At 68.6% G+C, this 113311-nt stretch carries 103 protein-coding genes and 1 tRNA gene (2 of these 104 only partly in view); 51 read left to right on the forward strand and 53 right to left on the reverse strand.

Annotated elements, in window-relative coordinates; translation table 11 throughout:
- A protein-coding gene (locus tag ACZ5BU_RS25610; protein ID WP_465702836.1) for a sugar phosphate isomerase/epimerase family protein crosses the window boundary here: on the forward strand, window positions 1–776 show its 3' portion. Its footprint begins 7 nt before the window's first position; only the last 776 of its 783 coding nucleotides appear in the window; its start codon lies beyond the left edge, outside the window; its stop codon occupies window positions 774–776.
- On the opposite strand, the gene ACZ5BU_RS25615 is transcribed toward ACZ5BU_RS25610, so the two are convergent.
- On the reverse strand, window positions 743–1303 hold the full coding sequence (locus ACZ5BU_RS25615) for a TetR/AcrR family transcriptional regulator (RefSeq protein ID WP_465702838.1): 561 nt from the start codon (window positions 1301–1303) through the stop codon (window positions 743–745). The genes ACZ5BU_RS25610 and ACZ5BU_RS25615 overlap by 34 nt on opposite strands.
- Before the next feature lie 87 nt (window positions 1304–1390).
- Here ACZ5BU_RS25615 and ACZ5BU_RS25620 point away from each other — a divergent pair, with 87 nt between their 5' ends.
- On the forward strand, window positions 1391–2524 hold the full coding sequence (locus ACZ5BU_RS25620; RefSeq protein WP_465702840.1) for an FAD-dependent oxidoreductase: 1134 nt from the start codon (window positions 1391–1393) through the stop codon (window positions 2522–2524).
- Here the strand turns inward: ACZ5BU_RS25620 and ACZ5BU_RS25625 are convergent.
- A complete protein-coding gene (locus ACZ5BU_RS25625; RefSeq protein ID WP_465702842.1) occupies window positions 2521–3519 on the reverse strand; it encodes a LacI family DNA-binding transcriptional regulator in 999 nt (332 codons plus the stop codon). The genes ACZ5BU_RS25620 and ACZ5BU_RS25625 overlap by 4 nt on opposite strands.
- A gap of 120 nt (window positions 3520–3639) precedes the next feature.
- On the opposite strand from ACZ5BU_RS25625, the gene arfA reads away from it, so the two are divergent.
- From arfA to ACZ5BU_RS25650, 5 genes are all read left to right on the forward strand, one after another.
- On the forward strand, window positions 3640–5127 hold the full coding sequence (arfA, locus tag ACZ5BU_RS25630; protein WP_465702844.1) for an arabinosylfuranosidase ArfA: 1488 nt from the start codon (window positions 3640–3642) through the stop codon (window positions 5125–5127).
- A 19-nt stretch (window positions 5128–5146) separates the two neighbouring features.
- Window positions 5147–7360 (forward strand): family 43 glycosylhydrolase, encoded by a 2214-nt coding sequence (locus ACZ5BU_RS25635; protein WP_465702846.1) that lies wholly within the window; start codon window positions 5147–5149, stop codon window positions 7358–7360.
- Window positions 7357–8247, forward strand: coding sequence for a glycoside hydrolase family 43 protein (locus tag ACZ5BU_RS25640; RefSeq protein WP_465702848.1), 891 nt, complete (start codon window positions 7357–7359; stop codon window positions 8245–8247). The genes ACZ5BU_RS25635 and ACZ5BU_RS25640 overlap by 4 nt, the downstream gene beginning before the upstream one ends.
- Before the next feature lie 116 nt (window positions 8248–8363).
- Window positions 8364–8765 carry a hypothetical protein gene (locus tag ACZ5BU_RS25645; protein WP_465702850.1) on the forward strand — a complete coding sequence of 134 codons (402 nt, stop codon included), beginning with the start codon at window positions 8364–8366 and terminating at the stop codon, window positions 8763–8765.
- On the forward strand, window positions 8765–9139 hold the full coding sequence (locus ACZ5BU_RS25650) for a helix-turn-helix domain-containing protein (protein WP_465702852.1): 375 nt from the start codon (window positions 8765–8767) through the stop codon (window positions 9137–9139). Before ACZ5BU_RS25645 ends, ACZ5BU_RS25650 begins: the two co-directional genes overlap by 1 nt.
- A 13-nt stretch (window positions 9140–9152) precedes the next feature.
- On the opposite strand, the gene pdxR is transcribed toward ACZ5BU_RS25650, so the two are convergent.
- A complete protein-coding gene (gene pdxR / locus ACZ5BU_RS25655; RefSeq protein WP_465702854.1) occupies window positions 9153–10520 on the reverse strand; it encodes a MocR-like pyridoxine biosynthesis transcription factor PdxR in 1368 nt (455 codons plus the stop codon).
- A 182-nt stretch (window positions 10521–10702) separates the two neighbouring features.
- Here pdxR and sigJ point away from each other — a divergent pair, with 182 nt between their 5' ends.
- The 3 genes from sigJ (at window position 10703) to ACZ5BU_RS25670 (ending at window position 13630) form a co-directional block, all read left to right on the forward strand.
- Window positions 10703–11647: an RNA polymerase sigma factor SigJ gene (gene sigJ, locus ACZ5BU_RS25660; protein ID WP_465702856.1), complete on the forward strand. Its 945-nt coding sequence runs from the start codon at window positions 10703–10705 to the stop codon at window positions 11645–11647.
- An 82-nt stretch (window positions 11648–11729) separates the two neighbouring features.
- Window positions 11730–12902, forward strand: a complete 1173-nt coding sequence (locus tag ACZ5BU_RS25665) for an NAD(P)/FAD-dependent oxidoreductase (protein WP_465702858.1) — start codon at window positions 11730–11732, stop codon at window positions 12900–12902.
- Between the two features lie 53 nt (window positions 12903–12955).
- Window positions 12956–13630, forward strand: coding sequence for a pyridoxamine 5'-phosphate oxidase family protein (locus tag ACZ5BU_RS25670; protein WP_465702860.1), 675 nt, complete (start codon window positions 12956–12958; stop codon window positions 13628–13630).
- Here ACZ5BU_RS25670 and ACZ5BU_RS25675 read toward each other — a convergent pair.
- The 5 genes from ACZ5BU_RS25675 to ACZ5BU_RS25695 form a co-directional block, all read right to left on the reverse strand.
- Window positions 13627–14412, reverse strand: a complete 786-nt coding sequence (locus ACZ5BU_RS25675; RefSeq protein WP_465702861.1) for an ABC transporter permease — start codon at window positions 14410–14412, stop codon at window positions 13627–13629. The two genes, ACZ5BU_RS25670 and ACZ5BU_RS25675, sit on opposite strands and share 4 nt — an antisense overlap.
- Window positions 14409–15350, reverse strand: a complete 942-nt coding sequence (locus ACZ5BU_RS25680; RefSeq protein ID WP_465702863.1) for an ATP-binding cassette domain-containing protein — start codon at window positions 15348–15350, stop codon at window positions 14409–14411. Before ACZ5BU_RS25680 ends, ACZ5BU_RS25675 begins: the two co-directional genes overlap by 4 nt.
- Before the next feature lie 130 nt (window positions 15351–15480).
- Window positions 15481–16005 (reverse strand): EXLDI protein, encoded by a 525-nt coding sequence (locus tag ACZ5BU_RS25685; protein ID WP_465702865.1) that lies wholly within the window; start codon window positions 16003–16005, stop codon window positions 15481–15483.
- Between the two features lie 123 nt (window positions 16006–16128).
- A complete protein-coding gene (locus ACZ5BU_RS25690) occupies window positions 16129–16740 on the reverse strand; it encodes a hypothetical protein (protein ID WP_465702867.1) in 612 nt (203 codons plus the stop codon).
- Between the two features lie 45 nt (window positions 16741–16785).
- Entirely contained in the window at window positions 16786–17394 is a 609-nt protein-coding gene (locus tag ACZ5BU_RS25695) for a hypothetical protein (RefSeq protein ID WP_465702869.1), read from the reverse strand.
- Window positions 17395–17475: 81 nt separating this feature from the next.
- Between ACZ5BU_RS25695 and ACZ5BU_RS25700 the strand changes: the two genes are divergently transcribed.
- Window positions 17476–17922, forward strand: a complete 447-nt coding sequence (locus ACZ5BU_RS25700; RefSeq protein ID WP_465702870.1) for an Lrp/AsnC family transcriptional regulator — start codon at window positions 17476–17478, stop codon at window positions 17920–17922.
- Window positions 17923–18142: 220 nt separating this feature from the next.
- Here the strand turns inward: ACZ5BU_RS25700 and ACZ5BU_RS25705 are convergent, their stop codons facing one another.
- Complete coding sequence (locus ACZ5BU_RS25705; RefSeq protein WP_465702871.1) at window positions 18143–18403, reverse strand: cell division protein CrgA; 261 nt, start codon at window positions 18401–18403, stop codon at window positions 18143–18145.
- An 87-nt stretch (window positions 18404–18490) separates the two neighbouring features.
- Here ACZ5BU_RS25705 and ACZ5BU_RS25710 point away from each other — a divergent pair, with 87 nt between their 5' ends.
- Both ACZ5BU_RS25710 and ACZ5BU_RS25715 read left to right on the forward strand, forming a co-directional pair.
- Window positions 18491–19261: a DUF881 domain-containing protein gene (locus ACZ5BU_RS25710; protein WP_465702873.1), complete on the forward strand. Its 771-nt coding sequence runs from the start codon at window positions 18491–18493 to the stop codon at window positions 19259–19261.
- A gap of 17 nt (window positions 19262–19278) precedes the next feature.
- Entirely contained in the window at window positions 19279–19896 is a 618-nt protein-coding gene (locus ACZ5BU_RS25715; protein WP_465702875.1) for an aminodeoxychorismate/anthranilate synthase component II, read from the forward strand.
- 58 nt (window positions 19897–19954) lie between these two features.
- On the opposite strand, the gene pknB is transcribed toward ACZ5BU_RS25715, so the two are convergent.
- The 6 genes from pknB to ACZ5BU_RS25745 form a co-directional block, all read right to left on the reverse strand.
- Complete coding sequence (pknB, locus tag ACZ5BU_RS25720) at window positions 19955–21790, reverse strand: Stk1 family PASTA domain-containing Ser/Thr kinase (protein WP_465702877.1); 1836 nt, start codon at window positions 21788–21790, stop codon at window positions 19955–19957.
- Window positions 21791–21905: 115 nt separating this feature from the next.
- A complete protein-coding gene (locus ACZ5BU_RS25725) occupies window positions 21906–23360 on the reverse strand; it encodes a peptidoglycan D,D-transpeptidase FtsI family protein (protein WP_465702878.1) in 1455 nt (484 codons plus the stop codon).
- Window positions 23357–24754 carry an FtsW/RodA/SpoVE family cell cycle protein gene (locus tag ACZ5BU_RS25730; protein WP_465702880.1) on the reverse strand — a complete coding sequence of 466 codons (1398 nt, stop codon included), beginning with the start codon at window positions 24752–24754 and terminating at the stop codon, window positions 23357–23359. Before ACZ5BU_RS25730 ends, ACZ5BU_RS25725 begins: the two co-directional genes overlap by 4 nt.
- Window positions 24751–26172, reverse strand: a complete 1422-nt coding sequence (locus tag ACZ5BU_RS25735) for a PP2C family protein-serine/threonine phosphatase (RefSeq protein WP_465702882.1) — start codon at window positions 26170–26172, stop codon at window positions 24751–24753. The genes ACZ5BU_RS25730 and ACZ5BU_RS25735 overlap by 4 nt, the downstream gene beginning before the upstream one ends.
- A 10-nt stretch (window positions 26173–26182) precedes the next feature.
- Window positions 26183–26665: an FHA domain-containing protein FhaB/FipA gene (locus ACZ5BU_RS25740; protein ID WP_465702884.1), complete on the reverse strand. Its 483-nt coding sequence runs from the start codon at window positions 26663–26665 to the stop codon at window positions 26183–26185.
- A gap of 10 nt (window positions 26666–26675) precedes the next feature.
- Window positions 26676–27512: an FhaA domain-containing protein gene (locus ACZ5BU_RS25745; RefSeq protein WP_465702886.1), complete on the reverse strand. Its 837-nt coding sequence runs from the start codon at window positions 27510–27512 to the stop codon at window positions 26676–26678.
- Between the two features lie 170 nt (window positions 27513–27682).
- Between ACZ5BU_RS25745 and ACZ5BU_RS25750 the strand changes: the two genes are divergently transcribed.
- Window positions 27683–27766: transfer RNA gene (locus tag ACZ5BU_RS25750), tRNA-Leu, on the forward strand.
- A 283-nt stretch (window positions 27767–28049) separates the two neighbouring features.
- Here the strand turns inward: ACZ5BU_RS25750 and ACZ5BU_RS25755 are convergent.
- Window positions 28050–28223, reverse strand: coding sequence for a hypothetical protein (locus ACZ5BU_RS25755; RefSeq protein WP_465702887.1), 174 nt, complete (start codon window positions 28221–28223; stop codon window positions 28050–28052).
- 165 nt (window positions 28224–28388) lie between these two features.
- On the opposite strand from ACZ5BU_RS25755, the gene ACZ5BU_RS25760 reads away from it, so the two are divergent.
- The gene (locus ACZ5BU_RS25760) at window positions 28389–29360 is read left to right on the forward strand and encodes a TrmB family transcriptional regulator (RefSeq protein ID WP_465702889.1); all 972 of its coding nucleotides are present in this window, start codon (window positions 28389–28391) and stop codon (window positions 29358–29360) included.
- A 39-nt stretch (window positions 29361–29399) separates the two neighbouring features.
- On the opposite strand, the gene ACZ5BU_RS25765 is transcribed toward ACZ5BU_RS25760, so the two are convergent.
- Entirely contained in the window at window positions 29400–33029 is a 3630-nt protein-coding gene (locus ACZ5BU_RS25765) for a S8 family serine peptidase (protein WP_465702891.1), read from the reverse strand.
- A 132-nt stretch (window positions 33030–33161) separates the two neighbouring features.
- On the opposite strand from ACZ5BU_RS25765, the gene ACZ5BU_RS25770 reads away from it, so the two are divergent.
- Together ACZ5BU_RS25770 and ACZ5BU_RS25775 are read left to right on the forward strand one after the other, a co-directional pair.
- The gene (locus ACZ5BU_RS25770; protein WP_465702893.1) at window positions 33162–33956 is read left to right on the forward strand and encodes a PrsW family intramembrane metalloprotease; all 795 of its coding nucleotides are present in this window, start codon (window positions 33162–33164) and stop codon (window positions 33954–33956) included.
- 295 nt (window positions 33957–34251) lie between these two features.
- On the forward strand, window positions 34252–35370 hold the full coding sequence (locus ACZ5BU_RS25775) for an endonuclease (protein ID WP_465702895.1): 1119 nt from the start codon (window positions 34252–34254) through the stop codon (window positions 35368–35370).
- A 59-nt stretch (window positions 35371–35429) separates the two neighbouring features.
- Here the strand turns inward: ACZ5BU_RS25775 and ACZ5BU_RS25780 are convergent, their stop codons facing one another.
- Window positions 35430–38087, reverse strand: a complete 2658-nt coding sequence (locus tag ACZ5BU_RS25780) for a hypothetical protein (protein ID WP_465702897.1) — start codon at window positions 38085–38087, stop codon at window positions 35430–35432.
- Between the two features lie 180 nt (window positions 38088–38267).
- Between ACZ5BU_RS25780 and ACZ5BU_RS25785 the strand changes: the two genes are divergently transcribed.
- The 3 genes from ACZ5BU_RS25785 (at window position 38268) to ACZ5BU_RS25795 (ending at window position 41258) form a co-directional block, all read left to right on the forward strand.
- A complete protein-coding gene (locus ACZ5BU_RS25785) occupies window positions 38268–39320 on the forward strand; it encodes a hypothetical protein (RefSeq protein ID WP_465702899.1) in 1053 nt (350 codons plus the stop codon).
- A gap of 1 nt (window position 39321) precedes the next feature.
- Window positions 39322–40362: a hypothetical protein gene (locus tag ACZ5BU_RS25790; protein WP_465702901.1), complete on the forward strand. Its 1041-nt coding sequence runs from the start codon at window positions 39322–39324 to the stop codon at window positions 40360–40362.
- A 119-nt stretch (window positions 40363–40481) separates the two neighbouring features.
- Window positions 40482–41258 carry a siderophore-interacting protein gene (locus ACZ5BU_RS25795; RefSeq protein WP_465702903.1) on the forward strand — a complete coding sequence of 259 codons (777 nt, stop codon included), beginning with the start codon at window positions 40482–40484 and terminating at the stop codon, window positions 41256–41258.
- Here ACZ5BU_RS25795 and ACZ5BU_RS25800 read toward each other — a convergent pair.
- Window positions 41255–41941 (reverse strand): hypothetical protein, encoded by a 687-nt coding sequence (locus ACZ5BU_RS25800; RefSeq protein ID WP_465702905.1) that lies wholly within the window; start codon window positions 41939–41941, stop codon window positions 41255–41257. The two genes, ACZ5BU_RS25795 and ACZ5BU_RS25800, sit on opposite strands and share 4 nt — an antisense overlap.
- A 67-nt stretch (window positions 41942–42008) precedes the next feature.
- On the opposite strand from ACZ5BU_RS25800, the gene ACZ5BU_RS25805 reads away from it, so the two are divergent.
- The 5 genes from ACZ5BU_RS25805 (at window position 42009) to ACZ5BU_RS25825 (ending at window position 47400) form a co-directional block, all read left to right on the forward strand.
- Window positions 42009–42899, forward strand: a complete 891-nt coding sequence (locus tag ACZ5BU_RS25805) for an aminoglycoside phosphotransferase family protein (RefSeq protein WP_465702907.1) — start codon at window positions 42009–42011, stop codon at window positions 42897–42899.
- A 12-nt stretch (window positions 42900–42911) separates the two neighbouring features.
- Window positions 42912–43370, forward strand: a complete 459-nt coding sequence (locus tag ACZ5BU_RS25810) for a group II truncated hemoglobin (protein WP_465702909.1) — start codon at window positions 42912–42914, stop codon at window positions 43368–43370.
- Between the two features lie 78 nt (window positions 43371–43448).
- The gene (locus ACZ5BU_RS25815; RefSeq protein WP_465702910.1) at window positions 43449–44504 is read left to right on the forward strand and encodes a quaternary amine ABC transporter ATP-binding protein; all 1056 of its coding nucleotides are present in this window, start codon (window positions 43449–43451) and stop codon (window positions 44502–44504) included.
- Window positions 44504–46450 (forward strand): ABC transporter permease subunit, encoded by a 1947-nt coding sequence (locus ACZ5BU_RS25820; RefSeq protein ID WP_465702912.1) that lies wholly within the window; start codon window positions 44504–44506, stop codon window positions 46448–46450. Before ACZ5BU_RS25815 ends, ACZ5BU_RS25820 begins: the two co-directional genes overlap by 1 nt.
- A complete protein-coding gene (locus ACZ5BU_RS25825) occupies window positions 46447–47400 on the forward strand; it encodes an ABC transporter substrate-binding protein (RefSeq protein WP_465702914.1) in 954 nt (317 codons plus the stop codon). Before ACZ5BU_RS25820 ends, ACZ5BU_RS25825 begins: the two co-directional genes overlap by 4 nt.
- Here the strand turns inward: ACZ5BU_RS25825 and ACZ5BU_RS25830 are convergent.
- Complete coding sequence (locus tag ACZ5BU_RS25830) at window positions 47378–50203, reverse strand: AfsR/SARP family transcriptional regulator (protein ID WP_465702916.1); 2826 nt, start codon at window positions 50201–50203, stop codon at window positions 47378–47380. The two genes, ACZ5BU_RS25825 and ACZ5BU_RS25830, sit on opposite strands and share 23 nt — an antisense overlap.
- 42 nt (window positions 50204–50245) lie before the next feature.
- Between ACZ5BU_RS25830 and ACZ5BU_RS25835 the strand changes: the two genes are divergently transcribed.
- Window positions 50246–51103, forward strand: coding sequence for an imine reductase family protein (locus ACZ5BU_RS25835; RefSeq protein ID WP_465702918.1), 858 nt, complete (start codon window positions 50246–50248; stop codon window positions 51101–51103).
- Here the strand turns inward: ACZ5BU_RS25835 and ACZ5BU_RS25840 are convergent.
- Both ACZ5BU_RS25840 and ACZ5BU_RS25845 read right to left on the reverse strand, forming a co-directional pair.
- Window positions 51100–51348, reverse strand: a complete 249-nt coding sequence (locus tag ACZ5BU_RS25840) for a hypothetical protein (RefSeq protein WP_465702920.1) — start codon at window positions 51346–51348, stop codon at window positions 51100–51102. The two genes, ACZ5BU_RS25835 and ACZ5BU_RS25840, sit on opposite strands and share 4 nt — an antisense overlap.
- Entirely contained in the window at window positions 51345–51866 is a 522-nt protein-coding gene (locus ACZ5BU_RS25845) for an RNA polymerase sigma factor (protein ID WP_465702922.1), read from the reverse strand. The genes ACZ5BU_RS25840 and ACZ5BU_RS25845 overlap by 4 nt, the downstream gene beginning before the upstream one ends.
- Window positions 51867–52136: 270 nt before the next feature.
- Between ACZ5BU_RS25845 and ACZ5BU_RS25850 the strand changes: the two genes are divergently transcribed.
- Window positions 52137–52733, forward strand: coding sequence for a ParA family protein (locus tag ACZ5BU_RS25850; RefSeq protein ID WP_465702924.1), 597 nt, complete (start codon window positions 52137–52139; stop codon window positions 52731–52733).
- 6 nt (window positions 52734–52739) lie between these two features.
- Here ACZ5BU_RS25850 and ACZ5BU_RS25855 read toward each other — a convergent pair whose 3' ends face one another.
- From ACZ5BU_RS25855 to ACZ5BU_RS25870, 4 genes are read right to left on the reverse strand one after another with little or no spacing between them, the layout of a single operon-like run.
- Window positions 52740–53933 carry an ROK family transcriptional regulator gene (locus ACZ5BU_RS25855; protein WP_465702926.1) on the reverse strand — a complete coding sequence of 398 codons (1194 nt, stop codon included), beginning with the start codon at window positions 53931–53933 and terminating at the stop codon, window positions 52740–52742.
- A gap of 26 nt (window positions 53934–53959) precedes the next feature.
- Complete coding sequence (locus tag ACZ5BU_RS25860) at window positions 53960–54835, reverse strand: oxygenase MpaB family protein (RefSeq protein ID WP_465702928.1); 876 nt, start codon at window positions 54833–54835, stop codon at window positions 53960–53962.
- A 14-nt stretch (window positions 54836–54849) separates the two neighbouring features.
- A complete protein-coding gene (locus ACZ5BU_RS25865; protein ID WP_465702930.1) occupies window positions 54850–55380 on the reverse strand; it encodes a GNAT family N-acetyltransferase in 531 nt (176 codons plus the stop codon).
- Window positions 55381–55389: 9 nt separating this feature from the next.
- Window positions 55390–56685 (reverse strand): XRE family transcriptional regulator, encoded by a 1296-nt coding sequence (locus ACZ5BU_RS25870; RefSeq protein ID WP_465702932.1) that lies wholly within the window; start codon window positions 56683–56685, stop codon window positions 55390–55392.
- 228 nt (window positions 56686–56913) lie between these two features.
- Between ACZ5BU_RS25870 and ACZ5BU_RS25875 the strand changes: the two genes are divergently transcribed.
- Complete coding sequence (locus ACZ5BU_RS25875; RefSeq protein ID WP_465702934.1) at window positions 56914–57087, forward strand: hypothetical protein; 174 nt, start codon at window positions 56914–56916, stop codon at window positions 57085–57087.
- A gap of 500 nt (window positions 57088–57587) precedes the next feature.
- Here ACZ5BU_RS25875 and ACZ5BU_RS25880 read toward each other — a convergent pair whose 3' ends face one another.
- Window positions 57588–58625 (reverse strand): GNAT family N-acetyltransferase, encoded by a 1038-nt coding sequence (locus tag ACZ5BU_RS25880; protein ID WP_465702936.1) that lies wholly within the window; start codon window positions 58623–58625, stop codon window positions 57588–57590.
- 20 nt (window positions 58626–58645) lie between these two features.
- A complete protein-coding gene (locus ACZ5BU_RS25885) occupies window positions 58646–60094 on the reverse strand; it encodes an MDR family MFS transporter (protein WP_465702938.1) in 1449 nt (482 codons plus the stop codon).
- Window positions 60095–60234: 140 nt separating this feature from the next.
- Here ACZ5BU_RS25885 and ACZ5BU_RS25890 point away from each other — a divergent pair, with 140 nt between their 5' ends.
- Window positions 60235–62460 (forward strand): NACHT domain-containing protein, encoded by a 2226-nt coding sequence (locus tag ACZ5BU_RS25890; protein WP_465703566.1) that lies wholly within the window; start codon window positions 60235–60237, stop codon window positions 62458–62460.
- 33 nt (window positions 62461–62493) lie between these two features.
- Window positions 62494–62859: a 5-carboxymethyl-2-hydroxymuconate Delta-isomerase gene (locus ACZ5BU_RS25895; RefSeq protein WP_465702940.1), complete on the forward strand. Its 366-nt coding sequence runs from the start codon at window positions 62494–62496 to the stop codon at window positions 62857–62859.
- Between the two features lies 1 nt (window position 62860).
- Here the strand turns inward: ACZ5BU_RS25895 and ACZ5BU_RS25900 are convergent, their stop codons facing one another.
- Window positions 62861–63979, reverse strand: a complete 1119-nt coding sequence (locus ACZ5BU_RS25900) for an MFS transporter (protein ID WP_465702942.1) — start codon at window positions 63977–63979, stop codon at window positions 62861–62863.
- Between the two features lie 54 nt (window positions 63980–64033).
- On the opposite strand from ACZ5BU_RS25900, the gene ACZ5BU_RS25905 reads away from it, so the two are divergent.
- Window positions 64034–64894 (forward strand): AraC family transcriptional regulator, encoded by an 861-nt coding sequence (locus ACZ5BU_RS25905; RefSeq protein WP_465702944.1) that lies wholly within the window; start codon window positions 64034–64036, stop codon window positions 64892–64894.
- Here ACZ5BU_RS25905 and ACZ5BU_RS25910 read toward each other — a convergent pair.
- The 9 genes from ACZ5BU_RS25910 to ACZ5BU_RS25950 all read right to left on the reverse strand — a co-directional run bounded on the left by ACZ5BU_RS25910 (window position 64867) and on the right by ACZ5BU_RS25950 (window position 75775).
- Window positions 64867–65478 carry a TetR/AcrR family transcriptional regulator gene (locus tag ACZ5BU_RS25910; protein WP_465702946.1) on the reverse strand — a complete coding sequence of 204 codons (612 nt, stop codon included), beginning with the start codon at window positions 65476–65478 and terminating at the stop codon, window positions 64867–64869. The two genes, ACZ5BU_RS25905 and ACZ5BU_RS25910, sit on opposite strands and share 28 nt — an antisense overlap.
- Complete coding sequence (locus ACZ5BU_RS25915; protein WP_465702948.1) at window positions 65471–67027, reverse strand: AMP-binding protein; 1557 nt, start codon at window positions 67025–67027, stop codon at window positions 65471–65473. Before ACZ5BU_RS25915 ends, ACZ5BU_RS25910 begins: the two co-directional genes overlap by 8 nt.
- A gap of 15 nt (window positions 67028–67042) precedes the next feature.
- Complete coding sequence (locus ACZ5BU_RS25920) at window positions 67043–68200, reverse strand: acyl-CoA dehydrogenase family protein (RefSeq protein ID WP_465702950.1); 1158 nt, start codon at window positions 68198–68200, stop codon at window positions 67043–67045.
- Window positions 68197–70212: an acetyl/propionyl/methylcrotonyl-CoA carboxylase subunit alpha gene (locus tag ACZ5BU_RS25925; RefSeq protein ID WP_465702952.1), complete on the reverse strand. Its 2016-nt coding sequence runs from the start codon at window positions 70210–70212 to the stop codon at window positions 68197–68199. Before ACZ5BU_RS25925 ends, ACZ5BU_RS25920 begins: the two co-directional genes overlap by 4 nt.
- 5 nt (window positions 70213–70217) lie before the next feature.
- On the reverse strand, window positions 70218–71771 hold the full coding sequence (locus ACZ5BU_RS25930; RefSeq protein WP_465702954.1) for an acyl-CoA carboxylase subunit beta: 1554 nt from the start codon (window positions 71769–71771) through the stop codon (window positions 70218–70220).
- Between the two features lie 33 nt (window positions 71772–71804).
- Window positions 71805–72926 (reverse strand): acyl-CoA dehydrogenase family protein, encoded by a 1122-nt coding sequence (locus tag ACZ5BU_RS25935; protein WP_465702956.1) that lies wholly within the window; start codon window positions 72924–72926, stop codon window positions 71805–71807.
- Window positions 72923–74701 carry an acyclic terpene utilization AtuA family protein gene (locus ACZ5BU_RS25940; RefSeq protein ID WP_465702957.1) on the reverse strand — a complete coding sequence of 593 codons (1779 nt, stop codon included), beginning with the start codon at window positions 74699–74701 and terminating at the stop codon, window positions 72923–72925. The genes ACZ5BU_RS25935 and ACZ5BU_RS25940 overlap by 4 nt, the downstream gene beginning before the upstream one ends.
- Entirely contained in the window at window positions 74698–75486 is a 789-nt protein-coding gene (locus ACZ5BU_RS25945) for a TIGR03084 family metal-binding protein (RefSeq protein WP_465702959.1), read from the reverse strand. Before ACZ5BU_RS25945 ends, ACZ5BU_RS25940 begins: the two co-directional genes overlap by 4 nt.
- 124 nt (window positions 75487–75610) lie before the next feature.
- Window positions 75611–75775, reverse strand: coding sequence for a hypothetical protein (locus ACZ5BU_RS25950; protein WP_465702960.1), 165 nt, complete (start codon window positions 75773–75775; stop codon window positions 75611–75613).
- A 209-nt stretch (window positions 75776–75984) separates the two neighbouring features.
- Between ACZ5BU_RS25950 and ACZ5BU_RS25955 the strand changes: the two genes are divergently transcribed.
- Complete coding sequence (locus ACZ5BU_RS25955; protein ID WP_465702962.1) at window positions 75985–76728, forward strand: GntR family transcriptional regulator; 744 nt, start codon at window positions 75985–75987, stop codon at window positions 76726–76728.
- Here the strand turns inward: ACZ5BU_RS25955 and ACZ5BU_RS25960 are convergent.
- Window positions 76725–77924 (reverse strand): YncE family protein, encoded by a 1200-nt coding sequence (locus tag ACZ5BU_RS25960; RefSeq protein ID WP_465702963.1) that lies wholly within the window; start codon window positions 77922–77924, stop codon window positions 76725–76727. The two genes, ACZ5BU_RS25955 and ACZ5BU_RS25960, sit on opposite strands and share 4 nt — an antisense overlap.
- Window positions 77921–78688: a polysaccharide deacetylase family protein gene (locus tag ACZ5BU_RS25965; RefSeq protein ID WP_465702965.1), complete on the reverse strand. Its 768-nt coding sequence runs from the start codon at window positions 78686–78688 to the stop codon at window positions 77921–77923. Before ACZ5BU_RS25965 ends, ACZ5BU_RS25960 begins: the two co-directional genes overlap by 4 nt.
- Before the next feature lie 89 nt (window positions 78689–78777).
- Here ACZ5BU_RS25965 and ACZ5BU_RS25970 point away from each other — a divergent pair, with 89 nt between their 5' ends.
- Window positions 78778–79401, forward strand: a complete 624-nt coding sequence (locus tag ACZ5BU_RS25970) for a hypothetical protein (protein ID WP_465702967.1) — start codon at window positions 78778–78780, stop codon at window positions 79399–79401.
- Here ACZ5BU_RS25970 and ACZ5BU_RS25975 read toward each other — a convergent pair.
- Window positions 79369–80454 (reverse strand): glycoside hydrolase family 172 protein, encoded by a 1086-nt coding sequence (locus tag ACZ5BU_RS25975; RefSeq protein WP_465702969.1) that lies wholly within the window; start codon window positions 80452–80454, stop codon window positions 79369–79371. The two genes, ACZ5BU_RS25970 and ACZ5BU_RS25975, sit on opposite strands and share 33 nt — an antisense overlap.
- A 127-nt stretch (window positions 80455–80581) precedes the next feature.
- Here ACZ5BU_RS25975 and ACZ5BU_RS25980 point away from each other — a divergent pair, with 127 nt between their 5' ends.
- The 7 genes from ACZ5BU_RS25980 to ACZ5BU_RS26010 all read left to right on the forward strand — a co-directional run bounded on the left by ACZ5BU_RS25980 (window position 80582) and on the right by ACZ5BU_RS26010 (window position 89285).
- Window positions 80582–83230 carry a hypothetical protein gene (locus tag ACZ5BU_RS25980; protein ID WP_465702971.1) on the forward strand — a complete coding sequence of 883 codons (2649 nt, stop codon included), beginning with the start codon at window positions 80582–80584 and terminating at the stop codon, window positions 83228–83230.
- Window positions 83227–84114: an N-acetylglucosamine kinase gene (locus ACZ5BU_RS25985; protein ID WP_465702973.1), complete on the forward strand. Its 888-nt coding sequence runs from the start codon at window positions 83227–83229 to the stop codon at window positions 84112–84114. The genes ACZ5BU_RS25980 and ACZ5BU_RS25985 overlap by 4 nt, the downstream gene beginning before the upstream one ends.
- Window positions 84111–84779, forward strand: coding sequence for an N-acetylmannosamine-6-phosphate 2-epimerase (locus ACZ5BU_RS25990; RefSeq protein ID WP_465702975.1), 669 nt, complete (start codon window positions 84111–84113; stop codon window positions 84777–84779). The genes ACZ5BU_RS25985 and ACZ5BU_RS25990 overlap by 4 nt, the downstream gene beginning before the upstream one ends.
- 98 nt (window positions 84780–84877) lie before the next feature.
- Window positions 84878–86245 carry an N-acetylglucosamine/diacetylchitobiose ABC transporter substrate-binding protein gene (gene ngcE, locus ACZ5BU_RS25995; protein ID WP_465702977.1) on the forward strand — a complete coding sequence of 456 codons (1368 nt, stop codon included), beginning with the start codon at window positions 84878–84880 and terminating at the stop codon, window positions 86243–86245.
- Window positions 86245–87135 (forward strand): carbohydrate ABC transporter permease, encoded by an 891-nt coding sequence (locus ACZ5BU_RS26000; RefSeq protein WP_465702979.1) that lies wholly within the window; start codon window positions 86245–86247, stop codon window positions 87133–87135. The genes ngcE and ACZ5BU_RS26000 overlap by 1 nt, the downstream gene beginning before the upstream one ends.
- Window positions 87136–87144: 9 nt before the next feature.
- Entirely contained in the window at window positions 87145–88047 is a 903-nt protein-coding gene (locus tag ACZ5BU_RS26005; protein ID WP_465702981.1) for a carbohydrate ABC transporter permease, read from the forward strand.
- Window positions 88044–89285 carry a hypothetical protein gene (locus tag ACZ5BU_RS26010; RefSeq protein ID WP_465702983.1) on the forward strand — a complete coding sequence of 414 codons (1242 nt, stop codon included), beginning with the start codon at window positions 88044–88046 and terminating at the stop codon, window positions 89283–89285. Before ACZ5BU_RS26005 ends, ACZ5BU_RS26010 begins: the two co-directional genes overlap by 4 nt.
- Before the next feature lie 75 nt (window positions 89286–89360).
- On the opposite strand, the gene ACZ5BU_RS26015 is transcribed toward ACZ5BU_RS26010, so the two are convergent.
- The 3 genes from ACZ5BU_RS26015 to ACZ5BU_RS26025 form a co-directional block, all read right to left on the reverse strand.
- Window positions 89361–90782, reverse strand: a complete 1422-nt coding sequence (locus tag ACZ5BU_RS26015; protein WP_465702985.1) for a ricin-type beta-trefoil lectin domain protein — start codon at window positions 90780–90782, stop codon at window positions 89361–89363.
- A 70-nt stretch (window positions 90783–90852) separates the two neighbouring features.
- Window positions 90853–92916 (reverse strand): YhgE/Pip family protein, encoded by a 2064-nt coding sequence (locus tag ACZ5BU_RS26020; RefSeq protein ID WP_465702987.1) that lies wholly within the window; start codon window positions 92914–92916, stop codon window positions 90853–90855.
- Complete coding sequence (locus ACZ5BU_RS26025; RefSeq protein WP_465702989.1) at window positions 92913–93614, reverse strand: P-loop NTPase family protein; 702 nt, start codon at window positions 93612–93614, stop codon at window positions 92913–92915. Before ACZ5BU_RS26025 ends, ACZ5BU_RS26020 begins: the two co-directional genes overlap by 4 nt.
- A gap of 56 nt (window positions 93615–93670) precedes the next feature.
- Here ACZ5BU_RS26025 and ACZ5BU_RS26030 point away from each other — a divergent pair, with 56 nt between their 5' ends.
- Window positions 93671–94282, forward strand: a complete 612-nt coding sequence (locus tag ACZ5BU_RS26030; RefSeq protein WP_465702991.1) for a TetR/AcrR family transcriptional regulator — start codon at window positions 93671–93673, stop codon at window positions 94280–94282.
- Here the strand turns inward: ACZ5BU_RS26030 and ACZ5BU_RS26035 are convergent.
- Both ACZ5BU_RS26035 and ACZ5BU_RS26040 read right to left on the reverse strand, forming a co-directional pair.
- Complete coding sequence (locus ACZ5BU_RS26035) at window positions 94263–95795, reverse strand: molybdopterin-dependent oxidoreductase (protein ID WP_465702993.1); 1533 nt, start codon at window positions 95793–95795, stop codon at window positions 94263–94265. The two genes, ACZ5BU_RS26030 and ACZ5BU_RS26035, sit on opposite strands and share 20 nt — an antisense overlap.
- Before the next feature lie 152 nt (window positions 95796–95947).
- Entirely contained in the window at window positions 95948–96328 is a 381-nt protein-coding gene (locus tag ACZ5BU_RS26040; RefSeq protein ID WP_465702995.1) for a MarR family winged helix-turn-helix transcriptional regulator, read from the reverse strand.
- A gap of 401 nt (window positions 96329–96729) precedes the next feature.
- Here ACZ5BU_RS26040 and ACZ5BU_RS26045 point away from each other — a divergent pair, with 401 nt between their 5' ends.
- Window positions 96730–97524, forward strand: coding sequence for a DUF8175 domain-containg protein (locus ACZ5BU_RS26045; protein ID WP_465702997.1), 795 nt, complete (start codon window positions 96730–96732; stop codon window positions 97522–97524).
- A gap of 11 nt (window positions 97525–97535) precedes the next feature.
- Window positions 97536–98828 (forward strand): hypothetical protein, encoded by a 1293-nt coding sequence (locus ACZ5BU_RS26050; RefSeq protein WP_465702998.1) that lies wholly within the window; start codon window positions 97536–97538, stop codon window positions 98826–98828.
- A gap of 83 nt (window positions 98829–98911) precedes the next feature.
- Here ACZ5BU_RS26050 and ACZ5BU_RS26055 read toward each other — a convergent pair whose 3' ends face one another.
- Window positions 98912–99556, reverse strand: coding sequence for a GNAT family N-acetyltransferase (locus tag ACZ5BU_RS26055; RefSeq protein WP_465703000.1), 645 nt, complete (start codon window positions 99554–99556; stop codon window positions 98912–98914).
- 52 nt (window positions 99557–99608) lie between these two features.
- On the opposite strand from ACZ5BU_RS26055, the gene ACZ5BU_RS26060 reads away from it, so the two are divergent.
- Window positions 99609–100535 (forward strand): hydroxymethylglutaryl-CoA lyase, encoded by a 927-nt coding sequence (locus tag ACZ5BU_RS26060; RefSeq protein ID WP_465703002.1) that lies wholly within the window; start codon window positions 99609–99611, stop codon window positions 100533–100535.
- Between the two features lie 31 nt (window positions 100536–100566).
- A complete protein-coding gene (locus ACZ5BU_RS26065) occupies window positions 100567–101406 on the forward strand; it encodes a helix-turn-helix transcriptional regulator (protein WP_465703004.1) in 840 nt (279 codons plus the stop codon).
- Between the two features lie 73 nt (window positions 101407–101479).
- On the opposite strand, the gene ACZ5BU_RS26070 is transcribed toward ACZ5BU_RS26065, so the two are convergent.
- A complete protein-coding gene (locus ACZ5BU_RS26070) occupies window positions 101480–102175 on the reverse strand; it encodes an EcsC family protein (RefSeq protein WP_465703006.1) in 696 nt (231 codons plus the stop codon).
- A 219-nt stretch (window positions 102176–102394) separates the two neighbouring features.
- Between ACZ5BU_RS26070 and aat the strand changes: the two genes are divergently transcribed.
- A complete protein-coding gene (gene aat / locus ACZ5BU_RS26075; protein WP_465703008.1) occupies window positions 102395–103060 on the forward strand; it encodes a leucyl/phenylalanyl-tRNA--protein transferase in 666 nt (221 codons plus the stop codon).
- Here aat and ACZ5BU_RS26080 read toward each other — a convergent pair.
- A complete protein-coding gene (locus ACZ5BU_RS26080) occupies window positions 103053–103739 on the reverse strand; it encodes a TetR/AcrR family transcriptional regulator (RefSeq protein ID WP_465703010.1) in 687 nt (228 codons plus the stop codon). The two genes, aat and ACZ5BU_RS26080, sit on opposite strands and share 8 nt — an antisense overlap.
- A gap of 112 nt (window positions 103740–103851) precedes the next feature.
- Between ACZ5BU_RS26080 and ACZ5BU_RS26085 the strand changes: the two genes are divergently transcribed.
- Window positions 103852–104319, forward strand: coding sequence for a nitroreductase family deazaflavin-dependent oxidoreductase (locus ACZ5BU_RS26085; RefSeq protein ID WP_465703012.1), 468 nt, complete (start codon window positions 103852–103854; stop codon window positions 104317–104319).
- Here the strand turns inward: ACZ5BU_RS26085 and ACZ5BU_RS26090 are convergent.
- The 3 genes from ACZ5BU_RS26090 to ACZ5BU_RS26100 form a co-directional block, all read right to left on the reverse strand.
- Window positions 104316–106103: an ABC transporter ATP-binding protein gene (locus tag ACZ5BU_RS26090; RefSeq protein WP_465703014.1), complete on the reverse strand. Its 1788-nt coding sequence runs from the start codon at window positions 106101–106103 to the stop codon at window positions 104316–104318. The genes ACZ5BU_RS26085 and ACZ5BU_RS26090 overlap by 4 nt on opposite strands.
- Window positions 106090–107751: an ABC transporter ATP-binding protein gene (locus ACZ5BU_RS26095; RefSeq protein WP_465703016.1), complete on the reverse strand. Its 1662-nt coding sequence runs from the start codon at window positions 107749–107751 to the stop codon at window positions 106090–106092. Before ACZ5BU_RS26095 ends, ACZ5BU_RS26090 begins: the two co-directional genes overlap by 14 nt.
- A gap of 184 nt (window positions 107752–107935) precedes the next feature.
- Window positions 107936–108331, reverse strand: a complete 396-nt coding sequence (locus ACZ5BU_RS26100) for a PDDEXK nuclease domain-containing protein (protein ID WP_465703018.1) — start codon at window positions 108329–108331, stop codon at window positions 107936–107938.
- A gap of 264 nt (window positions 108332–108595) precedes the next feature.
- Between ACZ5BU_RS26100 and ACZ5BU_RS26105 the strand changes: the two genes are divergently transcribed.
- From ACZ5BU_RS26105 to ACZ5BU_RS26120, 4 genes are all read left to right on the forward strand, one after another.
- Complete coding sequence (locus tag ACZ5BU_RS26105) at window positions 108596–109957, forward strand: NucA/NucB deoxyribonuclease domain-containing protein (protein ID WP_465703020.1); 1362 nt, start codon at window positions 108596–108598, stop codon at window positions 109955–109957.
- A 5-nt stretch (window positions 109958–109962) separates the two neighbouring features.
- Window positions 109963–110508, forward strand: coding sequence for an SMI1/KNR4 family protein (locus tag ACZ5BU_RS26110; protein WP_465703022.1), 546 nt, complete (start codon window positions 109963–109965; stop codon window positions 110506–110508).
- Window positions 110492–111403, forward strand: a complete 912-nt coding sequence (locus ACZ5BU_RS26115) for a hypothetical protein (protein WP_465703024.1) — start codon at window positions 110492–110494, stop codon at window positions 111401–111403. Before ACZ5BU_RS26110 ends, ACZ5BU_RS26115 begins: the two co-directional genes overlap by 17 nt.
- A 270-nt stretch (window positions 111404–111673) precedes the next feature.
- Complete coding sequence (locus ACZ5BU_RS26120) at window positions 111674–112732, forward strand: adenosine deaminase (RefSeq protein WP_465703026.1); 1059 nt, start codon at window positions 111674–111676, stop codon at window positions 112730–112732.
- 42 nt (window positions 112733–112774) lie between these two features.
- Here the strand turns inward: ACZ5BU_RS26120 and ACZ5BU_RS26125 are convergent, their stop codons facing one another.
- A protein-coding gene (locus ACZ5BU_RS26125; protein WP_465703028.1) for an ABC transporter permease crosses the window boundary here: on the reverse strand, window positions 112775–113311 show its 3' portion. It continues 231 nt past the right edge of the window; the window shows 537 of its 768 coding nt (coding positions 232–768); the start codon falls outside the window, past its right edge; it ends in the stop codon at window positions 112775–112777.

Genomic DNA, 113311 nt, shown 5'->3' on the forward strand with positions numbered 1-113311 from the left:
TAGGTTTCGCCACCCTCGGTTGTCCCGGAGCACCACTCGACGACGTCCTGGCACTTGCCCAGGGCAACAAGTTCACCGGTCTGGAGCTGCGGGCGGCGCCGGACGAGTTCACCAACACCGACCTGTCGCCGGCGCAGCGCCGCGAACTGCGGACCCGGATCGAGGACGCCGGGCTGGAGATCTTCGCGGTCAGCAGCTACGTCCGGCTGTGCGCGGTCGAGGAGCAGTCGCTCGAGCCGCACCTCGAACTGGCCGCCGATCTTGGTGCGCTCGGTGTCCGGGTGTTCCCGGGCGACGACGCCGGCACCGGTACGCCGGACGGCCCGAGCGCGGGCGAGATCCGGGCGCTGGACCGCCTGACGTCCGCGCCCCGCGACGTACCGATCCTGCTCGAGACGCACGACTCGCACTCGACCGCCCGCCAGGTCGCCGCGTTCCTCGGGCTGCTCGACACCGACGTGCCCGGCCATCAGGTCAAGGCGCTCTGGGACAGCTCACACACCTGGTCGCACGGCGAGACCCTCGCGGAGTCGTACGCGCTGCTCCGGCCGTGGCTGGCGCTCGTCCAGTTCAAGCAGGCCGACTCGAAGCAGGACTACCGTCCGGTCGCGATCGACGAGGGCGACTTCCCGATCCACGAGCTGCTGACCGTCCTCGACGGTACCGACTACCCGCTCTCACTGGAGTGGGAGCTGAAGTGGCACCCGCAGCTGCCGTCACTGGCTGAGACACTGCCCGCGGTTCACGCCTGGCTGGGTGACGGGTCGGTCAGGTAGCGCGTCACGGTTGGTCCGAGCCAGGCGACCGCTTCGTCGGTCGTCAGCTCGACCACCGGCTCGAGCTCGAGGATGTACCGGCAGAGCGCGAAGCCGAGCGCCTGGGTCGCGATCAGTCCGGCCCGTACGGCCGGCTGGTCGATCGCGGCGCGCTCGAACGTCGGCGTGAGCTGCCCGACGAAGACCTGCCGCATCCGCGCGGCCGCGGCCTCGTTCGTGACCGCTGTCCGGAGCAGGACCCGCAACGTGTCGTCCTCCTCCCACCGCTCAACCAGGTGCCGGACGAGCACCTCGCCGGCCCGTTCCGGCGGTACCTCGGACAGGTCGGGTAGCCGTACGTCGAACTCGGCCGCTGCCGCGAACAGCTTCTCCTTGCTGCCGTAGTACCGCATCACCATCGCCGGGTCGATCGCCGCGTCCGCCGCGATCGCCCGGATCGTCGCGCGTTCGTACCCGTCCGCGCCGAACCGCTCGCGCGCCGCCGCGAGGATCGCCGCCCGGGTCCGGTCGGACTTCTTCTCCGCCATACCGCACAGCATATGCCAACACTTGTTGACTTTTGCTACTGACGGTCCTATCGTAAAAGTCAACAAGCGTTGATAAAGGAGCGAGCAATGGACACCGAGGTTGTGGTGGTAGGTGCGGGTCCGGTCGGACTGGCCGTGGCGGTCGGGCTGCGGTTGCACGGGCACGACGTGGTCGTGGTCGACCGGCAGGCCGAGGGCACGAACACTTCGCGGGCCTGTGTGATCCACCCGCGGACGCTGGAGGTGCTGGACGAGCTGGGAGTGACCAAGCGGCTCGTCGAGCTCGGCCTGGAGCTGCAGGACTTCGCGATCCGGGCCGGTGACCAGCAGCTGATCCCGGTCAGCTTCGCGGACCTGCCATCCGCGTACCCGTTCGTCACGATGATCCCGCAGCCGGTCACCGAGCAGGTCCTGCTTGACCGCCTGCACGAGCTCGGCGGTTCGGTACTGCGTCCGTACGCCGCGACCGGCCTGACCCAGACTACGGACGGCGCAACCGTCACGCTGGACAGCGGTGACGTGATCAACGCGCAGTACGTCGTGGCTGCCGACGGCATGCACAGCACGATCCGCGAGCTGGCCGGCCTACGGATGCCCGGTAACACCCTGGAGCTGTCGCTGAGCCTGGTCGACGTCCGCGTCGGCGGCGGGCTGCCCACCGACGAGGTCGGGCTGTACTTCGCGTCCGCCGGGATGCTGGTGGTCGCGCCGCTGCCGGACGGATCCTTCCGCCTGGTCGCGGAGGTCGAGGACGCGCCGGAGCACCCGGACGTCGCGTTCGCGCAGGAGTTGCTGGCCGACCGCGGCCCGCGTACGTCGCGCCCGGTCGTCACCGAGGTGGTGTGGGGCTCGCGGTTCCGGATCCACGAGCGGGTCGCGGACAAGTACCGGGCCGGTCGCGTGCTGCTCGCCGGCGACGCCGCCCACACGCACAGCCCAGCCGGCGGTCAGGGCATGAACCTGGGCCTGCGCGATGCGGTCACGCTGGCTGACGCGCTCGACCAGGCGCTGACGGGCGACGAGTCAGGCCTCGACACCTACGCCACGAACAGCCGTGCGGAAGCGGTCCGCGTGATCGGCCTGGCCCACCGCCTGACCCGCCTCGCGAACGTCCCGCCCGCGGTACGCCCGGTACGCAACGCCGTACTCCGCCTCGTCGGCCGCGTGGCCAAGACCCAAACCGGCCTGGCCAAGCAACTCGCCGGCTTCCCCGAGCGCTAACCGCCGGACGACTCGCGGATCTCCAGCGTGTACGGGACCGTCAGGTCGCGGTGGGTGGAGCTGTCGTCGCCGGTGATCCGGTCGAGGAGCAGCGCCACCGCGTTGTCGGCCAGCCACTCCTTGTCCGGCGAGATCGAGGTCAGCGACGGCGAGTGGTATCGGCCGTCCTCGATGTCGTCGAAGCCGACGACCGCGATGTCCTCCGGCACCCGCAGCCCGGCGTCGGCCAGAGTCCGCAATGCGCCCAGCGCGAGCAGATCGTTGAAACAGAACACCGCGTCCGGCGGCTTCGGCAACGCCAGGAGTTCGCGCATCGAGGCGGCGCCGTCCGGGCGGTGGTAGCCGGTGCCTGCCAGCTCGAGAGCGGGATCGTGCGCCAGCCCGGCGTGCTTCAACGCCTTCCGGTACCCCTTCCGCCGAACCGCTCCCGTACTCGTCCCGCCGACACCGATCGCCGCGATCCGCTTCCGGCCGAGGGAGATCAGGTGCGAGGTCGCGTCGTACGACGCCTGCACCGAGTCGACGGCGACGCGATCGAACTGCCCGCCGGCCGGGCGTTCGCCGAGCAGCACCAGGGGTTTGCCGATCGACACCGAGGTCAGTTTTGCCGGTGCGGTGGCCAGCGGAGAGAAGATGATGCCGTCGATCAGTTGCCCGCGCATGCCGTCCAGCACGAACCGTTCGGCGGCGGCCTCGCCCTCGGTCTGGTCGATCAGCACGGTGATCCCGCGGCACTTGGCGGCCCGGCTGATCGCGGCGCCGAGTTCGGCGAAGTACGGCGAACCCATCTCCGGGATGGCCAGTGCGATGAAGTCCGAGCGGCCCTTGCGGAGAGAACGGGCGCTGACGTTCGGCTTGTAGTCCAGCGCGGCGATCGCGGCCTCGACCTTGGCCCGGGTCCGCGCGGTGATGTGCGGGTAGTCGTTGATCACGTTCGAGACGGTCTTCACCGACACGCCGGCCCGCGCGGCCACGTCGCTGAGCCTGGTCGCCATCGAACCGCCTCCTGTCACTTTCGTGAGAGCCCGAGTGTGCCATCGCCGAGCCCTTTACACCGATTGTCAATCGTTGTAGACATCCACGTTAAACGTTGTAAACCGTAGTGGGGAGGCCCTGTGGCGCGGCTCGTGGTCGACCCTGCGTTCGTGGTCGGTACGTTGGACCGGCGGCTGTTCGGCTCGTTCGTCGAGCACATGGGCCGCTGCGTGTACACCGGCATCTACGAACCCGGGCATCCGCGCGCCGACGCCGACGGCTTCCGGGAGGACGTGCTCGAGCTGGTCCGCGAGCTCGGCGTCACCGCGGTGCGGTATCCGGGCGGCAACTTCGTCTCGAACTACGACTGGGAGGACGGCGTCGGGCCGAAGGACGAGCGGCCGCGCCGGCTCGACCTGGCCTGGCGGTCGATCGAGTCGAACCAGTTCGGCACCGACGAGTTCGTCGCCTGGTCGCGGAAGGCCGGCGTACAACCGATCTGGGCCGTGAACCTCGGGACGCGCGGCATCCGCGACGCGGTCAACCTGCTCGAGTACTGCAACCTGCCGGCCGGCACCGCCTGGTCCGACCGCCGGGTCGCGAACGGCAGCCCGGAGCCGCACGACCTCCGGATCTGGTGCCTGGGCAACGAAATGGACGGCCCCTGGCAGATCGGCCACAAGACCGCGGACGAGTACGCGCGGCTCGCCGAGGAGACCGCGAACGCGATGCGCCGGGTCGATCCCGGCCTCGAGCTGGTCGTCTGCGGATCGAGCAACGCCGGGATGCCGACGTTCGGCGAATGGGAACGCGTGGTCCTGGAGCGCTGCTACGACCTGGTCGACCACATCAGCCTGCACGCGTACTACGAACCGAAGGACGGCGACCAGGCCAGCTTCCTCGGATGCGCCGAGGAGATGGACCGGATGATCTCGTCGGTGATCGCGACCGCCGACCACGTCAAGGCGCTGCGGCGCAGCGACAAGGAGTTGACGCTCTCGTTCGACGAGTGGAACGTGTGGCGCCAGCAGGAGTTCCCCGGCGAACTCGGCCTCGAGATCCGGGAGGCCGGGCCGCTGATCGAGGACACGTACACGGTCGACGACGCGGTGGTCGTCGGCAGCCTGCTGATCACCCTGCTCCGGCACGCCGACCGGGTGAAGATTGCTTGCCTTGCGCAACTGGTCAACGTGATCGGCCCGATCCGTACCGAGCCGCGCGGCCGCGCCTGGCGGCAGACGATCTTCTACCCGTTCGCGCTGACCGCGCAGTACGCCGGCCCCACTGTGTTGCAGACCGCGATCACCGGTGGACCGGACATCGACACCGCCGCCTTCGGGCGGATCCCGGCGCTGTGGAGCACAGCGACGTACGACGAGCGCACCGGGGAGACGGCGATCTTCGTCGTGAACCGGAGCGAGACCGACAAGGTCGACCTGGAAATTCCGGTGCCTGGGCAGGTTGTCCGGCACCTCGCGCTGTACGACGAGGATCGCACCGCCGTGAACACGGCGGGCGATCCGGACCGGGTCAAACCCCGGGCTGTCGACACCACCGAAGTTGTCGACGGTGTCTGCCGTGCCACCCTGCCGCCCGCATCGTGGCACGTGATTCAACTCAGCAGTTGATTCGAGAGGGGACCCGCCCGTGCCTTCGAAACGACTACTCGCCGCAGCGTTCGCCGTGATTGCGATCGCTGCCGGTACCTCGGCGGCGACAGCCGCTCCAGTGGTGACCAGCACCAACCCCGTCTCGGCGGCGTTCGGAGCCGACACCTTCGCCGACCCGTCGATCATCCAGGGCCGCGACGGCTACTGGTACGCGTACGCCACCTCCGACCCGCTCGTCGCCAACGGCCCGTTCGGCCTGATGCACATGGCGCGGACGAAGGACTTCAGCTCCTGGGAGTACCTCGGGACCGTCTTCGACGACCAGACGAAACCGGCGTGGGCCGCGCCCGGCTCGTTCTTCTGGGCGCCGGACATCCGGTACTTCGACGGCCACTACGTCATGTACTTCACCGTCACGGACACCACCGTCAACGCCGGTGGCGATCCCGCGATCGGTGTCGCGACCGCCCCGACGCCGGCCGGCCCATGGACCGCTGGTGACGGTCCAGTCGTCGCGCCGCGCCCCGATGGGTCGGGTGGGTACCTCGGCACCATCGACCCGGCGATGCTGACCGCCGCCGACGGCAAGCGGTACCTGTACTACGGCGGCTTCTACGGCGGCATCTCCGTCACCGAACTGAGCGCCGACGGCATGCACGCGGTCGGCACGCCCACACAGGTCACGATCGGCGACCGGTACGAGGGCTCGTACGTCGTCTACCGCGACGGCTGGTACTACTTCATGGGCTCGTCGATGAACTGCTGCGCCGGCCCCACCACCGGGTACTCCGTCTTCGCCGGCCGGTCACGCTCGCCGCGCGGGCCGTTCCTGGACGCGGACGGCGCGGCGCTGACCGACTCTCGGGTCGGCGGTACGACGGTCATCACGCAGAACGGCAACCAGTGGATCGGCCCGGGACACCACGCGTTCATCACCGACGCGGCCGGGCAGGACCACATCGTCTACCACGCGATCGATCGCAACACCCCGTGGCTGACCGACCCGTTCGGCGTCAACCGGCGGCCGATGCTGATCGACAACATCGACTGGATCAACGGCTGGCCGCGCACCAACGCCGGCGCCGGCCCGTCCGAAGGTCCCGTCCCCGCGCCGGCGACCGGCTCCGCGCTCGGCATCGACTCCACCGATCCGGCCGCGGGCCTGCTGGGCGCCACCCGCCAACCTGGCGACACCCTCGGCGGCCCGAATGCTGCCATCAACGGCGCCGCCCAAACCCGCGCTGCCGCGCCGGGTGGCTCCCTCCGCGTCGAAGCCGACGTCCGCCTGGGCACCTCCTTCACCACAGTGCTGGGGAATCAGGTGGTCGCTACTGTCGCGGACAATCGTCTGACTCTGGCGGTCGGCCGACATACGTCCTCGGTGAACCTGCCGGCTGACTTCGACCGTACGCAATGGAACAAGCTGTCCGTACAAGTCTTCGGATCCTCTGTGACAGCACGACTGAATGACGCGGGTCTGGGAGATGTCTACGGGGAGGCGCAGCTCGCGGTACCAGGGTTGGAGCTGAAGGCGGCGCCGGTGCGCTGGGTTGGATCGGGTGAGGTGGACAACCTGACTGTGCGCTCGGTGGCCAAGCCCGTCACGAAGCTGGTGGCTGTTCCGCAGACCGGGAAGCTGCTGACCGGCGACGAATTCGACGGGCCGCTCGGCTCCGACTGGTCCTGGGTACGCCCGGACGCCAAGGCGACTGTTGCCGACGGCAAGTTGTCGTGGCCGTTGGAGAACGCGGACCTGACCGGCTCGTCGAACAACGCCGGGCTGCTGTTCCACAGCACGCCGCCTGGCGACAGCTGGATCGCGGAGACCAAGCTGCACCTCGATACCGGTCAGGGCGACGTCCGCAACTACCAGCAGGCCGGGATGATCGCGTACCTCAACGACGACGACTTCGCCCGGCTCGGCAACGTCGCGATCTGGAAGACCCGCCAGACGGAGTACGGACGGGAACTCGTCGCCCGCCCGTCCGACGGCGCCACGTCGTACGGCGCGGCCGCGATCGGGCGATCCGCGCCGACGATGTGGATGCGGCTCGCGTACCACAAGAACGCCGCGGGCGAGCACGTGTACCGGGCCGGTACGTCGGTCGACGGCAAGAACTGGACCTGGGGTGCCGCGTGGGTGCTGCCGTCCGCCGCGAAGATCGGCATCTACGCGCACGGCGAGTTCACCGGCGCGAACCCGCCGCCGGTGGCGACGTTCGACTACCTCAACTTCTACGAAAGCAGATGATGTTCTCCAACCCGGTGTACGACGGTAGCTTCGCCGATCCGCAGATCATTGCGGTAGGCAACGAGTACTACGCGTTCGCGACCAACGGACCACTCGGCAACGTGCAGACGCTGACGTCGGGCGACCTGGTGTCGTGGAAGCACGTCGGTGACGCGCTGCCGTCGTTACCGGGTTGGACGACGCCGGGCAGGGTGTGGGCGCCGGAGGTCGCGGTACACGCGCCCGACCAGTACGTCATGTACTACACGTCCCGCGACGTCGCGGCCGATCGGCAGGCGGTCGGCGTCGCGGTGGCGTCCGCACCCGAAGGTCCATATGTCGACAAATCGATGAATCCGCTCATCAGTCAGGCGGCCGAGGGCGGGTCGATCGACGCGTCCCCGTTCCAGGACTCCACCGGCCGGCGCTGGCTGTACTGGAAGAACGACGGCAATGCGATCGGCGTCGATACGTGGATCTACGTCTCCGAACTGTCCGACGACGGCCTCACCCTGGTCGGCCGGGCGCATCGGCTGATCAAGCAGGACCTGCCGTGGGAGGGCAACCTGGTCGAGGCGCCGTACATGGTGGAACGCAACGGCAAGTTCCACCTCTTCTACTCCGGCAACGCGTTCGACAAGGCGACGTACGCCGTCGGTCATGCACTGTGCGAGTCGCCGACCGGCCCGTGCGTGAAGTCCGGCGCCCCGATCCTGTCCACCTCCCCCGACGCCGCCGGCCCAGGCCACAACATGGTCCTCGGCGACTGGTTCGTCTACCACGCCTGGAACCCAACCAAGGTCGGCACCGACCCCAAGGGCCGCACCATGTGGCTGTCCCACCTGACCTGGAACGCCGACACCCCAACAGTCCAGCCACCACTCGCCAACAATCCCCTCCACCCATAACCAGACCCGATCAGCGGCTGACCCGCGGATATAACGGTTCTGGAACGGCGATTGTGGGTCACCGAGACCGCCGATATGATTTTGAGGTCATATGCATCTGATGTCATAGTTGCGCGGTGCAGATCGACTGGCCCGCGGACTTCGGTGCTTGGCTCGACGACCTTGAGCAGCGGGTCGAGAAGGGAGAGGCGCATGCGAAGCAGATCCTCATCCTGGTCACCGCTGCACTCAAACACCTCCAGGAGCTCAAGGAACCGCCCACGCGCGAGGCGGAGACAGCGACGCTCCGGTGGGTCCGGCAATCCCGGCGTCATCTGCTGTGGCGGGTTTCGCACCCGTACCGACCTGGTGTCGCGGTTCGGCTCATCTGCTGGTTCCCGCCGGACTCCGACACCGTGGTGGTCGCCTTGTTCGCCGGCGACAAGGCGCGTATCGGCGACGTGTTCTACAACTCCGTCGGTACTCGGGCCGACGGGCTCATCGACCAGTGGAAACGAGAAGCGATGAGGGGGCACTGATGAGCGGCGGGGAGCCGGATCGGAAGACGTTCGTGCGTGGAAACAAGCGGCTCGACGAACTGCTCGCTCGTCCGGACATTGCAGCCGGTGTTGCCGAGGTCGAGGCAGAGGCACGTGAGCTCGACCGTATCTATGCCGAGAGCCTTGCCATGATTCGCCGGGCCGGCGACCTCACCCAGGTTGAGGTGGCGGAGAAGCTTGGTGTCGGCCAAGCCGTGGTCTCGCGGCTCGAGCGCCGCAACGACATGCTGTTGTCGACGCTGGCGGACTACCTGCACGCGACCGGGGCGGAGCATCCGCGCATCGTCGCGGTTCTGAACGGAATCGAGGTCGAGTTGGACCTCGACCAGTTCCGGGCGCCGCGGTCGGCGTAACCGGTCGACCCGATCAGTGGTGGGTGAGGACCTTGGTGAGGGTTGTCAGGGCTTGGTGGAGGTCGGTGGTTGTCGGGGTTGCGTAGCCGATTACCAGGCCTGGGGGGCCTGGGACGGTGCGGCGGTACTCGGAGAGGGGGGCGACGACGACGCCTGCCTCTCGGGCGGCGGCGGCTAGTTTGCGGTCGTCGATGTTGTCGGGGAGCAGCAGGGTGATGTGCAGGCCGGCGTCCTGGCCGATCACCTGGCCGTAGGGGGACAGTACGTCGACCGTGTGGGTACGGCGTTCCGCGTAGAGTCGGCGGCCGCGACGGACGGCTCGGTCCAGGTAGCCGTCGTGGAGCATGGCGAGGAGGGCGGCCTGCATCGGCCAGGCGGGCCAGTCGCCGGAGTTGGCGCGGAAGGTGGCGAGCCGGTCCACCATCGGTTCGGAGGCGACCAGCCAGCCGAGGCGGAGGGCGGGGCTGAGGGTCTTCGAGAGCGTACCGAGGTGGACGACCCGGTCCAGGTCGAGCTGTGCGAGTGCGGGCAGCGGCGCGACGTCGTACCGGAACTCGCTGTCGTAGTCGTCCTCGATCAGCAGGCTGCCGGTGCGCCGCGCCCAGCGGACCAGTTCGTTGCGTCGGGCAACAGGTAGCCGGCCGCCGAGCGGGTACTGGTGTGATGGCGTGACGTAGACGGCGGCCGCGTCGTCGGGCAGTGCGCCGACCTGCAGGCCGTCCTCGTCGACCGGGACGTCGACGATCTGGAGCCGGTGGTCGCGGGCGGCGGCGACCGCGTTCAGGTACCCGGGGTCCTCGATCGCGATCCGGTCGCCCGGCTCGCGCGTGACCGTGAGGAGCAGCCGCAACCCGTGCACGGTCCCGTTCGTGACCAGTACGTTCTCCGGCCCGCACGCGATTCCGCGGACCCGGGCGACATGGTCCGCCAGCGCGGCGCGGAGCGCGGGCAGCCCGCCGGCCTCGTCGTACCCACGCGGCGGCGACTGCGTCGACACCTCGCGCCACGCGCGCCGCCAGCCGGGGTCGGGCGTCGGCGCGATGAACGGGATCCCAGGGCGCAGCGTGAGGAGCTTCGGGTCCGGGTCGGGCTGTGGTGTTTGAGTACGCCGTACGGCGGGTTGCAGTGGTCCGACGTCCGTGACGAAGGTGCCAGCGCCGGTACGCCCCTCGATCCACCCCTCCGCGTGCAACTGGTCGTACGCCGCCTGCGTCACCGAGCGCGACACCGACAGCTCCCGCGCGAGGTCCCGCGTCGACGGCAGCCGATGCCCGGCCTGCAGTCGCCCGTCCAGCACGGCCGCGCGGAACTGCTCGGCCAGCTGGAGGTGCAACGGCACCCCGGAGTCCCGGTCGATCGTCAGCGGCAGCGAACTCTGCACGCCTACCAGTGTCCCGTGCGCGATGTAACTTGGCGCTAGCGGCGCCCAGGCACGCACCTCGCGGCACTTGCCCAGCGCCCACGATGCTCCGCATCGAGGCCACCGACCAAGCACCCCGATGCACGCACCTGAACACCGCTATCGCTCAAGCTACATCGCGCACGGGACACTAGGATCCCAGCATGGCCCTGACCGCGGAGGACGTGTCTCGCTTCGAGGGGTCCAGGCGCCGGCTGGAGGCCATCGCCTACCGGCTGCTCGGGTCGGCGAGCGAGGCCGAGGACGCTGTCCAGGAGACGTTCCTGCGCTGGCAGGCCGCCGAGGTCAAGCGGATCGACGTACCCGAGGCCTGGCTGACGAAGGTGCTGACCAACCTGTGCCTCAACCAGTTGACGTCCGCACGCGCGCGCCGGGAGACGTACGTCGGCCAGTGGCTGCCCGAACCGCTGCTCGACGGCGACCCGATGCTCGGCCCGGCGGACACCGCCGAACAGCGGGAGTCGGTGTCGTACGCCGTCATGACGCTGATGGAGCGCCTCTCGCCGAACGAGCGCGCCGTCTACGTACTGCGGGAGGCGTTCGACTACCCGCACCGCGAGATCGCCGAGATCCTCGAGCTGACCGAGTCGGGCAGCCAGCAGTTGTTCCGCCGTGCGAAGCAGCACCTGGCCGAAGGCCGCGCCCGGGCCGAGGTCGATGCGGCCGTCGCCCGGCAGATCGTCGACGAGTTCATCGCCGCCGCGACCAGCGGGCGGACCGACTCGATCGTGCGGCTGCTGACCGCCGACGCGGTCTCGATCGGTGACGGCGGCGGCAAGGTCCCGGCCCGGACCAGCGCGATCGAGGGCGCGCTCGCGGTCGCCCGCTTCCTCCGCGGCCTGTTCAAGCCCAGCGAGGCGAAGCGTCTGTACGTCGGCGGACAGGCGGACGTCTACGCCTGGCCCGTGAACGGCGAGCCCGCGCTCGTGGTGCTGGTGAACGGCGAGGTCATCGGCACCATGTGCCTCGAGGTCACCGCCGACGGCATCACGTCGGTCCGCACCCAGGCGAACCCGGACAAGCTGGTCCGCGCGACCGAACTGTTCGCCGCCGCCGACCACGGAGAGCCGCTCCTGTCCATCCTGTGAGCTGCTTCACACCAAGAACCTGTCATGAATCCGCGGGCTGCCCGGTTCAAGGGGCGACAACGCAGCAGACAGGAGCCTGAATATGAAGCACCGAATCGTCGTCCTCGGCGCCGGGTATGCCGGAGCCGTCGCCGCCGGCCGCCTCGCCGCCCGGCTGTACCGCGACGAGGTCGCCATCACGCTGGTCAACGCCGAACCCGATTTCGTCGAACGGGTCCGGATGCACGAGCTGGCCACCGGCCGGGACCTCAAGCCGCGCCCGTACGCCGAGATGTTCGCCGGCACCGGCGTCGAGCTGAAGCTCGCGACGGTCACCGGGGTCGACGTCGATCGCAAGACGGTCGCGCTCGAATCCGAGGAGCTTGAGTACGACACGCTCGTCTACGCGCTCGGCAGCGGCTGGAACTCGCAGGGCGTCCCGGGCGCGACAGAGCACGCGTACCAGATCGCGAGCCGCCCGGGCGCACTCCGGCTTCGCGAGAAGCTGGCCACGCCGACGGCCGGTCGGACGGTGGTCGTGGTCGGGGGCGGCCTGACCGGCGTGGAGTTCGTGACCGAACTGGCCGAGTCGCGGCCCGACCTCGACGTCGCGCTGGTTGTCCGCGGCACACTCGGCGACTGGCTGTCGGGCGGTGGGCAGCGGCACCTGCGGAAGGTGTTCGACCGGCTGGGCATCACCGTCCACGAGAACGCCGGGGTCACCAGCGTCGACGCGGATCAGGTGACGACCGACGGTGGCGTCATCCCGGCCGCGGTCACGGTCTGGACGGCAGGGTTCGCCGTACATCCCATCGTGCAGGCGACCTCGCTCGAGGTCAGCGACACCGGGCGGATCGTGGTCGACGAGACGATGCGGTCCGTCTCGCATCCGGACGTGTACGCGGTCGGCGACGCCGCGTACGCGATGGGCTCGAAGAACAAGCCGCTGCGGATGTCCTGCGCCTCGGGTCAGCCGATGGCGTGGCAGGCGGCCGACTCGATCGCGGCCCGGCTGACCGGTGGCAAGTTCCCGCACGCGCCGCTGGCGTACTTCAACCAGTGCATCTCGCTGGGCCGCAAGGACGGGCTGATCCAGTACGTGACCAGCGACGACCGGGCCGTCAACGCCACCCTCACCGGCCGCGTCGCCGCCGTCTACAAGGAGACGATCTGCAAGGGCGCCGCGTGGGGTGCCGCGAACCCGACGTTCGGCCTGCCCGTCCGGCGCCGCCACGTGATCCGGCCGGCCGTGCTGCTGCACGAATGGACTAGCTGATTCGTACCGCAATGGCCCGTGCGGCCAGGCCACTGCGCGCGGAGCCTAGAGGTATGACGACACTGCAGCCGACTGCCCGGACGTCCCTCCGCCGCTCGAAGGAACGCGCCGCCACCGACCGTCAGGCCCTGTACGACGTCTTGCTCGACGGCATGTTCTGCCACCTCGGCGTGGTCGTCGACGGCGATCCGGTCGTCCTACCGACGGCGTACGGCGTGGACCTCGAGCGTGGGGAGGACGGGACGCTCTACCTGCACGGCTCGGTCGCGGCGCGGAGCATGGTCGCCTCGCCGCAGCAGACCGTCTGTGTCACGATCACGCACGCCGACGGGCTGGTACTCGCGCGGTCCGCGTTCCACCACTCGGTGAACTACCGGTCCGCGGTGATCTTCGGCGTACCGCGCCTCGTCACCGACCCGGACGAGAAGCTGCACGCCCTCAACCGGATCGTCGACCACCTGGTGCCGGGGCGGTCGAGCGCGGTACGCCCGCCGAACCGCAAGGAGCTGGCGAAGACGTCCGTACTCGCCCTCTCGCTGACCGAGGCCTCGGTGAAGACCCGCTCGGGCGCCGCCAACGACGACGAGGAGGACCTGGACCTGCCGTACTGGACCGGCGTCATCCCACTCCGCGTCGTCGCCGGCGAACCGGAGAACAACCCCGACTGCGACCTCTTGGTACCGGCCCACGTTCGGGCCCGGGCCAACCTGCTGGGCGCACCGTCCTAAGCCACAGTCCCCTTGTTGTAGTTCTTCTGGGCCCAGAAGTAGCCGACGATCGCGATCGCTACACACCACGCTGCTGCGAGCCAGCCGTTGCCGTTGTCCATCGGCGTACCCAGCAGCAGGTGCCGCAGGGTGTCGATGATCGGGGTGAACGGCTGGTACCGGGCGAACCAGCGGATGCCGCTCGGCATCGCGTCCAACGGGATGAACGTGTTGCTCAGGAACGGCAGCAACAGGCTGATCGGCAGTACGACGTTGCTCGCGCCCTCCGGCGTCTTACTGGTCAGCCCGAGCGCGATCGCGAACCAGGTCAGGCCGACCGTCAGCGCGATCAGCAGCAGGCTCGCCAGCAGCCACTCGCCGACCGAAGCGTCCGGGCGGAACCCGATCAGGATCGCGAACCCGACCACGAGCGCCAGGCTGACGATCGTCAGGAGTACGTTGCCGAGCACGTGCCCGGTGAGTACGGCGGGCCGGAAGATCGCCATCGTCCGGAACCGGGCGACGATTCCCTCGGTCATGTCCATGCAGACGGCGACCGCGGGCGACATCGTCCCGGACGCGATCGACATCAGCAGGATCCCCGGGGTGAGGAAGTTGATGTACTCTCCCCGCCCGCCGCCTCCTCCGAGGCCGTTCGCGAACGTGTCGCCGAAGACCAGGCCGAACAGCAGGATCATGATCACCGGCATCCCGAGGGCGCCGAGGGACAGGCCCGGGTACCGCTGGGCGTGCCGCAGGGTGCGGCGGAGCATCGTGGACGTGTCCTGGATTGCGTAGCTCATCGTGCGGTCACCTTCTCGGTGGGCTGACCGGTGACGGCGAAGAACACGTCGTCGAGGTCAGGGGTGTGGACAGTCAGTTCGCCGACCTCGAGCGAGGCGTCGTCGATCCGGGCCAGCAGGTCGCGCAATGCGTGCACGCTGCCGTCGTTCGGCACCTGCAGCACCAGGGCTTCGTGGTTCGGTACGGCGGTCGGCAGCACCTGACCCGCGAGTGTGAACGCCTCGGGCGAGGTGAACCGGAGCTGGATGTGGCCGCCCGGGGCGAGCCGCTTCAGCTCTTCGGCCGTACCTTGGGCGACGAGCCGGCCGTGGTCGAGGACCGCGATCCGGTCGGCCAGCTGGTCGGCCTCTTCGAGGTACTGCGTGGTGAGCAGCACGGTGACGCCGCCGGCGACCAGGTCGCGGATCATCGTCCACATGCTGTGCCCGCTGCGCGGGTCGAGGCCTGTGGTCGGCTCGTCCAGGAAGATGATCCGCGGCCGGCCGACCAGCGTCATCGCGAGGTCGAGCCGGCGCTTCATCCCGCCGGAGTACGTCATCGCGAGCTTCTTGCCTGCCTCGGTAAGGTCGAACTGTTCGAGCAGCTCGTCCGCCCTGCGGCGGGCCTCCTGCTTGCCGAGGTGGTACAGGTCGGCCATCAGGATCAGGTTCTCCCGGCCGGTCATCAGGCCGTCGACCGCGGAGAACTGGCCGGTGACGCCGATCGCGGCGCGGACCGCTTCCGGATCCTGCCGCAGGTCGTGGCCGGCCACGCGGATCTCGCTGGCGTCGGCGGCGGTCAGCGTGGACAGGATCCGGACCACCGTGGTCTTGCCGGCGCCGTTCGGGCCGAGCAGGGAAAAGATGGTGCCTTCGGCAACGTTCAGGTCGATGCCGTCGAGCACGAGTTTCTCGCCGTAGGACTTGCGCAGTCCGCGGACGTCGATCGCTGGTGACATGAGTCGTCCTTGGGTGTTTTCGGGCAGGGCGAACCTGACCCGGGTGGCTTGACGGGTCGTGCCGGGGAGGATTCGGGCGTGCCTGACCGGCCGGGCGCTCAGCTGGGGGCGTCCGGTGGTCCGCGTTCAGTTAGATGTCGAGGTCCTCGACCGCCGGCTGCTCGGCGGCTTCCTCGACGAGTTCGTAGAGGTCTTCGGGAATCAGTGCGCGGAGCTCCTCGATCGTGTCGACGACGTACAGGGTGGCCTCGCCCTGCGCCATGCTCCAGGACTGGTCGGAACTCCAGTTGCCGATCCAGGAACGCCAGCCGGTCAGGTATCGCTCGTCGTCGGAGCCTTGCTTGAACTGGTTCCGGCGGTCGGCGTGCAGGACGAACTTGCCGGTACGGCTCCGGTACACCTGGAACGCCTCGTACCCGGTGCTGCTGGAACGGCCACCTTCGGCGAGCAGCACGCCGGAGAACCGTTGCTTGCGGCCGGCGCCCCGGCCCACCCGCACGGTGATCTCGTCGTACCCCTCGAGCCGGCCCTCCTCCATCTCGACGTACTTCCGCAGCGCGATCGAGATCGCCGAGGACAGGTTTCCGGCGATCTCCTGGGCGCGCTTGTACAGCGGCAGGTCGTCGTCGGACACGTAGATCGTCTTGTTGGGCATCGCTGTCTCCTCCTACGTAGAACTATACGCAGAAGGGTACGCAGATGTCTACGTATATTTGTACGTAGAAGCGGGCGGGCCGGGACGGTGGTCCGTCCCGGCCCGCCCGAGGTGGCCGGTGTCTCAGCTCGGTGAGTACAGCCAGGGGTGCTTCAGGTCGTAGAAGTCCGGCGGTCCGGAGGCGAGGGCGTTCATCTCGTCCATGTCCGCCTGCAGCTCCGGCGGGATCACCTTCTGCTCCCCTTCACGGGCCTCGGCCTCGGTGGTGAAGTACATCGCCATCGTGTAGTCGCCGCCGTCGTACATGGCGACCTCGCTGCCGAGGATCTCGGGCCGGAACGCGGCCCATTCGTCGCGGTGCTGCCCCATCACTTCACGTGCACGCTCCGGATTGCTGCCCGCGCCTTGCATGACCTGCACGAAACCGGCCGAGTCCGGGTTCCCGTGCACATCCAGCACCACGTCCTCGGTGTCGTGGAAGGTGGCTCGGCCGTCGCTGAGCAGCGACGAGAACTCGTGCCACCACTTGTCCTGCGCCGGCGAGTCGCTGTTCCGCCGCGCGACGTCGGCGGAGTCGAAGCGCGCCAGTGCGATGAACCGTCCGTCCTCGGTGACCCCGGCCGTGGTCCCCAGCCAGCCGGACGCCTCGGGCGCCAGTTCTTCCATCCACCGATCCATCGCGGCGTGTGCCTGTTCCGTATCGGTGACCTGCCCCTGAATGACCTGAACGAACATGGTGAGACCCTCCCCGTCTCGCAGGCCGTAGTTGGCATCTCGACGCTACGCCGGTGAGCTCACCGGGTCGATGGTCCGGCCCGGCATCCGACGCGCCTGCCGGGCGCGGTTGAGCATCAGGAGGGCGGCGAGGACGCCCGTGGCGCCGAGCGTGATCAGGCGCGGATCGGTTTTCCACAGGCCGAAGGTGAGCCAGCAGGAGAGCTCGCCGAGGACGAGAGCCCAGGTGGCGGCCGAGATCCCGGTCGGGCGGGCGGTGCGGTACGCCGTCCACAGCGAAGGTGTCACCTGGACGATCGAGGCGGCGGCGAGCAGGGTGCCGAGGCCGACCCGGCCACCGATCGCGGCGGCGAGTGCGAGCAGGCCCGCCCAGGCGCCGATCCACCCGATCGCACGACGATTGACCGCGCCCCGCCGTACCAGGAGGACGGCGACGGTGCCGGCCAGGGCGGAGGCCGCGGTGGAGGGCAGACTCGCGGTCCAGTAGCCCGACGCCATGAAGTAGCCGAACCAGGCGGCGTTGTTGATGCTCGTCAGGGTTGCCCAGGACCACGAGACGCCGGCGGTGTCGCCGGTCCGGCGGAGCTTGAGGATCTGCGGCAGGTACTGCGGGACACCGAAGCAGGCGGCGGCGACGGGCAGGAGATCGAGCATGGCGCAAGATTACTGCTGATTCGGCCAGAGAATCTTGCTAATTCATGCTCTACAGGGTGCTGCTCAGATAGGATCTGTGGCATGGATGCGATTGATCGGCAGATCCTTGCGGTGCTGCAGGTCGAGGGCCGGTTGACCGTGACCGAACTGGCCCAGCGAATCGGGCTCAGCGCGGCGCCGTGCCATCGCCGGCTGCGGGAGCTCGAGCGGTCCGGGGTGATCAGTGGATATCGCGCCGTCATCGATCCGGCCGCGGTCAATCGCGGGTTCGAGGTGCTGCTGGCAGTGACGATGGACCGGGAGGAGTCGGTCGCCGGGTTCGAGTCCGGGCTCGCGGAGATCCCCGAGGTCGTGCACGCCGAGCGGCTGTTCGGGGAGCCGGACTACTTCGTCAGGGTCGCGACCGTGGATATCGCTGCCTTCCAGAAACTGCGCGACGAGCGGCTGGCGCGACTGCCCGGCGTACAGCGGTTGACGTCCACGATCGTGATGAAGAAAGTCGTGGACAACCGGCCGCTTCCCACGTGAACGGTGTGGAAACTGCTGCCTCAAACCCGACTTATCCACAGATTTGAGCCGATTCCAGTGGAGAAGTGTGGCTCGTGCTGGGGATAACTCACCGCAATCGGTGTGCACATCTGGGGATACGGGTGTGGATAACTCCGCAGGGATCCGGCAGGAGGTACAGAAAGACCTCGACCGGGACGCCCGTGGGCCCGGTCGAGGTCAATGAGTCAGGTGTGAGCGGTCAGACCCACTGGGTCGAGACGACGAAGCCGACGGCGATCAGGCCCATGCCGATCAGCAGGTTCCAGTTGCCGAGGTCCTTCATCACCGGAACGTCCTGGCCGGCCACGTAGAAGACGACCAGCCAGGCGAGGCCGAGCAGCCAGCACGCCAGCATCAGCGGCGCGACCCAGGCGCGGGACTGGGTACGTGGCTTCTTCGGCGTCTTCTCCGCCTTGACCTTCTCGGTCTTCTTCTTGTTGCGACTGCTCGACTCGGGCACGACTGAACTCCTTGTAAGGACGCATAAGCTGACCGCTGACGTTCGGTCCGGGTTAGCGTAGTGCAGACGGCAATATGGAGATCACGGGTGCGTAGGTTCAAGCGGATTTCGTTGTGGCGCGCGAGCGCACCAGTGGCGCTGTTGTGCGCCGGTCTGCTGTTCGCGACCAGCGCCACCAACGCCCGGGGTACCGACCTGCGACCCAGCCGTAACACTACGCTCGCGGGCCTCGTCGAGGAACAGAGTCGGCGCAGCGCCAGCCTGGTCAAGCAGCACGCGGCGCTGACCCATGACATCGAGGCGCTGCAGGCCCAGCAGGGATCGATCGACCCGGCGCTGGCCAAGCAGTTCGAGGACCTGTCCGAGCAGGTCGGCACCCGGCCGGTCGCCGGTCCCGGCCTGACCGTGACGCTCCGGGACGCGCCCTCCGAGGTGGTGAAGGAGAACCCGGACGTCGACGAGAACTGGCTGGTCATCCACCAGCAGGACATCCAGGCCGTGGTGAACGCGCTCTGGGCCGGCGGCGCCGAGGCGATGACGATCCAGAACCAGCGGGTCATCTCGACGACCGGGGTCAAGTGCGTCGGCAACTCCGTCGTCCTGCACGGCGTTCCGTACCTCCCGCCGTACCAGATCACCGCGATCGGCGACCGGCGGAAGCTGCAGAAGGCGCTCGACGACTCGCAGTACATCCAGAACCTGCAGGACTACGTCGTGAAGTTCCAGCTCGGGTACGACGTGAAGAACGAGTCCTCGATCCAGATGCCGGCGTACGAAGGCACCCTCGACCTGCAGACCGCGACCGTCCCTGGCTTCCCCCACACTCCGTCGGTCAGCCCGTCCGTCACCGGCAGATAGCTGTCACAATGGACCGCATGCCGCGGATCCTCGTCGTCGACAACTACGACTCCTTCGTCTACAACCTGGTGCAGTACCTGCAGCAACTGCAGGCCGACACCACCGTTCTGCGCAACGACGAAGTGACCCCCTGGCAGGCTGAGGAGTACGACGGGGTGCTGCTCTCCCCCGGCCCCGGTACGCCGGAAGAAGCCGGCGCGTGCGTCGACATCGTCAAGGAAGCGGGCGGCAAGGTCCCGATCTTCGGGGTCTGCCTCGGGCTCCAGGCGATCGGCGTCGCGTACGGCGGGGTCGTCGGCCGCGCCGACGAGCTACTGCACGGCAAGACCAGCCAGGTGTTCCACCAGGGCGCCGGCGTTCTCTCCGGCCTCCCGTCGCCGTTCACCGCGACCCGGTACCACTCGCTCGCGATCGCGCAGGACAGTGTCCCGGACGTGCTGGAGGTGACCGCGCGCACGGAGGCCGGTGTGATCATGGCCGCCCGGCACCGCGAGCTCGCGGTCGAGGGGGTGCAGTTCCACCCGGAGTCCGTGCTCACCGAGGGCGGTCACCGGATGCTCGCGAACTGGCTGACGCTCTGCGGCGACCCGGACGCGGTCGCCAAGTCGGCCGGCCTGGCGCCGGTCGTCAGCTGACCTGAAACCGAAGAACCCCTCGAGACCGATCGTCTCGAGGGGTTCTGTCTGTTCGGGGTCAGCCGGCCGGGATCGTGATGACCGGGGTGGACGGGCCGTCCCCCGGCGTCGGCGAGGACGGCGGCGGCGACGTCTGGTCCTGGTGGTTGTTCACGGTCAGCGTGATCAGCGTGCCCTTCGGCGCCTTGGTCCCGGCCTGCACGCTCTGCTTGACGACCGTACCGTCCGGTGCGTTCGGGTCGTCGACCGACGCGTAGCCGACCCGGAAGCCCGCGTCGGTAAGCGTCTTGGTCGCGTCGTCGGCGATCTGGGTGACGACGTTCGGTACATCGACGTTCACCACGCCGCTCGACACCGTCAGGGTGAACTCGGTGCCCGGCGGGTAGGTGCCGCCCGGGTCGGGGCTCACCGCGATCACGGTGCCCTTCTTCTGGTCGCTGTCCGCCTCGATCGCCTTGTCCTTGACGGTGAACTGGCCTTTGGCGTTCTCGATCGCCTTGCGCGCCTTGGACTCGGTCATCCCGATCACGTCCGGTACGCCGTACGCGCTCTGGCCTGCGGACACGACCACGGTGACCGTCGAGCCCTTGTCCGCCTGGGTGCCGCCGTCCGGGGTCTGGCGGATGATCAGGCCCTTGCCGATGGTGTCGCTCTTCTCCGACGTGGTCTGGATGGTCAGCCCCTGCGCGGTCAGCAACGTGGTCGCGTCCGGTACGGACTTGTTCCGGACGTCGGGCACGCTGACCTTCGAGGGCGTGTTCGACGTGGTCGGACCGCCGGCGTTGTTGTCGTTGTTCAGCTTCGAGAACAGCGCGTACGCACCGATGGCGACCGCGACGATCGCGAGCCCGAGCAGGAAGTACGCCAGGCCGCGGTTCCGCCGGGAGCGGTCGTCGGGCTCCTCGTCGAGGTCGTCACCACCCGGCGGGAGCAGGTCGTTCCCACCGGTCTGCCGGAACTGCTGGGTGGCGGCGGCCGGCGCGACCGCGGTCGGCTGCATCGCCCGGGTCTCCGCGACCGCGGCCATCGGTGCGGTCACCTGCTGGCCGGCGAGCACGCGGTGGATGTCGGCGCGCATCTCGGACGCGCTCTGGTACCGCTCCTCGCGGTTCTTCGCCAGCGCCTTGAGGACGACGGCGTCGACCTCCGGCGGGATCTCCGGGTCGAACGACGACGGCGGCAGCGGCTGTTCCCGGACGTGCTGGTACGCCACCGAGACCGGCGACTCGCCGACGAACGGCGGCCGGCCGGTGAGCAGTTCGTACAGCAGGCAGCCGGTGGAGTACAGGTCGGAGCGGGCGTCCACGGTCTCGCCGCGCGCCTGCTCCGGCGACAGGTACTGCGCCGTACCGATCACGGCCGCGGTCTGGGTCATCGTGGAGGACGTGTCGGCGACCGCGCGGGCGATACCGAAGTCCATCACCTTGACCTGGCCCTGCGGGGTCAGCATCACGTTCCCGGGCTTGATGTCGCGGTGCACGATCCCGGCCCGGTGGCTGTAGTCGAGCGCCTCGAGCACGCCGGAGGTGATCTCCAGCGCCCGCTCCGGCATGATCTTGCGGCCCTCTCGGATCAGGTCACGCAGCGTCTTGCCGGTGACGAGCTCCATCACGATGTACGGGATGGTGACGCCGGAGCCGTTCGGGTCCGGCTCCTCACCGGTGTCGTAGACCGAGACGATCGTCGGGTGGTTCAGCGACGCGGCCGACTGGGCCTCGCGGCGGAACCGGGCCTGGAAGGTGGCATCGCTGGCCAGGTCCACCCGCAGCCGCTTGATCGCGACGCTCCGGCCGAGCCGGTTGTCGACGCCCCTGCGGACCTCCGCCATGCCGCCGCGGCCGAGCGGTTCGCCTTCTTCGTACCGGCCGCCGACGAGACGTGCCTGCGATGTCATGACCCAGCCTTCCAACCTGTCCGGAAAAACACACTCAACTTGCCCACGGTAGCGATCGCCACACCTGGGTCCCCGTTGGAAAGACGACCTGTGGTCGCATCATTCCGTATCGTGCTCATTGGCCCAGCACCGCCTCCATGACCTTCTTGGCGATCGGTGCCGCCAAGGTGCCACCGGCGATGTCGTTCCGGGCGATGTTCGCGTCCTCGATCAGCACCGCCACCGCGATCTTCGGGTCGTCCGCGGGCGCGAACGCGGTGAACCAGGCGAACGGCGGGCGGTCCTTCGAGGTCTGCGCCGTACCCGTCTTGCCGGCCACCTGGACGTTCGGGATCCGGCCCGGCTTGCCGGTGCCGTTGTTGACCACATCGATCATCATCGCGGTCAGCTGGCTCGCGACCTGCGGCGTGACCGCCTGGTGCAGCGACTCCGGCTTGGTCTCGGAAACCGTCTTCAGGTCCGGGGTCTTCACGCTCTGGACCAGGTACGGCTTCATCACCTCGCCCTTGTTCGCGATCCCGGCCGCCACCATCGCCATCTGCAGCGGGGTGGCCCGGACGTCGAACTGGCCGATCGCGGACTGCGCGGTCTGCGGCTCGTTCGGGTCTCCGGGGAACTGGCTGGTCGCCACGCTCGGCAGCTCGGTCAGCGGACGGGAGCCGAAGCCGAACTTGGCGGCCTGCGCGCTCAGCGCGTCCGCACCGAGCGCCATGCCGACAGAGCCGAAGGCAGTGTTGCAGGAGTAGCGCAGCGCGATCGTCAGGGTCGCGTTGTCGCTGCCGCCGCAGTTCTTGTTGTCCTCGTTCACCAGCGGGACAGTGGTCTGCGGAAGCGGCAGCTGTGCCGGCGAGGCCACCTTGCTCTCCGGGGTGTACTTACCGCTGGACAGCGCGGCCGCGGCGGTGACCAGCTTGAACGTCGACCCCGGCGGGTACAGCTCCTGGACCGCGCGGTTCGACAGTGGCTTGTCCTTGTCCGCGTTCAGGCTCTTCCAGGCCGCGGACACCTTGTTGGGGTCGTGCGAGGCGAGCTGGTTCGGGTCGTACGACGGCCGCGTGGCCATCGCGAGGATCCGCCCGGTCTTCGGCTCGATCGCCACCACCGCACCGGTCTTCCCGGCGAGGCCGTCGTACGCCGCCTGCTGAGCCGCCGCGTTCAGCGTCAGCGTCACGCTGCCGCCCTGCTGCGGGCGGTTGCTGATCACGTCGATGATCCGGCGGAACGCCATCGACGGGTCCGAGCCGTTCAGCTCGGAGTTCATCGTCAGCTCGATACCGCCGCGGCCGTACAGGTACGAGTAGAAGCCGGTCGCCGGCGCGTACACCTGGCCGGAGGCGTACTTGCGCTGGTACTTGAACCGGTCGCCCGACGGGTCGCTCTTCGCCACCGGCGTACTGCCGATCAGGATCGGGCCGCGGTTCACCGAGAACTGCGAGTCCCGGACCCGGTTGTTGTCGTTGCGGCCGTTGATCTCGTTCGCGCGGAAGGCCTGCAGGTACGTCGAGTTGGCCATCAGCGCGAGCATCAGGATGATTGCCGCGACTGCGAGCCGTCGGATCGCCGAGTTCATGCCTTCTGCACCGCCATCGCGATCGTCTCGTCGGAAACCGGAGCGGCCGGGGTCTGCGGCCGCCGGGCCTGGTCGCTGATCCGCAGCAGCAGCGCGATGATCGCCCAGTTCGCGACCAGCGACGTACCACCGAGGGCCATGAACGGGGTGGCCAGACCGGTCAGCGGGATCAGGCCGGTGACGCCGCCGACGATCACGAACACCTGCAGCGCGAACGACATCGCCAGACCGGTGGCGATCAGCTTGCCGAAGATGTCCCGGCAGCCGAGCGCGGTGCGCAGGCCGCGTTCGATGATCAGCGTGTAGACCAGCAGGATCGCGATCAGGCCGGTGAGGCCGAGCTCCTCGGCGAACGAGGAGATGATCATGTCGCTGTTCGCGTACAGCGTGGCCTCCGGGTGGCCCTGGCCGAGGCCGCGGCCGAGCACGCCGCCCCAGGCCTGGCCCATCAGCCCGAGCTTCACCTGGCCGCCGTCGATCGCCCACGGGTTCAGCCAGTCGGTCACCCGGCGGTGTACGTGGCCGAAGGTGGTGTACGCGAAGTACGCGCCGCCGGCGAACAGCAGACCACCGATGATCAGCCAGCCCGCGCGCTCGGTCGACACGTACAGCAGGAACAGGAACAGGCCGAAGAACAGCAGCGACGAACCGAGGTCGCTCTCGAACACCAGGACACCCAGGCTGACCGCCCAGGCGATCCCGATCGGGCCGAGGTCGCGGGCCCGCGGCAGGTCCAGCCCGAGGAACCGGTGCCCGGCGAGCGTCAGGACGTCGCGTTTCACCACCAGGTAGCCGGCGAAGAACACGACCAGACAGATCTTCGCGAACTCACCGGGCTGGAAGGACATACCCGCCAGGCGGATCCAGATCCGGGCGCCGTTCAGGTTCACGCCGAGGCCCGGGATCAGCGGCAGCACGAGCAGCACCAGACCGGCGAGGCCGGCCGTGTACGTAAGTGCCTGAAGCCGGCGGTGATCTCTGATCACAAGGATCACGACCAGGAACAGCACGACGCCGACCGCGGTCCAGGTGATCTGCTGCGGCGCGGCGGGCCCCTTCGGCACCTTGCCCTTCGCCTCCGCGACGATCGCCAGACCGAGGTCGATCCGGTGGATCATCGCGACGCCCAGCCCGTTCAGCAGTACGGCGCAGGGCAGCAGCACCGGATCGGCGTACGGCGCCCGGTACCGGAGCGCGAGGTGCGCGATCAGCGCGAGCAGCCCGATACCGGCGGCGTAGTACCCGGTGCTGGCCGGGACGGAGTTCTGGACGGTGATGCCGATGTTCACGTATGCGCCGACCGCGACCGCGACGGCGATCACGAGCAGCAGCAACTCCACCCCACGCCGGGTGCGCGGGATGATCTGGATGACCGACGTGGACGCGATGCTCATCGGACCCCGTCGCAGTCGTCCGGGTCGACCGGAGTGCTCGGCGTCGTCGTCGGTGTGGTCGTCGGGGCGGTGGACGGCTTCGGTGCGGTCGTCACCGGGGGCTTCGAGACCGGCACCGTCGTCGAGGGCTTTCCCGTCGGCTTGAGCGTCGGCTTGGGCGTCGGCGTCGGGGTCGGCTTGGCCTTCGCGGCGCACTGGGCAGCGGTCTGCTGCAGCGTCGCGACGATCGACCGCGCACCGGCCAGGTTGTCCGCCTGGATGTTGCCCTCCACCTGTTCACGGCTGTACGTCGGGAGCTTGTCGACCTGCAGCGACTGCCGCTCGTACACCTTCGACAGCGACAACCCGGGCAGGTCGGCCTCGACGCCCTTGAAGATCGCCACGTAGTCGCCGTCGGTGCCGACGTAGTACTGCTTCTGGGTCCAGCTGTACGCGAACCAGCCGCCGCCGACGATCAGGCCGAGGACGACGAGCAGTACGGCGATCCGCCGCGGCCACAGGAACCGCTTCGGCGGGCGCGGGGCGTACCGCAGCTCCTCGGGGTCGACTGCGGCGCGGTGGCCGCCGCCACCATGACCGCCACCGTGTCCCTCACCGCCGGCGCGGACCGCGACCGTTGGCTCGGCGCGACCCGTACTGCCCTGGGCCAGCTCGGCGGCAGCGCCGACCAACTGCGGCTGGGTCCCGCTCGCGGGCACGGTCTCGACCACGTCCGCGACGACGCACGTGACGTTGTCGTTCGAGCCGGCCTCGAGCGCGTGCGTGATCAGCTCGACGACGACCGAGTCCGGCGTACCGGAGGCCATCGACGCGGCGATCACGTCGTCGCTGACGTAGTCGGGCAGGCCGTCGCTGCACAGCATCAGCCGGTCGCCGGCCTGGACGTCGAGGATCTCCAGGTCCGGATCGGAGTCCGGCCGCCCGTCGAGCACCCGGAGGATCAGGTTCCGGTGCGGGTGGGTGAAGGCCTCCTCCTGGGAGATCCGGCCCTCGTCCACCAGCGACTGGACGAACGTGTGGTCGTGGCTCAGCTGGTACAGCTGCCCGTCGCGCAGCCGGTACGCGCGGGAGTCGCCGAGATGCGCCAGCCCGAGTTGCCGGCCGTCGAACATCAGCGCGGTGACCGTCGAGCCCATGCCCTCGCGCTCGGGGTCCTCCTCGACCAGCTCGGAGAGCCGCTCGTTCGCGCGGTGCACGGCGCCGGCCAGCGCCTCGATCATGTCCTCGCCGGCGATGTCGGCGGTGTCCAGCCGGCGGATCACCTGGACCGCCGCCGCGCTGGCCACCTCACCGGCGGCCGCACCGCCCATCCCGTCGGCGAGCAGCAGCAGGTGCGGACCGGCGTACGCCGAGTCCTCGTTGTTGCGGCGGACGCGGCCGACGTCGGAAAGGGTTGCGTAGTCGAGCGACAGGGTCATCGGGGCAGGCCTACTTCGCGATGTTCAGCGTCGTCCGGCCGATCCGGATCGAACCGCCGATCTCGGCCGGGACCGGGCGGGTGACCCGCTGGCCGTCAAGGTACGTGCCGTTGGTGGAGCCGAGGTCCTCGACCCACCACTGGCCCTCGGACTGGAACAACCGGGCGTGCCGGGTCGAGGAGTAGTCGTCGTCCAGCCGGATCTGGCAGTCCGACCCGCGGCCGATGATCACCGGCTCGTCCACCAGCGACGCACCGACTCCGGCCTGCGGCCCGTCCGCGATCGTCACCGACCCGGGCAGGCCCTTGCGCTTCTTGACCGGCTTCGCGGGCTTCGGGGTCCGGGTGGTCTGCGGTACGGCGGCGGCTGCCGCGCGGCTGTCCACCTTCGCTCCGAACAGGTCGGACCTGATCACGGACAGCACCGCGAGGACGAACATCCACAACAGGGCCAGGAACCCCAGTTTGATCAGGGTCAGGGTCAGTTCCGACATGGAAGGACAATCACCACCCGCTGCTCGGCGGCTGGGCCATCGGCTCGTCCGCCAGACGCAGCGTCATCGTCGTGTTACCGATCCGGACGGTGGAGCCGTCGACCAGCTCGGCCTCGGTGGACCGACGGCCGTTCACCAGTGTGCCGTTGGTGGAACCGAGGTCGACCAGCACCACGCGGATGCCGCCGGGACCTTCCGGCATCAGCCGGATCTCGGCGTGCCGGCGGGAGACGCCCGGGTCGTTGATCTGGATGTCCGCGTCGGTACCGCGGCCGAGCACCACGCCGGGGGGGTTGACCGGGCGGCGGCGGCCGTTCACCTCGAGCATCACCTGCGGATGGCCGCGCCGCGGCGCCGGCTGCTGGGGCGGCGGCTGGTACTGCGGAACGACCGGTGGCGGGTTCGGCGGCACGTAGGGCTCCTGCTCGTAGGGCTGGGGCTCGGGCTGCTGGTACTGGGCCGGGCGCCGCTGCGGCGTCCCGAGCGTCTCGCTGACCACCCGGAACTTACCGGTCGGGAGGTCGTCCTGCTGGACCAGCTCGATGTCGATCGGTCCGGAGAACGTGTACCGCTGGATGTCGGCGTGGTCGCGCAGCTCGTTCGCGAGCTCGTGGTTCAGGGTCCGGCCGTACGCGTTCAGCCGCTCGAAGTCGTCCGGTCCCAGCTCGATGGTGAAGTGGTTCGGCACCAGCCGGCGGTCCCGGGACAGGATCCGCGCGGTGTTGTCGATCTCACGCTTGAGTGCCGCGGCCAGCTCGATCGGCTCGACGTCACCCTTGAAAGCGCGCGCGAAGACACCGCTCACAATGCCTTCCAGGCGTCGCTCGAAGCGCTGTAGCGGTCGCACGCCTCCTCCTCCACGGTCGGTACGCCAACAGTCGTCCACCGGTCGGGCGGACACACCGGGTACGACGATCGATCGTATCGGGAGGTTCGACCGAACCCGCAATGTGAAGCACCGGTACAACCCGTGCTACTGTTCCTTCTCGTCGTCAGGAGATCATCTCAGGCGGCAGCGCGCGGGTGGCGGAATAGGCAGACGCGCACGGTTCAGGTCCGTGTGCCCGAAAGGGCGTGGGGGTTCAACTCCCCCCTCGCGCACAGACAAGGTCCCGGTCGAGTCGACCGGGACCTTTCACATTCGCACCCCGATTTCCTCCTTTCGGATGACCCGACCGACCCGGAGCCCAGGCCACCTGGGACGCGGACCAGGGCGGCGGGTGCGGTGAGGTCGATGCGGGTGATGATGCCGGGAGTCACCCAGACGGGTGTGTCCCCGAGCCGGCCGGACAGCTGGTGATGCAGGTGGCCGGTCAGGACCGGATGCCGTTTCGCTGCACTCCCCGGTGGTCGCGTCCACCCTCGCCAGTTGTGTGAGCCGAGGCTACCTGCGGGAGCGCTCCGGGTGTGCGGGGCGCGGTAGGCGCAAGGTTGGTGAGCCGCGGTGTCTGCCGGTGCGGGCCGGCGTGGGGACGGCGCGGTGGTTGCGCAGCATCCAGATCGCGACGGCGACCGCGGCGATCAGGCCGGCGAGGCCGGCGTAGTCGGTCATGCTCATCCTGCGTCTCTTCTCCAGGGCGGGTCGCTGGGCGGTGGCGAGTTCCGCTTGACTCGAAAGTGACGGGTGCTCACGCAGGCTGTGATGGCACGGCTGAGTCATGGCGCTTTTGTGTCATTCGGAAAGCGCTCGCTTCCTGATCGGTAAGGCTGTTAGGTGGGGTGCATGCACGACGGTTCGTTGCTCGACGCGCACGAGGAGCACACCTACCGGCTGCTGGTCGGGCTGTCCGCCGCGCGGGCCGCGGAGCTTGCCGAGGTCGCCGAACTGGCGCCGCAGGAGGCCGCCGACGTGCTGCAGCGGTTGCAGGCGAAAGGTTTGGTGTCGGTCCAGGCTGCTGACGAGCCGGTGTTCCGGCCGTTGCCGCCGGACGTCGCGTTCGGTACGACGTTGCTCCGGCGGCAGGAGTCGCTCGAGGCGGCGCGGCAGACCGTCGCCTCACTGAGCGAGGAGTTCCGCGCGAGCGCGAACCGGCGCGACGCGCACCACCTGGTCGAGGTGATCATCGGCGCCGGCACGCTCCGCGAACGTCTCCGCGACCTGCAGAATTCGGCCCGCACGGAAATCCTGTGGTTCTGCCGCGCGAACCCGCTCGCGATGCAGGGCGCGGACAACACCGAGGAGTACGGCGCTCTCTCGCGCGGGGTGCGCTACCGGGCGATCTACGAACGGGCGCTGATCGAAACTCCCGGCGAGCTGGATTCGATCGCCGAAGGAGTCAGCTGGGGCGAGGAAGCAAGAGTCGTACCGACGCTCCCCGTCCGCCTCGCGATCGTCGACCGTGCCACCGCCATCTGCCCGCTCGTCCGAGACGACGAAACCGTCGGCGAACCCTCCGCGGCCATCATCAACCAAGGCCAGCTACTGGACGCCCTGTTGGCCTTGTTCGAAAGCTACTGGGAGTTCGCCACCCCCGTACGACTCCAGCCCGGCACCCCTGTCCCGGAAGGCCTCGACGACTCCGAGGGCTTGCTCCTCTCGTTGCTCGTGGGCGGCGTACCCGACAAGTCGATCGCAACTCAGCTGGGCATCAGCCGCCGAACCGTCCAGCGGCGCCTGGACCGCCTGATGGCCTTGGCAGGCGTGGACACAAGAACCGGCCTGGCTTTCCAGGCGGCAAAGCGCGGCTGGCTCTGACCACGCCGGGCGCCGCGTTGTGCGGCGCCCGGCGGGTGGTTAGTGGACTCCGTAGGCGCGGATTACCGTTTGGGTGATCTTGGCGCCGTTCGGGCCGGTGGCTTCGGTTTTGAGGGAGACCGTGTCGTGGGCGTTCGGGACCACGGCGAGGTAGTGGCCGGCGGTGCCTACTACGGCCAGGCGTTGCCAGGTGGTGCCCTCGTCGTAGGAGGCCCAGGCTTTCAGGGAGATCGCGCCCGGGGAATCCAGGCCGATTGCGTGGGTTCGGGTGGGGACTCGGCCTGTCAGGTCCACCGGGACCTTGTAGTTGATTTGCTGGAGGGGCAGCGGGACGGATTTGTCGTCGGGTTGTTCGGCGGAGCGGAACTCCCAGGTGGTCTGGGTGCGGGTGCCCCAGTTCCATTCGCCTTCTTCGTCGATGCGGGCGGTGGTGACATCCAGCTTGTAGTTGGCGTCGGCGCTGGTCGTGATCACGTCGGCCCAGGCGTTCGGTAGTTCCGCGACCACCTGCCCGTCGCGGGAGAGGGTGGCTGAGGACGACGTGGTCTCGCCTCGCGTGTAGTGGCCGGCGGCGTCCACAAAGGCCGGGATGCGGAACGACAGCCGGTCACCGGTGCGGGTTGACGGTACGCCGGGAGCCGCCGCGGGCCGGACCACCGGGCCGAACCAGGTCTCGTCGGACTTGGCCGGGCGGTAGCTCTGCGGCAGCGACGTCATCCCGCCGCTCAGCGGGTTCATCGTGTCCCACGTGTACAGGTGCGACACCCGGTGCTGCCACAGCGAGTCGCCGGACGTCACCCACTCCTCGCGTACCTTCGGTGTCTCGACGAAGCGCTGCGAGTCGTTCCAGGAGTACTCCTGCCACGGCCGCCACCCGAACCGCTGTTCCTTGGCCCAGTTGAACCCGCCGTTGTCGGCGTACCGGGTGGTGATCCGCGCGCTGTTCGCCGCCGTCACCTTGTAGTCGATCTTCGCCGGGATGAAGCCGGTGGAGACCTGCTGTACGTCGTACAGGTACGGGCTGGAGGTGGTCAGCGTCAGGTCGATCGTGGCGCGGCCGCGCTTGGTGCGGTCGATCAGCTTCTGGCCGTCGTCGAAGGTGGTGACCATAGCGGGGATCGGCTCGCGGTCGCCTTCCGGGCGCCAGATGGTCCAGGCGGTCCAGTCTGCCGGGCGGATCAGGATGATGCCTGCGGCGCCTGCGTCGGCGGCCGCCTTGATCTGTTCCTCCTCGTCGTCCGACGGCATCACCACTACAGATCCCCGCACACCGGTGAGTGACGAGTCCGAGTACACGAGCGGGAAGCGGCGCTTGCCTTCGAAGGCAGGAGATTGGTGCAGCAGGTTGATGTCGAGAGGGGTCGGGCCGGTGGGGATGCCGGGGACTGTTGCTTGCACCATCGGAGCTACCAGTTGCCAGCGGGAGGAGAACTCGAAGGTCCCGTCCTTGACCGGCTTGGTCGGGGTGACGTTGACCTGCTGGACGGTGCTGAAGTGCATGACGCCGTGGCTGATCGACCGGCCGTTGCCGTACACGCGGTGCACGTAGTAGCTCAGCACCGCCTGCTGCTCCGACGGCTTCGGTGTCTCGATCGTGATCGGGACCGCCTTGCGGGCGTCGATGACGATCTCGGTGTCCTTGTCGACCACGATGTTCGGGTCGGTGAACAGGCTCGCCTGCTCGTTCTGCGGGTCGTTGTTCTCCACCAGCGAGTGCAGCAGGTACGTACCCTCCTCGACCTCGGCGGTGTACGTCTGCCCGTCCTTGATCCAGCCCAGTACGTCGGACCGTGAGTTGTCGCCGTACAACGAGACGACCGGCGACCCGGTGGGCCGGCCGTCGAGCCCGATCGCGCGCAGCGTCACCTTGTGCTTCGGCCCGGACCGCAGCGCGCCGACGGCCGTGTGCGTCACCGACCCATCGGTGCCGGTGGCAACGATCCACCCGCTGTACTGACCGCGGCCGAGCTTGGCCGGATCCAGCGACAGCGGTACGTCGGCAGTCCCGTGCGCGGGCACCGTGACCGAGGCGGCGAGTGCGAACCCTTCCGGCGAGGGCTTCCCGCTGTCCAGGTTCGTGAGCTGCGCCGCCAAGCTCAATGTCACCGCACTGTCCGCGTCGTTCCGGTAGGTGATTGTCCGCGTGGTCACGGCCGCCGACGTCTGCAGCCCGAAGTCCGCGACCCCGCTGGCGGTCACCTTCTGCGCGACCGCGCGGGTGAGGTCGACCCGCCCGGCGCCCTGCTGGTACACGGTCTGGTCCGGCTGCGTCTTCGCCGTACTGACCAGCGCGTCCTTCAGTTGGCCGGCCTTCCAGTCCGGGTGCTGCTGCGCGAGCAGTGCGGCGGCACCGGCGACGTGCGGCGTCGCCATCGACGTACCGGAGGCGGCGGTGTAGAGCTCGTCGACCGGGTCGCCCATCGCCGTGCCGGCGGCGCGGGCGGCGATGATGCCGACGCCGGGCGCGGTGATCTCCGGCTTCAGGCCCGAGTCGCCGAGCCGCGGGCCGCGGCTGGAGAAGTCGGCGAGCTTGTCGTCGCGGTCCACCGCGCCGACGGTCAGCGCGGCCGCGGCGGCGCCCGGCGTACCGACCGACTCGTCCCGGCCCTCGTTGCCGGCGGCAACGACGAACAGCGTGCCGGTCTGCGCGGTGAGGTCGTTGACCGCCTGGCTGAGCGGGTCGGTGCCGTCGGTGGCGTCACCGCCGAGGCTCATGTTCACGACCTTGGCGCCCGAGTTGGCGGCCCACTCCATCCCGGCGATGATCCACGAGTCGTACCCGTACCCGTCGTCGCCGAGCACCTTCCCGACCAGCAGGTCGGCCTTCGGCGCGACGCCCTTACGGGTACCGCCGGCGCCCGCGCCGGTCCCGGCGATCGTCGCCGCGACGTGGGTGCCGTGGCCGAAGTGGTCCTCGGTACCGCTCGGGCTGCCGGAGAAGTCCCGGCTCTCCTTGACCTTGCCCTGCAGGTCCGGGTGGGTCGCGTCGACGCCGGTGTCGAGTACGGCGACCTCGACGCCGGAGCCCTCGTACCCGGCCTTCCAGGCGTCCGGCGCGCCGATCTGCGGGACGCTCTTGTCCAGGACGGGCTTGACCCTGCCGTCCAGCCAGATCTTCGTCACGCCGCTGGTCAGACTGCGTTGACCGTCGGCGGGCTTCAGAGATTTCCACAGCGCCGGCAGTTGGTCCTTGGAGACCTCGACAGCGCGTCCGCCGATCGACGGCAGTTGCCGCGTGGTCGTCGTACCGGCGAGGCTCGCCGCGGCGCGGGCACCGGGCGTGTCCTTGACGATGAGCGGGAGCTCATCGGATTCGCCGTACCCGTCGGCGATCAGTTCGTCGACGTCGAACAGGTTCACGTCCAGGACGCCGCTGGAGATGTACGGTACGGCGTCGCTCGGCAGCACGCGGAGGCCGCCGTCGGCCTCTACGGTGTGGAACGAGACCCCTTCACGCCCGGCGGCCGGGCGAACGGTGGCGGATTTACGGCCGCCGCCCGCGTCGCTCACCTGGACCACGTCGCCGGTTATCAGCGTGACGGTGTCAGCGTGCCGGGCAGTGTCGCGGGCGGACGGTGGGAGCGCCGCGGCAGACGGGATCACCGTCGCCGCGCCGAGGGCAAGCACCGCCGCGGTGGTGAGCGCGGTGATGCGTCGGAGGGAGGACATAGGCGGAATCTCCTTCAGGCGGCCGGACAGCCTTCCGAAGAGTTTGCAATCCGGTCACAGGAATCCGGCCTGTCCAGCACTGCCGTCCCTGCGACATGGCGCAACCACGCCACACCCGGCAGCATTCAGCGCATGAGTGCACAGCAACTGGCCCGCCGGTGGGGGTGGATCGGTACGTTCCTGATCGGCAGTGGGTTGTACCTCGCGGTGCTGGGGGTGCTGACCGACACCGGGAACCCGAATCTGTTCCCGACGATGATCCTGCTCGGTGCGCTGGTCGTCCCGCTGACGTTCGTGACGTTCGCGGCCGGCCGGTCCGGGCGCTGGCTGATCGACGGGCCGACGCTGGGCGGCTGCCTGCTGTTCGGCGGCGTGGTAGGCGTGGTGGTGGCCGGGCTGCTGGAGTACGACGCGATGCGCCGGCTCGGGACGCTGCCGATGGTCGGGGTGGGCGTGATCGAGGAGGCGGCCAAGCTCGTCGTACCGGCGATCCTGGTGGTGTTCTTCGGGCACCGGTACCGGACCTCGCTCGGGCGCGGGATCGTGATCGGCGTTTCCGTCGGCACCGGGTTCGCCGTACTCGAGACGATGGGGTACGCGTTTGTGGCCCTGCTGCAGTCGGGCGGGAACGTCGGCGCCGCCGAGCAGACGCTGTTCATCCGCGGCCTGCTCTCGCCGGCCGGGCACGCCGCCTGGACCGGGCTGACCTGCTGGGGCCTGTGGCGGTTCGTGATCGAGCCGACCGGCCGGCACTTCGCCGGGTTCCTCGGGATGTACGCGGTGGCGGTCGCACTGCACACGGCCTGGGACGGCATCGGCGGCCGGATCACGTACGCCGTGGTCGGCGCGATCTCGATCGGTCTGCTGCTGTACGGCCTGAAGCGGGCGCAGCGGGCAGACCTGGGACAAGTCGTCCAGCCAGCCTGAAGGGGTATGGACAAGACGTGTCGAAATGAGTACGGTCCGTAACTGCGTCCGCCTGACGCCACCGTGTCGTGAGGTACCGCCCGCCAGTGGTACCTCGCTGGTAGGTGGGTAGAGCAGGCCGCGGCGGTACGTCACGGCCTGATGGGGGCCCGCTTGCCCAGGTGGGGTGCTGAACGACACTCACTCCTTCAGCACCCCACCGGTTCAACTCTTCACCTGGTGTTTGTTACGGCGCCCGCGAAGCTGGGCAGACTGACCTGCGTCCATCGGTCCCCAACCGCCCCTGGGAGTAGCCGTGCAACGACTCTTGCGTCCGGCGCTGCTCGTCACCGCCGTACTCGCCCTCCTCGGCTTCGGAATCACTCCGTCGAACGCCGCCACCACGATCACGGTCGCCACCGCGATCGGCCAACAGGACAACTCGACCGCATCGGTCACCGGGTACGTGGTCGGTCAGCCGACCGCCACCAGCACCGTTGTCCGCAGCAACTTCCCGAACGACTACGCGCTGGCGCTCGCCGACTCGGCGTCCCAGACCAGTACGTCGTCGATGCTCTACGTGCAGATCCCGGACGCGTTCCGCGCTTCGTACGGCCTGCAGAGCAACCCGAGCCTGCTCGGCCAGCAGATCACCGTCACCGGCAGTCTCACGGCGTACTTCTCGCATCCCGGCCTGAAGAACGCGACCGCCTTCACCGGTGGTGGCGGCAGTTCGGACCCCGGTGATCCCGGCGACTACTACGCCGGCGCCACGGGCAAGACCGGCGCGGCGCTGAAGTCGGCGCTGCACACGATCATCTCGCAGCAGACCAAGCTCACCTACGACCAGGTCTGGGACGCGCTCAAGGTGACCGACCAGGACCCGAACAACAGCAACAACGTCATCGAGGTCTACTCGGGTCGCTCGATCGCGAAGAGCCTGAACGGCGGTGACGCCGACGACTGGAACCGCGAGCACGTCTGGGCCAAGTCGCACGGCGACTTCGGCACCACCACCGGCCCGGGCACCGACCTGCACCACCTGCGTCCCGAGGACGTCACGGTGAACTCGGCCCGCGGCAACCTGGACTTCGACAACGGCGGTACGGCGGTTGCCCAGTGCACCGGTTGTACGGCGGACGCGGACTCGTTCGCGCCGCGCCCGGCGGTCCGTGGTGACGTTGCCCGGATGATCTTCTACATGGCCGTCCGGTACGAAGGTGACGACGGATTCCCGAACCTGGAGCTCGACGACCAGGTCAACAACGGCACCGCGCCGTACATCGGCAAGCTCTCGGTCCTGAAGGCCTGGGCGGCGGCCGACCCGCCGGACGCGTTCGAGAAGAACCGCAACGAGGTCATCTACAGCCAGTTCCAGCACAACCGGAACCCGTTCATCGACCACCCGGAGTGGATCACCTCGATCTGGCCGTAAGCCGGTAGAACCTGCAAGGGCCGCGCTCAGGATGCGCGGCCCTTGTCTTTGTGCAGGTCCTACCGGCGTCCTGCCTCTTGACCGACTGCGGGAGTCCTCGCCGCCACCGGACGGCCGGTCGCCGCGAGCTGCGGCGACGCGCCGGGCTGGGCCATCCCCGCCTGCGCGACCGCCAGGCCGAAACGGTCCTGCACCCACTCCCGGAAGCCCGGATCGGCGATCCGGACCCGCTGGTCGTTCTCGGTCAGCAGTCCCATCGAGATCAGCTTCTCCTTCGCGCCGTCGAGCGCCCAGGCGCGTGGCCCGCGCGGCTCGGAGCGAGTCGGGATCGGCGCACCCTGCGAACCGTGCGACACAGCTCGCCGCAGCATCTCCTTCATGTCGTGGCTGCAGTTGAACCAGGCAGCGTCGTACAACCCTTGCGACCGGACGTTCAGTCGCCTGGCCGCGGCTGTCGCGTTGTCCGCGGTGATTCCGGCGGCCGGGTCCGCGAGCTTGAGTGCGGCGGCCGTGAGGATCCGGAGCCGGGTCGGGTTGCCTTCGGCGGCCACGACCAGGTGCTCGATCGCCGCCTGCTCGTAGCGGATGCCGGCGGCCTCGAGCGGGCCGGTCAGGGCGCCGCGCAGCTGATCCTTGCTCAGCGGCCGGACCTTCCGGATGTCGATCTTCTCCGGTTCCCGGCCCTCGGTACCGGCGACGCCTGCCGACGCCGTACGCAGCCGAGCTTCCGTCTCCTCGCCACCGGCGCCGACCAGGAACATCGGCCGACCCTGCTCGCGCAGGTGCGCCGACAGCCTGACCAGAGCGGACATGTCGTCCCAGCCGGCTTTGTGCTCCTTCTGCGCCGCGGCGTCCAGGTTGTCCACCATCAGCAGGATCGGGTTCCCGTGCCGCTCGCTCATCTTGCCGAGGTGCTCGCCGAGCTCGTTGAGCGTCGTGCCGGAGTCCTTGGCGACGCCTTCCCACGAGGTGTGCACGGCGGCCCTCGCCACCCCCGGAAGACCACCCCGGACCTGCATGGTGTTCATCGAGTTCCTGGTCCGGACCGCCATCTTCTTCAGGATCTCGTGCAGCTTCCGGACGTCCTCGGGTGGGTAATCCCGTTCGAACCTGTCGAGCTGGGCGCGGACGCCGCGGATGATGCGCGCCTCGATCGGTTCGCGGCGCGAGGCGCTCACCCGGATCGAGATCCAGCCTTCCGCGTCAGCCATCGCCTGGGTCTTGTCCAGCTCATGGCTGGTGCCCATTCCGGGCGGTCCGGTGAACAGCACCGTGGTGCCGTCCGGGACCCGTTGGTCGAGAGAGATCGGGCCGTTGTCGTCCTCGCGTTCGATCGGACTCACCAGCCCGCCCGGCGCACCGAAGACCCGGTTGGCGAGTTCTCGCTCACCGACCGCGACGGCCGTCGCTTGCACAGGCTGCGGGTGATCGACGCCCTGCCCGAACTGTGGTGTTGCGGTGGGCTCCTGTGTCTTGTTGTTGACCAGCCAAACCCTGAACCCCTCGTCGGGGATGGTGACGATGCCTCCACCGTGCTCGCGCAGGAGGCCGCGGGCCACGAGTTCCTGACGGGCCTGGTCCATCTCCTGCCACCGGCCGTCGCCGGCTTCGATGGCCGTCGGCATGTGGAGACCCCCGGGGCCCATCACCGCGACATCGGTCAGCAGGGTCTTCTGTGCGTCGGAGGTCTGCTTCTGGCTCCAGGCAGCTGGATAGGCGCGTATCTCCCGGCTCCGCCGCCACGCGCCGATCGCCGCCGTCGCCGCGTGGCCGGTGACGCCGTGCCGCGGGTCCCGATGGCCGAGTACTTCCTCACCGAGCTCGCGCAGCCATCCCGGGTCGCCGTTGGCCGCGTCGAGCAGCCTGTCGATGGCGACGCGTTCGTACGGAATGCCTGCCGCGTCCAGCGGCTCCGTGAGTGCCGGCCTGAGCTCGGCATCGGACACCGGTCCGAGCTCGCGGATGTCGAACGGGTTGGTGATCGTGGTGGCGATGCCGCCCATCCGGCGGGACGCCCGCATCAGCGCGCTGGTCGATTTCCCGCCACCGGCGGCGATCAGCCAGACCGGCCGGTCGAGTTGGCTCAGGTGCAGCGCCAGGTCGTTCAGGCCGGCCCGGTCGATCTCGTCGGCGGTGTCGACGTTGTCGACCATCAGCAGGATCGGCGTGCCGTCGGCATCGGTCAGCCTGCCGAGCTCGTTCGCGAAGTCCTCGAGGGTGGCACCGAGCTTGTCGTACGGCGAGGTGTCCTCCTCGCGCTTGTAGACGAGCTCGACGGGAAGTGCGCCGCCGAGGCCGCGCAGCTCGAATCCTCGCCGGGTCTTGCGGCCGCTGCGGGTCAGGTCGTTGACCGTCCTGCGGAGCTTGCGGAGCGGGTCGGGACGCAGTCGCGCCAGCATTCTGCCGAAAGCACTGCGCGGTTCGTCGCGGCCGAAGCGCCGCCGCAGGGCGCCGAGATTCTTCGAGACCACTCCGGCCAGGTGGACCTCGAGCGGGGTGTGCTCGGACGCCGAGATCCGCAGGGTGGTCCAGCCCTGCTGCGCGGCCAGCTCTTCGGCCCGGTCCAGTTCCGAGGTCTTGCCCATCCCGGACGGGCCGGTGAACAGGATCGCCTTGCGCTCCGGCAGGTCCGGCTCGATCGAGATCGGGTGGCCGAGCCTGTCCATCCGCCGAACGAAGTACGCCGGGTGCCGTTCGCTCCCGAAGACCTGGCTCATTCGACCAGCCTGCGGACCGTAGCGGTCGGTGACACTGTCGGTGAGTTACCTACCGGTTAACACTCGGGTCCCGGAAGTTGAATACGCCGCCGTGCAACTGGTCTATTCGCGCCCGCCCGATCGCGCAGTCCTGCGCCGGAACCGTTGGAAGCAACCCGGCGCGCTGCCACCCTCAGTGATATGCGAATCGCTCGAGTGGTCGCGGCACTGGCCGCCGTACCTCTGGTCGGAGGTTTGCTCGGTGGTGCGCCGGCCGCCCAGGCCGCCCCCGATCCGTACCTCACCGTCACGCAGGTCACCCTGGACCGTACGTCGGTCGCGGTGTCCGGCCTGAACACCTATCCGATCAACGTCACCGTCAAGGCCGGCTACAACTCCGGCTACCCCGGTGAGGACGTCGTGCTGAACGTGATCCTCGAGCGCACCGGCGGTACCGGCGGGCGCCAGGACATCGTGTCCGCCGCGCTGAAGCGGACCGCGGGCACGGTGACCGACGGCACCTGGACCGGCCGGCTGAACGTCGCGTCCACCGCGAACGGCACGTTCAAGGTCACCTCGGTGATGAGGGGCCCGTACGGCGGCCCGAACCCGGGCACCCCGGTCGACCCGACGCCGTACAGCGGGCAGACGATCACCGTGACCGGCACGAACCAGCCGCGGATCACCGCGGCGGTGAACCCGCGGGTGGTGCCGTTCGGTCAGCCGTACTCGATCACCTGGGCGGTCACGAACAGCGCGACCGGCAAGCCGTACGGCACCCGGATCCCGATCGGCCTCGGCGTCGACACCCCGTGCGCCGAGGGCGGCAGCCCGCTGTACCGGACCGGGACCAACGGCGTCATCACGAAGGCGTACACCGCCTCCGACGCCGGCGCGCTGAACTGCGCGCACATCTACACCGATCCGTACTTCATCGTCGGTCAGTGGCTGTTCCCGGCGCGGCCGACGGTCGTGACGGCGGTGCCGTCGAAGACGAGCGCCCCGGTCGGAACGATCGTCCCGGTGAACGGTTCGGTCGCGTACATGACCGGCTCGTGCCCGGTGCAGCTGCAGCGGCTGTACGGGCGGACGCAGTGGCGGACGGTCAGCACCGCCAAGGTCCGGCAGTCCGGGCGGTTCACGGTCAACGCGCAACCGTCGTACAAGGGCCTGATCCCGTACCGGGCGTACGTCCCCGCGTGTCAGCCGTTCGTCGCGGGCGTCAGCAAGTCGTTCACCATCCGAGGGACGTGAGATGAGAACCACCCGAGTACTCGCCGCCGCTCTGCTCGCGCTACCGCTGGCCGCCGCACCGCTGGCGGCGAACGCCGCGCCGGATCCGGACCTGCACATCACGTCGGTGACGCTGAACAAGACCGCCGTGGCCGTCAGCGGGCTGAACACCGTGCCGGTCACGGTGACGGTCAAGGGTTCGTTCGATCCCGGGCCCACGGAGCCGGTGAACGTGATCCTCGAGCGGACCGGCGGCAGCGGGCAGGAACGCCTGCTGTTCTCGACGAACCTCGTCCGCAACCAGTCCGCCGGGACCTGGAGCGGTCCGCTGAACGTCCCGTCGACGGCGAACGGCACCTTCAAGGTGACTGGCGTACAGACCGGGCCGTTCTTCCCCGGCAGTGGCAGCATGACGGATCCGACGCCGTACGCCGGTCCGTCGCTCGCGGTCACCGGGACGCACCAGCCGAAGATCACCGCGTCGGTGAACCCGAAGCTGGTGCCGTACGGCCAGCCGTACTCGATCAAATGGGCCGTCACCGACGCGCAGACCGGTAAGCCGTACGGCAGCCGTGTCCGGGTGGTGCTCGGCATCGACAACATCTGCGCCGAGTACTTCGGACCCGGCTACACCAACCTGACCGGCACCGACGGCACCGTGACGAAGGCGTACACGGCCGGCGACGCCAGCTGGGTCAACTGCCTGCTGCTGCCGGGCAACCCGGCGGCGAACGGCGGGCTGGGCTTCTTCGTAGCGCGCCCGCTCACCAAACCGACCGTCACCGCCGTGCCGTCACGGACCAGCGCGCCGGTCGGGACGATCGTCCCGGTCAACGGTTCGGTCCACACGGTGCCGTCCGGAATCGGCTGTGAGGTGTTCCTGCAGCGGTTGTACGGCGCCTCGGCCTGGCGGACCGTCAGTACGGCGGGGATCCGGACGTCCCTGCGGTACACGGTGAACGCGCAGCCGGCGTACAAGGGCCTGATCCCGTACCGCGTCTACGTCCCGGCGTGCAGTTCGATCCCGTCGGCCAGCAAGACCTTCTACATCCGCGGACTCTGACCCTCGTTGGGCGGGTGGGTTAGGCTGACTTAGGTTGACCTAACTTACCCGCCCGAGAGGATCGTGGTCGCGTGCCGAGCCCCGCACCCCGTCGTAACCGTGTCTGCAAGCGTGCCGTCGTGCGGCGGACCGAGCGGATCACTCCGCACATGATCCGGGTCGTGCTGACCTCGGACGACTTCGCCGGCAACGGCTTCACCGACGCGTACGTGAAGCTGCTGTTCTGCAAGGACGGCGTCGAGTACCCGGAGCCGCTGGACCTGGGCGCGGTGCGGGAGACGTACCCGGCCGAGCACTGGCCGACGATGCGGACGTACACCGTACGCAACTGGGACGAGGAAGCCCGCGAGCTGACCATCGACTTCGTGTACCACGGTGACGAGGGCGTGGCGGGTCCGTGGGCGGCGTCGGCGCAGCCGGGTGACGTGGTGTGGTTCAACGGCCCGGGTGGTGCGTACGCGCCGGACGAGGCGGCCGACTGGCACCTGCTGGTCGGTGACGAGAGCGCGCTGCCGGCGATCAGTGCCGCGGTCGAGAACCTGGCGCCGGGTGCCCGGGCGACCGTGCTGGTCGAGGTCGGCGACGAGACCGACCAGCAGAAGTTCGGCGGGAACGGCGACGTCGACGTGCGGTGGTTCCACCGGGCGACCGCCGCCGGCGGGCGTGGCGACGACCTGGTCGCGGCGGTCGAGGCGCTCGACTTCCCTGCCGGCACGCCGGACGTGTTTGTGCACGGCGAGGCCGGTTTCGTCTTCCGGATCCGCAAGAACCTGTTCCAGGACCGCGGCCTCCCCCGCGAGCGCGTCTCGCTGTCCGGCTACTGGCGCCTCGGCAAGAACGAGGACGGCTGGCAGGCCGAGAAGGCCGAGACCAAGAAGCAGGAAGTCGCCTCCTAGGCGTCGCGGCGGACGGTCAGTACGTCGATCAGCGTGCCGGCCTGGTTCGTTGGAAGGACCCAGTCTTCTCCGTTGGCCTGCAGGATGACGGCTGGGCCTGGCGTGGTGACCGCGTGGGTCACCGCGATCGGGAACTTGAGCCGTTCCACGCCGGACAGCGAGAACTCGTGGCTGCCGGTGATCGCGGTCAGCGGGTAGTTGCGGGACTGGTGTTCGGAACGAGGCATCGGGCGCGCCTGGATCGTCACGTCGTCGGCGCCGACCAGTACGGCGGCCAGCGGGATGCCGCGAAGCCGGAAGACCAGCTCGTACGGCGTACTCGCGAGCTCCGGCACGAACGGGACGAGCAGTGCGCGGTCCGCGGCGCGGGCGAGTGCCAGTCCAGCGAGGATCCCGAGGATCAGCCCGGGCAACGCGAGAACCGCCGGCCACCACACGCCGACCGCCAGCGGGAACAGCGTCACCATCAGTCCGGTCAACCCGCCGAACAACGCGGCGACACCCATCCACCAGCGCGGTTGGTACCGGTGCCTGCGACGCAGTACGAACCCAAGTGCCAGCATCGCCAGCGGTACGACGCACCCGATCCACGCGACCGCCGGACCCGTCGCCGCGATCACCGCGACGGCGACCAGCAGCAGCACCGGAATCCCCAGGTACGCCGCCGTCACGATCCTCTGCACCCGCCGAAGCCTGCTCTCCACGGGAAAACCCAAGCACATCCCTGTCACAGCACCTACTGTGCAGGGGGTGATCGAGATTCCCGCGAGGCTCATCCGGAACCACCGCGAGAAGGCGTCCGACTGGCTGGACAGCCTCCCGGGAGCCGTGGAGCGGTACGTCGGCGAGTGGGACCTGACCGTCGACGGCGAGGTCCTGAGCGGCGAGGCGTCGCTGATCGTGCCTGTCGTACGGCGTGACGGAACGCCGGCCATGCTCAAGCTGCAGGCGGTCAACGACGAGTCCGAGGGCGAGGCGCTGGCCCTCCGCACCTGGAACCACGACGACGTCGTCGAGGTGTACGAGGACGAGCCCTCCACCTCCACGATCCTGCTCGAGCGCCTCCAACCGCAGACGCTCGACGACCTGCCCGACGACGTCGAGGCGACGCGGATCCTCGCCGAGCTCCTCACACACCTGATGGTTGTCCCCGCGCCGCCGGGCGTCCGGCGGCTCTCCGACATCGCGGGGCAGATGGTGGCGGACGCGCCGGCCGTCATCCCGCTGCTGGCGGACCCGTCCGAGCGCGCGCTGGCGCGCCGCTTCGCCGACCAGGTGTCCGAGGTGCTGCCCGAGCCCGGCGATCGGCTGCTGCACTGGGACCTGCACTACTACAACGTGATGGCCGCGAAGCGACAGCCGTGGCTGGTCATCGACCCGAAGCCGCTGGCCGGCGACCCGGCATTCGAACTCATGCCCGCAGTGTGGAACCGGTGGGACGACCTGGTGGCCACCGGGGACCTCTCACAGGCGATCCGGAACAGGTTCGATCTGATGCTCGACGTGACCGGGATCGAGCGGGATCGGGCGCTGGCGTGGACTGCCGGGCGGATGCTGCAGAACGTCCTCTGGTTCACCGAAGACGGTGACACCCGGATCGAGGACGAGTTGAAGGCGGTCGCGGATGCCCTCCTTGCGTGATTACATGATTACGTGACTACTCCGACGCTGTACGACTGGGCCGGCGGCCACGAGGCGCTCCGCCGGCTGACCGAGGTGTTCTACGACAAGGTGCTCGAGGACCCGATCCTCGCACCGGTCTTCGCGCACATGAGCGAGAACCACCGCGAGCACGTGGCGATCTGGCTCGGGGAGGTCTTCCGCGGCCACAGCCGGTACACCGACGAGCTCGGCGGCTACCCGGCGATGCTCTCGCACCACCTCAACCTCGGGCTGACCGAGGAGCAGCGCTCGCGCTGGGCGGCCCTGATCGCGGCCAGCGCGGACCCGGCGGGGCTGCCCGACGACCCGGAGTTCCGTTCGGCGTTCGTCGCCTACATCGAGTGGGGCACCCGGATCGCGCTGGCGAACTCGCAGCCCGGCGCGACCCCGCCGCCGAAGGCGCCCGTCCCGCACTGGGGCTGGGGCGAGGCACCGCCGTACCAGCCCTGACGTGAGTTAGGGGCCTTGCCGTTGGGTAGAGTCCCGGGTTCACGCTGTGTCCGCCGGCGGGGATGCGAGGGTTTACCTGTGACCGCTCAGCTCGAGTACCCCGACATCCAGGATTCCGATGCCCTGTTGTCCGTGCAGGGGCTGTGGAAAGTGTTCGGCCCGAAGGCGCAGCGGGTGCCGCATCGGCCCGACCTCGCCGCACTGGATCGCGCCGCGCTGTACGCGAAGACCGGCTGTACCGCGGCCGTGCGCGACCTGAGCTTCGACGTCGCACCGGGCGAGGTGTTCGTCGTGATGGGCCTGTCCGGGTCGGGGAAGTCGACGCTGGTCCGCTGCCTGACCCGGCTGATCGAGCCGACCGCCGGGCGGCTGACCTTCGAGGGTGAGGACCTGCGCGCGGCCGACGAGAAGCGGCTGCGCGCGCTGCGCCGGAGCAAGTTCTCGATGGTCTTCCAGCACTTCGGGCTGCTCCCGCACCGCAAGGTGATCGACAACGTGTCGTACGGCCTGGAGATCCGCGGCGAGAGCAAGCCCGACCGCCGGCGCCGCGCGCAGGAGGTGATCGACCTGGTCGGCCTGGCCGGGAACGAGCACCTGTACCCGGAGCAGCTGTCCGGCGGCATGCAGCAGCGGGTCGGCCTGGCGCGGGCGCTCGCGAACGATCCGGATGTGCTGCTGTTCGACGAGCCGTTCTCGGCGCTCGACCCGCTGATCCGGCGGGAGATGCAGACCGAGGTGGTCCGGCTGCACCGCGAGGTCGGCAAGACGATGGTGTTCATCACCCACGACCTGTCCGAGGCGCTCAAGCTCGGCGACCGGATCCTGCTGATGCGCGACGGTGCGGCCGTCCAGCTCGGTACCGGCGACGAGCTCGTCGGCGCACCGGCCGACGACTACGTCCGCGAGTTCGTCCGCGACGTACCGCGGGCCGACGTACTGACGTTGCGCTGGATCGTCCGCGAGCCGCGGCCGGACGAGCCGCTCGACGGGCCTGAGCTCGGCCCGGACGTGCTGGTCCGGGAGGCGACCCGGCTGGTACTCGAGGCCGACCGCCCTGTGAAGGTCGTCGAAGGGGGCACCCTGCTCGGCGTCATCGGCGACGAAGAAATCCTCGCCGTCGTCGCGGACCACTGATGGCTGCCATCACCAGCGACGTGGAGGTCGAGGTCCGTCGGCCCCGGCGTGGCGTCGTCGTCGGCGTACTGCTCGTCGCCTGGGTCGCGGCGTACTTCGTCCTGCGCGGGATCGACACGCTCGTCCTCGGCGGGCAGGACACGACCGCGCTGCACCGCTGGCTGACCGGGCATCGCGACGACGTCGGTCAGGGGAACGTGTTCTTCGACGCGATCCGGGCCGTCGTCGACCAGTTCGTCGTACTGCTGCAGGACGTCATCTCGCAGCCGTCGTTCGACCGCCCGGTCCCGGTGATCGGCTGGCTCGGCGTGATCGCGATCGCCGCGTACTGCGCGTGGGCCTTCGGCAACTGGAAGGTCGCCGTACTGACCGCCTTGGGGCTCGGCTTCGTCGGACTGCAGGGGTTGTGGCAGGAGAGCATGGACACGCTCGCGCTGACCATCGCGGCGGTGCTGCTGTCGTTGCTGGTCGCGATCCCGCTCGGGATCTGGGCCGGGCTGTCCAACCGTGCCTTCAAGGTTGCCACGCTGGTCCTGGACCTGATGCAGACGTTACCGACGTTCGTGTACCTCGCGCCGCTGACGCTGTTCTTCGCGATCGGGCCGGCCGCCGCGACGATCGCCACGCTGATCTACGCGGCGCCGCCCGCGGTCCGGCTGACCGCGCACGCGATCCGCTCGGTACCGCCGGAGAGCGTCGAGGCGGCCCGTTCGCTCGGTTCGACCGGCGGACAGACGCTGGTGAAGGTACTGCTGCCGATGTCGCGGTCGACCGTTGTCGTCGGCATCAACCAGACGATCATGGCGGCGCTCTCGATGGTGACCGTGGCCGCGCTGATCGATGCGCCGGGCCTCGGCCAGACCGTGCTGAAGGCGCTGCAGACGCTGGACGTCGGCGTCGCGTTCAACGCCGGCCTCGCGATCGTCGTACTCGCGATCGTGCTCGACCGGGTGACGACGGCGGCGGGCGACCGGCCGTGGCGGACGGCGAGCGTACGGCGAAAGGTCCTGCTCGGCGCGGGCGCGGTCGGCGTACTGGTCGCGATCTGGTTCTCCCGGACCTACGTGTGGGCGGCGGAGTTCCCGTCGGGCGCCAACGTGGGCTCGCGGATCGCCGTCGTCGCGACCGACGTGACGAACTGGGTGCAGGACGTCTTCGGCGGATTCACGTACGGCGTACGCGACGTGGTGACCAACGCGCTCTTGAATCCGCTCGAGGGATTGCTGACCGGCTCGCCGTGGTGGCTCGTGTCCGTCGTGGTCGTCGCGTTGGCCGGAGTGCTCGGTGGATGGCGAGGTGCCGTGCCCGCGGCCGTGTGCCTCGGCCTGCTGGTCGCGACCGGGGTGTGGCACGACAGCATGGTCACGCTGGCGTCGACCTTGCTCGCGACCGTCGTGGTCGTGGCCGTCGGGCTCGCGCTCGGCGTGTGGGCCGGGCGGAACCGGCGGGTCGACACGTGGATCCGCCCGGTGCTGGACGCCGGGCAGACGATGCCGCCGTTCGTGTACCTGGTCCCGTTCCTGGCGCTGTTCGGGACGAGCCGGTTCACCGCGATCGCGGCGGCCGTGGTGTTCGCCGTACCGGTGACCACCAAGATCGTTGCTGACGGCATCAAGGCGGTACCGATCGCGACTGTCGAGGCGGCCAACTCGGTCGGCTCGAGCAGCTGGCAGGTGATCAGCAAGGTGCAGTTGCCGGTGGCCCGGCGGGCGATCACGCTCGCGGTCAACCAGGGCCTGATCTACGTACTGTCGATGGTCGTCGTCGGCGGGCTCGTCGGCGCGGGAGCGCTCGGGTACGACGTGGCGGCGGGCTTCGCGCAGAGGGAGCTGTACGGCAAGGGGCTCGCGGCCGGGTTGGCGATCGTTCTTCTGGGTGTGTTGCTCGACCGAGTAACACAGGCGGCGGCCCGTCGTACCCACAACTACGAAGGAGATAAGCGGTGAAGAAGCTCCGGTACGCCGGTGTTCTGACAGCTGTCGCATTGGCTGTGGCTGGATGTGGTGGGCAGAAGGTCGGGGAGGACAAGCCGGCTGCCGGTGGCAAGGAGTGCGGCTCGTTCAACCTGACCGTCAGCCCGTGGGTCGGGTACGAGGCGAACGCTGCCGTGGTGTCGTACGTCGCGACCAAGGACCTCGGCTGCAAGGTGACGAAGAAGAACCTCGCCGAGCAGGTCGCCTGGCAGGGCTTCGCCACCGGCGAGGTGGACGTGAACCTGGAGAACTGGGGTCACGAGGACCTGAAGAAGAAGTACATCGAGACCGACAAGGTCGCGGTCGAGGCCGGTTCCACCGGGGTCAAGGGCGTGATCGGCTGGTACGTGCCGCCGTGGATGGCGGCCAAGTACCCGGACATCACCGACTGGAAGAACCTGAACAAGTACGCCGCCCTGTTCAAGACGTCGGAGTCCGGCGGCAAGGGGCAGCTGCTCGACGGCGACCCGTCGTACGTCACCAACGACGAGGCGCTGGTGAAGAACCTGGCGCTGAACTACAAGGTCGTGCAGAGCGGCAGCGAGACCGCGTTGATCCAGGCGTTCCGGGACGCGGAGAAGAACAAGAAGCCGCTGCTCGCGTACTTCTACCAGCCGCAGTGGTTCTTCAACGAGGTCAAGCTGGTGAAGGTCAACCTGCCGCCGTACAAGTCCGGCTGCGACGCCGTCGCTGCGAAGGTCGCCTGCGACTACCCGCCGTACGACCTGGACAAGGTCGTCTCCAAGAGGTTCGCCGACTCCGGCAGCCCGGCGTACGACCTGGTGAAGAACTTCAAGTGGACCAACGAGGACCAGAACACGGTCGCCCGGATGATTGCCGTCGACAAGCTCACCCCGGACCAGGCCGCCGAGAAGTGGGTCAAGGCGAACCAGTCCAAGGTCAACACCTGGCTCGGCAAGTGATCCGGTCCACGTCGAAGCGTTCGGCGGGCGGTAGGGGCGCGCCGACCTGCTGACGTAGTGCTGTGGCTTCGGCGAGGAGGTCGCGGGCGCGGGCGGAGTCTTCGGTCGCGCCCGCCAGGCCTTCCAGGGCGAGGGCGATCGCACGCTGGTCGCCGATCTGCCGGGCCAGTTCGAGACCGTGTTCGTGCAGGGTGCGGGCTGTCTTGTAGTCGAGGCGTTGTTCGGCGATGAAGCCGAGTTGGTTGGTGATGAAGGCGATCCCGGGAGTGCCGCCGACCTGGGTCAGCCAGGTGAGCCACTTGCGGAACAACCGCTCGGCTTCGTCGAGCCGTCCCTGGCGACGGGCGGTCAGGGCGAGGCCGACCTCGGCGTACTCCTCGGCGGACTTGTTCGACTGCTCGACCGCGAGCCGCCGGGCCCGCTCGTGCAGCTCGACCGAACGCGCGTAGTCGCCGGTCAGCAGGGCGATCCGGCCCAGCCCCGCGGTGCGGAACGAGACCTCGGTCCACAGCCCGAGGTCCTCGGCGCGCCGGATCGCGTCCTCCAGGTACGCCGTGGCGGTCGGGTAGTCGCCGCTGATCTCGGCGGCCACGATCAGCGTGTACGTCGCTTGGAGCCGGCCCCAGTCGTCGTCGAGCGCGTCGAACAGTTCGAGGCTGCGCAGGCTGTCCCGGCGCATCGCGGCCAGGTCCGCGTGCACGATGTTCAGCTGTGCCCGGGTGCTCAGCGCCGCGGCGAGACCCCAGCGGTCGCCCCGTTCGGTGAAGGCCGCGATCGCCCGGTCGATCCAGCCGAACAGCACGTCCGCGTCGCCGTACGCCCACCGGGTCATGGTCAGGAACCAGAGCGCGTGCGGGTCGTCGTCGCCGACGGCTCGTAGCGCTTCCTCGCCGGCTGCGGCGACATCGGTGCCGTCGGCATCGGTCGCGGTCATGCCCACGAGCCAGACCGTGGCCTGCGCGCGCAGGGCCGGGTGCCGGCCGGGCAACGCGAGTGCGGCCGCGAGCGAACGCCGTGCTTCACCATGGCGGCCACGGAGGTACCAGTACCAGGCGAGCGAGGTGGCCAGCTCCAGCGACGGTGGGACGACCCGGAAGTTCGCAGCCTCCTGGTCGAGCCGCTGCAGCCACTCACGCTGAGCCGGACCGCGCAGTTCGGCCCTTCGCGCGAGCGCCAGGTAGTAGTCCGCATGCCTCCGGCGGGTGACGGCCTCCTCTCCGGCCTCAACCAGCCGCTCGAGGCTGTACGCCGCGATGGACTCGAGCAGGCGGTACCTGCCGCTGGTGGCCACCACGAGCGACTTGTCGACAAGCGACAGCAGGAGGTGCTCGGGCAGCTGACTGATCTCGACGGCTGCCTCCAGTGAGAACGAGCCGGCCTGGACGGCGAGTCTCCGCAGCATCCGCCGCTCCTCGTCGTCCAGCAGGTCCCAGCTCCAGTCGATGGTTGCCCGGAGGGTCCGCTGCCGCTCCGGTCCGCCCTTACCACCTGAGAGCAGCCCGAAGCGGTCGTCCAGGCGTTCCGCGAGTCCTTGCACGCCCAGCGCACGAACGCGAGTCGCAGCGAGCTCCAGCGCGAGCGGGATGCCGTCGAGCCGGCTGCAGATCGCTGTCACGTCGTCGGTGACGCCTGCCCGCGCCCGGAAGAGCTCTGCGGCAGCCTCGGCCGTCAGCGGCGGTACTTCGAGTACGCGCTCGCCGGTCAAACCCAGTGGTTCTCGGCTCGTCGCGAGTACACGCAGGCCGGGTGCGGCCAGCAAGCGTCGTACGAGCTCTGCCAGGTCCAGGTGCTCGCAGTTGTCCAGGATGAGCAGGACCTGCCTGCTGCTGAGTGAATCGAGCAGCCGCGGGAGGAGGTCGGTCGACTCGTCGCGCAGCTCCAGGGCAGTGGCCAGCGCGTCCAGTACGTCGTCTTGCTGCAGCGCAGCGAGCTCTACCAGGAGCGCGTTGCTCGTGCTGCGGCCGAGCTCGAGTGCCAGACGGGTCTTTCCGACTCCACCTGGGCCGACCAGCGTCAGCATGCGGTTGGCGGCCAACTGCTGTTGAGCCTCGGCCAGAGTCTCCTCGCGGCCGATCAGGTCATTGAGCGGCTCCGGGAGCGTAGCCCGGCGGCGGAGTGACGGGGCGTGGCGCAGGATCGCCTGGTGCAGCTCAGCCAGCTCTGGTCCGGGGTCTGCACCGAGCTCCTCCGCCAGTGCGGTGCGCAGAGCGTCGTACGCACGGAGCGCGTCGTGCTGCCGACCCGCCCCGTAGAGCGACTTGAGGTGGACAGCGTGCAGCCGTTCGTCGAGTGGGCGCTGCCGCACGAGCACGGTCGTCTGCTGGAGAACGTCCTCGCCCCTGGCGGCCAGAAGCGAGATCGCACTCAGGTACAGGGTCTCCAGCCGGTCGCGCTCGGCTCGGGCGAACTGGTGGTCGAGCACATCGGCGTACGGCTGACCGCGCCAGAGGTCCAGTGCGTCCCGCAGCCGCCCGGTGCGCACGTACTGCTCGAAGATGTTGCTGTCGACAACGTCTGCGGTCAGCGTGTACCCGGCCGGGCCGTGCTGGATCACGCTGCGCGCGCCGGGCTCGGCACGGTCCAGTACGCTGCGCAGTTGGGACACGCGAGCCTGCAGCGTGCCGGTCGGGTTGCGCGGCGGGCGTGCGCCCCACAGGTCGTCGATCAGCCGGTCGGCGGTCACCGGCCGGCCCCGGTTGGCCAGCAAGTCGAGGAGCAGGGTCCGGACCTTCCGGTCGGGTACGAGGACCGGTTCGCCGGTGTCCGTCCGCACCAGCAGCGGACCGAGCACCCCGAAGTACATACCCGTAGTAAACCCGTAGTGCGTTCTTCGAGCATCGGGTGCATGAGTTCAAAGGAAGCAGTGACTGTGATCGGACTCGGCGCGATGGGGTCCACGATGGCCAGGACGTTCCTCGACGCCGGACATTCGACCACCGTCTGGAACCGGACACCTGGCAAGGCGCCGGGGATCGGTGAGGTCGAGGCGACGACAGCGGCCGAGGCGGTGGTCGCGAGCACGTTAGTAGTGATCAGCCAGGTGGACTACGCGGCGATGTACGAGTCGCTCGCGGACGCGGACCTCAGCGGGCGAGTGCTGGTCAACCTGAGCTCGGACAGCCCGGAGCGGTTGCGTGCGGCGAGCCGGTGGGCCGAGGAGCGGGGAGCGACCCTGGTCACCGGCGGGATCATGGTGCCGCCACCGGGGATCGGGAAGCCGGGCGCGTACGCGTTCTACGCAGGTCCTGCCGACGTGGTGGCGGCCCATCGCGAGACGCTGGAGGCACTCGGCCGGGTCGACCACGTGGGCACCGATCCCGGACTGGCGATGCTCTACTACCAGGCCATGCTGAACATCTTCTGGACGACGTTGATCAGCTACTTCTACTCGGCGAGCCTGGTCGGCAGCGCCGAACGACTACGTCCGTACGTCGCGACGATGCTCACCGACCTGACCGCGGACGGGCCGATGGGCTTCCTCAACATCCTGACCACGGCGATCGACTCCGGCTCGCATCCGGGTGCCCAGAACAACCTCCACATGCAGGCCGTCGGCGCCCAGCACGTCGTCCAAGCCTTCACCGAGGCCGGGCTCGACGTCACCGTGCCGGGTGCGATGGCTGCACTGTTCGCCCGGGCTGATGCGGCCGGCTACGGCGCCGACGGTCTGAGTGCCTTGGTCGAGCTGGTCCGGAAGTCTTAGGCGGCGGTCGTCAGCTTGCACTGACCGTCGGCGCAATCGCGCTGCAGTCTGCCGCGGGAGATGGTTTCGATCAGGCCGACGACCCAGCAGGTCGGGCAGCCGCGGAACGCCAAGAGCGTGACAGGGAGCAGTAGGAGGCTGGCCGCGCCCGCGGCCGGGATCAGGGCGAAGGCGGCGATCAGACTGCCGAAGCCGATCAGACCGCGGATCAGATGGCGGGGCAGTGAAGTGCTGGCGAAGGTCATAGGAGGGCTCCGAGGGATTCGCGCACGGTGGTGCGGGCGCGGTGCAGGCGGGATTTCATGGCGGGAACAGTGAGGCCCAGGGCCTTGGCGACCATCGGGCCGCTGTAGCCCTGGACGTCGCGGAGGATCAGGACACTGCGTTGGTCGGCAGGCAGTTGCGCGATGGCCGCGGCAACTGCCTGCGCTTCCAGTTGGCGCAGCGCCTCGTCCTCCGCGGAGGGCGCCGTTTCCGGAGCCAGCGGCTGGTCACGCAGTACGGCGCGAGCGCGGCGGAGGCACTCGTTGCGGATGATGCGGAACATCCACGACGTCAGCGCACTCGTCGCGCGGAGCATGCCGATCTTCCGGTACAGGATGATCAGCGCCTCCTGTGCGGCGTCCTCCGCGTCCTCGGGTGTGGCGCACAGAGTCCGGGCGAACCGCCGTACGGTCGGGTGCGAGTCCGCGACCAGTGTGGTGAGCGCGTCCAGGTCGCCGTGCTGGGCGGCTCGGATCAGGTGTTCGTCGAGGTCAGCCACGGGTCCGCCGGCGCAGGACGACCACGCTGCAGGTGCCGAGCAGGACGACGGCGACGGCTGCGGCGACGATGATCCAGGTCATGGTGTGCTCCTTCGTCAGGGTGCGAGGTCAGGAGTAAGAGACGGCCCAGCCCGGAAAGGATTCAGCAAGGATTCACCGCTGAAGTGGGGTTGAGCTTGTACACACGGGCCAGGGGCAACTATCACGATGTGGCGGGGCAACGCCGACGACACGCCGGATTTCGGACAAAACCGGGTAAGTTCGTGTCCATGATCATCGTGACAGCTGCACTGAAGGGCGGGGTCGGTAAGACAACCACGTCGGTGTACTTGGCCGCGCTGGCATCTTCCAACCGTCGAACCTCGACTCTGATCGACGCGGATCCGCAGGGCAGTGCGGCGGACTGGATCGCGGAGTCCGAGGACGACCAACTGCACCGGATCGAGATTGCGGAGGCGCCGACGGAGCGTCTGCTGAACAAGGCACTGGACAAGGTCCCGCCCGAGGGCATCGGCATCGTCGACATGCCACCGTCCCACGAGCGGCTGCTGAACAAGGCGCTCGAACGGGCCCGGATCGTGGTCATCCCGACCCGGGTCGGCGGCGTCGAGACCCCGCGGGTGAAGGCCGTACTGGAGCTCGTCCCGGACGACGTACCGGCCGGCCTGGTGGTCTGTTCGGCGCGGACCTACACCCGGTCGTACCAGGACGCGATGCAGCAGTACGCCGCGGAGAACATCCCGGTCTGGGGCACGATCCCGGAGCGCGTCTCGATCACGGCCGGCCCGACCGGTCCGCTCGCTGCCGACGGCCTCGAGTCCTACAAGAAGGTCTGGCGCAAGATCCTCGCCGCCGCCCGCACGTAGCAACACTCACCGCTGGAGCGGCGGTTCGCCTCGGACGTACGAGCGGATCACGGTGGCCGCCGCACCACGCGCCCAGTCGTCGAACGTGTGCGACCGGAGCACCAGTCGGCAGTCCCCGGCCGCACCGAACGCGTGCTCCGCGAAGGCGCGGCGCATCCGTTCCTCGTACAGGTCGTACTCCGCGACGCCCTCGCCGGCGATCATCACCAGCTCCGGCCCGACCAGGTTCACCATCGCGGCCAGCGCGGAGCCGATCACCTCGCCCGCGCGGTCGAAGGCCTCGCGGGCCTGCCGATTGCCCTCGTGCGCCAGCTCGATCGCACCGGCGAGGTCGAGGTCGGTACGGCCGGTCTTCTCCCGCGTCCGGGCCAGGATCGCGTCCGACGACGCGACGGTCTCCACACAGCCCCGCCGGCCGCACGTACACACCAGGTCGCCCGGCGCCAGCGGCAGGTGGCCGAGCTCGCCGGACACGCCGTACGCGCCGGAGACGACCTCGCCGTTGATGTACAGCCCGCAGCCGATGCCGGAGCCGATCGTCACCACGGCGAACGAGTCCGCGTTCACCCCGGCGCCGAACCAGTGCTCGGCGACGGTCAGTGCGCGGACGTCGTTCGAGACCACGATCGGGACCCGGATCCGGTCGCCGAGCAGCTCCGCGACCGGGACGCCCCGCCAGCCCATCAGCGGCGAGTCGCGGACCACGCCGTGCGCCGCGTCCACGTCACCCGAGATCGCGATCCCGATCCCGGCCGGCGGACCGGCCACCGCGGTACCGGACTTGAGCGCGGCGATCAGCGCCTTCACGTGGTCGGCGAGCCGTTTGATCACCAGCTCGGGGTCGGTGCTCTCCAGCTCCTCGTGGCGGACGTTCAGGATGCCGGCGGTGAAGTCGGTGGTGACGCCGATCAGGCTGGTCGGCGTGACCTTGACGCCGATCACCGAGACGCTGCCCGGAACCACGGTCAGCGGGCTCACCGGCCGGCCGATGCCGAGCTGACCGTCCTCGCCGGCCGGTGCATCGGTGACGAAACCGGTGTCGATCAGCGGCGCGACGGCCTTCGTCACCGCGGCCTGCGACAGCCCGGTCCGGCGCGCGATCTCCACCCGCGGGATCGGCCCCTGCGTCAGGATCTTGGTCAGCACCTCGATCCCCGCCGGCGTGGCCAGGGGAAGCGGACGATGAGGACGCAGCGGCACGAGAACAACCTACAAGCGCACAGACCTCATACGCCGGTTTCTGCCAGTGTTGGTGACGTCAGCGCCCAGCGGATGGTCTTGGTGAGCCCGTCACCGGCGGCCCGTACGACGGTCGCCTCGGCCAGCGGGAGGTACGGGAGCCGTAGCGGCAGCCTGGTCCACCACGGGAGCAGGCTGACCGCAGCGGCGGTCAGTACGCCGTACGCGGGTCGTGCGGCCCACGGGACGGGCGGGTGGATCAGGATGAAGCGGGCCGCCTGCCGTGCCTCCGTCGTACCGCGTAGCTCGGGCTGGTAGTCCTTGAGCAGCTGCTGCACCTGGGCGAGCGTTGTGGGTGGGTCGATGACGCCCAGCCTTTCCGCTACGAGCGCAGCGTCCTCGACGTACTGGTCCTGCTCCTCGGCGGTCAGCGGGTGAGCGCCGTACCGCTGGTGCGCCGCCAGGAAGCTGTCCACCTCTGCGATGTGCACCCACTTCAGCAGATGCGGGTCGGAGGCGCGGTACTTCACGCCGTCCGGACTGGTGCCTCTTACGCGTTCGTGCACCGCCTTGACGTGTGCGATGGCCTCCTCGGCCTGCGGGATCGCGCCGTACGTGGTGATCGCCAGGAAGTAGCTGGTGCGCCGTAGGCGACCCCACGGATCGCCCTGGTAGCCGGAGTGCGCTGCGACGGCAGCCATCGCCAGTGGGTGCAACGACTGCAGCAGGAGTGCCCGGAGCCCACCGGCGAACATCGATGCGTCACCGTGCACCCGGCGGATCGGACTGTCCTCCGGGAACCAGCGCGGGCCTGGCGTGTTGTGTACCCGGTCGCGCTCAGCCTGTGGATCCGGCCCCGCAACCTTCGTCAGGATCATCCGGGCAATGCCGTCCCGCAGCGGTCCGATCATGGTGGCGGTCATGGAGCCAGTGTTGCTCAGGTGTCGTACTCGTGTTCCAGCAGGGAGTAGAGCCTGGAATCACGCCAGGCGCCGTTCGTGAACACGTGATCGCGCAGCTGGCCCTCGTAGGTGAAGCCGATCCGCTTCACCACCGCGATCGAGGCCTCGTTCTCCGGCCCGATCGCGGCCGTCACCCGGTGCCGGGCGAGTGGGCCGAAGGCGAACTTCAGCAGCGCCCGGGCCGCGTCGGTCGCGTACCCGTGGCCCCAGTGGTCGGCGCCGATCGCGTACCCGAGCTTGGCCGTCCAGGACCCGCTCGGCGCGATCCGGCCGAACCCGATCACCCGGTCGTCGTCCGGCCGGGTGATCGCGAGCATGTAGTCCGGGCGGTCGGCCAGCGCCGACCGCTCGACGATGCCGGCCAGGTTCTGCTCGGCCTTCGTCCGGTCGTAGCTGTCGAACGCCATCCAGGTCGTGACCCGGTCATCACCGGCGATGGCCAGGTAGTCGTCGAGGTCGGAGGTCCGGAATTCGCGCAACACAGTCAGCTGTCCGCTGAGCTCCATTGACGCAGGCTACCGGGGGAAGGTCTGCATCGGCGTCCGGGTGAACGACTCGATCTCCTCCTGCAGCTCACGGGCGTCGTCCGCGCGACCGGACTGCCGCAGCGCCTGGTGGACCCGGCGGGCCGAGTGCACGACACCGTTGATCCGGCGCTCGGTCGGCAGTGTCAGCACCGGGGCCAGCGCGTCCGCGGCGCCGTCCAGCTCCCCGCTCGCGATCCGGGTGATCGCCATCGCCGCGTGGCTGCCTGCCGCGTCGCCGAACGCCCACTCGGGGTGGTTCTCGTCGGTGTAGGCGTCGACGGCCTGGGTGGAGTACCGCTGGGCCTGCTCGACCTCGCCCGGCAGCTGCGCCAGCGCGTCGGCGGCGTAGTACAGCTGGCGGTTGCGGCCGAACGTGCAGAGGCCGCCCAGGTCGTCCAGGTCGTCGTTGTGCACCGAGTTCCACGCCTCCTCGGCGCGCTCCAGCGCGGCCCGGGTGGCTTCGGGGTTGCCGAGCGCGGCCCAGGCGCGGGCCTCGCTGACCGGCAGCCAGACGCTGGTGGTGCTGTTCGCCTGCTCCGCATACCCGGCACCGAGCTGTGCGTACCGCACGGAGTCGTGGGGGTTGCCGGCCCAGTAGGAGACCAGCGACTGCAGGCCGCGGACCCAGGCGCGCAGACCGTGGTGGTCGGCGTTGTCGGCGCACATGAACGCGGTCCGGGCCTGGGTGAGCGCTGCGTGCGGGTTCCCCAGGTCGTGGGAGGCCTTGGCGAGCAGACCGCCGGTGACACCGGCCAGGAAGTACAGCTGGCGGTGGTGCTCCGGGCGCTGCCGGCTCTCCAGCAGGCCGAACACCAGGTCCTGGGTCTCGACCAGCTGGCCGAGGATCTCCGGCAGTGGGCGCTGTGGGTACGCCTGGGCGGCATGGCGTACGTCGTCGTACACCTGTTCCATGGCCTCGCTTCCGAGACCGGACTGGGCCGCAAGGGCGAACGCCCTTGCGCGGCTGGCAGCCATGTCGAGAACCTCCATCTCGTTACCTGTCGTGATCCGTCCACTCGCGGCAGGTGCCGGCACCACCTGGGCGGCCTGTTCGGCGACGTACGGCGCGAGGAGTTCCTCGACCGGTTTGCCGAACATGCGTTGCAGGGTGCGCCGGGTCTGAGGAGTGGTCCCTGCGCGCTCGCCCGATGCGAGGCGACGCAGGTGCCGCTCGGTGATGGTTCCACCCAGCTCGACGAACTCGGCGACGATCTCGGAGTAGGTCTGGTTCCGGCGCTGGATCAGGTGCGCCAGGACCGTCTTTGGCGCGTACCTACCCGCCATCGTTCCTCCCGTTCACGTCAGTCAGACGTTGTCTCGACTTGTGCCCCACGACAAGGTGCTGTCCCCCAGATGTCCGCGAGAGGACCTGAAGAGGTCCGGCAAAGGTCCGGTCCAGGTCCTAGAGCGGTCACGTTGGGCTCGTGCACCATTACTGCCATGACAACCAGTAAGTCCAACTGGTTGCAAGGCCTGAGAGTTACGGGGTGAGAGGTTGTGACCATCGCGGAAATGACGTCGAGACAGCACCGGCGCCGAGTCCGGGTCTGGTTCGGCGAGCACGTGATCGCGCAGTACGTCGCGGAGGCCCCCCTGGCGGCCCGCTACGAACAGGCGATGCGGCGCCGTTTCGCCGGTCTCAAGGTCACCAACGACCTGCTCGGGCCGCACGACGCGACCGACTGAACCACCTGTGGTTTCCGGGTCCTCCTCAGACCCGGTCAGCTGCACCCTGGGGTCTCCTCACGTCCAGGGGGCAGCGCTTGGAAGGTCCGGGACACTCCTCAGTCCGCGGACGAAACCCAGAGGTGCGGTCCGGAGCACTCCTCAGCTTCGGACCGCACCGCCCACCTGACCCGGCTGGGCTTGGCGGTTGACCCTGTATCGCCGCCGCCCAGCCGTTCCAACCACCTCCTGGCCGACACCTCGGGCCAGGCAGGGCCGAGTGTCCTGGGCGGTAGGACACCGGAGGCTCCCGACACCTCACCGGGAACCTCCCCCTTGAGGTGGCCGGCTCCGAGTGTGACCGCCGCGCCTGGGCGGTCACACCCGGAGCCTTCAGACGCTGGCCCGCTCTCCGTCCCGGGGTCCCCCGGTGCGCGCGACCCGGCCGCCGTTCAGCAGCCCTTCGGCGCGCTTTTCGGAACATTTCCGGCGGTATGTGCCGATTTCTTACCGGAAAGGGCTCAGACGTCCTGTGCCCGCGCCGCGTAGACGGCGAAGGGTGCATCCGGCTGCATCTCGGATGCGTCGGCGGACCAGCCCTCGGCGCGGATCTCCCCGGCGTACTGCATGCCGAGGCGGTTCATCACTGCCTGGGAGGCGGTGTTGGCCTGTTCGGTGAAGGCGATGACCGCGGACGCGTTCAGCGTGGTGAAGGCGTAGTCGAGGCCGGCTCGCCCGAGTTCGGTCGCGAGGCCCTGGCCACGGGCGGACTCGACGAGGGCCCAGCCGACCTCCAGACGGTCGGCGGCCCACTCCGGCCCGACCAGGGCTTCAATCGCCTCGGCCGTCGGCGTACCGGCGGGAATCCGGGACAACCCACCGCGCCCGACAAGCCCACCGCCTCCGCGCCCACCGACGCCGTGCCCGGCGCGGCGGTCGTCGGTTCGGTCGTAGGCGATCCACTTGCCGACGGCATCCCGTTCCCACCTGGACTGATGTTCGCGGGCCTGCACGGCGGCCTCGTCGGCGGAAAGAGTTCCGCCGTACCAGCGGGCCACCCAGGGGTCAGCGAAGATGCGCTCGAGGTCCGGTGCATGTCCGGGGAGGACCCCGTTGGGTCCGGTGATCGGTTCGAGGCGGAGCCGGTCGGTGAAGCGGGTGCGGACGGCGTGCGCGACCAGGTCCCGCAAACGACGGTCACCGTCAGTGCGGTTGACCATCAACAGGTCCAGCTCGTCCGGCCCGGCCCAGGCGGACGCGTCGTGCTTGCCGGCTTCCAGCCGGGGCCGGCTGAGGTTCCCGTCGACGGTGACCAGGTAGTCGACCTCTCGTCGTACCCGGCCCTTCCACTCCCATTCCCAGTCCGCGACGGTCCAGACGATGTCGCGGACCTTCCACCCCGTCTCCTCCTCGACCTCCCGCGCCAACGCCTCCTCAGGCGTCTCCCCAGGTTCGAGATGCCCGCCCACGATGTCCCAGATCCCCGGCAACAACCGCCGCTCCGCCGTACGCCGCTGCAGATAGACGCGATGCTGTTCGTCGCGGATCAGTGCACCCACGCAGTCGACTGCGCGCATAGCTATCGGAGGGGGCGTTCGGTGATGCGGTTGGGCATGAAGGCGACGGCTACTACCAGGAGGAGGGCGGCTGCGGCGGCGCCGTAGTACACGTCGTGGACGGCGGGGGCGAGGATGCCGGCGGGGACCTTCTCGAGGTCGGCGTGGTCGTCGCCGAGGCGGGCTGCGACGACGCCGTTCGCGACGGCGCCGAAGAGTGCGACGCCGACGGCGCTGCCGACCGAGCGGGAGAACATGTTGGCGCCGGTGACCACGCCGCGGGTCTGCCATTCCACCGACGACTGCGCCGCGACGACCGACGGCGACGCGGAGAACCCGAGGCCGACGCCGATCACGAAGCACGCGAGCGCCAGGTGCAGTACGGCACTCGTGGAGGTGACCGTCAGCAGGATCCCGGCGCCGAGTACGACGATCAGCGCGCCCATCAGCATCGTCGTACGGAACCCGACGCGCAGGTAGATCCGCCCGGCGAGCGACGCCGCGATCGGCCAGCCGAGCGTCATCGCGGCGAGCGTGAACCCGGCGATCAGGGCCGACGTACCGAGAACGCTCTGCGCGTACAGCGGCACGTACGTCGACAAGCCGATCATCAACAACCCGATCAGCACCGCCGCCGAGTTGGCCGAGTTCAGGACCCGCTGGCCGAGCACCCACAGCGGCAGGACTGGCTCCGCGGCCCGCCGCTCGACGAGCACGAACGCGGTCAGCAGTACGACGGACGCGGCCAGGATCACGATGCTCGTAGGCGCGGCCCAGTCCCACATCACGCCACCCTCGAGCAGCCCGAGCAGCAGCAGCGAACCGCCGGCCGCGAGCAGGATCGCCCCGGCGTAGTCGATCGTGTGGCCCTTCTTGTCCGCGACCTTCTCCTCGAACCGGCGGATCAGCACCCACGCGGCGGCCAGCCCCAGCGGGATGTTCACGAAGAAGATCCACCGCCACGAGATGTAGTCCGAGAACACGCCACCGAGCGTCGGCCCGACGAACGACGAGATGCCCCAGACGCTGGCGATGTAGCCCTGCACCTTGGCCCGTTCGGCGACCGTGTAGATGTCGCCGACGATCGTCATCCCGATCGGCTGGATCGCGCCGGCGCCGAGGCCCTGGATCAGCCGGAACGCGATCAGCGCCGGCATGCTCCACGCGAACCCGCAGAGCACCGACCCGACCAGGAACAGCCCGACGCCGAGCAGCATCATCGGCTTCCGGCCGCGCTGGTCGGCGAGCTTGCCGTAGATCGGCACCGACACCGCCTGGGCGAGCAGGTAGATCGAGAACAGCCAGGGGAACTGGGTGAAGCCGCCGAGGTCCGCGACCACGGACGGTACGGCGGTGGCCAGGATCGTCGCGTCGATCGCGACCAGCCCGACGCTCAGCATCACCGCGAGCAGGATCGGACCCCGCTCCGAACGGAGCCCCACGCTTGTCCGGTCGATCCGCTCTGTAGTCATATCACCGACCAATGTATGTGAACCGACAGCTATTCCCTGAGTCGTCGACCGCCTTCTGGACTTCACCCAGATACGACGAGGCAGGCACGCCCGGTGCAAGGCGAGGTCGGCTCACCGGCCGTTACGCTCCCGGGGTGAGGATGCGGTCTTTCGTGAGCGGCGCCGTGCTCGTGCTGACCGTGTCACTGACCGTGGTGCTGCTGCCGATCGCGATCAACGTCGGCACTGGCGGTACGGCGCCCGCGTTCCTCGCGCCGTACGTCGGCTGGGTGTGGCCGGCGGTCGGCGTGCTCTGGCTCGTCGCGGTCGGGACCGCACTGCTCGAGGTACGGAACCGCCGGCAGCCGCGGATCTCGCATCGCACCGCCGACCAGCCGCGCAACCGGCAGAACGCGCTCCTGCAGATCGACCGGTACCTGTCCGAACGCCGGGCCGGCTCGCTCGCCTCACGGACCCGGATCGCCCTCGCGCTGGACGGTCAGCCGGATGCCGTACGCCCGTTCGACCTGCTTGTGCAGCCGCTCAACAGTGCGCCGACCCGGATCCCGAACGACGCGGACATCGCGACCGTGTTCGACGAACTCGAGGACAGCATGCTGGTCCTCGGTGCACCGGGTGCCGGCAAGACCACGCTGCTGCTCAACCTGGCCCGGCGGCTGTCCGCTCTTGCGCACGCCGACCGGCACCAGCCCATCCCGGTAGTGGTCGACCTGGCCGGCTGGGGAGCGCAGTCGTCACACCGCGCCGACGACGACCCTCACGACAGTGCCTTGTTAGCAGGGTTCGTACGGTGGTTCCTGTTCGAGCTGAGCGACCGCTACCGCATTCCACCAGGTGTAGGACGCACATGGTTGCGTGACGGCCGGCTGGCACTGCTGCTCGACGGCCTCGACGAGATCGCCGAACCGGACCGCCCCAAGCTCGAACCGGTGCTGAAGGAGCTCCGCCACAACTACCAGGTCGGGCAACTCGCTGTTACGTGCAGAACGCACGACTACGAGCGCCTCCCCCAGCAGCTCAGTCTGTTCGGTGCGGTGCACATCAGGCCGCTCACAAGACAACAGGTGCTCGACTACTTCGCCACCGTGGGTCCTGCACTCGACGGCGCGCGTGCAGCGATCGAGCAGGACGACGAGCTGTGGGACCTGGTGAGCTCGCCGCTGATGCTGAACGTGATGACGCTCGCTTACCAGGGCCGCGCGCCCGAGGAGGTCACAGCCGGTGGAGTGGCGGACCTGCGGCGGGAGCTCTTCGACACGTTCCTGTCCGAGGTCCTCGCGCGCAACCGCAAGACAGGTCGCCAGTACGACGCCAAGACCGCAGTGCGGCGGCTGTGGTGTCTGGCGTGGTGGACCCGCAGCCGTGCCGGCGACCGCACCTCCGTACCGCGGTGGCTGACGCCGGACGGGTGGTACGGCCTCCCACTTCCGGAGGTGGACTACCTGACGCACGCGGTGTGCCTGCCGGCGCTCTTCGGAGCTCTCACCGCGGGCGCGACGTTGATGATGGTTGCGCAGTACGGCGCACTCGCCGGCCTCGCTGTTGCCGGTGCAGCACTGGTGCTCGTACACCTTCTGCCGCACCCCTGGCAGAAGCTCGACGGGACCGGTCCGCGCCGGGTGACGCTGTCAGCGCTCCTCCTGCTGACGGGTACAGCCCTGACCGTTGCTGTGACAGGTGCTGCGCTCGGACTGGTGGAGATGTTCACGGCCAAGGTCTCGCTCGGTATCGAGGCCGTACTGATCGCAGGGGCGTACGTCGTCGAGCTGATCGTCTTCCACGACAACAGACGGCGGCTGCTGCTCGGTGTGCGGCTCTTGGTGGTCGTCCTGTCGAGTGCGGTCGTACTGAGCCTGGGTGACGCCGAGCCGTTCGCGTCCGGTGTCGCGATCGGGCTGCTGGTTGCTCAGGGGATCCGCATGGTGAAGTCGCTGCCGACCGACCACCTGTCCTCCGCACGGCCCGGTGAGAGCTGGTGGATGGATCTGTGGGTTGTCGGTGGAGCAGCGGCTGCGTTCTTGGTCGCAGTACTACTGGGAGCTGACCTGTTGTCGCCGCAGCTGGAGGCGACCGCGGGGATCGTGGTCGGCGCTGTGGCTGCCAAGGCGTGGCGGCGGCGACCCCCTGTCCTGGCTGGTCCGTTGTCTCGGTCGCTGCACGACCTACTGCTTCGCTGGACGGGCTACCTGTCGTGGCGGCCCAGGGCCTTCCTGCAGTACGCCGCTGACCGCTACGTGCTCGCTCGGACCGGGCGGGCGCAGTACGCGTTCATTCATCTGCTGATCCGTGACCACCTAGCCGAGTGCACGCCCGACGAGCTGGCCGCCAAAGTGGACCGCCGGATCGCCGAGCGCGCCGCGGATTAGAGTGCTGCTGTCCGCCGTAGAACAGGAGTCCTGATGCCGCAGATCACCGTCGACTACTCGCACCCGGTGGAAGACGCCTTCGACGTCGACGGGTTCACCCGCGCGCTGCACGAGGCTGTCGTCGAGATCGCGGCGGCCAAGCCCGAGGGGTGCAAGACCATGGTCAGGTACGACAATCTCTCGGCCTACGGGTACGCCGACAGCGCGGAGAAGGCACATGCTCTGGTACGGGTGTCCATCGCGCTGCTGCCAGGCCGCACGGACGAGGTGAAGGTGCGGCTGACCGAGGCCACGCTGGAGCTACTGGGCAAGTACATCGCGCCGCAAGACGGCGTCACGTTGCACGCCTCTGCCGAGGTGCGCGAACTGGACGCCTCGTATCGGAAGTTCGACCGGTAGCTCAGGCGGGTTCGTTAAGGGCGTAGCCGATCAGGCTGGAGCACAGGGCGAGGGCGATCAGCGTGCTGAGTGCGAGCCGGAGCGAGGTGTGTTCGGCGATCGCGCCGAGGATCGGGGTCGCGACGCCACCGATGCTGACCGCGAGACCGAGGGTCATGCCGCCCGCCGTACCGACGCGGCCGGGGAGGAAGTCCTGGCCGAGCGTGACATGCAGCGAGAACGGGATCGACATCGCGATCGCGGTGAGCGCGAGGAAGCCGAAGAACGCGCGGCCGGGTACGAAGACCAGGCAGGCGATCGCGGGCACGGCGACGGCGTACGACGTACGCAGGGTGCGGATGCGCCCGTACCGGGTGGCGAGCCGGCCGCCGAGAAGCGTGCCGAGCGCGCCGGCGGCGAAGAGTACGAAGAGCGCCGTTCCGCCGGTCGTCGTACCGCCACCGACGCGTTGCCCGGCGTACAGGGCGATGAAGGTGCCGAGGCCGACGAAGACGATCGAGCGGCAGACCATGATCGCCGACAGGCGCAGGAACGACGGCCAGTCGTCGGTGCCTTCTGCCTGGTGGCGTACGGCGGGGGCGGTGACGCGGGTGCGGATCGCCCAGGAGGTGATCGCGGCCCCGACGAGTGCCGGTACGACGAGGACCGGGGTGAGCGACAGGCCGCCGGTGGCGATGAGCGGGGTGACGAGTACGGGCGCCAGCGCGAAGCCGACGTTGCCGCCGACCGAGAACCAGCTCATCCCGACGTGACTACCGCCGCTGACGAGCCGTGCCATCCGCGCGGCCTCCGGGTGGTACGCCGCGACGCCGAGCCCGGAGAGGGCGGCCGCCAGCCACATCAACCAGTACTGCTCCCCGACGCCGAGCAACGCGATGCCGAGTCCGGCGGTTGTCATCGCGACGGGGATCAACCAGGTGAGCGGTCGCCGGTCGGTCAGTACGCCGAACACGGGCTGGACTACCGATGACAGCAACGTCGCCGCGAGCGTGATGCCTGAGACCGCGACATACCCGAGGCCTCGCTCCGCGACGAGGAACGGGACGAGTGCTGGGACGCACCCCTGGTAGACATCCACGCACGCGTGGCCGACTGCCATCAGGCCGATAGATCTCCGCACGAACCGATCGTCGCCGCGCGCTCAGCTGTCCGGCTTCCGATAAAATGCCAACTGATGCCGGAAACCCGCCAACGTCCCGCCACCACCGGCCACCGGCCGATTCAGGCCGGCGGCGGAATCGAGCCGCACTGGCACGACCGCCACCAGATCGTCTACGCGGGCCGAGGCGTCCTCTCCGTCACCACCGACGCCGGCACCTGGGTAACCCCGGCAACCCGAGCCCTGTGGATCCCCGCCGGCACCCACCACCAACATCGCGCCTACGGCGAAACCACCCTGCACACCATCGGCCTCACCGAAAACCCGCTGGGCTTGGACGCACCCACAGCCCTGGTAGTCAGCCCCCTCCTCCGAGAACTGATCCTCACCTACACGGCGGAGAACGAAGAAGAGGCGGCTGACGCCGCCGCCCGCCGCGCGCAGGGCGCGCGAGGTGGGAACGGGGGGGAGCGCGGGGAGCAGCGGGAGGGCGTGGAGCACATGGAACTCTCGGACGGCGGGGACGGCGGGGACGGCGGGGACGGCGGGGAACGGGGGCGGTTGCGCGGGGTGCTGTTGGATCAGCTGCGGGCGTCGCCTCAGCGTCCTACCTATCTGCCCGCTGCGCGCGATGCTCGGCTTGGTGGGGTTTGTGAGTTGTTGCGGAAGAACCCTGCGGACTCACGGACATTGGTGGAGTTGGGGTGGGTGGTGGGGGCCAGTGAGCGGACGTTGAGCCGGCTGTGCAAGAGCGAGCTGGGGATGACGTTTCCGCAGTGGCGGACTCAGCTTCGGCTGCATGCGGCGCTGATTCGGCTTGCGGAAGGGGAATCGGTGACGCGGGTCGCGCACGCGTGTGGGTGGGCGTCGACGAGTGCGTTCATCGACGCCTTCAAGCGGGCGTTCGGTCACACGCCGGGTGCGCGGAGAGCCTGATCGAGGATTCGGCTCCATTGGCGGACGATGCCGCGGCGCCGCGTGCTGTCGTCGGTCAACAGGTCGGCGAGTCCCAACCCGCGCGCCATGTCCAACACCCCCTGCACCGTCTCCCGTACCCCGGGCGTCCGCTCGCTCACGTCCAGCACCTCCAGCAAAGCCCGATGCGCCTGCCGCCCCACGTGCGCCTCGAGCCGAACGATCTGCTGCCGCAACGGCTCCTCGGTCGACGCCGCCACCCACAGATGCAGCGCCGCCTTGAACAACGGCCCGGTGTACACATCCGCCAGCATCGCCACGATCGCCTCGGTCCGCCCCGCGCCACTGGGTAGTGCGGCGGCCTGTTCACGGATCTCTGCCAGCCGGACCGACGTCATGTACTCGACCGCCGCCGCGAACAGATCCGCCCGCGTCGGGAAGTGATGCTGCGCCGCCCCGCGCGAAACTCCCGCCCGCGCCGCGACAACGGAAACCGTCGTCGCGGCGTACCCGACCTCGGCCAGCGATTCGACCGCCGCCTCCAGCAACCGTTGCCGCGTCGCCCGCGACCGGTCCTGCTGCGGCGCCTTCAACACCTCACTCACGCGCAGCCTCACGGGCCCGCAGCTCGCGTCGCAGGATCTTCCCCGACGCTGCCTTCGGTACGGCGTCGATGAACTCCACCTGCCGGATCTTCTTGTACGGCGCCACCCGCGCGGCGACGTACTCCATCACGTCGGCCTCGGAAAGCGAAACCCCGGGCATCCGCACCACGAACGCCTTCGGTACTTCGTTGCCGTCCGCATCGACCCCGATCACCGCCGCGTCGGCGATCCGGTCGTCGGTGAGCAATACGGCTTCCAGCTCCGCGGGCGGCACCTGGTACCCGTGGTACTTGATCAGCTCCTTCACCCGGTCCACGACGTACAGGTAGCCGCGATCGTCCACCCTCCCGATGTCACCGGTGTGCAACCACCCGTCCGGGTCGATCGTCGCGTCGGTCTCGGCCTGCCGGCCGAGGTATCCCTTCATCACCTGCGGCCCCCGGATCCAGATCTCGCCCTCGTCGGTATCGTTGCCATCGGCACCGACCAGCCGCATCTCGGTCGACGGGAACAGCTTCCCGACGGCGCCCGGCGGTGGCTCCCGGTCGTCCTGCGGTACGGCGTGCGTACCGGGCGACAACTCCGTCATCCCGTAGGCCTGGAGTACGGCGTGCAACCCGAGCCGCTTCGCACACGCCTCCGCCAACTCGCCGTCGAGTGGCGCCGCCGCCGAGGTCACGTACTGCAGATGCGACAGGTCGAACCCGTCCACGGCCGGGTGCTTCGCCAGCGCCAGTACGACAGGCGGCGCCACGAACGCGCGCGTGATCCGCTGCTGGTCGAGCGTGGTCAGGAACTGCTGCAGCTCGAACTTCGGCAGTACGACAACCGTCGCGCCGAGCCGCAGCGGCAGGTTCATCAACACCGACAGCCCATAGATGTGGAAGAACGGCAGGATCGCGATGATCCGCTCCTCCTCGCCGAGCGTGATCATCACCTCGGCCTGCGAGATGTTCGTCGCGATGTTCCGGTGCGTCAGCATCACGCCCTTCGCCGCACCGGTCGTCCCACTCGAGTACGGGAGTACGGCGACGTCCGAGGCCGGATCGATCGACACCACCGGTTCCGGTCCGGTCGACGCGAACAGTTCCTGCACCGAGCGATACCCGTCGGCCTGGTCGCAGACGAAGATCTCCGAGACGTCCGTACCCTCGACCGCCGCGGTCGCGACCGGCAGGAACAGCGAAATCGTCACCAGCAACTTCGCCTTCGAGTCGATCAACTGCTTGTGCAGCTCGGCCGCGGTGTAGAGCGCGTTCACCGTGGTCACAGTCGCGCCGGCGCGGGTCGCGCCGTAGAACACCACCGGGTACAGGATCGTGTTCGGGCTGTAGAGCGCGATCACGTCGCCGTGCCGGATGCCGAGCTCGGCCAGACCGGCTGCGACCCGGCGGGTCAGATGGTCCAGCTGGGCGTAGCTGAGCTCCTTGCCGGTGACGCCGTCGACCATCGCCGGCCGGTCGCCGTACTCCTGCGCGTGGGCGAGAACCGCGTCGTGGATCGGTACGTCGAGCACCTCGACGGGCGGGAACTGACTGGTGATGATCATCGGCCCAGGCCTTTCTCAGTAGGACTTCGGCAACCCGAGGCTGTGCTGTGCGACGAAGTTCAGGATCATCTCCCGGCTCACCGGTGCGATCCGGGTCGCGCGGGCGGCGGCGACCAGCGAGGCGACGCCGTACTCGACCGTCATACCGTTCCCGCCGAGCGATTGCACGGCCTGGTCGGTGGCCCGTACGGCGACCTCACCGGCGGCGTACTTCGCCATGTTCGCGGCCTCGCCCGCACCCAGGTCGTCGCCCGCGTCGTACAGCGCGGCGGCCTTCTGCATCATCAGCCGGGCGAGTTCGAGCTCGATCTTGATCTGGGCGAGCGGATGCGCAAGGCCCTGGTGCGCACCGATCGGGTGCTTCCACACCTGGCGTTCCTTCACGTACGCCGTCGCCTTGCCGAGCGCGTGCCGGGCGATGCCGAGCGCGAACGCCGACGCCATGATCCGCTCCGGGTTCAGGCCCGCGAACAGCTGCATCAGCGCCGCGTCCTCGGATCCGACGAGCGCTTCGCGCGGCAGGTGTACGTCGTCCAGGAACAACGCGTACTGCTTGTCCGGGCTGATCAGGTCCATCTCGATCTGCCGGAACTCCACGCCCGGCGCGTCGACCGGGACGATGAACAGCGCGGGCTTGAGCTTGCCGGTCTTCGCGTCCTCCGTGCGGCCGACGACGAGCACTGCCTTCGCGACGTCGAGGCCGGAGATGAACACCTTCTGCCCGGTCAGCGACCAGCCGTCGCCGGTGCGGCGGGCGGTGGTGGTGATCTGGTGCGAGTTCGAGCCGGCGTCGGGTTCGGTGATCGCGAACGCCATGATCGTCGTCCCGTCGGCGAGGCCCGGCAGCCAGCGTTGCTTCTGGTCGTCCGTGCCGAAGCGGGTGATCACGGTGCCGCAGATCGACGGTGAGACCACCATCATCAGCAACGGACAGCCGGCCGCGCCGAGTTCCTCCAGCACGATCGACAGGTCGGCCATCCCGCCGCCGCCACCGCCGTACTGCTCGGGGAGGTTGACGCCGAGGAACCCGAGCTTGCCGGCCTCCAGCCACAACTCGGTGGTGTGACCGCCGGTCCGCGCCTGCTGGTTGAACCACTCGTACCCGTACTTCTTCCCGAGCTCGCCGACCACCTTCCGCAGCTCCCGGCGCTCCTCGGATTCGACGAAGCTCATGCTTCCTCCCCAACCACGGCCAGTACGGCGCCGAACTCGACCTGTTGTCCCGCTGCCACCTTCAACTCACCGACCACCCCGTCCGCCGGAGCGGCGATCGCATGCTCCATCTTCATCGCCTCCAGCCAGAGCAGCGGCTGCCCTTCCTTCACCACGTCACCCACCTGCACGCCCACCCGAATCACCGTCCCCGGCATTGGCGCCACCAACGACCCCACCGCCACCTGCTCCGCCGGATCCACGAACCGCGCGACCGGCGTGAGCGCGACACTGCCGAGCGCCGAGTCCACACACACCAGCCCACCTGCCGCCGACCCACGCCCCGCCGCCCCACCGCTCGCCGACCCACCGGCCGCCGGCGCACTCCCGCCGTACGTCGCGACCTCGAACGACCTGCGCACCCCCTCGACCTCGAGTACCACTCGCTCACGGTCCAGGGAAATCAGCGCAGTGTTGCCGTCGACAACCAATCCGTCGCGCGTCAGCCGGTACTCCACCTCGACGACCTGGTCGCCGTACCGGTAGCTCTTGCGTTGCGGTTGAGAGGCGAGGTTCCGCCACCCACTCGGCACCCGCACCGGAGTACGACGTCCTGCCGCATCTGCCAGCGCTGCCGCCAGCGCCGACACCCGCACCACGGCGTCGTCGACAGCCCCACCCACGCCGTGGGTGTCGAAGAACGCCGTGTCCGTGTCTCCCGCGAGAAACGCCGGATGCCGCAGGATCCACACCAGCAACTCACGATTGGTCCCAGGACCGTGCAGCTTCGATCGCTCGAGCGCGGCCGCCAGCCTCCGGGCGACCGCCACGCGATCATCGCCGTACGCGATCACCTTCGCGAGCATCGGGTCGTAGTACGGCGAGATCTCGGCTCCGTCCTCGACCCCGGAGTCCACCCTCACCCGGACGCCTTGCCTTTGTGGAACTTTTTCGCCACCAGGTGCCGAATATGTTCCACAAAGCTCGACCTGATGGAGGAGGCCGGTCTGGGGTTGCCAGTCGTGCTGCGGATCCTCGGCGTACAGGCGTACCTCGATGGCGTGGCCGAGGGTGGGCGGCGGCTCCGGCGGGAGGTGCTCGCCGGCGGCGACCGCGAACTGCAACGCGACCAGGTCGAGCCCCGTCGTCTCCTCCGTGACGGGGTGCTCTACCTGGAGGCGGGTGTTCATTTCGAGGAAGTAGAAGTTGCCGGTCTCGTCCGCGAGGAACTCGACCGTGCCGGCGCCGACGTACCCGATTGCCGCCGCGGCCTTCCGGGCGGCGTCGAACAGCGCGGGACGCATCGACGGAATGCGTTCGACGAGCGGTGAGGGCGCCTCCTCGACGACCTTCTGGTGGCGGCGCTGGATCGAGCACTCGCGTTCGCCGACCGCCCAGATCGTCCCGTGCTGATCCGCCATCACCTGGACTTCGATGTGCCGCCCGCTCGCCAGGTACCGCTCGCAGAACACGGTCCCGTCACCGAACGCCGACAACGCCTCGGCCGACGCCGCGTCGATCTCGCCAGGCAGGTCGGCAAGCTCGGTGACCACCCGCATCCCGCGCCCGCCACCACCAGCCGACGCCTTCACCAGCACCGGCAGATCGTCGGCGGACACCTCGGCCGGCGTGAGCTCGGCCAGCACCGGCACCCCGGCCGCCGCCATCAGCTTCTTCGCCTCGATCTTCGACCCCATCGACGAGATCGCATCCACCGGCGGCCCGATCCAGGTCAACCCCCTCTCGATCACCGCCTGCGCGAACCCAGCGTTCTCCGACAAGAACCCATAACCCGGATGTACCGCGTCGGCCCCGGCCCGCAACGCCGCCTCGACGATGAGATCGCCGCGCAGGTACGTCTCGCCCGGCGTGTTCCCGGGAAGATGGACCGCCGCATCAGCCTCGTCCACGAACGGCATCCGCGCATCAGCGCTCGAGTACACCGCAACCGTGGACAACCCGAGCGCCCGCGCGGTGCGGAAGATCCGCCGAGCGATCTCGCCCCGGTTGGCGACCAGTACAGAGGAGATCATCTGCATCACATTCTGAAGACGCCGAAGTTGGACGTGCCTTCGACTGGGGCGGAGTGGATGGCGGAGAGGCAGATGCCCAGGACGGTTCGGGTGTCTCGGGGGTCGATGACGCCGTCGTCGTACAGGCGGCCGGACAGGAACATCGGGAGGGACTCCGCTTCGATCTGACCTTCGACGTACGCGCGCATCTGCTTGTCGCCGTCCTCGTCGTACGGCATGCCCTTCGCCTCGGCCGCTGCCCGCGCGACGATCGACAGCACGCCGGCGAGCTGCTGCGGCCCCATCACCGCCGACTTCGCCGACGGCCACGCGAACAGGAACCGTGGATCGAACGCCCGCCCGCACATCCCGTAGTGCCCGGCGCCGTACGATGCCCCCATCAAGATCGAGATATGCGGCACGCGAGAGTTCGAGACCGCGTTGATCATCTGCGCGCCGTGCTTGATGATCCCGCCCTGCTCGTACTCCTGCCCGACCATGTACCCAGTCGTGTTGTGCAGGAAGATCAGCGGGGTGTTCGCCCGGTTCGCGAGCTGGATGAACTGCGCCGCCTTCTGCGACTCCTCGCTGAACAGCACGCCGCGCGCGTTCGCGAGGATCCCCACCGGGTACCCGTGCACCGACGCCCACCCGGTCGCCAGCGACGACCCGTACAGCGGCTTGAACTCGTCGAACACCGACCCGTCCACCGCCCGGGCGATCACGTCCCGTGGATCGAACGGGATCTTCAGGTCGCCCGGCACGATGTCGAGCAGGTCGTCCGCGTCGTGCAGAGGCTCGTCGTACGACGGGTTCGGCGCCGGACCGAGCTTGCGCCAGTTCAGCCGGGAGACGATCTGCCGGCCGAGCCGGATCGCGTCCTGCTCGTCGACCGCGAAGTAGTCGGCCAGCCCGGACTTCCGCGCGTGCATCGACGCGCCGCCGAGCGACTCGTCGTCCGCGTCCTCACCGGTCGCCATCTTCACCAGCGGCGGTCCGGCGAGGAACACCTTCGCAGCGCCGTCGACCATCACCACGTGGTCGCTCATGCCAGGGATGTACGCGCCGCCCGCGGTCGAGTTGCCGAACACGAGCGCGATCGTCGGGATCCCCTCGGCGGACAACCGGGTCAGGTTCCGGAACATCGCGCCGCCGGGGATGAAGATCTCCTTCTGCGTCGGCAGGTCCGCACCGCCGGACTCGACCAGGCTGATCACCGGCAGCCGGTTCGCTCTCGCGATCTCGTCCGCCCGCAACGCCTTCTTCAGGGTCCAAGGGTTGGACGAGCCGCCTTTGACCGTCGGGTCGTTCGCGGTGATCAGGCACTCGACGCCTTCGACCACGCCGATCCCCGTCACCAGGCTGGCGCCGACGGTGAAGTCGGAACCCCAGCCGGCCAGCGGGGAGAGTTCGAGGAAGTACGAGTCCGGGTCGACCAGCAGCTCGATCCGTTCCCGCGCCAGCAGTTTGCCGCGTTGATGATGCCGGTCGACGTACTTCGGCCCGCCGCCGGCGAGCGCCTTCTCGTGCTCGGCGTCGAGGGCTGCGAGCTTCTCCACCATCGCTTCCCGGTTACTCATGCGCCCGCTCCGCGGCTGTGGGCAGAGGGAAGTTCATGCTGTGTACCCCAGTCTCTTCGCGGCCAGGCCGGTCAGGATCTCGGTCGTTCCGCCGCCGATGGCGAGGATCTTCTGGTCGCGGTACTGGCGTTCCACCTCGGCCTCTCGCATGTAGCCGAGCCCGCCGTGCAACTGCAGCGCCTGATCACACACCCACTGCCCTGCCTCGACCGCGGTGTTCTTCGCGAAACAGGTCTCGGCGATCACATCCTCACCCGCGTCCGCCCGCCGGGCCACCTCGTGCACGTAAACCCGCGCCACCGAGATCCGCCGAGCCATCTCGGCCAACGTGTGCTGCACCGACTGCCGAGAAATCAACGGCCTACCAAAGGTCTCGCGCTGCCGACACCACTCAACCGTCAGGTCAAGAGCCCGCTGCGCACCGGCATACGCCTGCACAGCCAACGTCAACCGCTCGGCGACGAAGTTCACCGCCAGCTGCACAAACCCGCTCCCGGGCGCACCGACCAGGTTGCCCACCGGCACCCGCACGTCGGTGAAGGACAGCTCAGCCGTGTCCGAGCACAACCAGCCCATCTTCTCCAGCCGCCGCGACACCTCGAACCCAGCCATGCCCTTCTCGATCACGAGCAGGCTGATCCCATGCGGTCCAGGGCCATCAGTCCGGACTGCTGTGGTAACAAAATCCGCCCGGCACCCCGAGGTGATGAACGTCTTCGCGCCATTCACCACGAACACATCACCCTCGCGGCGAGCCGTCGTACGGATGGACGCCACGTCGGAGCCGCCGCCAGGTTCCGTGATCGCCAGCGCTCCGATCAGCTCACCGTCCAACGTTGGACGAACCCACCGTTCGACATGCTGCTCGTTGCCCCCAGCAATGATGTGAGGAATTGCGATTCCGCAGGTCAACAGGGAGGCGACGAGTCCGCCTGACCCGCCGGCGTAGTGCATCTCCTCCACGACAGCGATCGCGTCGACGAGGGATCCGCCGCCACCACCGACCGCCTCGGGAAAGCCGACGCCTAGCAGGCCGACTGCGCCCGCCTTCTTGTGCAGTTCCCGCGGCAGTTCGCCGTCCCGTTCCCACTGGTCGAGATTCGGAAGCACCTCAGCACGCATGAACCGCCGTACGGACTCACGGAAGTCGTTCACAGCAGCACCTCCGGTACGTCGACGTACCGCGATCGCAGCCACTCCCCGAGCGCCTTCGCCTGTGGATCGAACCGCGCCTGGGCCGCGACGCCCTCGCCCAGCAGACCCTCGACGACGAAGTTCACCGCCCACAGATTGGGAAGCAGGTACCGCGTCACCGTTAGCGGGCCGGTCTCCGGCAGCAGCTCCTTGAACAGCTGCACCGTGAGTGTGTGCGCGAGCCATCGCCACGACTTGTCGTCGCGTACCCACACGCCGACGTTCGCGTCGCCGCCCTTGTCACCCGAGCGCGCTCCGGCAATCCGGCCGAGCGGCACCTCGCGTGTCCGCGGCGGCCCGCTCGACAGCTGCAGCAACGGCATCGGCTCCTCGATGTCGTCGACCGGCTCGAGCAGAAGTGTCTCGGCTGCCGGCGCGACGACCTTGCGCGACCCGTCGGGCAGTACGACGACGTGCTCGACGTCGTGAATGTCGACATATCCAGCCCGGAACACGCCGTACGGCGTACCCTCACCGGGCGGCGCGCTGACGTGGAACCCGGGGTAGCTCGCCAGCGCCAGCTCGACCGCCGCACTGCTGAAGGCGCGGCCGACGACCGTCGGATCCGGGTCCTTCACCGCGCAGCGGAGGTGGACGCTCGCCTCCTCCTCGGTGTCGGCGTTCGGCTTCTCGGTCCAGGCCAGCGACCACTTCAGCTCGGCCGGGCGCTTCGGCAGCGCCTCCTCGAGCTGCCTCTGGACAAGCTCGGCCTTCTGCTCCAGTTGCAGGCCGGTGAGGACGAAGTCGACCTCGTTGCGGAAGCCACCGACGCTGTTCAGCGAGACCTTGTACGTGGGCGGCGGGGCCTCGCCGTGGACGCCGGAGATCCGTACCCGATCCGGACCGTCGGAGGACAGCTCGATCGTGTCGATCCGCGTGGTGACGTCCGGACCGGCGTACCGGGCGCCGGTGATCTCGTACAGAAGCTGCGCCTTGACAGTGTCGATCGTGACCGCGCCGCCGGTGCCGTCGTGTTTGGTGATCACGCTGCTGCCGTCGGCGTGGATCTCCGCGATCGGGAACCCGGGCCGCCCGAAGTCGCGGATCTCGGTGAAGAACGCGTAGTTCCCGCCGGTCGCCTGGCACCCGCACTCGATCACGTGCCCGGCCGCGACCGCCCCCGCGAGTTCGTCGTACTGCGTCCGCCCCCATCCGTGATGCGCCGCCGCCGGCCCGACGATCACCGAGGCGTCCGTCACCCGCCCGGTCACCACCACATCAGCGCCGGCATCCAGCGCCTCGGCAATCCCCCACGCGCCGAGGTACGCGTTGGCGGTGAGCGGCTGACCCAACCCCAGCTCTTCCGCCCTGGGCAGGAGATCGTCGCCCTCGACGTACGCGACCTGCGGGTGCAACCCGAGCTTCTCGGCCAGCTCCTCGATCGCCGCCGCCAGCCCCGCCGGATTCAGCCCACCCGCGTTGCTGACGATCCTCACGCCCCGATCGAGCGCCTCCCCAAGCCCGCTTTCGAGCTGCTTGAGGAACGTCTTCGCAAACCCCAGAGCTGGGTCCTTCAGCCGATCCCGCCCGAGTATCAGCATCGTCAGCTCGGCCAGATAATCCCCCGTCAACACATCCAACGGCCCACCGGTAAGCATCTCTTGCACCGCACTGAACCGATCCCCGTAGAACCCAGAGGCATTCCCAATGCGGATGGGGGTGGTGAGGGAGGCACCCGCAGCGGGCGTCGGGAGGTGCGGCGAGGCGCCGCCGTCCGAGCTCCCGGGCGTGCTCATTCGAACTGTCCTGCTGTGCGGCCTTTGCCTGGCATGCCTGCGAAGGCCTGGATGATGCCCAGCCACTCCTCGGCGTCGGCGCCTTCGGCCTGCACCGCCAGGTCGTCGCGATGCCGCCGTTGGGTGGCCAGCAAGCAGAAGTCGAGCGCCGGACCACTCACCCGCTGACCGGCGTCCTCAGGACCGAAGGCCCACGCATCACCGTCCGGCCCGGTCAGTTCAACGCGAAACGGTTCGCCAGGCGGCGTGCGGTTGTTCAGCAGGTACGCGAAGTCCCGCGTCCGTACCGCCAGGTGGGCGACGTGCCGCAGCCGGTTGCTCGGTTGCCGTCGTACGCCGAGAGCATCGAAGACGTCCTGCCCGTGCGCCCACGTCTCCATCAACCGCGCCGTCGCCATCGACGTCGGACTCATCGGCGGTCCGTACCAGAGCACCTTCTCGCCGGCCGGCACCTTCTTCAGCGCCTCGGCGACCTCCGTACGAGTCTCCCGCCAGTACGTCAGCAGCTGATCCGGCGGCAGTGCGGCCGTCTCCGCCGCGCCGTCGTCGACGTACGTCGTCGGACTGGCTGCCGCGACCTGCAACGAAGCCTTGAACCCTTCGGGGTCTGTTGCCGCGAGCTGCGCCGCCTCGTCCGTCCAGGCCAGATGCGCGATCTGATGCGCGATCGTCCACCCCTCGGCCGGAGTCGGAGTGGACCACTCGTCCGCCGCCAGCCCACCGACCAACCGATCCAACTCGGCACTCTCGGCCCACAGATCCGCCAGCACTTCGTCCAGTTGCACGCTGCACTCCCTCGCCGGGATCGATGCAGCCGAGCTTCCCACTCCGGCGAAAAAGAATCAAGCGTGCTTGTTTTCCGGTTGGCAAAGCTCTCCGACGATCAGGCGACCGTCGGAGAGACCGGACTCAGTGCTTGCCGCGGCGGCCCAGCCGACGGAGGCCGGCGAAGGCGTCGCGAGCCCGGTTACGCGGGACGCGGACCGGTACTGGTTTCGAGAGCTCGTCGACAGCCGACGGCGGCTTGCCGGGCTCGGGTGATTCGGGCGTGCCCCGACGATTGATGACCGACATGACATCTCCTGCAAGAGGGCCGGTATGGCTGGCAGCCTCAAGGTGGGGTGTCATCGGTTCCGGGACTACTGCCACAGTACGCCGGTTGTCACCAGAAAGCGCCGGCACGACCTCTGCGGTCGCTGCAGCCGCACCGCGACGCGTAAGTGGTCTGTTCAACGGTGGTCTAAAAGGTTCCGGAGTGGTCCAGTACCTGCTACTCAGGTGCAATGCATGGTTCGCTGCCGGGGAAGGCCGCCGAGATCCGGGCGTTGTTGCTGAGTCTGATCGACACGTTGCCGGAGGGCGCCGCGCTGCCGGCCGAGCGGGAGCTCGCGGCGCGCTGGAACGTCGCCCGGATGACGCTGCGCCGAGCGGTCGACGAGCTCGTGATCGAGGAGCTGCTGGTCCGGCGGCACGGCAGCGGCACGTACACGACCCGTCCGAAGGTGGCGCGCTGGCTCGGGATGATCGGGTTCTCCGAGGACATCCGGCGCCGCGGGATGCGCCCGGGCAGCACGATGCTCGAGTTCCGGCACCAGCGGGCCGAGCGGGCCGCGGCGCGCCGGCTGCGGATCCCGGTCGGCGACGCGATCATCGCGTTCACCCGGTTGCGGCTCGCCGACGACCACCCGATGGTGGTCGAGCGGACCACGCTGCCGGCTGCGTACGTCCCCGGTCTACGCGCCGAAGACCTTGGCGGTTCGCTGTACGACCTCCTGACCACCCGGTACGGCATCGAAGTGGTCAGCGCGACGTCCCGGCTCGAACCGGTGATGCCCGACGCGAAGACGGGCGGCTGGCTGGACATCCCGACCACACAGCCGTGCATTGCCCTGCACGGCGTCAGCTTCGACAGCCGCGACCGCGTCTTCGAGTACACGTCCGCGGTCTACCGAGGCGACCGCTACGCCTTCACCACCGAACTCCGCACCACCACGCCAAGCCCCCGCGTCAATGCTCGCGGCCTCTAACGGAAGACACCCGTGTGGCCGAGTGAGTAGCGGCCGGGTTGGGGGAAGACCGCAAGGCCGTGGGGGCCGTTGCCGACCGGGATGCGGGCCAGGAGTTTGCCGTCGCTGAGGCGGATGGCGTAGACGACCGCGTTGTACCGGCCGGAGACCCACAGCACCAGGCCGTCCGGCGAGATCCCGCCCATGTCCGGGCTGCCGCCGCCCGCGATCTTGATCTTCCGGACCACCTTGCCGGTGCGGAAGTCGAGCATCGAGATCGAGCCCTCGCCGCGGTTCGTGACGATCAGGTACCGCGAGTTCCGGGTGACGTAGAGCCCGTGCGCACCGAGGCCGGTCGGGACGAACTGCAGGATCCGGATCGGTGGATGCGCGGACAGCACCCACACGCCGTTGGTCATCATGTCCGCGACGTAGTAGAAGCGTCCGTCCGGCGACAGTTTCACGTCCTGCGGCATCGGCGCGTGCATCCCGCGCCGGCCGGGCAGTCGCAGTACCTGCAGGACCTTCTCCGCGGCGGTGTCCACCAGCAGCAGTTGCCCGGAGAACTCGCAGGACACCAGGAACGACGTACCGTCCGCCGAGAAGTCCGCGTGGTTCACCCCGGCGCACGGCACCGGGACGACCTTCTGTACGGCCATCGTGTGCGGATTCCGGAACACGAGCTGCTTGTCGTTCGACGCCATCACGACCGCGTGCTTGCCGTCCGGCGTGAAGTACAGGTTGTACGGGTCGTGGACGGCGACCGGCCTCCCGGGCAGTCCGGTCAGCGGGTTGATCGGGGTGAGGGTGTTGCCGAGATCGTTGTTGACCCACAGGAACCTCAGGTCCCAGGACGGTACGACGTGTTGCGGCTCGCGGGCCGTCCGGAAGGTGCGGATCACCTTGTAGGTCCGCGGATCGATCTCGGTGACGGTGTCGCTGCCGCTGTTCGGGACGTAGATCCGGTACGGGTCCCGGCGTACGGCTGCCGCGAGCCGGCCCGGACGATCGGCGGCCCAGACGTCGGTCGGCGACAGCGGCTTCGGCATGCCGGGAAGCAGGTGGGGTGTCGGGGTCGACGTACTGCGGGCCGCCGGCGCGGGCGTCCGGTCAGGGGGCGTCGATGCGCCGGTGGTCGAGGTGGTGCGGTGACTGCTGCCGCTACAGCCGTTCATGGCAAGCAGCAGGATGATGCTCAGGGCAACGACTCGTCTCACTGCAGAAGCTCGCTCAACGTGACCGGGGTGAGGTGCGCGGCCCGCAGCCCGGACAGGATCTGCGGGAGCGCCGCGATCGTCACCGGGTGGCCGAGATGCAGGCTGACGATCGAGCCGGGATGGACGCCGTCCAGAACCGCCCGCACCACGGTGGCGGTGGGCGGGTCCTGCCAATCGAGGCCGTCGACGTCGTACGACACGCACGTAGCGTATCCGGATGCCGCGGCCGCCGATCGAATGAGTGCGGTGGTCTGCTGGGTTCCGGAGGCGCGGAACCATCGGCCCGGGCTCTTCGCCGTACGGCGAAGGACTGCCGCGCAGTCCTGGACTTCCCGGCGGGCCTCGGCTGCATCGAGTTGACGCATCGGCTTGTGGTGCATCGTGTGGTTGCCGAGGTCGTGGCCGCCCTTCAGTACGCGGACCGCCAGCTCGGGATGGGCGGCCAGCCAGGTGCCGACGGCGAGGACGCTCACCTTGGCGCCGGCGTGTTCGACGAGGTCGAGCAACTTGGTGGCGAGCGCCGGATCACCGTTCCCATGGAAGGTCAGCGCGACCTGCGTCCCGGTCCGCGGGCCGTGCCCGATCTCGACCGCCTCGGTCGGCGGCGAAGGCTTCGGCATCATCCGGGAGGGCTGCGGCGCGGCCGGGGTGGTCGGTGGTTCGGTTCGGGTCGGTGGTGGAGCGCTCGAGTTGTTCGTGCAGCCAACCGCGGCGCTCGTGCCGATCGCCAGCAGTGCCGATCTCAGGACAGTACGGCGCTCCATAACGGCGAACGTACGTACGCGACGCTGAGCGGACCCTGAGCAGTCAGGAAGATTGCGGAACGGATCCGGCCGGTCACTAGGGTGGTCCGGTGGATCTCGGGAACCCCATCAGTACGGTCGTGCCGTCCCTCGACGGACCGGTGCTGCTCGTCCTGGCCGCGGCCGAGGAAGGTCTGTCCGGTCGCCAGATCCACAAGCTCGCCGGCGCGGGCAGTGTCGCGGGCGTACGGCTCGTCCTGCAACGACTCGCGGCGACCGGCCTGGTGCACGGCGACGACCTCGGCAACTCGTTGCTGTATCGCCTCAATCGCAAGCACCTGCTCGCGCCGATCGTCGAGCAACTCGCGAACCTCCGCAGTACGTTGCTGACCCGCCTCGCCGACGAGCTCGACACGTGGAGCATCGCCCCGGTGCACGCGAGCGTGTACGGCGCGATCGCCCGCGGCGACGGCGACCTCGACAGCGACGTGGACCTGCTGCTGATCCGCCCCGACCAGTACGACATCGACGACGCCGTCTGGACCGCCCAGGTCGGCGGCCTCATGCAGTCGGTCGTCGACCTCACCGGCAACGCCGCCCACGTCTTCGAACTCAGCCGGTCCGAACTCGCCGGCCACCTCAGCACCGACGCCATCTTGAACGACTGGGCCGAGCCGAGCATCCGGCTGGCGGGCGTACCGCTAGACCACCTCCAGGTAGTCCTTTCCAGGTAGCTCCGGGAACGGCGCGTGCGGCTCGGTCTGGTACCAGTACGACGTCGACGCCAGGTCGTCCTGGAGCTGGAGGAAGCGTCCGTCGCGGCGCCAACCGAGAGCCTGGACGGTGACGCGGAGGTCCTCGGTGAAGCGGATCGTGTCCTGGATGTGCCAGCGGTACAGGCCGAAGCGTTGCTGGTTGTCGACGAAGCCGTCCGGTTCGATGACCTGCGGCATGCCGAGGTACGGCGTGCTGAAGGTCGCGTACTGACCCGCCGGGTGCTCGAACCCCCACGCGCCGCCGAAGTAGTCCTCGGTCCCCGTGCCGCAGATCGTCGGGTACTCGTCGTCGCCGTCCAGGTAGAACTTGAACTCGCCCTCGCCCCACCAGCCGGTGTTGTTGCAGCCCCACGCGAGGTACGTGCCGACGTACTGCCCCTGCCCGTGGACGCCGTCGAGCAGGGTGTGCACCTCGCCGTACGGAACCGGGTTGGAACGCCGGAACTGGGCGTGGAAGTACGCCATGTCAGCCGGTACGTCGGTACGGGTGAAGTCGACCTGGTAGAAGAAGTTCTCGACCTCCGTCTCCAGCAGGTTCTCGATCGTGATCCGGGCGCCGGCCCGGAACGGCAGCTGCCAGTAGCTGTTGAACCCGCCCTTCGGGTTCACCGCGATCGGGATCGAACTCACCTGGCAGTGCCGGCCCCATCCGTTGCAGAAGAAGTCGCCGAGCGGTACCTCGACCGACGGTGTCTCCTCGCCGTCCCAGTACATCCGCAGTACCAGCGAGCGCCACGTCGTCGAGTCGACCGTGATCCAGAGGTGCGTGATCGCGCCGGATCCGTCGATGTCGGCAAGCGTGGTGGTCGACTCGGCGGCGAGGTTGATGCACGGCTGGATCTTCCAGCCCGGGCCGAGGTCGCGGGCCTGCCGCGACAGGATTCCTTCGGTGGCCCGCGCACCGCCGGCCTTCGCACCGTCCGGGTTCTCCGCGCTGATCGAGTAGGACCGCGCGGACGACAGCCGCGCCAGGTTGCCGAGATGTATGTCGAGACCGTTGAAGTTACCCATACCCGACGACCCTAGGCGCGCCACCGCTCGGCCACACCCGGTCCGAGGAGACCGCTCTGTCCGATTCCGGGTGAGTGGTCTACTCGGGCTGCTTTACCGGCTGTGAATAGTCGGCAACAGTGAACCGGTGCCTGCTTCTGTCGCGCTGATCGCCCCACCCGGCCCGGCCGCCGCCTTCACCACCGCCGGCCTGGTCGCGGACCGGTACGACGAACTCCCCGCGGACCTCGGCGGGTACCAGGCGGTGGTGGTACTCGCCGCCGACTACCCGACACCGGTGCACCTCCAGACAGACGCCCTCGCGGAGTACGTGGGCGCCGGCGGGACGGCGTACGTCGAGTTCGCTGTGGACGACGGCTTCCTCCCGGCCGGCGACATCCGCGACGCACACATCGAACGGATCTTCACCCGAGAACCGTTGCATGGCATCGAGCCGCTCAGCATCCTCGACGAACACCTCTCCCGAGCCCAACACGTAACCCCTCCCGAAGGCGCCACAGAACTCCTCACCTACGGCACAGTCGCCGGCACCCACAAAGCAGTCTTCGGCCCACCCGCCGAAACCTTCCCCGCCCTCCTGGACATCCCGGTAGGCGAAGGCCGTCTCCTGTACGCCACCACAGCCCTGAGCCACCACCGCCAAGGCAACTACAAACCCCGCCGCCGCTGGCACCGCCTGCTGGAGTTGATCGTCGCCACCCTCGCCAACACCGAAGAGCCACCCGAGGTAGAGGTCTTCACAGAACCCCACGTCTGGGCAGCCTCCGGCGACCCGATCAAGCTGGTAGTCCGCAAAGCCCCCGCGCCCCCAACAGCCCGAGCGTCGGACGTGTCGGTGGAACTGCGCGAGATGGGCCCTGGGCGGTACGAGTCCGGGCCTTTGGTGCTTCCCGACGGAGCGCACACCTTCGTCGTCGGTGAGCAGACGGTGACGATCACCATCAGCCCAAGGGACGAGCGGTACAGAAGGATGGTTCACCGGGGCATCGAGTGGTTCGACCGGGCCGGGATGTTCTACGACGCACCCGATGGTTCGAAGGGTGTTGCGGAGGGGTTCTCGAACGAGGTCGGGTTCGACGGGAAGCTGCCGTTCCGGCCGGTCCCACGCGGCGACTGCTACACGCAGACCGCGCACGCCTTCAGCAGGTACGCCGACCTTGCCGACTTCCCCCGCGGTCGCACCATCGCCGCCAACCTCATGCGCCGCGTCGTACAGGAAGAACAGCTGACCGACCGCAACAACCTGTACGGCGCCTTCGAACCACGCGGCGCACGGACCGACCTGACCCACACCAACAACCTCTTCGCCGACGACGGCGGCTGGATCGCCCTCTTCGCCCTGATGTCCGGCCACCTCGAACCAGGCCTCCGCGGCGTGGAGTCCCTGATCCGCACCGCCAACACCGAACTAGGCCTCCAAGTAGACCCGTGGCGCACCCCGTCCACCCTGATGGTGAAGGGCTGGGACGAGTTCGGCCGCAGTCCGATCGAGGACGGCCTCGACCTCACGTCGCACTGGCAGAGCTCGGCGCAGTGCGCGTACCTCTACGCGTACGGCATCACCGGCGAGCCGTCGTACCTGGAAGTCGCCGAGCGCGGCCTCGACCACATGGCCAAGAACCACCCGCGAGCCCGCCTCGAAACCAGCCGCACCTGCGAAGCCGGCCGCTTCCTCCTGCCGCTGGCGGGCGGCTACTTCTACACCCGCAAACCCCTTTATCTACAGACGATGCTCGACCTCGCGGACTTCCTGAAGAGCCGCCAAGGACCCGACGGTGGGTTCGCCGAGTGGGACGGCAAGTGCCCGCCGAGCAACGAGGCGTACGGCGTCGACGAGGCGTCGATCTTCCAGGCGAACGGTGACCCGGTCACCGACCAGCTGTACGGCACCCCGTTCGCGGCCTGGGCGTTGCCGATCGCCTACCAGATCACAGGCGAGTCCGTCTTCGAAGAACTCGCGCACGGCGTCCTCGACTACCTGAGCCGGATCCAGATCGACGACCCGGACGACGAGCAGCTGCACGGCACCTGGCAGCGCGCGTTCGACTTCGACGCCTGGGAGTACTACGGCTCGAACGCCGACCTCGGCTGGGGACCGTACTGCGTGGAGACTGGGTGGTCGGTCGCCCCGACCCTGATCGCCACCATGCAGTACCTGCAACGTAGGCCGTTCTTCCCGGAGGTCCGGCACAACCCCGAGCCCGTGGCGGCCATCCGTGCGGAGTTCGAATCCATCCGCAAGGGCGAGCCCGCACAACCCACCTTCCACAGTGGTGAAGACGGACGGGTCGTACGGGTCCAAGGCGGGGTGCGCGCCATCGTCGAAGACCTGCAGGTCGCCGGTGAGCCGGTGTGGGCGCGGAACGACCCGGCGAACTCGTACGAGATCTACGTCCGCGGCGCCGACAACCACCTGCACCACACCTACCTCGACGACCGGGTCGGACAGGGCCGCTGGCAACAACTCGGCGACCTCGAGCTGGCCGACGACCCCGTGGTCGCCTTCAACCCCGGCGCCGACGCGATCGAGGTCTACGTCCTGGGCGCCGACCGCCGGATCCACCACTGTTCGATGATCGACGTCCGCGGCGGCCACACCGACTGGGAACCTGTCGGTACGCTGCACTTCACCGGCTCACCCGTGGTGAGGTATGACGAGACCATCGGCACGGTCCGCCTGGCAGCGAACGACACCGCCGGCCAGGACCGCAGTACCCGCAAAGTGAACCGCTGGCATCTCCCTTGGCAAGACTATTCACACTGGATCACCGCATGACGCAGATCGCCATCGACGGCGGGCAGTCCGCTCTCCGTCTTCGTGTTCTCCCGTCCGGCCGGACCGGCACCGGACCCGGCTACACCCACGGTCCGGACGCGCTCCGCAACCTATCCGACGCGATCCGCGCCGCCGCGGCGGAGGCTGAGCCGGCAGGCCGCGTCGAGGTTGTCGCGCTCGGGCTCACCGGTTTTCCACAGGCGCCGGGTGCTGCGGAGCGGTTCGCGGCGGAGGTCGGGGTGCTGCTGAACGCGGACGAGGTCCGGCTGACGCAGGACATGGTGACCGCGCATGCCGGTGCGCTTCCCGACGGGTACGGCGTGGTAGTTGCCGCAGGCACCGGTCTGGTCTGTCTCGCGGTGGACCGGGACGGCACCTGGCGCAAGCTCGACGGTCACGGGTACCTGTTCGGGGATGCGGGCAGTGCGTTCGCGATCGGCCGGGCCGGGCTGGTCGCCGTGCAGCGGGCTCGTGACGGCCGCGGACCTGCGACCAAGCTGGCCGAGACGTCGCTCGATCCGGTGACGCTCTACCGTTCGCCGACATTGGTGGACGACGTCGCGCGGTTCGCTCCCGACGTACTGCGGTGTGCCGCCGAAGGCGATCCGGTCGCGAACGAGTTGCTCGTCCGCGCCGCCGCCGACATCGCCGAGACGATCGAGGCCGCGGTCGCCCAACTCGCCGGCGAAGGACCCGTACCGGTCGCGTGCGTCGGCGGGCTGTTCACGGGCGCCGGCGAACAACTCCTGACACCCGTCCGCGCAGCGCTGCCCGAACGGGCGCAGCTCACCCCCGCGGCCGGCAACTCGCTCGACGGCGCCGAACGCCTCGCCACCGGACCGACGGGACCGTACGCCGACCTGATTGTGACGCACCGCCGATGAGAACCCTTGCCCCCGGCACCCTGGTCGTGTCCTGCCAGGCGAGTCCCGAGAACCCGCTCTACGGCCCCGCTGGGATGGCCCTGATGGCACAGGCCGCCGAAGCGGGCGGCGCCGGCGCGATCCGGGCGAACGGGCCGCAGGACATCGCGGCGATCCGTGCGGTGACCGAGCTGCCGATCATCGGCATCCACAAGCTCGGCGACCCGGCGGGCGTGTTCATCACCCCGACGTACGAAGCCGCGGCCGGAGTCGTCGCCGCCGGAGCCGACCTGGTCGCGCTCGACGCGACCCTGCGCCCGCGCCCGGACGGACAACAGCTCGCGGGACAGATCGCCCGCGTCCACGCCGAGCTCGGCGTACCGGTGATGGCCGACGTGGACACTCTCGAAGCAGGCCTGGCCGCCCGGGCCGCGGGTGCGGATCTCGTCGCGACGACGCTGTCCGGCTATACCAATGGCCGTACGCCGGCCGGACCGGACGTCGAACTGGTCCGGCAGCTGGTCGCGAAGCTGGACTGCCCGGTCGTCGCCGAGGGCCGGATCCGGACCCCCGAGGACGTCCGTGGCGTCTGCGATGCGGGCGCGTACGCGGTCGTCGTCGGTCACGCGATCACGAACCCGATGGACCTGACCGCGCGGCTGGCCGGCGCGATCCCGGCCCGCTAGACCCGCGCACAGTGGTCTAGACGAGCTTGTCCCGCGGGGTTCCGCGCGCAGGACGCCGGGCGTATCCATGACGCAGTCACCTGAGAGGACTCGTCATCATGATCGAGGTCGACCGCCGTACCCTGCTCCGCGCCGCCCTCGCCGGATCCGCCGTCGCCACGCTCGCCTCCTGCGCGAAGCCGGTCGCCGACAAGACCCCAGCCGTGTCCGGGAGCTCTGTCGACGGCAGCAAGCCGCTGGAGTTCTTCAACTTCGACGGCGGCTACGGCAAGGAATGGACCACGATGCCGCTGGATCTGTACCGCAAGGAGTTCCCGAAGGCGGACGTGAAGCTGACCAGCGGGCAGCAGCTCCAGCAGCAGTTGCAGCCCCGCTTCATCCAGGGCGACCCGCCCGACCTGATCGAGAACGTCGGCCTGGACGGCGCCACCCTGGCCGCGCAGAAGCAGGTCATGGACATCGGCCGACTGCTCGACATGGAGGCGTACGGCCAGCCCGGCATGAAGGTCCGCGACACGCTGCTCCCGGGCGTCGCGGAGGCGGGGCGGTACGACGGGGTGAAGTACGAGATGCCGTACGTGTTCGGCGTCGGCGGGATCTGGTACAGCAAGCCGCTGATGGACAAGCACGGCTGGGAGTACCCGAAGTACTGGGACGACATGCTGGCGCTCTGCGCGGAGATCAAGAAGACGACGGACATCGCGCCGTGGACGTACCAGGGCAAGTTTCCCGGGTACCTCACCAACCCGATGCTGATGACGGCGTACAAGGCCGCCGGCCCGGACCTGAAGAAGAAGCTCGACAACCTGGAGCCGAACGCGTGGCGCGACCCGGCGCTGATCGCGGCCGCCGAGGGCTACCAGGAGCTGGCCGCGAAGGGCTACCTGCTCGAGGGCTCGCAGGCGCTCACGCACACCCAGTCGCAGACGTACTGGGCACAGGGCAAGGCCGTGTTCATCCCCTGCGGCGGCTGGCTGGAGAACGAGCTCGGTGACATCGCGCCGAAGGACCTCGGGATGACGATGGTCCCGGTACCGGGGACGTCGCCCGCGGACAAGGCGCCGTTCGAGACGGTCACCGGCGGCCCCGGCGGTGCGCTGATCGTCCCGTCGAAGGCGAAGAACCCGCAAGGCGGGCTGGAACTGCTGCGGATCATCGTCTCCAAGCAGTGCATGCAGAACTTCACCAAGGTGACGAAGTCGCTGACCGTGGTGAAGGGTGCCACCGACGGTGTCGAGCTGTCCTCCGCGAACAAGTCGATGCAGGCGGTGATCGAGGCGGCCGGCACCAACATGTTCGCGGACTGGTCGTGGCGGCTCTGGTACAAGAAGCTGCTGGACAACTCGGACAAGGCGATGGCCGCGCTGATGAACCAGGAGCTCACGCCAGACGGGTGGAGCAAGCAGATGCAGAAGTACGCCGACGAGACCGCGAAGGACCCGTCGATCAAGAAGTTCCACGACTGATGCACCACGGGAAGTACCGCTTCGTCATCAGCCTGCTGGTGGTTCCGCTGGCCGTGTATGCGGTGTTCGTGATCTCGCCGTACGTGCAGGCGTTCCCGATCGCGTTCACGAACTGGGAGGGGCTTTCGGCGAGCTACCACTACATCGGGTTCTCGAACTTCGTGACGCTGTTCCACGACTCGGTGTTCTGGGTCGCGTTGCGGCACAACCTGTTCCTGCTGGTCTCGTTACCGATCATCATCGTCACGCTGTCGCTGTTCTTCTCCGCGGCGCTGAACTACCGCGGCGGCGTACCGGGGTCGCGGATCTACAAGGTCGTGTACTTCTTCCCCGGCGTCCTGTCGATCGCGATCGTCGGCGTGCTCTGGCAGTTCGTCTTCGAGCCGCGCAACGGGCTGCTGAACGGATTCCTCCGCGCGGTCGGTCTCGGCGGGCTGACCCGGTTGTGGCTCGGTGACGGCCGTACGGCGCTCGGGTCGATCATGGCTGTGGTCGTCTGGGGCGGCGTCGGGTTCTACGTCGTACTGTTCACGGCCGCGATGGCGGCGATCCCGCGCGAGCTGTACGAGGCCGCGCTGCTGGACGGCGCGGGCGCGATGCAGTCGTTCTTCCGGCTGACGTTGCCGTTGATCTGGAACACCGTGCAGACCGCGCTCGCCTTTCAGGTGATCGGTGCGCTGGACATGTTCGCGCTGGTGAAGATCCTGTCCGTCGGGCCGGGTGGTCCCGACGACGCCACCCAGGTCGTCTCGTTGTACATGTACTCGAACGCGTTCACGTACGGGAAGTTCGGCTACGCCTCCGCGATCGGGGTGACCTTGTTCTTGATCAACATGATCCTGACCCTGCTGACGTTCCGGCTGACCCGCCGCGAGCGGGTGGAGTACTGAGGAGGCACGATGGCTCTGTTGACGTCCGCTTCCCGGTCGAGCGCTCCCGCCGTACCTCCGCCGGCCGATCCGGCCCCGAGCGCCGTCGGGTCGCGGGTGCTCGGCGGTGTGTCGCAGGGGTTTCTGCTGGTGTGGGGCGCGATGGTGGTGTTCCCGTTGCTGTGGGCGGTGCTCAGCTCGTTCAAGTCCGACCAGGACATCTTCACGAGCCCGTGGAGCCTGCCGTCGCGCTGGCGGTGGGACAACTTCTCGCGTGCGTGGAACGAGTCGCACATCGGTACGTACTTCTTCAACAGCGTGATCGTGGTGTGCAGTGGCGTCGTACTGACGTTGCTGTTGTCGTCGGCGGTTGCATATGTACTGGCGCGATTCTCGTTCCCGGGTTCGCGGGTGCTGTACTACGTGTTCGTGGCCGGGATGGTGTTTCCGGGGTTCCTGGCGTTGGTGCCGCTGTTCTTCGTCGTACAGAACCTGGGGTTGATGAATACGTACCTCGGGCTCATCCTGGTTTACGCGGCGCACGGGATGTCGTTCTCAGTTTTCTTCCTGACGGCTTTTTTCAGGACGGAGTCGAAGGAGTTGGCCGAGGCGGGACTTGTGGACGGGTGTTCTCATTGGGGTGTGCTCTTTCGCATCATGCTGCCGCTTGCCCGGCCCGGTCTGGTCAGTATCGGCATCTTCCAGTTCCTCGGGATGTGGAACGAGTACCTGCTGCCGTTGGTGCTGAACACCGACGAGAAGCGGTACCTCGTCACCCAGGGGCTGGCGAACATCGCGGTCACCCAGGGGTACCACAGCGACTTCTCCGGATTGTTCGCCGGATTGACCATCTCGATCATTCCGGTCCTGGCCGTATATCTTGGATTCCATCGGCAGATCAGCGCCGGAATGACCGCGGGAGCCCTCAAGTGACCGAACTCCTCCTGGCCGCGAAAATCGTGGACGTGACCCCGCCACCCGGTCACCGGCTCGACGGGTACGCCGCCCGCACAGGCGTCGCGACCGGTACTGCGGACCCGCTGAACGCGACGCTGATCTGGCTGTCGAGCGCCGACGACCCGGGTGTTCTGTGGCTGACGTTGGACGCGATCGCTGTCGGTCGTGAACTTACTTGTGAACTGGCGGCCGCGGCCGGTGCGGCAGCCGGGATCCCCGCGTCGCAGGTCGTGGTGTCGGCGTCGCACACGCACTCGGGTCCGTCCGGGTGGACCGGTGAGATCCATCCGGTGATCCCCGCGTCGCGTGAACGCGACCTGGCCGATGCGCTGGTGGGCGCGGTCCGTTCCGTGCAACTCCAACGGAAGCCTGTGACGGCGTCATGGCGATCGATCGAGGTCGTCGGCGTCGGTACCAACCGGCACCGCCGCAACGGACCGCACGACAACACCGCCGGGATCCTCGCGCTGCACTCGTTGTCCGGTTCGCTCGAGGCGGTGCTGCTCGACTTCGCGTGTCATCCCACGACGTACGGCCCGGAGAACCTGCAGTACTCCGCCGACTGGCCCGGGGCTGCTCGTGCTGCGCTAGCGCCTGCCGTCGTCGGCTTCCTCCAAGGCGCAGCCGGGGACGTCAGCCCGCGCTTCACCCGTCAGGGGCGTGGTGCTTTGGAGGTCACGCGTCTCGGGTCGTTGCTGGCAGGTCGGGTACGCGACGCGCTGACGCAGCCCGGGCTTGAGCTACCACAGTCACCGCCGGCGATCCGCCGTACGACGCTCACCCTTCCCGTTCGCAACATTCCCCCGGCCGCGGAGGCCGAGAAGGTCGTCTCAGCCGCGGCCAGCCACCTCAACGGCACCGACGACCCGTCCGGTCGCATCTCCCAAACCCGCTTGGACGGCGCCCGCGGGCAGGCCATGATGGCCGGCGCCGCGCTGCCACCCACGTTCGACCTGCCGATCAGCGCGGTCACCATGGGCGACGTGTGCTGGATCAATCTCCCCGTAGAACTCTTCGCCGTCCACGGAGCGTGCCTTCAGGCAGACAGCACGTACCCGGTCACCCGCGTGATCGGCTACACCGACGGCTACTACGGCTATGTAGTCGACCCCTCAGCCGCCGAGGCCGGCACGTACGAAGCCCTGATCACGTTCTTCGACCAACCCACCACCAACCGCCTCCTCAAAGAAGCAGCCAGCTTCGTCAACAGCTAGCGACGTTGGTACGGCGGGACGGCGCGGATGCAGGGGATCAGCGCGCCGCCCCACCGGTCTATGGGGTACGCCAGGTCAGGAGCGGGTCCACTTCTGGTCGTCGGTGCCGTTGCAGGCAGCTGTTACGACCGCGGCGCCGTCGCCGGTACCTGCTGCGGTCAGGCAGAGCGTCGGGTCGGCGACGCTTGTCACGGTCTGGTCCGCGTTGAGCTCCCACGCCTGGTTGGTCGCTCCAGTGCAGTTCTCGATGGTGGCCGACGTTCCGGACGTCATGCACTTGTCGGCGTACACAGTGAGCTGCTTGGACGCCGTGTAGTTCCACGACTGGTTACCGCCGTTGTTGCAGTCCCACAGGTCCAGCGCCGTACCAGGTGCGGTCGAGAACCCGGGTACGTCCACGCAGCGGCCACTGGCGACTCCCCGCAGCGGCTCACCCGGCGGCGCCGGCGGGAGGGTGTTGGTGGGCTCGTCCTTGAGCAGGCCCCAGCCCCACCACAGCTGGTCCAGCCCGCTGCGGCTGTTCACCTGGAGGTCTGCCGGCCCGACCTGCGTCGTCATCGAGTACGAGTCGCCTGTCCGGAGGCCAGGCCAGTACACGATCCCCATGTGGTTCTCACGGGCAACCTGCGTGAGCGCTCCGAGGTACGCGGTGTACACGTTGCCCTCGTGGTTGCCGTAGTTCAGGCCGATCGTCATCGGTGAGCCGGCCTCGTCGATGATCGTTCGTGAACCGTACGAGCCGATCCGCGGGCGCAGGTTCGCCAGCCACGCGGCCTGGGTCGTGTCGGACGCCCAGAAGCCGTAGAAGTGCAGTGACAGCAGGGTGCCCTTCAGCTCGGGTGCAGCGCCGACCCCGGTCACGTTGTCGTTGTAGCCGGTGCCAGAGATCACGATGCGGCTACGCGGTACGTCGCTGTGCTGGGCGATCCAGCCCGACGTCAGCGAGACCCAGTCGGGCAGCGAGTACCCGAACGGCTCGTTCATCGGCTCGAAGTACACGTGCGGGTTCTTGCCGTACGCCTGCACCACGGTGTCCCACATGGCGCCGTACGCCGCCGTGTCGTCGACCCGGCCGTCCTTGGCGTTGTCGGCCTCCCAGTAGCTGAGGATGACGTTGAACCCACGCCCGACCGCTGCGTCGATCGCCCCGCGGTAGGAACGCCACCAGGTCGTGCCTACGCTCGACGGGTTGATCGGCAGCCGTACGGTGTTCGCCTTGAGCTCCTTGCGGAACTCGCCGACGATCCCGTCCGCCTTCTGGTACGTCGTCGCGTAGTCGTCCGCCGTACTGAGTCCGGACGGTACGACCGCGTCGTGGGCGTAGTTGTCGCGCGGATCGGCCCAGTTCACACCGCGGAAGGCGCTGGTGTCGGCGGGCAGCGGCGCGGCCGAAACCGCAGTGGCGGTGACGGCCCCCGCGCCGGTGGCTGTGAGGGCTGCGACGGCGGCGGCGACCGAGAGCGTCGCGGCGGCGAGGCGCCGGGCTGGTGATCTCATGCCGCCGATGTTCACGCAAACATTTCCCCCCGTCAATGCCTCGGCAGCGACTACCGTCGGCTACGAACCGCTAGAGCACGAGCTCCGGCTGCAGCTTCTTCGCCGGCCAGACCCGCTGTTTGCGGGCCGCCAGGGTGGACGCGGCGATCGCGACCGCGAACCACGCACCGAGCGCGAGCAGGTCCCGTCCGAGCGAGGCGCCGGGTCCGCCGTACATCAGATGCCGGACGCCGTCGATCGCGTAGCTCATCGGCAGCGCGTGATGGAAGAAGTACAGCGGCTCCGGGATCGTCTGCCACGGGAACGTACCGCCCGCGCTGACCAACTGGACCACCATCAGCACCAGCCCGAGGAACTTGCCCACGGCACCGAACCAGGCCGACAGCGCGTGCAGGATCGCGACGAACGTGAATGACGTCAGGATCAGGAAGCCGACCGTCAGCCAGGGATGTGCGGTGTTGATCCCGAGTCCGAGGACGACGGCCACGAACAACAGCGTCGCCTGGATCGCGCCGAAGAGGGCCGGAGGCAACCAACCGCCGAGAGCCACCCGGAACGGCGACTGCAGAGCTGCCAGTGCCCGCGGCGACAGCGGCCGCACCAGCAGGAACAGAACGTACGCACCGATCCAGCAGGCCAGACTGAGGAAGAACGGAGCCAGGCCGGCGCCGTAGCTGTCCGCCGTGGCCTGCGAGACATTCTGCAGGGTCACCGGGGCGCCCAGCGTCTCCGCTACTGCCTTGCGCTGGTCAGCGGTCGGGTTGGGGATCTGCTTGACACCGTTCTGCAGGCCGGTGTTCAGCTGAGTCGCACCGGTCTTCAGCTGACCCACACCGGTCGCAAGACTGTTCACACCGGTCAGCAACTGGCCCTGCCCGGTCACGGCCTGCTTCTCACCAGCTGCAAGCTTCTGCGCGCCCGTCTGCAGCGTCCCAAGCCCCGTCTTGAGCTGGTTGGCGCCAGTGCTCAGCTGGTGCGCGCCGTTGGACGCACTGCTGATGCCATTCGTCAGAGCCGGCGTAGCCTTCGCCAACTGCGACGCGCCGTTCGACACCTTCCGCGCACCGCTTGCAAGCTCGTTGAGCTGCTTGGACGTGGTCTGGATCTTCGTGTTCGCCTGTACGACGGGAGCGCGCAGCTTGGCGGTCTCCTGCAGAACCACCCGGATCTGATGCTGGCTGAGGCCCTGCGCCTTCAACCGCTGTGCCAACTGCGAGTCGAACGTCTTGAGGTCCTTCACCAGCGTGCCGGATGCAGTAGCGACCTGCTTACCGACGCCGGCGATCTTCTCGTTGCCGTCAGCAACCTGATCCGCACCGTCGGCCAGCTGCTTCGTCTGCCTCGGGAGTGCGGCTGTCTTGTCCTTCAGAGTGCTCAGACCGCTGTCGAGCTGTGAGGCTCCAGTGGCCAGTGACGACGCGCCCTGCGAGGCCTGCGTCGCACCGCTCGCCAACTGCGTCGCGCCTGCCGAGAGCTGCTGCTGCGCGGTGTTGAGCTGCTTTGCGCCAGTCTGCAGTTTGGTGACCCCGGTCGCCGCCGACTCGAGCCCGTTCTGCAACTTGGCAGCCCCCGCGGCCGCAGTACTCACCTGGGTGTGGATGGTGTTGTAGCCGGCCAGCAACTGCGATGCAGCCGTCTCGCTCACCTGCGAGGCCACGGTCTTCGTCACCTGCGCGACGACCTGGTTGGCGATCGTGTGGGCGATGTAGTTGTTGGCGTCGTTCGTCAGCAGTTCCAGCTGCGCCTGCCGTGGCTTGAAGTCCGCGCTCGACGCCAGGTCCGACGAGAACGACTTGGGCAGCACCAATGCGAACTCGTACTTCCCGTCCGACACGCCCTGCGTCGCGTCCGCACGGTTCACCTGATGCCAGTCGAAGCTCTTCGACTTCACGAGTTCGTCCGCGACCTGCGGTCCGACGTCGAGCTTCTCGCCGGTCGCCAGCGTCGTACCCTCGTCCTCGACGACGACCGCGGTCGGGATCTTGTCGAGTCGGCCGTACGGGTCGTGGTTCGCGTAGAGGTACAGGCCGCCGTACAGCACCGGCACCAGCAGCAGCGCGACCACGGCCAGCTTGGGCAGCCGTCCGGCCGTCAGACGCCTCAACTCACTCAGGGCCATCCGCAGCGCGGTCACGCCTCTGCCTCCTCTTCCTCATCCTCAATTGCAGTAACAGGCTCAACAGGAGCTATCGGTGCGACCTGCACCGGGTCAGGCTGGTCTGTGTCGCCCATTCGCGCAGCCTTGATGTCCAGCAACCGTGCAGACGCGTCGGCGCACGTGATGATCACGCCGTACCCCTGCGCCGCCAGCCCGCGCCCCAGCTCGAACCACTCGTGCGGATCACCACCGTGCCGATCAGGCATGGTCAGAATGACCACCTGTACGTCGGGGCGCGCGACGGTGAGCTCCGCGAGCAGTCTGGTCCGTACGGCGACCGGGAGGTGCTCGAACCGCTTGTCGGCATGCTCCGCGGCGTCATGCTCGTTCAGCCACTCCAGCACGGCCTTACGCCCCGCTTTGCGGCCGGCGATCGCCAGCTCTTCGCCGACAACCGTCTGCACCGGCAGCGCGTCGTCCGGTTCGGTGATCCCGGGGGCGTCGACCACGGCGACGCGGCGCCGCAGTACGGCGAGGTCGGCGTTGCCGTCGAGCCGTACCTGCCCGGTGTCGGGCTTCAGCCGGCCGGACAGCCCCAGCGCCGCGGCCACGTGGCCCGCGCCCGGGTAGCCGGTCAGCAGCACCACCTGGTGATCCGCGACCGACACCGACGTGGCGTGCAGCATCGGTGCGTGCGGTCCACGCACACTGATCCCGGCGGCCTCGAGCTCCATCCTGCATCCCCGTTCAATACGGTTGTGTATTCAATACAGAACTGTATCCTACTCTTATGGAACTTCCCAAGCGCCGCCGCTCGAACACGCGGGCCCGTCTGCTCGAAGGCGCCCTCGAGGTGTTCGCCGAGCGCGGGTTCCACGGCGCGTCGGTGGAGGACATCTGCGAGCGGGCCGGGTTCACCCGCGGCGCCTTCTACTCGAACTTCGGGTCCAAGGACGAGCTGGTCCTCGCGCTGTTCCAGGCCACCACTGACCGGCTCCTCGAGCAGATCGAGGCGCTGCTCCCCGAGCTCGCGAGTCAGCCCGGCTCGTTGCTGGACGCCGTACTCGGCCTCCTCGACGAGACCGCGCAGGACCAGCGGCAATGGCATCTGATCTCGGCCGAGTTCACGCTGCACGCGTTGCGTGATCCGGACGCGGCGCACGCGCTGAACAAGCAGCGGGCGATGTTCCGCGAGAGCCTGACGCGGTTGGTCGAGCAGATCATCGGGACGAGTTCGCTGGAGCTGACCGTCCCGGCGGAACAGTTCGTCCGGATGGTGATCGCCGTACACGAAGGTGCTCGGTCCCAGAGCTTGCTCGAGCCGGACGCGGTGCCGGCCGGATCGCTCGAGCACACGTTCCTGCCGATGGTGCTGGAGGCGGTCAGCCGACCTTCACGCTGACGGTGTGCAGGCCGGTCGCGCCGTTCGGGGCGGGCGCTGCCGAGGACTCGACCTGTGGGTTGCCCTGCCCGTCGAACGCCCGTACCTGCAGCACATGCATGCCGTGCGGCGCGTTCCAGGTCCAGTGCCACTGCCGCCAGGTGTCGACCGACGGGTCCGCGGCCAGCGTCGCTTGCTGCCAAGGGCCTCCGTCGACGCGGACCTCGACCTTCGAGACGCCGACGTGCTGGTCCCAGGCCACGCCCGCCACGGTCACCGGTCCGGGCGCGACCTTCTTCCCGCCGGGCGTGTCGATCCGCGAGGACAACTTGATCGGCCCTTGCGCCGACCAGCCGCGCACCGTCCAGTACGCGTCGAACTTGTCGAACCGCGTCACCTCGATGTCGACCAGCCACTTCGTCGCCGACACGTAGCCGTACAGCCCGGGTACGACGATACGTACCGGGAACCCGTGCTCCACCGGCAACGGCTGCCCGTTCATCGCGAACGCCAGCATCGCCTGCCGGTCGTCGAGCAGCGTCGGCAACGGCGTACCGGCGGAGAACCCGTCCTTCGACGACGACTGGATCGCATCGGCGTCCTTGGACGGCCCGGCCTCCTCGAGCAGGTCCTTCAGCACCACGCCGGACCAGAGCGCGTTGCCGATCAGGTCGCCGCCGACCTCGTTGCTCACGCAGGTCAGCGTGATCCACTTGTGGATGACCTGGCGCTTCAGGAGGTCGTCGAACGTGAGGTTGAGTTCACGGTCGACCATGCCGTGGATACGCAACTTCCAGTCCGACGGGACGATCTGAGGTACCGAGAGCGCGGTGTCGATCCGGTAGAAGTCCGCGTTCGGCGTGGCCCACGGTACGGCGCCTTCCGCCTGCACGCCTGCCGGCGGGGCGAGGGTCGGCGGCTGCGGCAGCGTGAGCTGCTTGCGTGCGTCGGCGACCGCGGCGCGGTTCCCGCCGACGACCTTCCCGAGTACGGCGACCGCGGCGGAGCCGAGCGCGACTCCTCCGGACAGTTGCAGGAACCCGCGACGGCTGACCGCGTCGTCCGGGAAGTCGACGAGCGGTTCGAGCCTGCGGCTGAACAGGCGCAGGACGAGGAGTGCGGTGATGCCGGCCAGCGCCGACGGGAGGAACCCGGTCTGCCCGGAGTCCGCACGGGTGAACGCGGCGGCGACCGCGACACCGCTCAGCGCGATCGTGATCAGCGCACCGGCCCAGTACCGCCGTACGGCGAGGATGCCGCCGACCGCGGCGACCACCGCGATCACGATCAGGATGCCGGTCCGGAGCGCGGTCTTGTCGTGGGTGCCGAACCAGGAGATCGCGAGGTCCTTCAGCCACGGCGGCACCCGGTCGATGAACGCCGACCCGATCGCCACCACCGGCGTCTGCGGCGTACCGAGAACCCCGGCCGCGAGACTCCCGACCGCCAGGCCGGCCAAGGCGGCCAGGATGCCGCCCGCCGCCCCGCGCCAACGGGTCCCACCAGCAGCCTTCGGGTCAGCCTGTTGCTTCACTTCTCAACCTTCGCGCGGCGGGGCGCCCGGCACCAGCCGAGCGCCCCATCCGTTAGTCGCGGGTAATACCTGGTAATGCCTAGGCCCGGTCCGGCAATCCACCGCTGGTGCGCTGGATTCCCGGACCGGACCTGGTGCGGTTGTCGTACTGGTCAGATCCGGTCGGGCGGGATCGGCCCCAGACCCGGGCGGCCGTTCGGCCAGCGTCGGGCGTTGTCGCGGACCCGGCGGAGCTTGCCGAGAACGAGGTCGCGGTCGTCCGCCAACTGGGACATCCAGAGGCTGTCGATCTCGAGCAGGTGATCCGGCAGTGCTTCGCGCAACCGCCGCTTCCCCTCCTCGGTCAGGACGGCGAACGAGCCGCGGGCGTCGTCGGGGCACGGCTCCCGGCGGACCAGACCGAGGTTCTCGGCACGGTCGACCAGACGGGTGATGCCACCGGTGGTGACGGTCAGCTCCCGGGCAAGGGAGGTCAGACGCTGCTTCTCCCCGTTGCTACGGGCCAGCCGCAGCAACAGTTCGAACATTGCCATTTGCAGTCCACTGCGCTTCAGGGAATGGCGCATCAGGTGATCCAGCTCGGCCGCTGCTTCTCTCAGCAGGCCGTAGGCCGTCAGCACGTCGCTTTCCCATGGTTCAGCAGCGCGAGTGGGTTCTGCATCGGCGAGCGCTAGGGGCGAGCAAAGCGAAGGCGCGATGGTCATGCGCGGACTCTATTAGCTGACCAGTTCACTTCGCTACACGGGGTGACCCTTCGGCTACAGATCGACCCAGAACCGCAAATCTCCTGAGCGTAACGGACAGCCTGAACCAGATCCGGTCTAGAACGGTGAAAGCTGACGATCCGGGCCTGTGGATAACTTCCGCGGCGCCCGGCCGAATTTTGCCACCCTTGATCCGCGAGGTCATGAACCCACCGGATCGGGGAGCCCGAATGAGCAAGGACACCAAGGAAAACTCGCCCTACGGCGCTGGTTTCGTAGCAGCCTGCATCGTCGTCGGCGCGGTCCTGCTCTGCGGCGGACTGCTCATCATCGGCGGCCGGACGTCGCCGGCGGCCACGTCCCTCGATCCCTCCGAGCCGCAAGCTGCCGGGCACAGTGCTGCCGGGCAGACCCAGCCCAGCGCAGGCGAGCCTGTCGGGCCTGCGACTCCGGACAGCTCGACCGCTGCCGCACGACCTCGAAGTGCCACCGGCTGCAACCGTGCGAGCGGCGACCAGGCGGTTCCGGACAAGGCGCCGGCAGTTGACGGCTGGGACGTCAGCCGCCGCATCGTCGTACCGCGTTCGTCGACGTACGGTCCGGCCGTGACCGACCCCGACGGGTTCCGCCGGTGCTTCGCCCACTCACCGACCGGCGCAGTGTACGCCGCCTACAGCGCCTTCGCGGCGATGGCCGACCAGGACGTGGTGGTCGCCACCGCGCGGAAGCTGATGGTTCCGGGTCCCGACACCGACGCCCTGATCCGCGAGCTGCAGTCGGACGACTCGGTGAGTGGGTACTCGGTGCCTCAGCTCGCCGGGTACCACCTGATCGACACCGCGCCGGACCGAGTGATCCTGCTGCTCGCCACGCCGGTCGAGTCCGGCTACATGAGCCTCACGCTCACCCTGATCTGGCACGACGGCGACTGGCGTCTGAAACCGCCCACGCCCGGTGAACCGGTCGGCGCACCGTTCGCCCAGCACCGTGACCTGTCCGACTTCGTTGCCTGGAGTGGTGTCTGATGTGCGGAAAGATGGAGATCACGTGCTACATCCATGACGGCTTCCAGTCCGTCGCGACCAGTGCGATGGACCAACTCCAGGCACAGGTCACCGGAGGCGCGCTGAGCACCCTGCGATCGATGACCTTCTGGCTCCGGCCGGGCACTCTGTCGCTGGCCGACCAACACGGCCAGGCAACCGGCACGGTGCAGTTCTTGCAGGGCAGCCTGCTGAGCGTCACGGCCGCGGTGTTCGCCATCGCGATCGTCATCGCGGGTATCCGGATCGCCTGGGAGCAGCGCGCGAGGCCGCTGCAAGAGCTGCTCAAGGGGATCCTGACCTTCGTCGTGGTCGGAACGGCCGGGGCCGCGACGATGCAGCTCCTGTCGGCCTGGTCGGACGGGTTCTCGGTCGCCATCATCAACCAGGCGGGCAAGGACCTGTCGCTGGCAGCCGCCTTCGGCGGCTCGGTGAACGGCGACGGCCAGGCCCAGAGCCTCGTCGCCGACGGCATGCCGGCGCTGCTCGGTATCACGACCGGCCTGGGGGTGATCGTCGCCTCCTTGATCCAGATCGTTCTGATGCTCGTGCGGTCCGCACTCCTGGTGCTGATGGCGGGTGCGTTCCCGCTCGCCGCCGCCGCGACGAACACCGAGATCGGCCGGAACTGGTTCCGGAAGTTCTGTGGCTGGTCGCTGGCCTTCATCGCGTACAAGCCGGCGGCCGCGCTGGTCTACGCGGCGGCCATCAGGGTGGCCCATGACCCTGCGATGAGTACGACCGACTCCGTGGTGCGGGCGATGACCGGAATGATGATGCTGCTGCTCGCGATTTTCGCCCTGCCGGCGTTGCTGCGCTTCATGGTGCCGGTGACTGCTGCGGTGGCCGGCGGCAGCGCGGGGATGGGCAGTTCGGTCGCGGACCCGGGTGGACTCGCCAGCGGCGCGATCAGCGTCGGCAGCTCCGGCTCCGGATTTGGCAGCGGCTCGAGCCGCAGCGGCGCGACCTCGTCCGGTGGTTCGACCGGCGGTGGTTCGATCGGCGGTGGCGCGACCGGTGCGCAAACGGTCGGCGCCAAGGCCGCCGGAGCATCGGTCGGCCCAGCAGCCGTCGCCCTCGCCGGGGCCCGGAAGGCCGCCGGCGGAGTCGCCGGCGCAGCATCGCACTCAGCCGGCGAGTCAGGCGGCGGCTCGATCACCCCGTCCTCCGCAAGCGGCCCAATGGCCCGTCATCCAAGCCGCTCCCCAAAACCGCACCACAACAATCCGCAGTCCACCACTGAAAACCGCACCCCAGAACCTGTCGGCCCCTCCGGCAACTGGTGACCAACCCTCAGTTTCCCCAACCTTGTCCACAGCTGTGAATTCAGTAGCTGCTGGCAACAATCTGCCTGGTGTTCATCTGGTGGTCACTTGAGCAGGAGGGCTTCGGAGCCGATCGGCTTGTAGCCGGCCGCGAGAAAGGCGCGGAGCGAGGCTGCGTTGCCCGGGGTGACCTGGGCCCAGATCGACGTGTTGGTTGGGATCAGGGCGCGGGCGGCCACGGCCAGGCGGCGGCCGTGGCCTTGGTGGCGGGCATTCGGAGGTACTTCGATTGCGCACTCGAGGCGGTCCGCGAGGCCGCGGCCGGTCAGCACCAGGCCGTCGTGGGCGTCGACGTACACGCGGACGCCGTCGCGATAACGCCAGGCGCGGTCGACTCTCGGGTGGTCGAGGTCGTGCAACTCGGTGAGGCCGGCGGTTGCGGCGGCGCGTTCGGCCGGGTCGGTCAGGGCGGGCGCCAGGAGCATCGCATCGAGGGCGCTGACCCGGCGGCCGGTGAGTTCCTCGAGGGCCGAGAGGAACGGCGGGTTCGTCGGGGCGCACAGATCGCCGGGCGGTACCCGCTCCGCGACCCACGCCGGGTCGACGTCCGCGGCGATCACGATGTGGCCGGTGAACGACACCACGCAGTACTCGCGGTCGGACGGTGGGGGTACGACGGAGATGGTGAGATCTGGGGGTGGGTACGTGCCGTGTTCGGCGGCGCGCAGAATGGCAGCGAGAGTTGTCATCGGGAGCATTGTCGCGGAGATCCCGTGGCGTGCTCGAGGAGGAGGCGGCAGGATGCGCGAACCGCAACTGGTCACGGCCGAGGGGTTGCCCGAGCGGGTCACGATCTACGAGGTCGGTCCACGGGACGGGTTGCAGAACGAGTCGGCGATCGTCGACGTGGCGGTCAAGGCGGAGTTCATCAACCGACTGGTCGACGCCGGGCTGACGACGATCGAGACGACCAGCTTCGTCCACCCGAAATGGGTCCCGCAGCTCGCCGATGCGGCTGAGCTCCTCGAACAGCTGGACCTGCCGGACGGCGTCCGCGCCCCGGTGCTGGTGCCGAACGAGCGTGGTCTCGACCGGGCGCTCGCGGCCGGCGTACGGGAGATCGCGATCTTCGCGAGCGCGACCGAGACGTTCGCGGCGAAGAATCTCAACTCGACGCTGGACGACCAGTTCGCGATGTTCACGCCGACGATCGAGCGGGCGCTGGCCGCCGGGCTGACCGTCCGCGGGTACGTGTCGATGTGCTACGGCGACCCGTGGGAGGGCGACGTACCGATCGACCAGGTCGTCAAGGTCGGTGCCCGACTGGTCGAGCTCGGCTGCCACGAGCTGTCCCTCGGCGACACGATCGGCGTGGCCACACCGGGCCAGGTCAGCGCCCTCATCGCGGCTTTCGGAGCGGCCGGTGTGCCTGTGGACAAGCTCGCGGTGCACTTCCACGACACCTACGGACAGGCCCTGGCGAACACCCTCACCGCACTCCGCGAAGGCGTCACCACCGTCGACAGCTCGGCCGGCGGTCTGGGCGGCTGCCCGTACGCCGAGAGCGCCACCGGCAACCTCGCCACCGAAGACCTCCTCTGGCAACTCAACGGCCTGGGAATCCAAACCGGCGTCGACCTCGAAAAACTGGTCACCACCAGCACCTGGATGGCCGCCCAACTGGAAAAACCCTCCCCCAGCCGAGTCGTCCAGGCCCTCGCCGGCTGAAAGTGTCGGTGGGCGCTGGGACCATGGAGTGGTGACTGCGCAGCGGGTTGAGCTTGGGGAGTTCTTGAAGGCGCGGCGGGCTCGGGTGGCGCCGGAGGATGTCGGGTTGCCTGGGGGTGGGCGGCGGCGGACGCCTGGGCTGCGGCGGGAGGAGTTGGCGCAGCTGGCCGGGGTCGGGGTGACCTGGTATACGTGGCTCGAGCAGGGGCGGCCGATCAATGCGTCGGGGCAGGTGCTCGATGCGGTGGCGACGACGCTCGGGCTGACGCCGGTGGAGCGGGAGCATCTGTACCGGCTGGCGGAGGCGACGCCCGTACGGTTGCCACGTACGGCGGACTGCGCGAGCGAGGCGGTGTTCGAGGAGATCGTGGAGGCGCTCGATCCGCTGCCTGCGGTGATCACCAACACCCGGTTCGACATCGTGAAGGCCAACCGTGCGTACAACGACCTGTTCCACGACTGGCATCGGCTGCCCTGCATCCACAAGAACCTGCTGTGGTGCATCATCACCGAGCCGGCCGCCCGGGACCAGCTGCTGAACTACGACACCGAGGTTCCGTACCTGGTCGGCCGGCTGAGGTCGGCGTACGGCGAGCACGTCGGCGACCCGGACTGGGAGACCGACCTCGCGCGGTTGCGGTCGATCTGCCCCGAGTTCGACCGGCTGTGGTCGCGGCACGAGGTGGCGGCCTGTACGGAGCGCGTACGGCGGATCGCCAACCCGGCCGTCGGCGAGGTACGCCTCAGGATCACCGAGTTGGCGGTGTCCGCGCACCCGGATCTGGTGTTGTTCATCGAATCCCCTGCCGACGAGGAGACCCGCGCCAAACTGCCGCTGACCCGGAGGGACAAGGCCGAACAGTCAGCGTGATTCCGGCGGGTCGAGGTGACACTGCTGCGGCACCCGCGAATCCGGCCAGGTCGGCGACCGGTAGTTCAGACCGTCACTGCTCGATCGGACGGCGGATGCGGCGGACCAGGCTCTTGTCGGCGAACTGCCCGACCCGGTACGTCGACCAGCCGTCGACACCGGCGCCGACCGCGCCGCCGAGCAGCGGGACGCGGCGCGTGATCGTCAGCGCCATCCGCTTGCCGCTGATCCGGCCGATGAGTTCCGCGACGACCTCGCCCGAGATCTGCCGGTCGAGTTCCGGGTCGAAGACCGGGGCGGTCGCGATCGCCAGCGGCGAGGTGACCAGGCTCGACTTCCGCAGCCGGTCGGTGACGCCCTCCTCGCCGAGCAGGCAGGTGATGACCGCCGTACGCACCCGCGGGTCGTCCAGGTCGTATCCGCGCAGGTGAGCGATCGCCGCCACCATCCGGCACTGCACGACCGCGAGACCGGTCAGGTTGGCGGGCAGCGAGACCGGGAGCGTGATGAGACCGCCGATGCTGGTGGCGAACCCCTGCACGCCGGCGAGCCGGATGTGCTGGTCGATGACCGCGTCGATCGCGAGCGTGATGTCGCCCTCGCAGCGCTCGAGCTTGTTGTCGGCGATCCGCTCCGCGCCGGGGAACCGCTGGTACCCGTCGATCGCGATCTCGAGGATCTGGCGCAACACACCGCCCGCTGCCGTCGGGGCGAACCGCTGGGCGGCGGGCGCGAGACTACTGGCGACGAACCTGGCTACTCCGGCCACGGTGCTCCTTCCCGCCCGGCCCCACGCGTCAGAACCCGGACGTGCTTCAACTGTACGTGCCTCCGAGCCCTCCGCCACTCGGGAGAAACCCTTGGTGTCCCCTAGGGGGCGGACGCCCAGGCCATCACAATCGCAGCGGGCCGAGCGTCCGCCGCGGGAGCGCGCCCCGTCGGAGGCGATTGTGGTGGCCTGGCGGACCGCATGGTCCAGGATGGTGTCGTGCCGATCGAACCTGCTCCGTCTCACTGGGACTTCCCGCCGGTTGGTGTGGCCGGGAGCAGTGACGTGGTCGCGGGTGGTGCCGATCTCGCGCCGGGGACGGTGCTGGCGGCGTACCGGCGGGGACTGTTCCCGATGCCGGACCATCGCAGTTCGGTGTTGTGGTGGTCGCCGGTGGACCGCGGGGTAATCGAGGTTGCCGGGTACCGGCCGTCGCGGTCGCTGCGGCGGGCGCGGGCGCAGTTCGAGATCCGGGTCAACACCGCGTTCGACCAGGTGATCCGGGCGTGTGCCGATCCGCGCCGCCCGGGTGCGTGGATCGACCACGACATCATCGCGTCGTACACCGAACTGCACCGGCTCGGCTGGGTGCACTCGGTCGAGGCCTGGGACGGCGACGAGCTAGCGGGCGGTCTGTACGGCGTGGCGATCGGCGGGCTGTTCGCGGGTGAGTCGATGTTCCACCACAAGACCGACGGCTCGAAGGCTGCCGTCGCCGGCACGATCGAGCTGCTCGACGACGAGTACGCCGCCGAACGGGTCTTCGACATCCAGTGGGTGACCGACCATCTCGCCACGCTCGGCGCGGTGTCGATCCCGCGAGAGACCTATATACGACGCGTGGCGCGCGCCCTGGACGTACCGCTGCCCAAAGCGTTCAGCTGAGCCCCACGAACGCCGCCATCTGCCGTGACGCCGAGGTGAAGAACTCGTCCGCCGGGTCCATCGTCCCGACCAGCTGACCGAACAGTTCGAAGCTGAGCATCCCGAACAGCTGCGTCCACACGATCACCGTCCGCACCAGCACCGCGGGCGGTACGTCAGGAGCCAGCGCGACCAGCACCTTCGTCTGCTCGGCCAGCATCCCCGACGGCACCGGCGCGTCCGCCGGCGTGACGAGCCGGCCCGCCACCTGCGCCCGCTGGAGCAGCCCGAGCAGCAGCAACGGCACTCGGACCGCCGGCTCGACCGTCGTCTGCGGAGCCTTGTACCCACTGATCGGCGACCCGTAGATCAGCGCGTACTCCTGTGGATTGGCCCGCGCCCAGTCCCGTACGGCGGCGTAGATCGCGATCCACTCGTCCAGCGGATCGCCTCTGATGGCGGCTGCCTCCGCCGCTGAGCCGAGGGAGTCGTACGCGTCGATGATCAGCGCGGTGAGCAGCTCGTCGCGGCTGGCGAAGTACCGGTAGAGGGCGGACGAGACCATTCCGAGCTCCCGGGAGATCGCCCGCAGCGAGAGCGCCTCCGCGCCGACGGTTGCCAACTGCTCCCGGGCAGCCGTCTTGATCTGCTCGGTCAGCTCGGCCCGGGCACGCTCACGGGCAGTTCGTCCGGCGTTCATGACGCCAGTGTGCCACAGATACGAGAGCAGTGCTCTTGACAGTGATCAGCGATCCAGTGTTGACTGATCACAACAGAGAGCACCGCTCTCGCTCTCGATCGAGGAGAAGACAATGACCGAGTACAAGCAGACCTACGACAGCAAGCGCGTGATCACCGCCAACGAGGGCAGCATGCGGGTGTTCAACCGGATCGTCGCGCGGCTGACGAAGCTCGGTGTCAGCCTGATGGGCAGCCGGGTCCTCTCGGTCCAGGGCCGCAAGTCCGGCGAGTGGCGCAGTACGCCGGTGAACCTGCTGGTGATCGACGGGCAGCGGTACCTGGTCGCGCCGCGCGGGCACACCCAGTGGGTGAAGAACCTGCGCGCCAGTGGTACCGGCCGGCTGCAGCTCGGCGGCAAGGTGGAGACGTTCCACGCCGAGGAGCTCACCGACGCCGACAAGATCCCCGCGCTCCGGCTGTACCTGAAGAAGTGGGCCTGGGAGGTCGGCACATTCTTCAGCGGCGACGTCGACAAGAACTCCCCCGACGAGGTCCTGCACCACATCGCCCCAGGTGTACCGGTCTTCAAGATCGGCTAGTGGTATGCCGCGGCCTGAATCCGGTAGAGGTCGGCGTAGTGACCGTTGCGGGCCATCAGCTCGTCGTGGGTGCCGGTCTCGACCACGTGGGCGCCGTCCAGGACCACGATCAGGTCGGCCATCCGTACGGTCGAGAACCGGTGCGAGACGAGGATCGTGATCCGCCCGTCGGTACTGACCCGCGCGGCCGCGGCGTACCGCTCGAACAAGGCGTGCTCGGTCTCGGCGTCGAGCGCGGCCGTCGGCTCGTCGAGGACCAGCAGCAGCGGCCGGTCGCGCATGAACCCACGCGCCAGCGCCAGCTTCTGCCACTGCCCGAAGCTGATCTCCGCCCCGTCCGGCCAGGTCGATCCGAGCTGCGTGTCCAACCCGGACTCCAACCGCTCCAGTACGTCCTCGGCCCCGGCCCGTCCGACCGCAGTCGTCACGGCCGGTACGTCGTCCAGCCGCGGCAGGTCACCCAGCCCGACGCTGTGCGCCGCGCGGAACTCGAACCGGAAGAAGTCCTGGAACGCGCCGGCGATCTTCTGCCGCCACGCGTCCGCAGGGATCCGGGCGAGCGGCCTGTCGTCCAGCATGATCCGCCCGCCGGCCGGCTCGTACAGCTTGCAGATCAGCTTCACCAGCGTGGACTTGCCGGCGCCGTTCTCGCCGACGACCGCGATCACCCTCCCTGCCGGGAGGTGCAGGTCGACGTTCTCCAACGCGGGGCGCGAGGATCCGGCGTACGAGAACGACACGTTCTCCAGGTGGATGCCGTCGACGAGCCGCTCGGGCGCGGGCTGGTCCGCCGTACGGTCGAACGAGGCCGCGTAGTTCTCCAGCCAGACAAGCCGCCGCGAACCGTCCAGCCAGATACCGCGCAGGAAGCCGATCTCTCCGACGGTCGCACCGATGTACGACGACAGCCGCGCGCCGGCCGCGAGGATGAGCAGCACCTGCCCCACGGACCCGTGCAGACCGGACGCGACGAACAACACGGCACCGACGTACGCCGTACCGAACACTGCCCAGGCGAGCGCGTGCCACACGGCGCTGGACCAGCGAGCGGCCGCCATCGGGCGGTACCACTGCTCCCATTCGCGCCGGCGTCCCCCGACCAGATCGGGACCGATGCCGATGACGCGGACCTCCTTGCCCGGGGCGGGTGTGGTCGCGGTCTTGAACAGGTGCTGCGAGAGGCGGAAGTGAGCGGCGTACCGCTCCTCGACCTCTCGCTCGACGCCCGGCCGCCAGCTGGAGCTGAGAACGGTCGGCAGCGCGAAGAGGAGGAGGAGTGCGAGCGCCGGGTGGATCGACATCAGCAGGGCGACCGTCACCGCCAGGCGCAGGATCCAGCCGCAGGTGGAGAACAGCGACATGTACATGTGGTCGAGGACGAACACCTGCTTGCGCAGCACCGACAGGCGGTCCAGGTAGTCGCGCCGCTCGTGGTGCTCGACCGTGGCGACCGACGCCTGCAACCGAGCGACGTGTGCCTCCAGCATGATCGTCACGCGGTCGCGGAACCGGCGGGAGATCCGTGCGGAGAGGGTCCGCAGGAACCACGTCGCTGTCACCGACAACGCCAGTCCGCCCGCTGCTAGCAGCGCCGCCCTCTTGTCGTGGTGCAGTACGCCGTCCGCCAGGAGCTTGAGCCACAACGCCAGCAGCGCGTCGGGTACTGCAGCCAGCAACGTCATCAGGAAGGCAGCGACCAGCAACCACGGCTCGTGCTGATAGCCGAGCTTGCACAGCCGCCACATCGCGGGGATCGCCTTCGGGAGATCGTCAGAGCGTGTCATAGCTGAGCCCTTCCTCGTCGACCTCGGCCGTGAAGCGCTGCGCCTGCAGGTCGAACATCGTCCGGTACCGCCCGCCGAGCGCCATCAGTTCGTCGTGGCTGCCGAGCTCGACCACCCGACCGTGCTCGAGCACGCAGATCCGGTCGGCGTGCCGGACCGTCGAGAACCGGTGCGAGATGAGGATCGTGGTGACGTCCCGGGTCGCGGTCAGGATCCGGTCGAAGATCGCCGCCTCGCCGCGGACGTCCAGTTGCGCGGTCGGCTCGTCGAGCAGTACGAGACCGGCTCCTTGGCGTACGGCGCACAGCGCCCGGGCCAGGGCGACCCGCTGCCACTGCCCGCCGGACAGGTCGGTGCCGTCGCCGTACCCGGTCGCGAGCCGGGTGTCCAGGTCGGCGAGGTCCGCGGCGCCGGCGTCCGCGAGCGCGGCCCGGATGTCCTCCTCGGGCGCGCCGGCCGGTGCGACGTTGTCCCGCAGCGGGAGTTCGAGCTTGAGGAAGTCCTGGAAGACGGCGGCCACGCGCGTACGCCAGGCGTCGACGTCGAGGTCCCTCAGGTCGGTGCCGTCGACGTGGATCGAGCCGGAGCCGGGGTCGTACAACCGGCAGAGCAGCTTCGCCAGCGTGGTTTTGCCGGCGCCGTTCTGCCCGACGACGGCGAGCGAGGAGCCGGCCGGGATGGTCAGGTCGAGTCCGTCGAACACCTGCCGCTCACCCTGTGGATAACCGAACCGTACGTCCCGCAGCCGAACCTCGACCGCACCCCGGCCGCCCTCAGCATGCCCGGACGACAACGCACCGGCCCTTGCCATCGCCGGCTCCAGCCGCTGTACGGCGACCACCGGTGCGGCCGCTCCGTCCAGGGCCCAGTTCAGCCCACCGAACGCGATCATCCCGACGCCGATCGCGACCTGCGCGAACACGACCAGCCGATCCAGCGGGAGGTCGCCCGCGATCGCCGACGCGCCGAGCGCCCAGAACACCAGACCGTTGGCGACCACAACGATCAGCAGACTCCAGATCATTGGGCGCTCCCGCAACCGGGTCGCGGTGTACTGCAGCTCGAACAACCGCCGGCGTCGCTCGGTGAACCGCCGTACCGTCCAGTCCGCGAGCCCGAACAGCCGGAGCTCCTTCGCCGCGCCCGGCTCGACGGCGAGCTCGTACGCGTAGTTGGCGTGCCGCTGCGCCGAGCGGACCTCGTCGGTGTTGCGGTCCTTCCAGACACCGCTCTCGCGCAACAGCCAATGCGTGGCACCCCACGCGACCACCAGCACCAGCGGCGCCCACCAGCTGAACCCGAACAACACGACCGCCGACGCGATCCCGCCCGCCAGCTCGACCAGACTGCCGGCGACGAAGTCGACGTTCAGGTACATCGGCGGCCCGGTCTGCCCGTGATCGAACTCCCGAGCCACGACGAGATCCTCGCTCAGCCCCGGATCCTCCAGATGCCCGATCCCCGGCGGCCCGACACACGCCTTCGCCAGTGCATCGTTCAGGTACGACGACACGCGACTACCGAGGTTGGCACTGACCGCCTGATGCACCGGCGTCAACACCTGCAACAACACGAACGTCACACCCATCAACCCCAGCGGCGCCCCCAACGCCCGCCCGTGCTGCACCGCCCCCACCAACCACCCCATAGCCACCGCAAACACCGCCGGCAACACCCCACGAGCAACCAGCAACCCCCACCACCCAGCAGCCAACCCCCACCCAGCCCGAGGCAACACCCCAAAGAACCGCCACTCAGCCCGCCCACGCAGCCGCCTCACCATCTCCCCACGATGACACCCCCACCACCCCAAGTCTTGAACGTTTGCCGGATCAGTCCTCAGCGGTCAGCTCAGCCTCCAGTTCGGCAACGCTGGGCAATGCGGATCGGAACTCATCAGTCAGCGAGTTGCTGATCGCGGCCGTCCACTCTGCCACTCCGATGGGGCCTTTTGAATCCCCCTTCAGCGCGTACTCCGCGACGGCTTTGTTCTTGTTCCGGCAGAGCAGAAGACCGATAGTCGGTTTGTCGCCGTCCCTCACGAGTATGTCGTCCACCACCTGCATGTAGAGGCCGAGTTGGCCAAGGAACGCCGCGTTGAACTGCCCCGACTTCAGCTCGGCGACCATGTAGCAGCGAAGCTCGACGTTGAAAACTATGGGGCTCTCTTGCACGGGGATTGCAGGCTGATGATCTGCGCAGAGGACCAGAAGAACGGTGCCAGTCACGTGCACGACCGGGCATTCGATTGACGCAGTGGTGCGTGTCTATCGGCAACTGGTCGGTGTCCACCGCTTGGTGACTGTCAAGCGCAGCCGCATAGCTGAGTAGCTCGGTGGGTTCCCAGAGCGCCCCTTCCCCGATCAGGTGCCAGCCCGCGAATACGGCCTAGTCCTGATTGTGAATAGTTCACATAACTGACCGTAACGAAGTGGGAACTTCCCGCGATCAAACAGCTGACGAGTCCGCCCTCTCCGTCAGGAGCCTGTTTCGTGAGAAGACTCCCATTGTTCGCTGGTGCCGTCCTGTTCGTGTCGGCAACGGCCATCAGTGCATCAGCGACATCTGCCATCGGTCAGCAGACCCCGGCCCAGGCTCCATCAGTGGTTACGGTGCCGCCAGTCGCCTTGGCACCGCCAAAGCCTGTGCCGCCGATGAAGAAGTTACCGAGCGGGGCAACAGCGAAGGACTTCCAGCGCGCACTGAACGCATACGCGGCTCAGACGGGACAGAGCTACCGTGTCGACGCAAGTTCCGTCGATCCGGCGACAGCAGGCAAGAGCAGGTTCGCCTCGGCGAGCGACCCCGACGTACCAGATATCTTCACTTACCTGACGGTCGAGCAGTGCCAGCACCTCGGGCAGGGGAGCTACTGGACCTGGCAGTCCAACAACGGACCCGGACGGATCTATAACCACTACCAATGGTGCGCCTGGACCCTCGTTGACCTCTACAAGGTCGAGACCATCAACGACAAGCTGGTCGAGACAGGAAAGGTCAGCTACCGCTTGACCCTCATCGGTTGGGGGTCGAAGAGCACCAACGAGGTCGTCGTCCGCATCTATATCGATCAAGCCCATTCCCCGGAGCGCAGCAAGGTCACGCCTGGCACGACAACCCTGATCGCGAGGGTGTCGTGTGACTTTGTCTATGGTCACGAAGGGGATGGCGCGACCTGCGGGAGCCAGCCCGGCTCGTCCCAGGACGCGATCCTCGCCGACCTTAATGCCAGTCAGGTGATGGAGTTCAAGACAACCGTCCCCCTGCCGGCCGAGACAGCAGCCGATCCGGATCGGAAAACGGGACTGAATCTTGAGGTCAAGTTCGAAGCGACCAACCCCGCCAATCCCGGAGCGATCGCGGACCTCGGCACATTGAAGACCGTCGTCAGGTGCGATGGTTCGACACGTGGTGGCTTCAACGGGCCGGCGTGCATCTTCGCCGGCGTCCAACCAAGCTGGTCGTTGTCCAGGTCCGATCCCGAGGTCGGCGAGGTTGCGCAACACATCTACGACGCTCTCAATAATCCGAACTCGACGATGCCGCCGGATCCCAGCGGGAACAAGATTATCCCGTACAACCTCACTCGCACCGTCGATGGGAACCTGAACAAGGCCCAGCGTGCGCGAGCGGTCTATCAATGCTCGAAGTGGTTCCCCAAACAGCCCGACGAGTCCTGTGACGAGTACCCATTCGCGTCCACCTATGAAGGGACGTTCAACGACCCCGAGACGAACTACTCGGTTCGCTATATCAACGCAGACCACAACTCCACCGAGGGAAACAAGCGCGGCGTCTGGTACTACTACGACCGCATTCTCGAGTCGGACGGGTTCAGGGTCTACGCGTACTAGGAGTCATGATGAGCATCCAATCGGACTGGCAAGCGATCGAGTCCGCGCTAGAGCAGCAGAGCCCGCGAGTCCGGGCTGATCTGCGCCCGCCGATCACGGAGACCCAGGCAGCGGCTTGGTCTGATGCGGTCGGTGAACTCCCGGCATCACTGCGGGAGTTGTACGACGTGCACGCCGGCACAGGTTCACGCGGAGCCGGAGGGTTCTGCTTCATCGGGAACTGGTACCCGCTCACTATCGACGATGCTCTCGCCCGATACGAACGGTGCCGCCGGATGACGGACCTATGGGGCCGGGATCCGCTCATCCCATTCGCCGTAGATCCGACTGGGAGCCACCTCGGCGTCCACGCCGGCGGCAGCGGCGAGCTCAACATCATGTTCGACGACACGCCAGAGATGCCGTACGAGACCTATCAAGATATCGGGGCCCTCGTGGCCGCGACAGCCAGTGGACTGCGCGGCGACAGCACGGAGTACCGGGCCGAGCTAACTGACCAATACCTGTCGTGGATCAACTTGGAGGAAGAGGCAGATGACCTCGGCTACTAATCGCGCGAAGGTGCTCGCGCGGCCTCGCGTCCTACTACCTCTGACGGTGCTGGTGGCTGCCGGAATCCTGTCCGCCGACGTCTCCTCCAGCGACGCGGTCGGTCAGCAGGCAGCCGCAGCGTCCTGCACCCTCAACGTTCCCACCAGGGTGCATATCTCGGCGCCGTACCAATCCCCATCGGTCAGTCTCGGCGCGGACTGTGCAACAGCCGGTGTAATCGACGCGCGCTGGGAAGCGAAACGGGCCGACGGCGTGGTGACGAACAAGCTGTTCTTCAACTTCAACTACCCCGAGAGCTGGAGCGTTTACGACAACGCGAGCCTCGCACCAGTGACCTGGCAACCTGCAGGGGCACTCGCGCCGACGAACCCAGCATTCGCCAGCCAGGGTGAGACCCCTTCAACCGGCCAGTCGAGCACCACCCAGAACCAGACAGCCGACGCCTCAATCCCCCAGAACACACCCGCAACTGACATTCGCATGGTGTCGAAGGTCGATATCGAGGTCGTCCCGGGCGACGAATGCAACCTGCACATCTGGGCGCAGCGCTATGCGATCGCACCTCATGGTCTCATCAACTACGGAGGTCGAACGGGCTCGATCCAGAAACTCAACGCGAGCTCAGGCGGCTGGTTCGTTCTCAAGGACTTCACAACCGACAGCACGGGACGTTGGGTAGGTCCCGTCTCCCTGGGCCCGGTTGGATCACAGGCGTCGATGCGCATCGTCATTTATGACGGTCAGTACATCTTCGGAAGTATCAGCCCTGTTTACTCAGGGACCGTCGGAGATTGCTCAGGAGCGAAGGCTGCAGATCGGCTCATCCGCGATCCGAAGGTCAAGGTGAGCAACGAGGATCCCGGTCCACTCCCCGAGCCGCCGTCTGGTCGCTAGGCGACAACAGTCGCAGGCATCGCAAGGTTCCGTCCAGCACGCCAACCCGCCTGATCAAGAACCATCGCTGGAGTACTAGGCCAGACGCGCATCCGGGGACGAAGTCCAACTCGGTGAACACCGCAACTTGAGCACGTGTCGACGACCTTGCTGCCCGAGCCAGTTGTGCAACGGTGCGTTGCACAACTGGCTCGGTCTGACCGGGCGGTGGCGACGGCTCGCGTGTCCTTCGCGCGCATGTGCGGGCATCTCGGGTGCGAAGATGGCCGCATGATCACTCCCGGGCTGTTGGTTGCGGCGCCGAAGGTTCTTCTGCATGACCATCTGGATGGGGGGCTTCGGCCGGGGACCGTGCTCGAGTTGGCTCGGGAGGTGGGGCATGTTTTGCCTCGGGGGGACGCGGGGGAGCTGGGGGAGTGGTTTGTTGAGTCGGCGGACTCGGGGTCGCTGGAGCGGTATCTGGAGACGTTCGATCACACCGTTGCGGTGATGCAGACGGCTGAGGCGATCAAGCGGGTGGCGAGTGAGTGTGTGCAGGATCTGGCGGCGGACGGGGTGGTGTACGCCGAGGTCCGGTATGCGCCGGAGCAGCACCTGACCATGGGGCTCAGCCTCGAGCAAGTGGTGGACGCCGTGCGGGAAGGGTTCGAGCACGGGATGGCGGTGGCCGAACGGCCGATCGTGGCGCGGCAGTTGCTGACCGCGATGCGGCACAAGGCGCGGTCGATGGAGATCGCCGAGCTGGCGGTGGCGTACCGCGATGCCGGTGTGGTCGGGTTCGACATCGCGGGCGCCGAGGCCGGCTACCCGCCGACCCGGCACCTCGACGCGTTCGAGTACCTGCAGCGGGAGAACGCGCACTTCACCATCCACGCCGGCGAGGCGTTCGGGTTGCCGTCGATCTGGCAGGCGATCCAGTGGTGCGGCGCGGACCGCCTCGGGCACGGCGTACGGATCATCGACGACATCACCCACGACGGCGACAAGGTCGAGCTCGGGCGGCTCGCGGCGTACGTCCGGGATCGCCGAATCCCCCTGGAGATGTGCCCGAGCTCGAACCTGCAGACCGGCGCGGCCGCGTCGATCGCGGAGCACCCGATCGGCCTGCTCGCCAAGCTCCGCTTCCGGGTCACGGTGAACACCGACAACCGGTTGATGAGCGGTACGTCGATGAGCCGCGAGCTCGCCCTGCTGGCGGAGGCCTTCGACTACGACCTCTCCGACCTGAGGTGGTTCGCGATCAACGCGATGAAGTCCGCCTTCATCCCCTTCGACGAACGACTCGCGCTGATCGACAACGTCATCAAACCCTGGTACGCCACAAACTAAAGGGAAAGAAAGAGGGGAGGAGGGAGGAGGCCCTGGTACGCCTCACACTGACCGCTGGTACGTACGGAAGGCCCGGGTCGAGAGCCAGGCGACGATCAGGGTGAAGGCCAGTAGGTACGTGCAGTGCCGCCAGACCGACGACCAGTCCGGCGAGGCGGCCAAGGACTGGCGGGCGGCGATGGTGGCCCAGTCGACCGGGTTGTAGCGGGCCGCGACGTTCACCCAGTGCGGCGCCACCGTCGGGTCGATCATGATCGACGACATGAACGTCAGCGGCAGCGACACGAACTGCGAGATCCCGATCAGCGCCTCCTGCTGCCGGGTGAGCAGTGCGACCGCGTTCGACAACGAGCCGAACCCGAGCCCGACCAGTACCGAAGCAAGGATCGTCACCAGATAGCCGCCGATCCCACCGTCGTACCGAGCACCGGCAGCGAAGCCGATCCCGAACACCAGCACGGTCTGGATGAACGTCGTGGTCGCGTTGCTGAGCAGCTGTCCGGCCATCAGCCCGCCGCGGCTGACCGGCGACGCGAGCATCCGGTCCATCACCCCGCGCTCCATGTCCTGGACGAACGA

It is taken from the genome of Kribbella sp. NPDC031520 (assembly GCF_055580825.1).

Bases quoted from the DNA above. Each gene is read 5' to 3' on its own strand.
- ACZ5BU_RS25650 (WP_465702852.1), top strand. From the start codon at position 8,765: ATGAGCGGCGGGGAGCCGGATCGGAAGACGTTCGTGCGTGGAAACAAG.
- ACZ5BU_RS25620 (WP_465702840.1), top strand. From the start codon at position 1,391: ATGGACACCGAGGTTGTGGTGGTAGGTGCGGGTCCGGTCGGACTGGCC.
- ACZ5BU_RS25740 (WP_465702884.1), bottom strand. From the start codon at position 26,665: ATGTCGGAACTGACCCTGACCCTGATCAAACTGGGGTTCCTGGCCCTG.
- ACZ5BU_RS25885 (WP_465702938.1), bottom strand. From the start codon at position 60,094: ATGACTACAGAGCGGATCGACCGGACAAGCGTGGGGCTCCGTTCGGAG.
- ACZ5BU_RS25670 (WP_465702860.1), top strand. From the start codon at position 12,956: ATGACGACACTGCAGCCGACTGCCCGGACGTCCCTCCGCCGCTCGAAG.
- ACZ5BU_RS25875 (WP_465702934.1), top strand. From the start codon at position 56,914: ATGACGTCGAGACAGCACCGGCGCCGAGTCCGGGTCTGGTTCGGCGAG.
- ACZ5BU_RS25860 (WP_465702928.1), bottom strand. From the start codon at position 54,835: ATGACCGCCACCATGATCGGACCGCTGCGGGACGGCATTGCCCGGATG.
- ACZ5BU_RS26015 (WP_465702985.1), bottom strand. From the start codon at position 90,782: ATGAGATCACCAGCCCGGCGCCTCGCCGCCGCGACGCTCTCGGTCGCC.
- ACZ5BU_RS25680 (WP_465702863.1), bottom strand. From the start codon at position 15,350: ATGTCACCAGCGATCGACGTCCGCGGACTGCGCAAGTCCTACGGCGAG.
- ACZ5BU_RS25820 (WP_465702912.1), top strand. From the start codon at position 44,504: ATGGCTGCCATCACCAGCGACGTGGAGGTCGAGGTCCGTCGGCCCCGG.
- ACZ5BU_RS26025 (WP_465702989.1), bottom strand. From the start codon at position 93,614: ATGGAGCTCGAGGCCGCCGGGATCAGTGTGCGTGGACCGCACGCACCG.
- ACZ5BU_RS25920 (WP_465702950.1), bottom strand. From the start codon at position 68,200: ATGAGCTTCGTCGAATCCGAGGAGCGCCGGGAGCTGCGGAAGGTGGTC.
- ACZ5BU_RS26080 (WP_465703010.1), bottom strand. From the start codon at position 103,739: ATGAACGCCGGACGAACTGCCCGTGAGCGTGCCCGGGCCGAGCTGACC.
- ACZ5BU_RS25950 (WP_465702960.1), bottom strand. From the start codon at position 75,775: ATGTCGGTCATCAATCGTCGGGGCACGCCCGAATCACCCGAGCCCGGC.
- ACZ5BU_RS25930 (WP_465702954.1), bottom strand. From the start codon at position 71,771: ATGAGTAACCGGGAAGCGATGGTGGAGAAGCTCGCAGCCCTCGACGCC.
- ACZ5BU_RS25835 (WP_465702918.1), top strand. From the start codon at position 50,246: ATGAGTTCAAAGGAAGCAGTGACTGTGATCGGACTCGGCGCGATGGGG.
- ACZ5BU_RS26030 (WP_465702991.1), top strand. From the start codon at position 93,671: ATGGAACTTCCCAAGCGCCGCCGCTCGAACACGCGGGCCCGTCTGCTC.
- ACZ5BU_RS25895 (WP_465702940.1), top strand. From the start codon at position 62,494: ATGCCGCAGATCACCGTCGACTACTCGCACCCGGTGGAAGACGCCTTC.
- ACZ5BU_RS25990 (WP_465702975.1), top strand. From the start codon at position 84,111: ATGAGAACCCTTGCCCCCGGCACCCTGGTCGTGTCCTGCCAGGCGAGT.
- ACZ5BU_RS25715 (WP_465702875.1), top strand. From the start codon at position 19,279: ATGCCGCGGATCCTCGTCGTCGACAACTACGACTCCTTCGTCTACAAC.
- ACZ5BU_RS25615 (WP_465702838.1), bottom strand. From the start codon at position 1,303: ATGGCGGAGAAGAAGTCCGACCGGACCCGGGCGGCGATCCTCGCGGCG.
- ACZ5BU_RS25905 (WP_465702944.1), top strand. From the start codon at position 64,034: ATGCCGGAAACCCGCCAACGTCCCGCCACCACCGGCCACCGGCCGATT.
- ACZ5BU_RS25765 (WP_465702891.1), bottom strand. From the start codon at position 33,029: ATGTCCTCCCTCCGACGCATCACCGCGCTCACCACCGCGGCGGTGCTT.
- ACZ5BU_RS26005 (WP_465702981.1), top strand. From the start codon at position 87,145: ATGGCTCTGTTGACGTCCGCTTCCCGGTCGAGCGCTCCCGCCGTACCT.
- ACZ5BU_RS25925 (WP_465702952.1), bottom strand. From the start codon at position 70,212: ATGATCTCCTCTGTACTGGTCGCCAACCGGGGCGAGATCGCTCGGCGG.
- ACZ5BU_RS26115 (WP_465703024.1), top strand. From the start codon at position 110,492: ATGACCTCGGCTACTAATCGCGCGAAGGTGCTCGCGCGGCCTCGCGTC.
- ACZ5BU_RS25665 (WP_465702858.1), top strand. From the start codon at position 11,730: ATGAAGCACCGAATCGTCGTCCTCGGCGCCGGGTATGCCGGAGCCGTC.
- ACZ5BU_RS25975 (WP_465702969.1), bottom strand. From the start codon at position 80,454: ATGGGTAACTTCAACGGTCTCGACATACATCTCGGCAACCTGGCGCGG.
- ACZ5BU_RS25735 (WP_465702882.1), bottom strand. From the start codon at position 26,172: ATGACCCTGTCGCTCGACTACGCAACCCTTTCCGACGTCGGCCGCGTC.
- ACZ5BU_RS25675 (WP_465702861.1), bottom strand. From the start codon at position 14,412: ATGAGCTACGCAATCCAGGACACGTCCACGATGCTCCGCCGCACCCTG.
- ACZ5BU_RS25785 (WP_465702899.1), top strand. From the start codon at position 38,268: ATGCGAATCGCTCGAGTGGTCGCGGCACTGGCCGCCGTACCTCTGGTC.
- ACZ5BU_RS26055 (WP_465703000.1), bottom strand. From the start codon at position 99,556: ATGACAACTCTCGCTGCCATTCTGCGCGCCGCCGAACACGGCACGTAC.
- ACZ5BU_RS25760 (WP_465702889.1), top strand. From the start codon at position 28,389: ATGCACGACGGTTCGTTGCTCGACGCGCACGAGGAGCACACCTACCGG.
- ACZ5BU_RS25850 (WP_465702924.1), top strand. From the start codon at position 52,137: ATGATCATCGTGACAGCTGCACTGAAGGGCGGGGTCGGTAAGACAACC.
- ACZ5BU_RS26085 (WP_465703012.1), top strand. From the start codon at position 103,852: ATGACCGAGTACAAGCAGACCTACGACAGCAAGCGCGTGATCACCGCC.
- ACZ5BU_RS25685 (WP_465702865.1), bottom strand. From the start codon at position 16,005: ATGCCCAACAAGACGATCTACGTGTCCGACGACGACCTGCCGCTGTAC.
- ACZ5BU_RS25770 (WP_465702893.1), top strand. From the start codon at position 33,162: ATGAGTGCACAGCAACTGGCCCGCCGGTGGGGGTGGATCGGTACGTTC.
- ACZ5BU_RS25730 (WP_465702880.1), bottom strand. From the start codon at position 24,754: ATGAGCATCGCGTCCACGTCGGTCATCCAGATCATCCCGCGCACCCGG.
- ACZ5BU_RS26040 (WP_465702995.1), bottom strand. From the start codon at position 96,328: ATGGCAATGTTCGAACTGTTGCTGCGGCTGGCCCGTAGCAACGGGGAG.
- ACZ5BU_RS25790 (WP_465702901.1), top strand. From the start codon at position 39,322: ATGAGAACCACCCGAGTACTCGCCGCCGCTCTGCTCGCGCTACCGCTG.
- ACZ5BU_RS26110 (WP_465703022.1), top strand. From the start codon at position 109,963: ATGATGAGCATCCAATCGGACTGGCAAGCGATCGAGTCCGCGCTAGAG.
- ACZ5BU_RS25755 (WP_465702887.1), bottom strand. From the start codon at position 28,223: ATGAGCATGACCGACTACGCCGGCCTCGCCGGCCTGATCGCCGCGGTC.
- ACZ5BU_RS26090 (WP_465703014.1), bottom strand. From the start codon at position 106,103: ATGACACGCTCTGACGATCTCCCGAAGGCGATCCCCGCGATGTGGCGG.
- ACZ5BU_RS26045 (WP_465702997.1), top strand. From the start codon at position 96,730: ATGAGCAAGGACACCAAGGAAAACTCGCCCTACGGCGCTGGTTTCGTA.
- ACZ5BU_RS25840 (WP_465702920.1), bottom strand. From the start codon at position 51,348: ATGACCTTCGCCAGCACTTCACTGCCCCGCCATCTGATCCGCGGTCTG.
- ACZ5BU_RS25695 (WP_465702869.1), bottom strand. From the start codon at position 17,394: ATGCTCGATCTCCTGCCCGTCGCCGCCGCCTGCTTCGGTGTCCCGCAG.
- ACZ5BU_RS25915 (WP_465702948.1), bottom strand. From the start codon at position 67,027: ATGATCATCACCAGTCAGTTCCCGCCCGTCGAGGTGCTCGACGTACCG.
- ACZ5BU_RS26050 (WP_465702998.1), top strand. From the start codon at position 97,536: ATGGAGATCACGTGCTACATCCATGACGGCTTCCAGTCCGTCGCGACC.
- ACZ5BU_RS25690 (WP_465702867.1), bottom strand. From the start codon at position 16,740: ATGTTCGTTCAGGTCATTCAGGGGCAGGTCACCGATACGGAACAGGCA.
- ACZ5BU_RS25830 (WP_465702916.1), bottom strand. From the start codon at position 50,203: ATGTACTTCGGGGTGCTCGGTCCGCTGCTGGTGCGGACGGACACCGGC.
- ACZ5BU_RS25865 (WP_465702930.1), bottom strand. From the start codon at position 55,380: ATGGAGCTCAGCGGACAGCTGACTGTGTTGCGCGAATTCCGGACCTCC.
- sigJ (WP_465702856.1), top strand. From the start codon at position 10,703: ATGGCCCTGACCGCGGAGGACGTGTCTCGCTTCGAGGGGTCCAGGCGC.
- pknB (WP_465702877.1), bottom strand. From the start codon at position 21,790: ATGACATCGCAGGCACGTCTCGTCGGCGGCCGGTACGAAGAAGGCGAA.
- ACZ5BU_RS25640 (WP_465702848.1), top strand. From the start codon at position 7,357: ATGATGTTCTCCAACCCGGTGTACGACGGTAGCTTCGCCGATCCGCAG.
- ngcE (WP_465702977.1), top strand. From the start codon at position 84,878: ATGATCGAGGTCGACCGCCGTACCCTGCTCCGCGCCGCCCTCGCCGGA.
- ACZ5BU_RS26000 (WP_465702979.1), top strand. From the start codon at position 86,245: ATGCACCACGGGAAGTACCGCTTCGTCATCAGCCTGCTGGTGGTTCCG.
- ACZ5BU_RS25870 (WP_465702932.1), bottom strand. From the start codon at position 56,685: ATGGCGGGTAGGTACGCGCCAAAGACGGTCCTGGCGCACCTGATCCAG.
- ACZ5BU_RS26120 (WP_465703026.1), top strand. From the start codon at position 111,674: ATGATCACTCCCGGGCTGTTGGTTGCGGCGCCGAAGGTTCTTCTGCAT.
- ACZ5BU_RS25625 (WP_465702842.1), bottom strand. From the start codon at position 3,519: ATGGCGACCAGGCTCAGCGACGTGGCCGCGCGGGCCGGCGTGTCGGTG.
- ACZ5BU_RS25890 (WP_465703566.1), top strand. From the start codon at position 60,235: ATGCGGTCTTTCGTGAGCGGCGCCGTGCTCGTGCTGACCGTGTCACTG.
- ACZ5BU_RS26060 (WP_465703002.1), top strand. From the start codon at position 99,609: ATGCGCGAACCGCAACTGGTCACGGCCGAGGGGTTGCCCGAGCGGGTC.
- ACZ5BU_RS25725 (WP_465702878.1), bottom strand. From the start codon at position 23,360: ATGAACTCGGCGATCCGACGGCTCGCAGTCGCGGCAATCATCCTGATG.
- ACZ5BU_RS25780 (WP_465702897.1), bottom strand. From the start codon at position 38,087: ATGAGCCAGGTCTTCGGGAGCGAACGGCACCCGGCGTACTTCGTTCGG.
- ACZ5BU_RS25955 (WP_465702962.1), top strand. From the start codon at position 75,985: ATGCATGGTTCGCTGCCGGGGAAGGCCGCCGAGATCCGGGCGTTGTTG.
- ACZ5BU_RS26095 (WP_465703016.1), bottom strand. From the start codon at position 107,751: ATGGGGTGGTTGGTGGGGGCGGTGCAGCACGGGCGGGCGTTGGGGGCG.
- ACZ5BU_RS25940 (WP_465702957.1), bottom strand. From the start codon at position 74,701: ATGAGCACGCCCGGGAGCTCGGACGGCGGCGCCTCGCCGCACCTCCCG.
- ACZ5BU_RS25985 (WP_465702973.1), top strand. From the start codon at position 83,227: ATGACGCAGATCGCCATCGACGGCGGGCAGTCCGCTCTCCGTCTTCGT.
- ACZ5BU_RS25700 (WP_465702870.1), top strand. From the start codon at position 17,476: ATGGATGCGATTGATCGGCAGATCCTTGCGGTGCTGCAGGTCGAGGGC.
- ACZ5BU_RS25965 (WP_465702965.1), bottom strand. From the start codon at position 78,688: ATGGAGCGCCGTACTGTCCTGAGATCGGCACTGCTGGCGATCGGCACG.